We start from the raw sequence: 91662 nt of genomic DNA, 5'->3' as shown, positions 1-91662 counted from the left end.
TCGCGGTAGGTACCGAAATCTTCGTGGTTGATTTTGCGAACAAAATCATTTACTCACTCGTTGTTCAGTTTTCAAAGATCAAACATTTCTTTTTTTCACTTCAGGGTTTCTTTCATCCCCTCAGCAACTTTTATAGTATATCATGTATCTCTCAGTTGTGTCAACACTTTTTTTCAAAAGTGTTTTTCGCTCTACTTAATAACACTTGAAGCGACAAGAAGTAATATATCATACTTCTATTATATTACGCAACTGTTTTTTCAAAAAAACTTACTTAAGTAACAATACACTCGATATATAGCTCTCTTTGAAGCATTAAGTTAATGATTTCCCCGTTTACCTGCACCAACGGACGAGTCGGATGGTCTCGATCGGCAAATATAATTTCCCCTGTACGGTTATCATTGAGACGCACTTTGGTTCCAGTATTGAATTGAGTGAGCTTTTGAATGAAAACCTGTACAACACCCGGGTCCAGCTTACCAAATGATTCTGATTTGATTTGCTCCAGTACCAGATATGGGGATTGTGCTGGTCGGTAGGTCTTCTCCAATGTCATGGCGTGGAATACATCAGCCACTCCAACGATTTTAGCGTAAATATGGATCTGCTCCCCTTTGAGTCGCAACGGATATCCTGTACCATCCACTTTCTCATGATGCTGAAGAGCTGCCAAACGCACCCCTTCATTAATGGCCTTCACATTTTTGAGCAACTGGTAGCCTAATGACGTGTGCTGACGAATTTCTTCCTGCTCCTCCCACGTTAATTTAGAGGGCTTGTACAGGATGGCCGGGTCCATTTTAGCATTACCAATATCATGGAGCAATCCGGCAAAAGCGACCTGCATCCAGTCCTTTTGGGGCAAGCCAATCCATTGGGCAATAGAATACGAAGTCAGAGAGGTTAGTATCGCATTGTGAAAAATATAATCAACTTCAATCATGGCACGCGGAGTAGACGTCATTACATTATAGCGCTGGATGTATACCAGTAAGGCTTCCAACTGTCCCCGCAACTCATATATGGATAGATTAGATACGAGCACCGATTGGAATGCATTTTTCACGAGCATCACCATTTTGTCGTACTCTTCCTGGAATAAAACGGACTCATCCCGCTCCTCTAATGAAGGGGATTGCGCTTCAGGCGCTCCAGCTCGAACAGTAGCATGATCTCCACCAGCTTTTGCCGAACCATCAGGCCCCACTTCTACTTGCTGGATCAGGAACGCTTGTAAAATCTCCAAGTCACGCGGTAGCAGAATACGGCCCTTCGGAAGCAGCAAGCTGCCCATTTCAGTAAATACGTCGCTTTGCAATCTAAGTCCTGCTTTTAATTCGGATACGGGTACTGTTGTCATGGTCAACCTCTCTGTTCTCATAACAGCAGCTCTAGCTGCCAGTTTTTATTATGTCATTATATTACTTGAACCTGTTCCTGTACATTCATTTTATATGATTTGCATCATACTTGCTGTATTCATCTGTCAGCAATAGAAAAAGACTCTCTGACCCAATGGCCAAGGAGTCTTCCCCGTCATTTAAAACCAATACCACTGTTTATTTTTGTGGATTGTTATTTGTCTTCAGAAGGCTCCGAATCGTTACCTTCTGCATTTTCTACATCCGTGCCAAGAGCAGAATCAGCTGGTGAATGAGATTCACCCTCACCGATTTCTTGGTTAGCATCCTGCTCCTCGAGCAGTTCATCAAGCAATTCATCCTGCTCCTCATTCTTGTTTGCACGACAAACAGTAGCAACTGAATCATCTTCGCGGATGTTGATCAACCTTACCCCTTGTGTATTCCGACCCATCGTGGAAATTTCCTCCATGCTGGTCCGAATCAAGGTTCCGCTGGCTGTAATGATCATCAGATCCTCTTCGGTTTTTACAACCTTGAGGCCAACAACCGAGCCATTTTTATCTGTGACGTTAATCGTCTTGATCCCCTTACCTCCACGGCTTTGGATACGGTAATCCACTACAGGAGTACGTTTGCCATAGCCTTTGGCCGTTACGATCAGGATATCCAGGCTGGTATCAACAATATCCATGCCTATTACAGCATCACTCTTATCAAGAGTAATACCTTTAACCCCGGTAGCACTACGGCCCATGGAGCGTACATCGCTCTCAGGAAAACGAATCGACATGCCTTGCGCCGTACCGATGATCATTTCTTGCTGTCCATCGGTCAGCTTCACTTCTATCAGGGCATCATCTTCACGCAAGTTGATAGCGATCAGACCACCCTTGCGTATATTAGCATAGTTATCAAGCGGTGTTTTCTTGATAATCCCTTGCTGAGTAGCAAAGAACAGATAGCTGTCCTCTACAAATTCCTCAATTGGAATGACCGCATTGATCGACTCGCCCTGCTCAATCTGAATCAGGTTAATGATCGGTGTCCCACGGGCTGTCCGGCTTAGATCAGGAATCTCGTAAGCCTTAATCCGATATACCTTACCCTTGTCGGTGAAGAATAACAAATGATGATGTGAATTCGTAATGAATAGATGCTCTACGAAATCCTCATCCTTGGTGTCCATCCCCACTACACCACGACCGCCGCGTTTTTGACTACGATAAGTAGTCACGGGAAGACGTTTAATATATCCGGTATGGGTTACAGTAATGATAACATCCTCACGCGGAATAAGATCCTCGTCCAGAATGCTCTCTTCACCCACTGTGATTTCAGTACGGCGCTCATCTGCAAAACGTCCTCTCAGCTCATTAAGCTCATCGCTGATAATGCTGAGTACCAGATGCTCGTTGGCCAAAATTTCACGGTATTCCGCAATTTTTTGCAGCAACTCATTATATTCGTTCTCAATCTTCTCACGTTCCAAGCCGGTCAGGCGTTGCAGACGCATATCAAGAATCGCCTGAGCCTGTTCCAGAGACAGCGAGAAGCGCTCAATTAATCCTTCGCGTGCCGCTTCGGCAGTTTGTGAGGAACGAATCAGTGAAATAACCTCATCCAGATGGTCGAGGGCAATACGCAAGCCTTCCAGAATATGTGCTCTGGCCTCAGCCTTTTTCAGATCAAATTCTGTCCGACGACGAATAACTTCAACCTGATGCTTGAGATAATGATACAGAACATCTTTCAGGTTCAGAATCTTCGGCTCGTTATTTACAATCGCGAGCATATTGATACCGAAAGTGGACTGCATTGCCGTATGCTTGAACAAATTGTTCAGAACAACGTTCGGGTTCACATCCCTGCGCAACTCGATAACGACACGCATACCCGTACGGTCCGATTCATCCCGCAGATCGGTAATGCCTTCAATACGCTTCTCGCGTACTAATTCAGCAATCTTTTCGACCAGACGAGCCTTATTGACTTGGTAAGGCAACTCATGCACGATAATCCGTGCTTTATTGCCAATCTCTTCTATGGTAGTCTTGGCACGCATGGTCACAGATCCGCGACCAGTCTGGTACGCCTGACGAATGCCAGACCGCCCTAAGATATAACCTGCTGTCGGGAAATCGGGCCCTTGAATATAATCCATCAGTTCCATTGGCGTAATGTCAGGGTTTTCGATTAGTGCTTGTACACCATCGATAACCTCTCCCAAGTTATGGGGAGGAATATTGGTTGCCATTCCGACTGCAATCCCGCCGACACCGTTCACCAGCAGATTAGGATAACGTGCAGGCAACACGACTGGCTCGCTCTCTTCACCATCGTAGTTTGGCATGAAATCAACGGTCTCTTTGTTCAGATCACGCAGCATTTCCATTGCAATCTTCGATAATCGTGCTTCGGTGTAACGCATCGCAGCCGCCATATCTCCATCAACGGAACCGAAATTACCGTGTCCGTCCACCAGCATATAACGCAAGGAAAAATCTTGCGCCATCCGAACCATCGTATCGTATACGGCCGTATCACCATGTGGGTGATATTTACCGATAACTTCACCGACGATTCTTGCTGATTTTTTGTAAGGCTTGTCTGGCGACATGCCCAGCTCGGACATCGCGTACAAAATACGACGGTGTACCGGCTTCAGTCCGTCCCGCACATCAGGCAAGGCACGGCTGACAATAATACTCATGGCATAATCCATAAAGGATTCGCGCATTTCCACTCCGATATCCCTATTGATGATTTGCGAGTTATTTTGATCCGCCATGCTGGTCCTCCTTCTCGTCCTTCATTCATTGCTCTCTATGTGAAAAGCCTAACAAGATACTGCCTATATACTCCGCTCTGTAAGCAGGATTTTGGCTGAAATCCTCATCTGTATAATTATATTACTTTCACAAAAAGAGCACAATTAAACGCATCTGTCCGCTTTACAGCGTAAATCTCTCAGAGATTGCCCTTCTGTGAGCAGCAGAATGACCCACGCATCTTACGGCTCACAGGTCCTGATCATGACAAATTCCCCCGAATTGGGGATTAGCCCCCACGCTGAAGGCCTTTTCCACATACAATACGTATACGGTCAGGGTTAACTGAGTACAATTCCGAAAAAACGCCGTATTTCTCTATTATATCATTGTTTTACGCACTTGTCCTTTAGTTTCCCTTGTTTTGTTCAAGCATCGTGAATTCCATGAACGTGACTTACATTTTCAAAAGAAAGGGATGAGAATACTTGTCAATTCAACGAGTATCCAGTAAGTGGACCAAAACAAATATCATTCTCCCCAATCCGTTGTTGTCCGCTTATATACCGGAAACACGTTTGTATGCCATGGAACATTTGAATGAAATGCTGGCAGTGTACGGAACCGTCTATATTAAGCCGGATAACGGTACTTATGGGAAAGGGGTTATGCGTGCAGAGAGACTCACTGAACCGCTTCCGCCAACTGAAGACGGGATCATCGGGGAGAGAACGTGGTATATCCTTCGTTATGAGGTAGAGACCCACACCTTCGAAAATCTGGAAGACCTGCATAGGACAGTTTCTCACCGCATACGGAAGCGTCCTTATCTAATTCAACGAGGAATCCCTCTTCTTCATCATGATGGGTGTCCCTTTGATTTACGGGTATTAACACAGATGAATTTGAGAAAGCAGTGGGAGACGACGCTCATCATAGGACGTGTAGCTGCTCCTGACAAGGTCGTCACTAATCACCACAGCGGGGGCACAGTGCGCTTTTTCAATGAACTGGTAGCTCCATATCTGGATGTAAAGGAAGCCGTACGGCTGGAGCAAAAATTATCGAAAATGGGCGAGCGGGTAGCTTGGCAACTGCAAAAAAGATATCCCCGTTTGAGGGAAATTGGTTTGGACATAGGTCTGGATCAGCAAGTCTATCCGTGGATTTTGGAGGTAAATACAAGACCAGCGATTAAAGTGTTCTCTTCCCTGCCCAACAAAAGCCTGTATCATAAAATATTCAGATATGCTGTAGGCTACGGCCGTTACACAGCATCCACGGGTAAGCCTGCAAGCACTAAGAAAAAGGCGTAGATGTTTGATATTAAATATTCAAATTCTCCGCGACGGGTTAATGACAAGAAAAGGGACGCTCATCTGAGCGCCCCTTGGTGAATTCTTTCAAATTAAAAATCAAGATTTTTCACGTACTTGGCGTGCTCCTGAATAAAGTCGCGACGCGGTTCAACATTATCGCCCATTAGGGTATCGAACAGCGTATCAGCCAGCATGGCATCACTGATGGTAACTTGAAGCATTGTACGGCTCTCAGGGTCCATAGTCGTTTCCCACAACTGAGTCGCGTTCATTTCACCCAAACCTTTATAACGCTGTACGTTGTACTTCGCATTTTCTCCGAATTCGCTGATGATAGCATCACGTTCCGCTTCAGAGTTTGCATAACGTACAACCTTATTGCGCTCTACCTTAAACAGCGGCGGCTGAGCAATATAGATATAGCCGGCGTCAATAATTTTACGCAAGTACCGATAGAAAAATGTCAGCAACAGCGTCCGAATGTGGGCTCCGTCGACGTCCGCATCGGTCATGATAATGACCTTGTGATAACGAGCTTTAGCAATATCGAAATCGTCGCCAATCCCCGTTCCCATAGCCGTTACCATTGACCGAATTTCATCACTGGACAAAATACGATCCAAACGTGCCTTCTCGACGTTCAGAATTTTACCGCGAATCGGCAAAATAGCCTGAAAGTGACGATCACGGCCTTGCTTGGCTGATCCGCCCGCTGAATCGCCTTCGACGATGTACAGTTCGCTAATCGACGCATCCTTGGAAGAACAGTCTGCCAGCTTACCTGGGAGGGAACTGATTTCCAGCGCACTTTTACGGCGAGTCAGCTCACGCGCTTTACGTGCAGCCTCACGAGCACGGGCTGCTTGTAATGATTTATCAACAACGCGGCGGGAGACAGACGGATTTTCCTCAAGAAATTCCTGAAGTTTCTCTGCGAACAGGGATTCGACAATCCCGCGCACCTCACTGTTACCCAGCTTGGTTTTGGTCTGACCTTCAAACTGTGGCTCCGGGATTTTGACAGAAATAATTGCTGTCAGTCCTTCACGCACATCGTCACCCGTCAAGTTGGCGGTGTTGTCCTTGATAAAGCCATTTTTACGCGCATAATCGTTAATAATCCGTGTCAATGCGCTCTTGAAGCCGGATTCATGCGTTCCACCTTCGTGGGTGTTGATGTTGTTGGCGAAAGAATAAATATTTTCGGTATAGCTGTCGTTATATTGCAGCGCAACTTCGACTTGAATCATATCGCGCGAGCCTTCGACATAAATCGGCTGCTCATGTAGCGCTTCTCTTTTCTGATTCAAAAATTGCACGTATTCACTAATTCCGCCCTCGTAGTGGAACGTATCACTGGCGCCAGTCCGTTCATCGGTCAAGCTAATCGCAATGCCTTTGTTCAGGAAAGCCAACTCACGAATCCGCGTTTGGAGCGTCTCATAGTCATATACGGTCGTTTCTGTAAAAATTTGATCGTCCGGGTAGAACGTCGTTTGGGTACCGGTTTCGTCCGTATCGCCAATGACTCTGACATCATACTGCGGAACACCGCGGTGGTATTCCTGCTCGTACAGATGTCCATCCCGTTTGACGTGAACGACCATTTTGCTGGAGAGGGCGTTCACTACGGATACACCAACACCGTGCAGACCGCCGGATACCTTGTACCCTCCGCCTCCGAATTTACCACCTGCGTGAAGCACAGTCATAACGACTTCCAGCGCAGATTTTTTCATTTTGGCGTGCTCGCTTACCGGAATACCACGTCCGTTATCTGTAACGGTAACGCTGTTATCTTCGTGAACGACAACTTGAATGCTGTCACAATAACCTGCCAGCGCTTCGTCAATGCTGTTGTCCACAACTTCCCAGACCAGATGATGGAGCCCTTTGGCACTGGTGGAGCCAATATACATCCCGGGACGTTTCCGAACCGCCTCCAGGCCCTCCAGGACCTGAATCTCACCCGCATCATAAGACGGTTGATTCATAGACATGCCTTTCACCTACTTCTATAGATTCTATGGTTAAGCATTGGCAACAAACTGGTTTGCCCGCTTTTTGAGAGTTGTTGAGGAGATGGGGGAATAATACACCGTATTTTGAGTCACCACGATGGACTTGGCTTCCTCTTCACCAATCATCTCGACATGCTTTTGCTGTTGGGCGTGGTTCACGTACTGCTTGGAGATTTTAGAGGATTTTTTAATCGAGATATCGAAAATAGCCACAAGCTCTGACGAGCGGATGATTTTTTCTCCACCCAGATGAATATACATAGCAGTCACTCACTCCTTAGTGTTCCACATGCCCGTCGTGGACGTGATAAATGCTGGCATCCTTGAGTCGTTCTGCATTCAAGGTCTCAATGCCGGTTGCCGTGATAAAGGTTTGTACCTTGCTCTGGAAGGTCTCGATCAGTTGGGTCTGACGGTAGGGGTCCAGCTCGGATAGAACATCATCCAGAAGCAGGACAGGATATTCACCAATTTCCTCATGGATTAATTCAATTTCAGCCAGCTTCAAGGACAGGGCCGTCGTCCGCTGCTGCCCCTGAGAGCCATACGTATGCACTTCCCTGCCGTTAATGGCAAAGGCCAAATCATCACGATGGGGCCCCGCCAAAGTCATACCACGGCGGATTTCCTGTTCCCTCATTTGGGATAACTTTATCATAAATCGCTCCAATAAGACAGCTTCATCTTCTTCCTCCGGCTCACTGAAGGAGGGAACATAAGTTAATTTTAACTCTTCAGTACCTCCCGCGATCCCTTCATGAATGGCCTGGGCCCACTTTTGCAGCTTTGTTATAAATTGTTTCCGCTTTTTAACAATTTTAACACCGTGCTCAACAAGTTGCTCATTCCATACCTCCAGCATGAGCTGTACGGAAGCCATATCTTTGCCCCATGCTTGTTTGAGCAGGTTGTTACGCTGGACCAGCACTTTCTGGTATTGCTGCAAATGGTACAGATATCCCGGAGCAACCTGTCCAATTTCCATGTCAAGAAACCGGCGGCGTACCCCCGGTGTTCCTTTGACGATTTCCAAATCCTCAGGTGCAAACATAACGACATTCAGCGAACCAATAAAATCGCTCAGCTTTCGCTGCTCCAGGCCGTTGATCTTCGCTTTTTTCCCTTGTGTGGATAACGACAGATCCAGCCTGATTTTCCCATATTTTTTATCCACATCCGCAGCCAGATGAGTGGAGGTAGCCCCGAAAGAGATTAACTCCTTGTCGCGCGACGTCCGGTGGCTTTTGGTCAAAGCCAGGACAAAAATCGCCTCTACCAGGTTCGTTTTGCCCTGCGCATTTTGTCCGATCAGCAAATTAACGGGCCCAAATTCATTCAGCTCCAGCTGTTCATAGTTCCGGTATTGCTGCAAAACAATATTGTTCACAAACACATAGGGTCCCCCTTGTTACTCCGCACCTAAAAGGAGTCCTTGCCAACCAGGCGATCATGCTCCTGCTGTGATCTCGAAACTTCCGTTGTCCTCTACTTCTACGATATCGCCCGGGTACAGTTTTCTTCCGCGTCGTTCTTCCTGCTCACCGTTGACACGAACTTGTCCCTCCTGCAACAGAGCTTTGGCCATTCCCCCTGTAGAAACACAATCGGCTAATTTTAAAAATTGATCCAGCTTGATGTATTCGGTCTGTATAGATATCCGTTTCAAGGCTTGTTCATCCTTTCGCTTGTTCTCGGGTGGGTGACGCTAGACGTTAATTGGTGGTGCGATATGGCAGGATGATGTACAGCGCATTGCTGGAGTCCGCCGGTTTTAAAATGATCGGGCTCATAATGCCGGTAAAAGCAATCGTCAGCTGCTCGCTATCAATCACTTTCAGCACATCAAGCATATATTTCGAGTTGAACGAGATTTTGAGCGGCTCTCCCTCAAATTTGGATACTGTGACTTCCTCACGCACTTTACCCAGTTCGGAGGAGCTGGAGGAAATCTCCAGGCCACCGTTTTCCAGCGACTGCATTTTTACAATATTCGTTTTTTCCTCACGAGACAGCAAATAAGCACGGTCGATGGATTCGCTCAAACTTTTTGTATCCACAATCAGTTCTGTTTTGTAGGAGGTTGGAATAATTCTAGAAGTATCCGGATACGTTCCGTCCAAAATGCGGGAATAAAACAGAACCCGGTCAATTTTGAATAGTACCTGGTTGTCTGCTACAACGATATCCACAAGCATATTTTGATCCGGAATAATTTTGCTCAGTTCGTTCAACGTTTTACCTGCAATGACAACATTGCTGAAGCGCAAGCCTTCGGACGTTTCCAAACGGGCGCTGCGGGTGGCGAGGCGGTGGCGGTCCGTTGCTACAAATTTTAATTCGCCCTCAGCCAAATTCCACAATACCCCTGTCAAAATAGGTGTCGTTTCGTGAGTGGAAATGGAGAAAACGGTCTGTTTGATCATGTTTTTGAGCAAATCACCTGGTACAGAGATAACCTGATTTTCTTCAATGCTTGGAAGCACCGGGAATTCCTCAGGATCCAGACCCACAATCTGAATTTCGGTTGCACCGGATGAGATGAAGGTTTGGAAATGGTCTTTTACCTCCATGCGGATCTCCTGAGACGGCAGCTTCTTGATGATTTCGACAAAGAACTTGGCTGGCAGTACAACACTTCCCGGTTGTTCGACCTGAACGACGGTTTGGTCACCATCCTCCATCGGAATAAAGGATTGAATGGAGATGTCAGTATCGCTAGCAGTCAACGTTACTCCCTGATGATTCACATCCAGCTTAATACCGCTCAAAATCGGAATCGTGGTCCGGCTTGATATGGCCTTGGATACATGTTGTATAGCCTCGTTCAATACGTTTTTCAAAATGCTGATCTTCATAAGTTCCTCCTACGGGTTTTAATCCTTCAAGCACGCGTTGACGCGGGCCTTATTTAGGTGATGTATATCTTTAAAATCTATTAGTAATAGTAATAGGCGCACTGAATATGTGGATAAGTCGGTGTAAGCCTAATAAAATCAAGCCTATCCACATGTGTATAAGTTGTGTATAGGCTCTGAACTTGTTCAGGTTGGATTTTTGATTTTTTCGATTAGGCTGTTGATAACTTTGAACAGCTCCTGATCCACTTGAATGGATTTGGAGATTTTTTCGTGTGCATGAATGACAGTTGTGTGGTCGCGTCCGCCAAAGGCTTCTCCGATTTTCGGCAAGGAATAGTCGGTTAGCTCGCGGGACAGGTACATAGCGATCTGCCTTGGAAAAGCAACAGCCTTCGTCCGCTTGCGTGCTTTGAAATCCTCCAGGCGCAGATTGTAAAATTCCCCGACTTGGTGCTGTATATCCTGAATGGTAATCATTTTGGGACGACTGGAAGGAATAATGTCCTTTAACGCCTCGGCCGCGAGATGACTTGTCACATCCTGATTGGTCAGGGAGGAATAGGCGACAACGCGAATCAGTGCCCCTTCCAGCTCTCGGATGTTCGTATCAATCTGGTTGGCGATATACATCATGGCTTCATTGGGAATATCCAGGTTTTCCGCTCTTGCCTTTTTCCGAAGAATTGCAATTCGCGTTTCCAGATCCGGCGGCTGAATATCCGTAATCAATCCCCACTCAAAGCGGGAACGCAGCCGTTCCTCCAGCGTTGGAATCTCTTTAGGCGGACGATCGCTTGAGATAATAATTTGTTTGCGTTCCTCATGAAGTGCATTGAACGTGTGAAAAAATTCCTCCTGCGTCGACTCCTTGCCTGCAATAAACTGAATATCATCAATGAGCAAAATATCAATATTGCGATATTTGTTCCGGAAACTTTCCCCGCGGTTGTCCCGAATAGCATTAATAAATTCGTTAGTGAACTTCTCCGACGACAAATACACGACCTTGCTGGCCGGGTTGTGTTCCAAAATATAATGTCCGATGGCGTGCATCAGATGCGTTTTGCCCAGGCCTACGCCGCCGTACAGAAACAGCGGGTTGTAGGCTTTGGCCGGCGCCTCGGCGACGGCCAGCGATGCTGCATGGGCAAAACGGTTCCCCGATCCGATGACGAACGTATCGAATGTATATTTGGGATTCAGCATATGGGACACGGCTTCTTCATGTACGACCGGCTGCTGCTGAGGTTGTTGCTGAAGGTCGAACTCAGCTGGCTTGTTCTCTTCAATGACGAACTTGACCTCCAGCTGCTTGCCCAAAATTTCATAAACCGTTGCCCCGACTAGCTTGGTATAGCGGCTTTCAAGCCATTCCACGGCAAAAGTTGTTGGTGCGGAAATCACAATGGAGTGGTCATTCAGTTTCGCTGCCTTGGTAGCCTTAAACCAAGTGTCGTAACTCGGCTTACTCAGCTTGGTTTGTATGATGGATAGAATTTGCTGCCATAGTTCAGAGGTATGGCTGTCCACAGACGTCACTCCTTTTAAATCCTGACATTTTGCCGTTTAAGCTGCAGAGAGCTGCTCCCGGCGCTTCGGCAAAACGCCTAAAATCCCAAAAATGTTGTTGAAGGCCATAAAAAGACATACCGCCGCCTGAATCATGCGGCAGTGTGGTGAGAGAACGCAGCACAAAATGGTCCTGAAAAATAGCTAATGGAAAAATCCGCTGCTGATCGGCAGAAGAAGGCGATATTTCTCAGGAGGGAATGTGCGGCACGATCCGTTCTCTTGATCCCGCAGGCCAAAACGGGACTTCAATATGTCGAAATCAAATGAAAAATGTAGAATATATCCCCAGAATCCCGAATCCGCACAAAAATAAAAAGATGGATAAATTGAACTTGTTCACAACTTTATCCACAGGGTGTTGATAATATGGAGGGTAAAACAACATATTCACATTCAAAAGTAATATCATCATAGCAAAAGAAGCCTTGTATTTCAATGACTCGTGGTTATTTATCCACAAATTCAATCTGTTGTGTACAATTTTTATTCACAACACAAGATATTGTTTATAATTTGTTCAGTTTTCGACAATAACTCTTTTTCGTCTCAAAATGTTATGCACAGGTTATGACCATTTAAATCACAATTCAGCTCTTTTTGTGGATCTGTGCATAACAGCCGTTGCCTTTTGGTCACAGAGGTCGTTTTTTCTGTTGAAAATTTCCGGTAACGTTTCCGATAATATTTTTAATGATCCGATTACGGTGCTTGGAAATATGCCGATCACAAAATAAAAGACGGTGTAAAGAAATTAGGAAGGAAGAACGAATCGTAAGGAATAGGAGAGGTGGAAGGAACGCAAAATGTAGACAAGCTGATATTGAAGAAGGAAGGTCGAAGAAAATCCACGATAAAAAAGAGCAAAAGAGCGTGGAATAAGTGAACTGGATGAAAGAGCAAAATCTCTGGGCGTAAAAAAAGAGGGAGAGGATTGCATGATTTTGGGGGAGGGGATTAAGCTGTACATTGACTTTGGCCGCTATTTATGGTTAAATGTACAAAGGTGTTTTTTGTGGAGATTGCTATGTTAGGTATATTCCATATAAAACGTATTCCTTGTAAGGAGGTGCAGTACAATGAGACCGACTTTCAGACCGAATGTCAGCAAACGTAAAAAAGTCCACGGCTTCCGTAAAAGAATGAGCACAAAGAATGGCCGTAAAGTTTTGGCAGCTCGTCGCCAAAAAGGCAGAAAAGTATTGAGTGCGTAATGCGTGCATAAAGACCACTACGGTGGTCTTTTTTTTCATAATGGAGGTATTCATGGGCCGGATCGTTCTCCCTGCGTCTGTAGAAATGCAGTGAAAAAAGAGGGAGAAGCACCGCATCCTGCTCTATATTAGATGAAGCTTTTGAAAATGGATGTAAAATAAGCGAGATTACCATGACGGAATGTTGTCCATACTTCTTACTATATAAGAGGTAAGGATTGGCTTGCTGGCATGTGTAAAAGAGATGAGCAAGGAGAAGCGCCGTGCAAAAAAAATTGCGTCTACGAAACCGGGCGGACTTTGGGCGCGTATACCGCCATGGCAAATCTTTTGCCAACCATCAGTTTGTGGTTTACTGGTTCCGCCGCAGAGAGGTAGAGCAGTTCCGCGTTGGAATTTCGGCCAGCAAGAAGATCGGCAACGCCGTAGTCCGTAACCGGATGCGCAGAATTGTCAAGGAAATTGTGCGTCATCATGAGCATGAATTGGTGGAGCAAATTGACCTGATTTTTATCGTCCGCAAGGGAGCGGTTACAATGTCGTATCAGGAGCTGGAGAAAAGCGTGCTGCACGTTCTGCGCAAAGCCTCGCTGCTCAAGTCTTCACGTCGATAGTCAGTATCTTTGTCCTACAGGATATGGTATGATTTACGTTGGAATGGATTGGTTAAGAAAGGGGTTATGAAGTGTCGCGTTTGAAGACTCAACGGGGGAAATGGTTCCTCCTGATTGCCTTATTGGCACTTGTTGCTGTGCTGTCGGGATGTGCCCAGACGGCCCACAATTCTTACACGACGGCAGACTTGGCCAATGGATCTTGGTGGCAAAGATATGTCGTTTACTGGTTTTCGTATGCGCTGGATACATTTGCTCAATGGTTCTCGGGAGAGTATGGCCTGGCCGTACTGATTCTGGTGATTATCGTGCGAACCATTATTTTGCCGCTTACACTCAAGCAAGTACGCAGTTCTAAAGCTATGCAGGCCATTCAGCCGCAATTAAAAGAAATTCAAGCGAAATACAAGGATACGCCTGAGAAAGTCCAGCAAGAGACGATGAGGCTGTTCCAGGAAAACAAGGTCAACCCGATGGCGGGCTGTCTTCCTTTGGTCGTTCAGATGCCTATTTTTATCGCGCTCTATAATGCCATTTACTATAACTCGGCATTGCGGGATCATGATTTCTTGTGGCTCCAGTTAGGTAAACCGGATCACTTCTTTATCCTGCCAATTCTGGCAGCAATCACAACATTCATCCAAACCTGGATGATGATGAAAATGAATCCGACTCCGCAGCAGGGACCAATGCAATTTTTGCTGTACGTCTATCCGGTGTTGATTCTGTTCATGTCGTATAACTTCCCATCTGCTTTGCCGTTATACTGGTTCTACAGTAATATTTACACGATTATTCAAAACTATTTCCTTTATCGGAATAAGGATAAAGAAGTTGCGCTGGCAAATGTGAAAACAGCCAGTCTTACGAAAACAGGTTCCTCCAATAGCAATAACAAGAAAAAAGGTGGCAGAAACTCGAAGGGGGCTAAAAAGTCGAGATGACCAAAGTCGTGACTTCAGGAAAAACCGTTGAAGATGCTGTAAAACAAGGACTCTCCCAGTTGGGAGTAAGCCGTGAACGGGTAACCGTAAACGTGTTGGAACAGCCGTCAAAAGGATTCCTGGGGTGGCTGGGGGTCAAAAAGGCGAAGGTAGAGCTTACGCTGCTATCTGATCCGTCTCCCGAAACCACACACGCGGCTGAACATCATGTATCGGCTCAAGCGCCTGCCGTGGGACAGACTGTTGTTCCGGAAGTGGAATCTGTTATCCAGGAAGTACGTACGAGTAAGGAAGCCTCCACGGAACATGCAGACCCTTATAAAGAAGCTGTACGTTTTATCCACGAAACAGCAGCCGGAATGGGACTGGATGTGGAAGTGGATGTCCGTCACCGCAAGGATGAAAGTATACTGGATATATCCGGTCCGTCGCTCGGCATGCTGATCGGCCGCCGGGGACAGACGCTGGATGCATTGCAGTATCTGACGAATATCGTTGCCAACCGTCATTCTGACAAATTCATCCGGATTGTGCTGGATGCCGAGCAATTTCGCGCACGTCGGCAAAAAACATTGGAAGATTTGGCAGATCGGCTGGCAAACCAGGCTATTCGTTTTGGCAAGGAAGTAGTGCTGGAGCCAATGCCGTCACAGGAGCGAAAGCTGATTCACGCCAAGCTTCAACAGCATGCGCTGGTTAGAACATACAGCAAGGGGGACGAGCCGAATCGGCGCGTCGTCATTGCCAAAAAATAATCCGACGCAATGGCTCTCTGCAAGGTGCAGAAGCCATTGTTTTTTATATTTCTTGCTGAAACGGTTGCCGTCCTTGATCAAGGACGGCAATGCCGTTTCTACTTGATAGGAGGTAGAAATCATATGCTGAGCGATACCATAGCAGCCATTGCAACTGCTGTTGGCGAAGGGGGGATTGCGGTTGTACGGGTCAGCGGCCCGGAAGCCGTCACGGAAGTGGAAGCTTTGTTTCGGAGCAAAACGCCTCTAAGCAAGGCTCTATCTCACACGGTACACTATGGACATATTATAGATCCTCAAAGCCATGAAAAGGTGGAGGAAGTTCTAGTTACGGTTATGCGAGCACCGCGCTCTTTTACAACAGAAGATGTCGTAGAAATCAGTACCCATGGCGGAGTTGTAGCCGTCAAACGGGTGATGGATTTACTATTGCTGCAAAATATACGTTTGGCCGAACCGGGCGAATTCACGAAGCGTGCTTTTCTGAATGGTCGTATTGATCTGAGTCAGGCGGAGGGAGTCATTGACCTGATTCGCTCGAAGTCGGATAAAGCTTTTTCAGTAGCTTTGAAGCAAGTAGATGGACAACTGTCACAGAATATCCGCCGTTTGCGGCATGTCCTGGTAGAGACACTGGCTCATATTGAAGTGAACATTGATTATCCTGAGCATGATGTGGAATCTTTTACGTCTGAGTTAATCAAGGATAAGAGCAGTCAGGTCATGGCGGAAATTGATCGGCTGCTGCATACAGCGGAGCAGGGGAAAATTTTACGTGAGGGCCTGACCACAGCGATTGTCGGAAGACCGAATGTGGGGAAATCCTCGCTGTTGAATACACTGGCTCAGGGCGAACGGGCGATTGTGACCGATATTCCGGGCACGACCCGTGACGTTATTGAGGAATATGTGACGATTAACAGCATTCCACTGAAGCTGCTGGATACGGCTGGCATTCGGGAAACGATGGATGTAGTGGAACGGATCGGGGTAGAGCGTTCGAGAACAGCGGTCAGTGAAGCAGATCTGCTGCTCATCGTGATTAACGCCAACGAATCGCTGCATGAGGATGAAATGGCATTAATGGAACAAATCCGTGGTAGACAAGCGATTGTCATTATGAATAAAATGGACTTACCGGCCCAAATAGACCGGGATTTGCTGCTGCGTTATGTTCCCGAGGAGCTTATCGTACCGATGTCTGTAAAGGAAAATGAGGGAGCAGATCGGCTGGAGCAGGCCATATCGCAGTTGTTCTTTAGTGGTAAGCTGGAATCTGCCGATATGACATATGTCAGCAATGTACGGCATATTGCTTTGTTGAAGAAGGCTCGCCAATCGTTGGTAGATGCCTATGAAGCTGCTGATCAATTCGTTCCGATTGACATGATTCAGATTGATGTAAGATTGGCGTGGGAGCATTTGGGCGAGATTGTGGGCGATACGGCGCATGATGCGTTAATCGATCAAATATTTTCACAATTCTGTCTGGGCAAATAGGACATTCGAGTATGGCTGGTATAAGCCCTGCTATCGTTATAGATATACAAGAGCATATTCGGTATCAAGACCGAAGTGCATAAGGAGGTAAGAGAGGTATGGGATATCAAGGAGGCGACTATGACGTAATTGTCGTAGGCGCGGGCCATGCGGGTGTGGAATCCGCCTTGGCAGCAGCCCGGATGGGCTGTCGTACGTTGATGATTACGATTAACCTGGATATGGTCGCGTTCATGCCCTGCAACCCGTCTATTGGCGGTCCTGCAAAGGGTCATGTGGTACGTGAAATTGATGCTTTGGGCGGCGAAATGGGCCGGAACATCGACAAGACGTTTATCCAAATGCGGATGCTGAATACAGGTAAAGGGCCTGCCGTTCACGCATTGCGCGCACAGGCTGACAAGTTCTCTTATCAGCATGCGATGAAGGAAACGATGGAAAAGGAACCGAATCTGACCTTGCGCCAGGGAATGGTGGAAGAGCTGATTATTGAAGACGGTCATTGCGTGGGTGTCATCACGAAGACCGGCACAGAGTACCGCAGCAAAGCGGTTGTCCTGACTACAGGCACTTATTTACGTGGTAAAATCATTATGGGTGAGCTGATGTATGAAAGTGGCCCAAACAATCAACAGCCTTCGTTGAGACTGTCTGAGCATTTGCGCGAGCTGGGTTTTGATCTGGTCCGCTTCAAAACAGGTACGCCGCCGCGCGTGCATAAGGACACGATTGATTTTAGCAAAACCGAAATTCAGCCGGGGGACGATCAACCGAAGTTTTTCTCGTATGAAACGAAGTCTTCGGATAATGAGCAGCTTCCTTGCTGGCTGACCTATACTTCAGTGGAAACTCATCAGATTATTAATGATAATTTGCATCGTGCGCCGATGTTCTCCGGTCTGATTGAAGGAACAGGACCGCGCTATTGCCCATCTATTGAAGATAAAGTAGTGCGTTTCAGTGATAAGCCGAAGCATCAAATCTTTTTGGAGCCTGAGGGTAAAAATACATCTGAATACTATGTTCAAGGCTTGTCGACCAGCTTGCCTGAGGATGTGCAATTAGCTGTGCTGCGCTCGATTCCGGGGATGGAAAAGGTAGAAATGATGCGTAACGGCTATGCGATTGAGTATGATGCCATGGTGCCTACACAATTGTGGCCTACGTTGGAAACGAAAAGAGTACCCGGCCTGTTCACGGCGGGTCAAATTAACGGCACTTCCGGTTATGAAGAAGCTGCGGGTCAAGGGATTATGGCAGGCATTAACGCGGCTCGTAAGGTACAGGGCAAAGAACCTGTCGTGTTGGACCGCTCCCAAGGCTACATTGGGGTTCTAATCGACGACCTGGTGACCAAGGGTACGAATGAGCCTTACCGCTTGCTAACGTCTCGTGCGGAATACCGCCTGTTGCTGCGTCATGATAATGCAGATTTGCGTTTGACTCCGATCGGACATGATATCGGCCTGATTACGAATGAACGGTACGAGCGTTTTTTGGATAAAAAGCAAAAGGTAGAGCAAGAGATTGAGCGTTTGCGTCTGGCAAAAGTTCGTCCGGTTGACGTAAATGAGATGCTGGAGCAGGGTGGATCTGCACCGATACAGGACGGCAGTAATTTGTTAACCGTGCTGCGTCGACCAGAGATCAGCTATGCGCAAGTGGCACAAATTTCACCTTCGGCTGTAGCTCTGACTGAGGAAGAACAGGAGCAGGTGGAAATCCAGATTAAGTATGCGGGCTACATTGAGAAGCAACTGATGCATGTAGAACGCCTGCAAAAGATGGAGAAGAAGAAGCTTCCAGAGGATATCGTATACGATGAGGTTCAGGGTTTGGCGATTGAAGCCAAGCAGAAGCTTACGAAAATTCGTCCGATGTCGATTGGTCAGGCATCCCGTATTTCGGGTGTGACTCCTGCAGATATTTCCATTTTGCTCGTTTATCTGGAGCATTATAACCGCGTTACGGCAGCAAGGGGATCATAATGGACGCGATACAACAACAATTTAAGCAGCGACTGGCAGAGCATAGCATTGTGATTAATGACAGTCAGCTAGAGCAGTTCGAAACGTATTACCGTGTGCTGGTTGAGTGGAATGAAAAGATGAACCTGACGGGCATTACAGAGCGTGATGCGGTATACACCAAGCATTTTTACGATTCTCTTTCGCTGGCCTTTTATGTTCCGTTAAATGATGTGGAAAGCTTGGCGGATATCGGATCGGGAGCGGGGTTCCCGGGTATTCCTTTGAAAATATGCTTTCCGCAGATTCAGTTGACCATTGTGGATTCGTTGAACAAACGCATACAATTTTTGGCGCATGTGGTAGAGCAGCTAGGATTGGAAGACGTGGAGCTGGTCCATAGCAGGGCAGAGGAGTTGGGTCGTAAAACGGGATACCGCGACAGCTACGATCTGGTCACCGCCAGAGCCGTTGCCCGTCTTGCGGTACTGAATGAATTTTGTTTGCCTTTTGTCCGTGAAGGGGGTCACTTTGCTGCGATGAAGGGCAGTGATCCGACGGAAGAAATCAAGGAAGCTTCCTATAGCTTGAAAGAGCTTAAAGGGAAGATTAAGCATATTCAGGCTTTTCAGTTACCTGTGGAGGATGCAGCTAGACATATGATTATTATTGAAAAAAGAGCAACTACACCACGGAAATATCCGCGTAAGCCGGGTACGCCTTTAAAAACACCGTTAGTGTAACCAATTGAAAGAAAGTGAATGTTTCACGTGAAACATTCACTTTTTTTATGACTTGCAATGATCTTAACATAAACAACGTATAGATGCAGAAGGTCTTTATTTACGGCGTAGAGAAACATGGATAAATAGGCATCTGATTGGGTGTGCAATTTATTCTCTGATCCTTCCGAAAAGCTGGTAGAGACGATAGGATTATGGCTGGAAAAGTGATAGAATAGAGATAATCGTTTTTGATGTAAGTTGACTGCTTCCCGTACCGTTCGATTCCGATATACATAAGGGGGAAGTGGGACAACAATGCCAGGGAGAATACGTGGAATGTACCCGGTTACGGCGCTGTCCCATATAAAAGCGTCTACGATCCGCGTAAGGAACTGTTTTTCACGAAGCGCTGTTAGTATGGTGCTATTATGAAATTAGGTGGTATTATACGGAATGAAAGAACAATTTTCCAAGCTATTTGGTTTGACGGAGCGATCCACTGGGGACGAAATAAAGCAAATTCCAGTTCGGGATATTGTCAGCAGTCCTTATCAGCCCCGCACCATATTTGACGACGAGAAGATTGATGAGCTATGCCAGACCATTAAGACGCATGGTGTAATTCAGCCGATTGTCGTTCGTTTCCGTAATGGACAATACGAAATTATAGCAGGGGAACGTCGATGGAGGGCTGTCACCAAGCTGGGGATGGATACCATTCCAGCCATTGTTCGTGAGTTTAATGATTCACAAGCTGCTTCTATCGCGTTGATTGAGAATCTTCAAAGGGAAGGGCTAACAGCGATTGAAGAGGCTGTAGCTTATCAGAAGCTGATTGATCTGCATCAGCTCACCCAGGAAAGTCTCGCTCAGCGACTTGGCAAAAGCCAATCCACTATTGCTAATAAGATACGGCTGCTTCACCTGCCAGAGAGAGTGAAAAAAGCTCTAATGGAACGGAAAGTGTCCGAGCGTCATGCCCGTGCGTTATTGTCATTAGAGACTGAAGAGCTACAGTATAAGGTTCTGGATGAAGTCATCGCCAAGGAACTCAATGTGAAGCAGACAGAGGCGAGAGTCGCCTTTTATAAACAAGTATCCACGATGAAGAAATCCAAGCGGATTTCCTTTACCAAGGATGTCCGGCTTGCGCTGAATACGATTCGTCAATCCATTGATATGGTGTCTGGCTCAGGCTTGGATATCAAGACCAAGGAATCCGATCATGAGGATCACTATGAGATTGTCATTCAAATTCCCAAACGTAAGTAAGGGATGAAGCGTACAGGCGGCAGCAATTGCCGCTTTTTCTGTCTAACGCCAATTAAAATCGCAGCATACTCGTATTCTATTGATAAAATTGCCCTTATCCGTAAGCTAATAATGGAGAACCGTCTTAATAAAGGATTTTGCAATAAGAAATATAGCAGGATTCCGATTAAAGTATGAGGTGAATGAAGTGTCAAAAATAATAGCCGTAGCCAATCAAAAGGGCGGAGTGGGCAAAACAACTACTTCCGTGAATTTGGGCGCCGGACTTGCTTCCCTCGGCAAAAGGGTATTGCTCGTGGATATCGACCCGCAAGGTAATACAACGAGCGGTGTGGGTATCAATAAGGCGGATGTGGCAAATTGCATTTATGATGTACTCATTAATGAGGTTGATCCTAGCGAAGCGATTGTCAGTACACAGATTGAGGGTCTGGATATTATTCCGGCCACCATTCAACTGGCAGGAGCGGAAATCGAGCTGGTGCCGACCATTTCTCGTGAACTCCGATTAAAAAGATCGCTCCAGCTCGTCAAGCATAAGTATGATTATATATTGATTGATTGCCCTCCATCGTTAGGGATTTTGACACTTAATTCTTTAACGGCCTCTGATTCGGTCATTATCCCCATTCAATGTGAATATTACGCATTGGAAGGTTTAAGTCAGCTACTGAATACTGTGCGATTGGTGCAAAAGCATTTGAATACCTCACTGCAAATTGAAGGTGTGCTGCTGACGATGTTTGATGCCCGTACCAACTTGGGTATTCAGGTGATTGAAGAAGTGAAAAAGTATTTTCAAAGCAAGGTTTATCAGACGATTATTCCACGCAATGTGAGACTCAGTGAAGCACCATCACATGGCCAGTCCATTATTACGTATGATCCCCGCTCCCGTGGGGCAGAGGTATATATTGAGTTGGCAAAGGAAGTGGCATCTTATGAGTAAACGGTTGGGAAAAGGGCTGGATGCACTCATTCCCTCCCTTACGGTCAATGATGAGGACAAGGTTGTTGACATTCCGCTTAGTCAGTTGCGTGCAAATCCGTACCAGCCTCGCAAAACGTTTGATGAGGAATCGATTAAAGAACTGGCAGAATCCATTCGTCAGCACGGTGTTATTCAACCAATTATTGCGCGTAGTGTATTAAGAGGCTATGAAATTATTGCAGGTGAAAGAAGATTCCGCGCTTCCCAATATTGTGGGAATTCGACGATACCTGTGGTTGTTCGCAATTTTACTGATCAGCAGGTAATGGAGATTGCCCTGATTGAGAATTTGCAGCGTGAAAATCTGAATGCGATGGAAATAGCGGTTGCCTATCAGGGATTAATGGATCAGTTCTCGTTAACTCAAGAGGAATTGTCCTTGAAAGTGGGCAAGTCGCGCTCTCATATTGCGAATTTCCTTCGTTTGCTTGCATTGCCGGAGGAAGTTAAGGATCATGTTTCACGTGGAACATTATCTATGGGACATGCCAGAGCGATTGTTGGACTCAAAGATCCGGACATGGTGAAGCAACTGGCGACACAATGCATTGAGCAGCAGTGGAGTGTTCGGGAGCTGGAAGAAGCCGTACAGCAGTTGGACCATAAGCCTGGTGAAGCGAAGGCCAAGCCCAAGGTGAGAAAAAAGGACCCTTTTATTGATCATATGGAAGAGTCCTTGCGTGAACGTTTTAAAACAACTGTGAAAATTAAGCATAACAAGGATAAAGGTAAAATCGAATTGAATTATTACAGCCAGCAGGATTTGGAAAGATTACTGGAACTATTGCAGTAGTCTGTATGAAATAGGACATGTCTCCTTGGTCGGAACGGGAAGTGAGATATGTCTTTGCTTTGTCTGGATGTGTAGGAATCAGAATAGTCTGGATGAATAAACTAATAGCCTTCTGTTATTTGTTTCGCTGTCCTCAAACGTATAAAATAAGAGGTATGCAGTGACATGATTTTTGAGATAGAGGAGTAGAAGCAAGCATATGGCTGAATTGAACGGACTAATCATGGAACAGCTTGCCGGAATCGTTGCAGGAATTGTGCTGATTTTGCTCATCCTGTTGATTGTTATCATTGTGCAGGGTGCAAAGTTGAAGAAGATGCGGCGAAAGTATGAAACCATGATGGCAGGCAGCGGTGTTGAGAATTTGGAAACGCTGCTGATTGATTTGAAGGTACAAATGGATACGATTGAGGACGAGCAGGAAGCCCATCGTGCAAGTATGAAATCTCTACGCAGTAAACTGACAGGCCTGAAAGGACATATAGGCATCAAACGCTATAATGCCTTTGGCGAGCGAGGAAGCGATCTAAGCTTCTCCATGGCTATTGTAGATGACAATCAGGACGGTATTGTATTAACCGGTATTTATAACCGGGATGGTTCTTATGTGTATGCCAAGCCCCTGGAAGCGGGGCAGTCATCCTATTCCTTATCCCCTGAAGAGAAAGAAGCTGTTACTCTTGCGCAGCAAGCAGGACGGAACGGTAATGCCACTCCTTAATCGCGGAGTATAAGCTGCCAGCAATGATATCCGATAATTTCATTACCAGATTTAGTCTTGTATTTTGCAACACAAAGTATTCCATAAAGCCGCCGACGTTAACGATTCCTGTCAAATGGATATCGCCGACCGGCGGTAATTCTTTATTTACCCCCGCGCCAGGCCTCAAAGGCCCGTCCGCAACCTGAATGCATCCAACGCTGGAGGTTTGTCCAAGACATGCGTCTATGCCGATGATAAAGGGCTGGTCGTACCGGGTGTGTATGCCGTCCAGTGTTGTTTGCAGATTCATAGCATGTACAGGCTCTTCCAATGTCCCGTAAAGGTGAAAGAGCGGGCTTTTATAGCGAGACAAATGAGTACCTACGAGCGGGCCGAGACAATCTCCAGTAGAACGGTCGGTGCCGATGCAAATAATAACGATATTTTGCAGACTGGGCGCCTGGTGCAAATGGAACAGCAAACGATGGATGATGGCTGATTGGATCCCGGGGTCGGTGTGTGATATTTTTAAGCTAAGGGGTTCTTGCCCCGGAATGAAGTCAGATGGATGAGTCATGGAATCTTCCTTTCGCTCTGTAATGGAGTGTGCAGGTTGCGCTCGCTTTATATAGACTGTTAGCTGTTGGTATCGCATTGATCAGAGATGAAAACCAGCAGTATAACTGCCTTAGAGAATAACAATTAGCCTGCGGGTAACATTTATTCTCAAGATAGTAGCTAGTATATGGATAAGTTTGGGCTTTTATACTCGGGGGAAGTAGATTATTCATAGCAACATGAATGAAGGCAGTAGATGGGCTTATGTAGCAGAAAATAGAATTTGGGAAACCAGAAGAGTAGGCCCCTGTGTAAGGAGGAGCAACATAATGACCTTAATGCGTTGGTTGGAGAACGATACAGGAACGGCTGCTGTTGTGAAGGATGCGATACACTGGAAGGATGTTATATGGGGATGGCTTACAGATAGCGCGATGTGGTCGACCTTGTTGTTTGTGGTTTTGAAGATCGCTATTATTTTCATCATTACACGTATCTTTATTCGGGTTATTAATAAAATTATAGATAAGTCGATGCAGCAAAAGGGAGAGAATGGAAGATTTCGATTGAATACCAGGCGACTAACAACCGTTGGAGAATTGCTGAAAAATGTAACCAATATCGTATTCAATTTCATTCTGATTATGCTGGTATTGTCTCAAATGGGCATTAATCTCGGGCCTCTGATTGCCGGAGCCGGAGTGCTTGGATTGGCCGTTGGTTTTGGGGCGCAGAGCTTGGTCAAGGATGTGATTACCGGATTCTTTATCATTTTCGAGGATCAATTTGCCGTAGGAGACGTTATTCAGACAGGAACCTACAAAGGTACAGTAGAAGTGATTGGGCTGCGTACAACCAGGCTGGTGAGCTGGAAAGGGGAAGTTTACATTTTACCTAACGGCTCGATTACGGCGGTTACGAACTTTTCCATGTCCAATTCGTTGGCGGTGGTAGATGTACCGATGAAGGCGGAGCGTACTCTGGAGGAAGCTGTTGGCTTGGTAAAACAAGCGATCCATGGAATTGAGGAGTCCAATGTGCAGGTGCTGAATATACCGGATGTTCTGGGAGTTCAGTCCATGACGACATCTGAGTATATTGTGCGTGTTGTGGCGGAGTGTATGCCGAATACAGGGGCTGCGGTAGAACGTGATATTCAGAATAACATCAAGAAGGCACTAGAGGATGAGGAACATCGTCAGAGCGCGCTGGAGACGGCGGTAACCCTCGAAAAGGAAGACGAGCAAGAAAGAAAAGGGGGAGAGAAGGGTGGAGCGTAAGTCGTTTGAACTGGGGGACATTGTGCAGATGAAGAAGCCCCATCCCTGCGGAACGAATGAAATGGAAATTATCCGTATGGGGATGGATATTCGGATCAAATGTGTCGGTTGTCAGCACAGTGTGTTGATTCCGCGTGCCAAGTTTGAAAAGAATATGAAGAAGGTGCTGCGTTCAAAATCCAACGCTGACGGGCAGAATTCGGAAACGAATTGAGCCGGGAGAACTGAGCGATTCCGGGTAACAATGAACTTGCATCATGGGCACAATGATGATATAATAATCCTTGCTGCGGAAAGGTACCCAAGAGGTCTAAGGGGGCTGACTCGAAATCAGTTAGGCGTCGCAAGGCGTGCGTGGGTTCGACTCCCACTCTTTCCGCCACTAACTTCATTAAATCATAAATTAATCTCTTATGCCTTTGAGCATAGGAGATTTTTTGTTTTATAGAGAATGCATACAGACCAGTTATCGTATTCATGATATGGAAAATTTGGAAGGAGGTTTCCCTCTTTTTGTCGAAGTATAGGGAAAGGGAGGACGTGAACTTGATATACGAGTTAGATTTACATATGACACAAGAGAACATGGTTATAGGCAAGTTAACACAGGAAATAATTGACTTACTCGAATTGCCTTATGAAGAAAAAGATATTGTCCTTTGGAAGGACAGAATTAAATAACTAGAGAAACATCAATCTGATTTTCCTTCGGAGGAAGCTTTCATAAAACATTTAAAGGCAATTCCCTCGGTAATTAAAACACCTGAGTACGTAGGTCTTCACCCCAAAGGGAATAGTATCCAATTTATTAAACGAATTGATGATCTTATGTTAGTAGCAGTCCGTATAAGTCATAATCAAAACTGGGCTTTTCGATCAGCTTATCCAATCTCACAAGATACATTTAACGCCTATCTTCAGGCTAATACCGTAAAAAAGGTTTGACAATGTGGAATATTGTGTGTATAATTTGGGTAATTATTAGGAGAGAATTTGTTGCTGAGGTCGGAACAGCCAGCCGACACGCCCTAGTGGTCTTTAAAGAGATGGAGAAGTGGCACTCTCCCTCAACTTATTCTCTACGGATAAACCTCGTCATATTTGGCGGGGTTTTTATATTTATATTACAAAGGCGTAAGCTCTCGAAAATAACTCATTCGAGAACTTACGCCTTTTATTTATAAGCTTTTTGGACCACACAAATAAAATTAGACGCGACACCGATATTCATTTACTTATCAGCATCTACATATTCAACTCGTAATAATTTCCCTATATCATCAATATCTAAAACATTAATGATTTTTTCCAATGCCTGTCGGGGAAACATCTTGTTTTTATTTCTGACCATTTCTGAAATGGTAGCTTCTCTAATACCAGTTAGCTCGGCTAGTTTCTTTTGTTCCCAACCCTTTTCGCGTAAGAGGTTCTTTAAATCACAGACGAGCAATCGTTGACTCAATGTTTTTCCTCCTTTCTTATTTCACATAACTAAATATATAGAGATACGAAAAGCGTAATAAATATTGACAATTACGTAAAACGTAATTATAGTTAAATTACGAAAATCGTAATTAAAAGAAGGGAGTATGTATGGATCACAGGGGAGGGACTGCACATATCAAGAACTCTGCATAACAAAGTTTTTTATTTCCTAATTATAACGTGTGCGCTGTTCTTCATCTATAAGAGTAATTATTTCGCGGATATCTGAAATGTCTAATGCTTTTGCAATTTGTTCAATATGCTTGAAATTGATATTTTCTCTCTTATCGTTTGCAAGTTCAGAAAGTGCTGCTCTGCGGACGCCTGTTTTATAAGATAGCTGGTTTAGAGAGATACCCTTACTCTTAATTAACTCGCCAAGCATTATTTTTACCTTCATGTTGCACACTCCTGAATTTATTCCAGACAATTACTTATTGTACTCATAAGCGTACGATAAAATCAAGAATAACATTGTATATACAAGCGTACCAGATGGTAAAGGGAACATTATGGCTTCTATAAATAGACAGGGAAGAGGAGAGGAGATTTTATATATGGATTCATTAAAACTGGAACAGGCGGCTATGGTGTATGGACCTTATGATCTGCCGCATGTGTACGAGATATTCGATGGAGTTGTTTATGAGGGGTGTTATTTCTTTTATCTCGAAAATGGCACTTTGTGCTTACGTCATGTACAAAAGGTGGAACAGCCGTATCATACGCATCTTTATGTAGAAGGAGAGTGTGGTGGACTTCAACTGGCGAGAGGGGTACAGCGTGAAATTACGGAGGTTGTCACGGACATCATCCGGAGCTGGAGAGATAAGAGCGGACTGGCTTTCTTATTCGATGAATTACTTTGTCTGCCGGGGAGGGGAGATATGGGAGCTGGACCTTTTGAGGAACAAGGGATGAGTGTTGAGGTGCGAATAAAATAAAGAAGATGCCCTTCAACAGTGACAGGTATCAGCTGTTAAAGAACACCCCTTTGTTGTTATAGCTGGTTTGGCGGGTAGTTATAGCGTTTTGTTTTTTTCGAGCCGGAGATCATCAGTAGGATTGCTGCGATCAGATGGAGAACCCAGCCTACGACGGGGATCCAGGCCAGCAAAGAGGTCAATATCCCCCATACAGAGCCGTAGATCGCTTCCTGATTGCGTAACGACAGGATGAGTGTTACTGCATGCAGGATAAGCATGAATCCCAGAGCCGAGTAACCCGTCCCCATGACAATAGCTCCTCCTACAATCGGTACGGCAAGCACCAATTCGAATATACCTGATATCCACTTTAATATTCGAGAATAACTCATCTTAAAACCTCCGTAAATAGTAGGTCTTTGTACTTGGATATATTCTAGCAGAAGGAGCCGGATTAATCTGCATTTTACCAGTATATGCAAAAAGTCCGATAATGCAACAAAGGAGGACCTCAAAGGTCCTCCATCGTAGGCGATACATTTTTAACAGGATACGATCTGTCCAATCACATCACGAAACTCGGTGTACTGACAAGCAATACCAGTGTTGGAAAGACAGAGTCCTTTTACACAAACCTAACGCTTCTAATGCCTTGAATGGATCTCCTAACAGTTTGTCCGGCTACGTAATCCAACGGAACCACACCTCTCTGTTGTACCGCCTAATCATAATATGGCCCGGATTTCGAAGAAATATACATTAATGAACGCGGGCTTTCGTTTTTTTCTTCCATTTGCGATTATGGTTGGTCGTCTCCGGAAAAGATTCGCCTCTTTCCAGTGTCACTTGCTGCGGGTTTTGAATTTCCGTATGAAAGCTTCTTTCTCCGACTTCCATATATACGCCGTCATTTGGTGCTTTGTCACCCGGTTCAAATTCGGTTTTTTCACCCATAAGGCTGTTCCTCCTTCACTATATGGATTTGAACTGCAACGGTTATTGTGCGCTGACATGAGCAGAAACATGCGGGAACCACAACACGGGATTTCAGAAAATCGAGTTATTTCCTATATATAGATAAATTATACTGTACCTATAAAATCATGGAAAATGGGATGTGTGCAGCTAATTTAACGGATTTACATCCCATGAACTCAATTGCTGGTTGCAATCAGTTGCTGGATTTGGTAAACTGTTTTAGTGCGAGTTTAGGCTCGTTCCTTGCTCTCAACTGAGATTGAGGGCCTTATGTCCATAAGGAGGTGTAAAGAATGCGCAAATATGAAGTGATGTACATTATTCGTCCTGACATTGAACAAGAAGCTGTTCAAGCGGCAGTCGATAAATTCCAAGGTATCATCTCCAACGGCGGTGGCGAAATTACGAGTCACGATGTAACTAAACGTCGTCTTGCGTATGAGATTAAGAAATTCCGTGATGGTTCTTTCGTTCTGGTAAACTTCACAGCAGAACCTGCTGTAGTTGCTGAGCTTGAGCGTCTCATGAAAATTTCTGACGAAGTAATTCGTTATCTCATTACGAACGACGTAGCTTAATTATTGTACGTGATTATGTAATGAACAACGCTCAAAGGAGGGGATTGGATTGTTGAACCGTGTCATTCTGATCGGTCGTTTGACCAAAGATCCAGAGCTGCGCTATACACCGTCTGGTGTAGCAGTAACCCAGTTCACCCTGGCTGTAGACCGTCCGTTTACAAGTCAAGGCGGCGAACGGGAAGCGGATTTCTTGCCGATCGTAACCTGGCGTCAGCTTGCTGAAACATGCGCTAACTATCTTCGCAAAGGTCGTTTAACGGCTGTTGAAGGCCGTGTTCAGGTGCGTAATTATGAGAACAATGAAGGAAAACGTGTATACGTGACTGAAATTGTAGCTGATAATGTGCGTTTCCTGGAATCTAACCGCGATGGCGGGAACGGTGGCGGCAATAGCGGTGGAGCTGCGCGTGAGGAGTCTCCTTTCGGAGGCGGTAACAGCAATAGTGGACGCGGGAATAATAACTCGCGAAACAATCAGGATCCTTTTTCCGATGACGGAAAACCGATCGATATTTCGGATGATGATTTACCATTTTAATTGGGAAAGGACTGACAAAGAATGGGCTTCAGACAAAGAGAAGGCGGAGACGATAACAAAAGACCAGCTCGTCGTGGTGGTCGCAACAAACGTCGTAAAGTATGTTTTTTCACTGTGAACAAAATTACTCACATTGACTATAAAGATACAGACCTGCTTAAAAAATTCATCAGTGAACGTGGAAAAATTCTTCCTCGTCGTGTGACTGGAACAAGCGCGAAATATCAACGTATGTTGACAATCGCGGTTAAACGTTCCCGTCAAATCGCATTGCTTCCTTACACTACTGAATAGTAGTTTTATGGAAGAGCAAAAGAGGCGTTCCCGATTTCGGGAGCGTCTTTTTTATGATTTTTCTGGTTGACAACAAGTCCCATGTATTGTAACTTACTAATAATACAATCCATGTTTAACCATTAATCGTAGCGCAGCTTTTCTAGTCACATTTGTGATCGTACATTCCCCAACTCGCCAGAGTAAACATTTCAGATATCTGGAATGTTATTTTATATTACATGAAAATTCAGATTATCGGCATTTTTTCGAATAAAATTCATAAACTTTACAAAAATAGATATTTTGCATTTTTATATTACACAAAAAAAGATATTGACGTGATATTATTTTACACTTAAGATAAACCTTAATAAAAATGTAATGGTTATCAGCACCCTAAATTGACCAAAGGTCTAAAAACACGTGTTTACGTTATCATTGGTAACCGTAAGGAGGATGCACAGACTTCATTTTCAAACCTCAAGCTTTAACGAATCAACGCAGGAAAGAGACAGGCTGTTAAATAAAAGAACCGACTAAGGGGGATTAACAGAATGGTGCAAACGAAGAAATGGGTTTCTTTGCTTATGGTGCTTACGATCGTTGGTGTTCTGTTTGCAGGATGTAGCGGAGGTGCTAATGAAGCGCAGCCGGGCAAAACGGATAATAAAACAGAGGGAAAAGAAGGCAGTCCACAAGTTACTGAGGGTGTTATTAAAGCAAGTGATCTGACCCAAAATCCGCCGGGAGCTACAAACCGAAAGGATAACATTGTGGTAGGTATGACGTCACCTAAAGGGGTATTTAATCCGTTGTTCTGGCAAACGACCTACGATCTATATGTAGTCAGAACGGTATTTGATTCCTTTTTACAGGTGAAAGCGGATGGTACATATGAAAATAGCTTGGCTGACAAGATTGATGTATCTCAGGATGGCTTGAAATACACGTTCCACCTGAAACCAGGTGTGAAGTATAGCGACGGAACGCCAGTAACGGTGAAGGATTATGCCTTTGTTCTCAAGGTACTGCATGATCCGAATTATGATGGAGAAACGGATGTTTTATCTTTTAAGATTAAAGGCGGTAAAGAATATCACGATGGCAAGGCGAATGATATCTCCGGTATCAAGGTCATTGATGATAATACGGTAGAGGTAACCGTTACAGAAGCAACAGCTTATACAAAGGATTTTTTGGGTGAGCAATACTTCATGCCAGAAGCTTATTACGGAAAAGGTTTCAAAAAGGGTAACATGGACAGCATCAAGGCGCTTAATAATAAGCCAATCGGCTCCGGGCAGTATGTGTTGAAAAGCTTCTCCCCGGGTCAACAAGTCATACTTGAAGCCAATCCAAACTACTTCAAGGGCGCACCAAAGGTAAAATCGGTTATTTTCAAAACGACAACAGAAGAAACCAACTTGTCTATGCTGCAAACGGGTGAAACCGATATAGACAATGTTACGGTTACAGAAGATAACGTAGAGGAATTGAAATCTCTGGGCTTCCTGGACGTGAATATTATGCCGACCAATGGCTACGGATATATTGCATTTAATCACAAAGAAAAGAAATTTCAGGACCCTAAGGTACGTCAAGCTCTGACCATCGGTTTGAACCGGAAGGAGATTGTGGAAGGGGTGTACGGTCCGTATGCGAATGTCATTAACATTCCACAATCTACAGAAGCTTGGTCTTATACAGATGAAGGCATTAACAAATATGAGTTTGATACCGCTAAAGCAAAGGCTTTGCTGGATGAGGCTGGCTGGAAGGTTGGGGCGGACGGTATCCGTGAGAAGAACGGTGAAAAGTTTACCATTAACTTCTCAGCTACTGCGGATAATCCAGTAGTAGAGGCCTTGCTGCCGATTATGTCCAACAACTACAAGGAACTGGGCATTAAGCTGAATTCCGAAACCCTAGATTTCAATGCCATTATGGATAAAAAGGATACGGGCAAGTTCGATATGTTCTTTGCGGCTTGGGGATTGACACCTGATCCGGATACAACGGTTTACCTTACGAACGGGTCACAAAATGATGTCGGCTACTCCAATAAAAGAGTCGATGAGCTGACGATTGCGGGTAAAAAGGAATTGGATCAAGAGAAACGTAAAGTGATCTACAAGGAGCTGTATCAAGAGCTGAACAAGGATTTGCCAGCCATCTTTATGTATCAGCGCAGAGATATGTGGCCAGTTAATGGGCGTGTATCCGGCTTAGAAATTACACCATACAAAGATTTTGAATTCAGTCTGTATAACGCTCAGCTCGCTCAATAAGGGTTGCCAATCGTATGCTCAGCTCTCACGGGCTGGGCATATCACTTCTTTATTTGTCTGGAGGAATGATTATGAAGCAGTATATTATTCGAAGACTGCTGCAACTCATCCCCACACTCATTGGCATATCCATTATCGTATTTGCGATTTCAGCCATGGTGCCGGGTGATTATATTACAGCCAAGCAGAACCCGAATATGACCGCCGAAAAGGCACAGCAGCTACGACATATCTACGGGTTGGATAAGCCGGAGTACCAACGCTATTTTATATGGGCGGGTAATATGTTGAAGGGTAATATGGGGGATTCATTACAGCATAAGCAGCCGGTAACGAAGGTCATTGGCAATTATGTATGGAACTCTTTTATTATCGCTTTTTTCAGTCTTATTTTTAGTTGGCTGATTGCAGTTGTTGCCGGGGTATTTTCAGCCAAGTTCCAATACTCGTTATTCGATAAGTTTGTCACGCTATTCATATTTTTGTGTATGTCGCTGCCGTCCTTCTTTATCGGTCTTTTGGTGATCAAAATATTTGCTTTGGAATGGGGCATTCTTCCGGTTGGCGGTATGACAACAGCAGGGATGGAGCCGGGCTCATGGGCTTATATCGTGGATGTTCTCAAGCATATGTTCCTGCCAACGCTCGTTCTTACGATGCTGAGCACAGGCAGCCTGACCCGGTATTTTCGCACAGGTATGCTGGAGGTTATTCGTCAGGATTATATTCGTACCGCACGCGCTAAGGGCTTGAAGGAACGGACGGTTATTTTCAAGCATGCTCTGCGCAACGCACTGATTCCAGCCATCACGCTGCTTGGCTTTGAGCTTCCGGCTTTATTTGGCGGGGCGATGATTCTGGAAAAGGTATTTGTGTGGCCGGGTGTGGGGCAGGTCTATCTAGAGTCGATCAGTATGCGGGATTATCCGTTTATGCTGGGCTTCACTATTTTTCTGGCGGTCCTTACGCTCATCGGTAATTTGCTCTCGGATGTATTGTACGGCATGGCAGATCCAAGAATTCGCTTGAAGTAGGAGGGATACTATTGCCCGCAAAAACAGTCACGATTGAAACCAGTCCAAAGGCGGCAATCCGTCCTGAAGCGTCTCCGTGGAGAATCGCCGTTCGCCGTTTTAGCCAGAACCATTTGGCCTTGGCCGGACTCATTATATTGATTCTTATGGTGATCATTTGTGTATTTGGACCGATGATTTCACCTTATCATCTGGATGATTATAAGCTATCTGACAAAAATTTAGCCCCGAATGCCCAGTACTGGCTTGGTACAGATAAGTTTGGCAGAGATATTTTGCTGCGTACGATGCTGGCTGGCCGTATTTCTTTGACGGTGGGGTTGGTGGCCACGTTTATTTCGGTCGTGATCGGTGCGACGTTGGGAGCACTGGCAGGATTCTATCGTAAAGGCGTGGATACGATCATTATGCGGATTGCCGATATTTTTATGGCATTGCCAACATTGCCGCTGTTGATTATTTTAGGTGCCGTTCTGTCCGATTTGAAGGTTGATCCAGCGAAACGGATTTATTTTCTAATGCTCATTATCGGGGTCTTGAGCTGGACGAGCTTGTCCCGTCTGGTCAGGGGGCAGATTCTTACGTTGCGTGAACAGGAGTTCATGCAGGCGACGGAAGCGCTCGGCTTGAGAGACCGCCGTAAAATATTCCGCCATCTGCTGCCGAACACGATTCCTACGATTATTGTTACGGCTACGCTCGGGGTAGCTGGGGCGATTATAACGGAGTCTGCGCTCAGTTACCTGGGAATCGGTGTTGTGCCGCCCACACCTTCGTGGGGAAATATGATTTCGGCTGCGAACAATCTGATCGACTTCCGCAAGCGGCCTTGGATATGGGTTCCACCGGGAATGTGTATTTTAATTACGGTTGTAGCGATTAACCTGATTGGCGACGGTTTGCGCGATGCACTGGACCCTAAAATGAAGAAGTAGGAGACGAACGTTTATGGAAAATGCTTTGATTGAATTTCGTAACCTGAAAACCCACTTTCATACCTCTAGCGGAACTGTCAAAGCGGTCAATGACGTCAGTTTTAAAATACGTGAGGGTGAAACGCTCTGTGTGGTAGGCGAATCCGGCTGCGGCAAAAGTGTAACAGCCATGACGATGATGCGGCTGATTGATTCCCCACACACCTCAGATGGTGAAATCTGGTTTGAGGGCAAAAACCTGTTAACGCTGAATAAAGGCCAAATGCAGCAAATTCGCGGCAATGACATTTCAATTATTTTTCAGGAGCCGATGTCTTCGCTGAATCCCGTGCTTACTATTGGAGAACAGATTACGGAACCGCTGCTGATGCATACATTAATGAGTAAAAAGGAAGCACGTACCCGAGCGATTGAGCTGATCAATCTGGTGGGGATTTCGCGTTCAGAGGAAATATTTCATTCGTATCCGCATGAACTGAGCGGCGGTATGCGTCAGCGGATCATGATTGCTATTGCATTGAGCTGTAATCCTAAGCTGCTCATTGCAGATGAGCCGACAACGGCGCTGGATGTTACCATTCAGGCGCAAATCCTCGATCTGATGCGGGATTTGAAGGATAAGCTCAAAACGTCCATTATGCTGATTACGCATGATCTGGGCGTCGTGGCGGAAATGGCCGATTACGTGGTCGTCATGTATGCCGGAAATGTGATTGAAGAAGCCCCCGTCATTGAGTTGTTCAAGAATCCGCAGCATCCGTATACACAAGGGTTATTGAAGGCGAAGCCCGTCATTAATCAGAAGATTGATCGGCTGTATTCGATCCCTGGTCAGGTTCCCAACCCGATTGAGCTGGAGGAAAACTGTCATTTTCATGATCGGTGTGTGCATTGTATGCAGATCTGTAAGGATCAGGCCCCTCCCCTGCGCGAAAAGAAGAACGGTCATAAGGTTGCCTGCTGGCTATATGAGGAAGAAGGAGGGCAACGGGGATGAGCGAGCCTTTAATTCAAGTGGAAGGTCTGAAAAAATATTTCCCGATCACAGGCGGGATTTTTCAGCGTACCGTGGGGCATGTGAAAGCGGTCGATGATGTATCTTTTAACATCCATAAGGGAGAGTCCTTTGGTCTGGTAGGAGAATCCGGTTGCGGCAAAAGCACGATTGGGCGTACGATTCTCAGGCTGATGGATAAGACCGAGGGATCAGTGCGATACAAGGGAGAGGACTTGCATGCGTTAAGCAAGGAGCAGATCCGTGCGCTTCGTCCGAAGCTGCAAATTGTATTTCAGGACCCTTTTAGCTCATTGAATCCGAGAATTAAGGTGGGTGAAGCCATCGGGGAAGCACTGCTGGATCACGGATTGATTGAACATAGTAAGCTGCGGAAAAAGGTTAACGAGACGCTGGATATCTGCGGATTATCTGCTTATCACTATGATCGGTATCCGCATGAGTTCTCCGGCGGTCAGCGACAGCGGATCGGGATTGCACGGGCTTTGATTTTGAATCCTGATTTTATCGTGGCTGACGAGCCGGTATCTGCACTCGATGTGTCTATTCAGGCTCAGATTATTAACTTGTTAAGTGATTTGCAGCAGGAACGGCAGTTGACGTATCTGTTCATTTCGCATGATCTAAGTGTGGTTGAGCATCTGTGCAGCCGCATCGGTGTGATGTATCTGGGCTCGATGGTGGAGCTGACTTCCAAGGAAGAGCTGTTCCGAAATCCGCTTCATCCGTATACGAAGGCGTTGCTGTCGGCGGTTCCCATTCCCGATCCTACGATCAAGAGACAACGGATTGTGCTAAAAGGGGACATTCCTTCCCCGGCGAATCCGCCGTCAGGCTGCAAGTTCCATACGCGCTGTCCTATGGCGGAGGCCCGTTGTAAAACGGAAATTCCGGCGTATCGGGATGCAGGCGATCAGCATTATGTGGCCTGTCATTTTGCCTAGAAACATAGTAGAAAGCCTTTTTGAATCATTCGACTTATAAAAATCTGTCAGCCTGCAAGCAGGAAATGGCGGATTTTTTGCTGTGGAGTGGAAAAAGCAAAAAAAATTGCATCTTTTTTTCGAAAAGTTGCAGACAAAATGGATTTTTCATCGTCTAATAAAGTATGGGGGTTATTACGATGATGAAAAAATACTGGTTACGTTGGGCTATTGTGGTCCCAGTACTTATTATATTGATTTTTATTACACTTGGACCCCGACTGCTGGTCGGAAAGCCAGATGTACACGCAGGAGCTGCGGTACTGATGGACATGCAGACGGGAGAATTGTTGATGGATGTGAATGGCGATACGCCTATGCCTTCCGCAAATATGTCCAAGCTCATGACCGAGCTGCTGGTGCTGGAGGATATTCGTGCCGGGCGGTTAGGCTGGAATGATGAAGTGAAAATCAGCCGTTACGCAAGTACGGTAGGTGGTGTGAATCTGTCACTCCGATATGGTGAAAGGCTGACGGTGTCCGAACTGTTCCAGAGCATGGTTGTGTATTCGGCTAATGACGCGGCTGTGGCACTGGCGGAGCGCTCGGCGGGCAATGAACCGGCTTTTGTGAAGCGTATGAACGACAAGGCGGCTAAGATTGGATTGACGTCCTACAGCCGATTTAGCAATGCATCAGGAGCGGGGCAGAGTGAGCTGGGTCCTAACCATCCTGAGAATATTCGGGGAGAAACGCAAATGACGGCAAGCGATACGGCGAAGCTGGCCTCCTACCTGATAACGTCGCATCCGGAGATTTTGAGAACGTCCAGCCGTACGCAGATGGAATTGAAGGATAAGGGCATCTATATTAGTAATACGAACTGGATGCTGCTTTCCTTGGCGGGACCCTACTCTTACGCAGGAACGGATGGGCTGAAAGCGGGATACACCAGCGATGCGGGATATTGCTTCACCGGCACAGCCGAACAGCATGGCAGAAGGCTGGTAGCTGTGGTGCTGGGGGCGCCGAGCAAGGAGGAACGCTTCGAGCAGACACGGAAGCTGTTCGACTATGGTTTCGCTCTATCTACCTCTTTCCCGGTACGGCTGCAAAATTTGGTGAAGCTGACTTCGCGCTAAGGTAAGGAACGACTTTAAAAGCTACATAGGATACGGGCTATAAACATCAAGCAAGGCTTTGACCGTGAGGGCGAAGCCTTTTTTGGCGTGAATGTGGTGGCGAGGGGCTGGCTACGACATGGTACTTTTGACAACAAGGTAGCAGACCTTTTATGCTGTGGGGGGAAGTTTCCGCTTCATAAGGGCCGGATTCGGTTTAATGAAGAGATGGGATTTATTGAAGTGAAGAAGGAAGGAACCTGTTATGGAGAGAAGACATAGGAGAAGGACAGGCGGCAAGCCTAAGAAGAAAAAAGGGTTTACCGCTCTATATATTTCATGTATTGTTTTGTTTCTGATTGCGGTGGGAGGATATCTGTTCCGTCAACAGCTAACGCTGGTGGCCTTTGACTGGTTCGTATCTCCGACGTTGGAGAGCAAGCTGGAGAAGTCCTTTCAGCCGCGCCAATCGGAGGGACAGAAGCAGTCGGAGCCGGTTGCTTATCGGAAAGAGCCGTTTTCGGTGCTGCTGCTCGGTACGGACCAAAGGCCGAACGAGAAGGCGCGTGGCCGCTCGGATACGGTTATTTATGCGGCTGTACGGCCTGCGGAATCGCGTGTGCTTCTGGTTTCCCTTCCAAGGGATACGTATGTCCAGATTGTCGGACATGATCCAAATCATGACGGTGAGGATGATTTTGATAAGTTGGGCCATGCTTATGCGTTCGGAGGCGAGGATATGTCCATAGCTACGGTAGAGAAGCTGATGGAGCATAAGGCCGATTATTATGCTACGATTAATTTTCAGGGTATTCAGGATGCTGTAAATGCGGTGGGCGGGGTTGAGCTTCCCATTGATAAGCCGATTGAGAATAAAAATCCGCTGCATATCAAGTTCCGCATCGAGGCGGGCAAGCCGCTTTATAATGGTGAAGAAGCGATGTATTATGTTAGATATAGGGAAGACAGCGACTTTAACCGTACCAAACGGCAGCAAATTTTTCTGAATGCAATGGCAGATAAGCTGCTGAATATCAACGGGATTTCCAAGCTTCCGGAGCTGCTCGATATTATGGGAGCCAATTTCAAGACGGATATGGAGCCTACTTTTATTACAGGGCTTGGGAAGCAGGCCATTTCGCAGGGTCAACCACAAATTTCGAGCTTTACGATTACGGGGGAAGGTTTCAAGAAGAAGGGCCTGTATTATGACCGGGCCAATGAACAGGAACTCGAATACGCCAGACTCATGATCGCAAACTGGCTGGATTCCGGCACAACCCCGCAGACGCTGAAGCTTCCCGACAAGCAGGACATTCAGTGAGTAATCATTTGATTTTACAATTGATCTTGAGGGGGATTCGTTTCTCATGAATATCGCTTTTTTCTTGCTTCCCAAACAAGAGGTTGCTTTTGTAATGGCGGATGCTACTTTACGGCAAACGTTGGAGCGAATGGAGTATCACCGTTTTACGGCGGTTCCGATTTTGGATAAGGAAGGTAGATATACCGGCACGGTTACAGAGGGTGATCTGCTGTGGCATATGAAAGAATCTGAGGGGAAGATCACCTTTGAAAACGCTTCGAAGTTTATGCTCAAGGACGTCCCGCTTCGGGTTTCGATAAAGCCGGTGTCCATTGATGCCAATATGGAGGATCTAATTAATTTGGCTAAGGTGCAGAACTTTGTTCCTGTTGTGGATGATATGGAACGGTTTATCGGCATTGTCCGCCGTAGCCAGATTATTGAATATTGTGAAAAATTCGTGTCGAGGGAATCACTTAACTCGTCATCTTAAAGCAAGCAGCGTAGCTGCTCTGAAAATAACAATTTACCCTATGGGGTAACAGTTATTTTCAGAATAGGATATGCTATAATGGAGAATAAAGCTTTTTCAGAGGGGTGTGACTCTTCATCATATGCCTAAAGAACTGGATGTAGTTAAGCGGGCCAAGGTGATTGAATGGCTCAAAACAGAGGTACTTGACCAGGTATCCCGTCTGTTTAAAGCGATGTGGGAAGGCAGTACAGCCCGCATTGGCGATTGTCTGGCGAGTCTGATGATGAGCAGTTATATTTTGGGAAGACGCCTTGGGGTGTCTTACCGTGAATTGGATGATCTCATCATCGACAAGCTAAGAAAGCACAGAAAAGAAGGACACCAGCTAGAGGATTGGTATCAGGACATTTCCGCACTGGAAGAACATATGCGTAAGAGGTGAAAACTTTGAAATTCCGCTTGGCAACTGTAGCATGGAGCGTTATTTATTTGCTTCTGCTGCTGTCTCTATTGACACCCTTAAGAATCTTTACCGTATTTTTGCTGATTGTGCCTGGCGTTGTATTGTTTTCATCGCTGCCTTTCAAAGGATTTCTGATTCATGTGATACCGGTGCTGTTGATTATAGCGCTACAAGATGTATATTTACTGCTTCCCGCGATTTATTTTCTGATCCCCGCATTGTTGATGGGACGGGTATATAAAAAGGGAGCCCCTGCTTTTCAGGCGTTGATGACCGGAATGGGTGTGATTTTAGCCGAGTTGTTGGTTGTGCTACTCATTGCTACGTATGCCCTCGGGTTTGATCTTTCGCAGTATCTTCGTGATCAGGCTGCTATATCGGCAAATCTGGTACAGCAAATCTTAAATGGCAATCCGATGCTTCCGGGCATGAATTGGACAGCAGAAGATACACAGAGACTCGGTACGATGATGATCGGCAAAGTTCCATATGTGCTGATCCTGACCTCGTTTTTACTGGCTGTGATCACACACGCTCTGGCGCGTCCGGCATTGAGCAGCCTTGATGTGCCTGTGCGCAAAATGAAGCCTGCCCGAGAATGGAGGCTGCCACGCGCGCTCATCTGGTATTACCTGCTGGCGATTGTGTTTGAGTGGATGGCCATGTCCTCTGACAGCAGTTGGGTTCAGGCGGTTTCTGTTAGTATGTTGCCGCTGATCCATGCGTGTTTTATTATCCAGACGATTGGCTTTATTTACTTCTGGACGCATAGTCGTAAAATGAGCCCGGTGATCGCGTTGCTGCTGTCGCTCGTCGTTCTGGTGTTCCAGCCGCTCCGCATTATCGGTATTATTGATTTGGCCTTTCCGCTGCGTGAAGCTATTACAAGATCAAAGAAATAGGGTGAACAGTCATGCCTAAATTTCTACAAAAACGCTGGCACGGCTATCATACCGTCTGGGCGTTTTTACTGCTGCTGGTGCTTGTCATATGTATTTCCATGTATAACTGGGAACTGGGTGTGATGGGACTGCTGCTGTCATTCTTGCTCGGCGGGCTGATGCTGAAGACGGAATTGGATTTCCGTCGGGAACTGAATCAATATATCAGCGGCCTTTCCTTTCGCATCAAGCGAGTGGAAGGGGAAGCGATCAGCTCACTGCCGTTTGGCATCATTTTATACAGTGAAAATCGAACGGTGGAATGGCACAATCGGTTCGCAGGGGAAATGTTCGAGGACCAGTCGCTGATAGGCGAGCCGCTTCAGGACCTCTTTCCTCAACTGGCAGGAGCTTTGGGCGCCAAAAAGGAGACGAAGGAGCCGGTTCGTGAGCTAAAGGTGGAGCTACAGCATGATGAGCGCTACTATCAGTTCCTTATCGTGCTGGATGAGCGTCTGATTTATTTGTATGAAGTAACGGAGTTGGCGGTGCTGCGCAAGCAGTATGAGAACGAGCGGCTGGCGCTCGGCATCGTTATGCTTGATAATATGGATGAAGCCGCTCAGGGAATGGACGATCAGCAGCGGACTGCGCTTATTGCGAAGGTGTCGAGCGAGATTACATCATGGGCGAACCAGTACAATATTTATTTGCGTCGTTTGTCATCCGAGCGTTATCTCATCATGCTGAATCACAAGGCGCTTCAGGAGCTGGAGCAAAGCCGATTCGTCATTCTGGATACGGTACGGGAAATGACGGCCGATTTGAAGGTGCCGATGACACTGAGCATCGGCTTGTCCTTCGGCGCGGAGAGCATCAAGGAGCTGGGCGAGCTGGCTCAGTCCAGTCTGGATATGGCGCTCGGACGGGGTGGCGACCAGGCGGCGGTGAAGGCCGGACAGCGCCTATCTTTTTACGGCGGCAAGTCCAATGCTGTCGAAAAGCGTACACGGGTGCGCGCGCGGGTCATTGCGCATGCGCTGCGTGATCTGATGCAGGAGAGCGACCGCGTGCTGATCATGGGGCACAAAATACCGGACATGGACGCACTGGGAGCGGCCATCGGGGTATGGAAGGCCGCAGCGCTCTACAACGTAGAGGCGCACATCGTGCTGGATAAATCCAATCCGTCCATCGACCGGATGATGGAGCAGGTGAACAAGGACGAGAATCTGTCGGCAGCGCTCATGACGCCGGAGCAGTCGCTCCAGCTGATGACCGAGCATAGCCTGCTGGTCGTGGTGGATACGCACAAGGCCTCGATGACAATTGAGCCGAAATTGGTGCAGACGGCGAGCAGGGTGGTCGTTGTAGACCATCATCGTCGGGGCGAGGAGTTTATTAACGACTCTGTTTTGATTTATCTGGAGCCGTACGCGTCGTCGGCTTGTGAGTTGGTGACGGAGCTACTGCAATATATTCATGAGAAGGTTCAGCTGACGCCGCTGGAGGCGACATCGTTGCTTGCGGGGATTACGGTGGATACCAAGCATTTTTCCCTGCATACAGGCTCACGTACGTTTGAAGCAGCCGGTTTTTTGCGACGTAGCGGGGCGGATACAGTCATGATCCAGCGCATGTTAAAAGAGGACCTGGATGAATATATTGCTAAGGCGGAAATTATTAAGCATGCTAAAATGATATATGGGCACATCGCGCTTGCGGTGACAGAGCCCGGACAGAAGATACCGCAGCTCCTGATTGCTCAGGTGGCGGATTCATTACTCAATATGACGGATGTACTGGCCTCCTTTGTGGTCAGTGAACGTCCTGACGGCCTGGTGGGGATCAGCGCCCGTTCACTCGGACGCATGAACGTACAGGTCGTCATGGAACGGCTAGGCGGCGGAGGACATCTGACGAATGCGGCGGTTCAGCTGGATTGTCCGCTGGAGGAAGCCAAACGCAGAGTGGTCGACGTGCTGGCCGAAATTGATGGGGAAGAGGGGTTATTTGAATGAGAGTGATTTTTATTAAAGATATGAAGGGCCAAGGCAAGAAGGGTCAAATTAAGGAAGTATCGGACGGTTACGCAGCGAATTTCCTGCTGCCGCGTGGTATTGCCCGCCCGGCGACGGAAGGGAATATGAAGACGCTGGAGAACCAGAACGCTGCTGAGGAAAAGCGCAAGCAAGAGGAAAAGGAAGAGGCGCAGGCACTCGGTAAAAAGCTGGAATCCACAACTGTTCAGCTTAAAGCAAAAGCTGGTGAAGGCGGTCGACTGTTTGGCGCGATTACAAGCAAGCAAATCGCGGAAGCGGTCGCTGCAACGGGGATTAAGCTGGACAAACGCAAAATCGAGCTGGAAGAACCGATTCGTACGTTGGGCGTGACTCAAATGACCGTTAAGCTTCATCCTGAGGTCAAAGCTACGCTGAAGGTACAGGTGACCGAAGAATAATTATGGGCGGCGAATTTTTCGATCGGATTCCTCCGCAAAACCTGGAGGCAGAACAGGCGGTTATCGGGTCCATTTTGCTCCAGTCCGAAGCACTGATTACAGCGATGGAGCGGGTGCAGACCGAGGATTTTTACGATAAGGCTCACCAGATGATTTACGAAGCGATGATTGAGCTGGGTGAATCCGGACAGCCGATAGACTTGGTTACCCTGACCTCGAAAATTCAGGACAAGGGTCAGTTGGAGGATATCGGGGGCGTCAGCTATCTGGCGAAGCTGGCTCACGGGGTGCCGACAGCAGCTAACGTGGATTACTACGCTCAGATTATTGAAGAAAAGGCGATGCTCCGCCGATTGATTCGTGCAGCTACGCAGATTGTGAGCGAAGGCTATAGCGGTGGCGAAGATGTCGCCGGTATGCTGAGCGATGCCGAGCGCAAGATTATGGAGATATCCAACGGGCGTTCAGGCAGCGGTTTTATTGCCATCCGCGATGTCGTGATGGAAGTGTTCGACCGGGTCGAATTGCTGCACCAGAACAAGGGTAATACGACCGGGATTCCGTCTGGCTTTGTTGATTTGGACAAGATGACAGCGGGTTTCCAGCGCAATGATTTGATCATTGTGGCAGCTCGTCCTTCCGTAGGTAAGACGGCATTCGCCCTGAATATTGCGCAAAACGTTGCAGTTCGGGCGAAGGAGACGGTAGCTATCTTCAGTCTGGAAATGTCGGCTGCCCAGCTCGTACAGCGGATGATCTGCGCCGAGGCCAATCTGGACGCGAACGTCATGCGGACAGGTGATTTTAAAGGCGACGACGATTGGGCGAAGCTGACGATGGGCATTGCAGCCTTGTCGGAGGCTGAAATCTATATTGACGATACGCCGGGTATTACGGTTGCGGATATCCGTGCCAAGTGCCGCCGTCTCAAGACGGAAAAGGGACTGGGTATGATCGTGATCGACTACTTGCAGCTCATTCATGGGCGCGGGAAGTCGGGCGAGAACCGGCAGCAGGAGGTATCCGAAATTTCACGGACCTTGAAGCAAATTGCCCGTGAGCTGGAAGTGCCTGTAATCGCCCTTTCCCAGTTGAGCCGGGGTGTGGAGCAGCGTCAGGACAAGCGTCCGATGATGAGTGACTTGCGGGAATCCGGTTCCATTGAGCAGGATGCTGATATCGTCGCGTTTCTGTACCGGGATGATTACTACAATCAGGAAACGGAAAAGAAAAATATTATTGAGATTATCATTGCCAAGCAACGTAACGGCCCGGTCGGTACGGTAGAGCTGGTGTTTCTCAAAAATTATAATAAATTCGCCAATTACGAGCGTGCCCATTCGGATGCGTTCGCTGGATAACGGAATGATATATTTGAAAAAAGGCTCTTTCGACGCGGTTCTTGCAATGTCGAAGGGGCCTTTTACATGCGATATTCATAAGTTTTTATATAAGGGCCGAAACTCTCAATTACGAACATTACTATTTTCATGTGATATAATGTTCGCTTTTTATTTGACTTTGAAAAATGGTGCTGTTACACTTATAGTGCTGCTTCAACGCAGTGGGGAGATCATTACGCCCGGGGCTTTCCGTACCTACGGAATGTCTGCGACGGACGTTTTTTCCTGCTGTCCGAGAACGCTCCCTATCTGTCCGCTCAGGCGGTTGAAATCGGATATGCGCAGCGCGTCAGCTCAAAATCAGAGTGTCTGTGGGCACTCCACGGAGGAATGAAACATGTCAACTGTAGTCGTTGTGGGAACACAATGGGGAGACGAAGGCAAAGGTAAAATTACGGACTATCTGGCGGAAAGCGCTGAAGTAGTGGCCCGTTACCAAGGCGGAAACAATGCTGGTCATACGATTCTCATTGACGGTAAAAAGTACAAGCTGAGCCTGATTCCATCCGGCGTTTTTTATGAAGATAAAAAGTGTGTCATTGGCAACGGCATGGTAGTTAATCCGGCCGCTCTTATTGAAGAAATTACTTACATTCACGATAATGGCTTCTCTACGAAAAATCTGGTCATTAGTGACCGTGCACATGTTATTATGCCATACCACATAACGTTGGATGTGCTGGAAGAAGACCGCAAAGGACCTAACCAAATCGGTACTACGCGTAAAGGGATCGGCCCTGCTTATATGGATAAAGCTGCTCGTAACGGTATTCGTATTGCTGATCTGCTGGATGCAGAGGAATTCGAAACGAAGCTGCGCCTTCAAGTGAAGGAAAAGAATCAAGTGATCGAACAGGTATACGGCGGCGAGCCGTTGAATGTGGAAGACATACTGAAACAATACCTGGAGTATGCAGAATTTGTTCGTCCTTATGTAGGGGATACGTCTGTTGTGCTGAATGATGCGATTGATGCGAATCAAAAGGTACTGTTCGAGGGCGCGCAAGGCGTTATGCTCGATATCGACCAAGGTACGTATCCGTACGTTACGTCCTCGAACCCATCGGCTGGCGGCGTATGTATCGGTTCCGGTGTAGGCCCGTCCAAGATCCAACAGGTCATTGGTGTAGCCAAATCGTACACAACTCGTGTCGGTGACGGTCCATTCCCAACGGAACTGAATGATGAAATCGGCGATTACATCCGTGAAACAGGTCATGAGTATGGTACCGTTACAGGTCGTGCTCGTCGTGTTGGCTGGTTTGATAGTGTGGTTGTACGTCATGCCCGTCGTGTCAGCGGACTTACAGGTTTGTCCTTGAACTCGCTGGACGTATTGACAGGTCTGAAAACGGTGAAAATTTGCACAGGCTACAAATATCGCGGTGAGGTGATTACGCATTATCCGGCTAGTTTGAAAATGCTGGCGGAGTGCGAGGCTGTTTACGAAGAAATGCCAGGCTGGAGCGAAGACATTACTGGCGTGAAAACGCTGGAGGAATTGCCTGAGACTACTCGTAATTACGTACAACGCGTATCCGAGCTGACAGGTATTCCAATTGCGATCTTCTCTGTTGGTCGTAACCGTGACCAAACGAACCAAGTGCTTCCGATTTACCTGTAAACCAGCGGAATCGTTTTATCTGTTAAGGCGTTATGCCTATTTAATTGTATAGCTATTCCTGCACGACCAAGGAGAGAGAGGCTGTTAAAAGCCCCCCTCTCCTTTTTTTATGTAAAAAGCGTTCCTCTGATTTCCCTCCCCTTTACAAAATCTTATCGTCCATGTCGATTTGTGATAACAAACCCTCTCTATAATCCAGATAGAAAGAGATTCGGACGTCTAGACGTCTTGAGAGGGATGAATTATGAACTGGTATCTTCGCTCACTTGGCACACGCAAAATTGTGGAGTTCATCGTGCTCGTTATTTTCGTCATTTTTTTCCTGGGGCCTCTGACCAATCTGTTGCTGCTGGCGGTTTCGGGAAAATGGCAGTATCCTGCACCGCTGCCACAGAGCTTGTCACTGGAATGGTGGAAGTTTGTATTGACCCAGGATGATGTGCTCAGCTCCATATCTCTATCCTTCCTGATCGCCATTACGGTTACCGTGTGCTCGATTATCGTATGTGTTCCCGCTGCCTACGCCTTTGCGCGGATTTCGTTTCCGCTTAGCAAGTGGTTTTTGTTTTCATTTTTGCTCACGCATGCTTTTCCGAAAATGGGGCTGTACGTGTCCATCGCGGTGTTGTTCTACAAATTTGGGCTGATGAACACCTTTACGGGCATTGTATTGATCCACATGGTGAACACGCTGATGTACATGACCTGGATTCCTTCCTCTGCGTTCCGCAGCGTCCATCGTGCTCAAGAGGAATCTGCCCGGGATGCCGGGGCGGGACCGCTACGGGTTTTCTGGAAAATTACGTTCCCCATGGCGTTGCCCGGCATTGTGGTCGCTTCCATCTTTACATTTCTCGCTTCATTAGATGAGGCGCAGGGAACGCTGCTCGTCGGGACACCGGACTATAAAACGATGCCCGTCATCATGTATTCCATTATTGCGGATTATCCAAGCACCACGGGTGCTGTATTCTCCGTCATTCTGACCCTGCCCACGGTAATCTTGCTGCTTGCTGCAAGGCGTTTCGTAAGTGCGGACGTGCTGGCTGGGGGATTCCAGGTGAAATAACGCAATTGGTAAAAAGGAGCCAAAGCTAATGTCCATTCAATTATCCATTCGTGAGTTAACCAAACGCTTTAAGACGGGAGACGGGGTCAAGGGCATTTCACTTGACGTAATGAAAGGGGAACTTGTAACGCTACTTGGTCCCTCCGGCTGTGGTAAAACAACCGTGCTTCGCTCCATTGGCGGCTTTTTGGACCCGGACAGTGGCGACATTCAGATTCAGGGTAAAAGCGTGCTCAAGCTGCCACCCGAAAAACGCCCGACCGCTATGGTGTTCCAAAGCTATAATTTGTGGCCGCATATGACGGTGTATGACAACCTGGCTTTCGGTTTGAAGATTCGCAAGGTGAAAAAGGCGGAAATCGACCGTCAGGTAAAGGAAGCGCTGGCGCTGGTTCGGCTGGAGACAGCAGAGCGTAAAACGCCGGGGCAGCTCTCGGGCGGTCAGCAGCAGCGGGTAGCGCTCGCTCGGGCTCTGCTGCTAAAGCCGGATGTATTGCTGCTGGACGAGCCTTTTTCCGCGCTCGATGCCAAGCTGCGCATGGAGATGAGGGAAGAACTGCGTGACATCCAGACCCAGACAGGAATGACTATGGTGTTCGTCACCCACGATCAGGAGGAGGCACTGTCCATTTCCGACCGGATCGTCGTTATGAATGCGGGACGCATTGAGCAGCTCTCGTCGCCGCAGGAGATTTATGACAAGCCACAATCGCTTTTTGTAGCAGGCTTTATTGGCCGGATCAATTTATTAAAGGGGGTGAGTACAGGTCGCAGTGTGTCCGTGAGCGGAATTGCGTTTGCGCAGGAGCATGAATACAGCGGTGAATCCATGGTTGGTGTAAGGCCAGAGGATATTGTTCTGACGACGGAAGAAAACGGCTCTCTAGCCGGAACGATCAGACAAGTGATGATTCTCGGGCATTATGCGGAGGTTTCGCTGGATAGCGGTACCGATCATCTGAAAATGTTTGTGCCGCGTGAACGGGCGGCCGAGCTGCGCAGTGGAGAGCAAATCAGATTCAGCTTCAGTAAAATTGTTACTTTTCCAGCAGCACAGTGAAGATTCACGATCAACCTCTACATCGCATCAATGTCCATCATGAACGCATCATCTGGTGATGCTGCGAACTTGTGCAACTATCTAAAGGAGGCAACAACGTGTTTGGGAAAAAGAAGATGGGTCTGATTTTGTCTGGGGTGCTTAGCTTATCGTTGTTGGCTGGATGTGGAAACGGTGGTAATGCCGCTACAGCTACAGGGGAAGCCAAGGATACAAAAGCAGGAGCAGCTACGGGAACGACAGAAATCTCCTTGTACACTGGCGGTTCTTTGAACGTCAAAGAGCTGTGGGAAACGTTAATCAAGGACTTTGAAGCTAAAAATGATCACGTTAAGGTCAAGCTGGTGTATTTGCCAGCGGGAACCGGGGGAGCATCTACACTGGATCGTCTGATCGCAGCCAAGAAGAGCGGGCAAACCGATACAGATATCGACCTGTACGAAGGCAGTCTGGATGACATCACCAAAGGGGTAGGCGAAAAGCTGTGGGAAACGGTGGATACTGCCAAGGTTCCCAATTTGAAGAATGTCGATGAAACGTATCTCAAGCAAGTAAACAATCAGGCCATTCCATACCGTGCCTCTTCGGTTGTCCTTGCCTACAACAGCGCAAAAGTGGCGACACCTCCGAAAACAGCCGACGAGCTGTATGCGTGGATTCGCCAGCACCCGGGCAAATTTGCTTATAACGACCCGTCCACGGGTGGAGCGGGTAGCTCGTTTGTGAACACGGTTATTTATAATTTCCTTCCTCCAGAGGCGATGAACAGTGATGATCCGGCAAATATGAAGAAATGGGATCAAGGCTTCTCGTTGCTCAAGGAACTGGGCCTTTCGATGTACCAAAAGGGAGTCTATCCGAAAAAGAACCAAGGCACGCTTGATATTTTGGCAAGTGGAGAGGTGGACATGGTTCCAGCTTGGTCCGATATGGCGCTCGAACAACTGGCTAAGGGTCTGCTTCCAGACACGGTGAAGCTGACACAGATCGACCCTGCTTTTACAGGCGGTCCCTCTTATCTGATGGTTCCTTTGCTTTCCTCCAAAAAAGAAGCAACTCAAGAATTCCTGAACTACGTGCTGACGCCAGAAGCGCAAACGGTTGTTATCAACAAAATGTACGGGTATCCGGGGATTAAGTGGAATCTGATGCCAAGTGAATTGCAAGAAAAATTCAACAGTGTATCTTCTGGATACCGCAGCTTCAACAGCGGCGAGCTTCAGCAGGAAATCTACAAACGCTGGCAAAGTGAAGTAGCGGGCGGTTGATCATGAGTTCATCGTCCAAAAGGGGGATGCTGGGGCTTGCCCTGGTCATCCCGTCTTTTCTCATTTTGCTGGTCGTCGTCATTATTCCGATTCTCTATGCCGTAAAGGAAAGCCTGATAGATCAGCATGGAACAGGCTACGGGCTGGCGAACTATATCCGCCTGTTCACAGAGCCTGCGATGCGAAAAAATATGATATATACGATCAATGTCACGCTGGTTTCGACGGCCCTTACCTTAGTCATCAGCTACGCCTTGGCGATTTACCTGCGATTTGGAAAAGGTTTTGTCGTCAAATGGATCGGCCGATTGTATTTTGTCCCGATGTTTGTTCCTGGCGTAATTGCAACCTATGCGATCATTACGATGTACGGCAATCATGGCTGGGCCGCACGCCTTTTGCTGCCGCTGGGTATTGAAACCATTCCGAGGATTATTTACGACTACAAAGGTCTGGTGCTGGCTAATCTGTGGTTTAACATTCCGTTCGCCACGATGCTCCTAAGCTCGGCCCTGGCCAGCATTCCGAACGCTGTTGTGGAGAGTGCCAGAGACGCGGGAGCCAGCACGCTGCAACTGTTTGGGCGCTTTATTTTACCCCTTTCCTACAAAACAATGTGGGTTGCGGTGACCTTCATCTTTATGGGGATTATGGGCAGCTTCACAGCTCCGTTCCTGATTGGCGCTAATTCGCCGCAGGTGCTGGGTGTCGCGATGCAGCAAGTATTTTCCAGCTATCAGGAGACGCATACAGCCAGCGCAATGGCAGTGTTTATGTTTTTACTGTGTTCTTTTATGGGCTACTTTTATATTCGGACAATGGTGAAGGATGCGGATGCGAGCTAGACAGCCGCTATACACTAAGGAGGTTACAGGGATGAATAGCCAAGCAGAGGTGCAGATTACCGGGTTTAGCGGGCGTGTGTGGGAAAAGGACCTGCTGGATTGCGGTTACCGGATTTCCTTACACAAATCAGAGGTTGAACTCAGTCCGGGGAATGGATTCCGGTTCACGTTTTCCATGCCGGAAGACGGATTCGCAGAGCTTGATCTGCTCGCCAGATCGGACAGTGATTGGGCTGCTACAGATCGGGAATCCGCTTTCGTGCGCCTCTACCTGAACGAAGCCTATAATCAGGATGTTATTTTGTATTATGGCAGCAGTCAGGGAGTGTACACCCGTTTGTTGGGGTATCTAAAAGAAGGCGATTATGAGGTGTACGCCGAATTTCGTGAGCTGGAATCGGCTCCGCTTGTATCCAGAGCATGGATCGACGGGGTTGAACTGCGCTGTGTGGCTGATTCGTCTCCAAGATCGCTGATTTATCGCCACACCCCACTTTTATACGGTCGCAATCTGGCACATCCCTATGAAAATCGTTTCACAGATACGCCGCTGGTTCTGTTCTATTCGGTGGCAGAGGAGGAAGAACGAACGATCATCGAATATCAGATGATGTTCAGCCATGAAGATGAGGGAACGCCTGCGCCACTGCTTATGAGCAAATGGGGAAGAACCACCGATATCGAATGGATGTACCGCGTCGAGCTGGATGCCAGGGGTAACGTTCTGGAAGCTGTTTTCCAGGGGGCACATCATATTACGACTGCGTTTAATGGCAACTATGATCTGGGCGGGCATCCTGTTCTCCAATCCGCAACAACCAATGGAAACTTTAAGGATGACATTTCATCGGACTATCGTTTTATGCTGCCGCCTGCTTTCCAGTGGAAGCCAGAGGAAGAGCCGCGTGAAGCGGTCATGAGCCGTTTTCCCTTTGCTTATCAGGTCACCGGGTGGGAGATGGAGCGTCAGCAGGAGCTGGAAATGCCGTCACTCGCGTCTTCCATTGCGCTTGCCCACCAGCGTAGCTATGTATTTATCCAGACTTCAAAACGCCCCTTACAGGCTTCTGGCAGTGAATCGTCTCCAGCGTCCAAGCCGGGCTTTAACCGACGCGAGGAAGATGCCTGTGTCGATATACAGCTTCGCCTTCACGGCTCGGAGCAGTGGTATTCATCGTGCCATCATGATCTGCGACTGGGTGATTTCAGGGCCGCTTATGAGGGGGCAGAGTCGCATTTTTCTACCACGATCAAGCTATCTGGAGAGGCTGCGCTTGAGGATATAGCCGAAATTAGAGCCGTATTGCTGGAAGGCGGTGCGGACAGCATGGAAATGGCTGGACTGTATGCTTTTACGTTAAACGAGGATTATCTGCCGCAGTTTCCAGGTATTCGTACGGACTGGGTGATTGAGCTAACGCGGCTTCAACCAGCAGGTATTTTATGGGCAGCAGGCAAAGACGGGGCGGGTGATGGTAATCATACTGTGAATCATATGGTGAACCGTACTGTGGATGACCCGACAAGTCAGGATGGAGATTCATGAGCAGACTATTGTATGTGGAAGGAACGGTCGACAGAACCTGCACCCAGAGCCATATTACGTACTCTTTTCACATCCCACAGCCGACTGACACGATCCGCATTCACTTCTCATACACCCCCAAGTTATTGGAGGATCAAGAGCAGGCGCGAGAAATCATTGAGGAAAGCATGAGCAAATACGGATACGACGAACCGGGTCATTCATCCGATCTGTGGAAGAAGTATATACCGCTGCAAAATTTATTGACGTTGTCTGTCGATGACCCTCTCCGTCACCGGGGAAATGCGCATCGTCCCGAGATGCAGCAGGAGCATTGGCTCGGTTCGTCTGCTGCTTCGCCGGGATTCCTCGCAGGAGATAATCCGGCGGGCATGTGGCGGATTACCGTCAGTTTGCATGCCGTTGTGACCGAGACGCTTGCCTACCAAATTCACGTATCGGGGGAGGAAGCGTTATATGTTTAAATGGATTCCGGCTGAGCTCCACACCCATACGCTTCACAGCGACGGAAAGCAAACGCTGGAGGAGCTTGCCCAAAGCGCAAAAAATCTCGGGCTTGAATGCATCGCTATGACGGATCACAATACGCAGTCGACACTTGCGGATCAGGAACGGGTTCAGCAACAGTTCGGTGTCCCGATCATTTCAGGGATGGAGTGGACGACCTTTTACGGGCATATGCTGACGCTGGGGGTAGAGCGCTTTATCGACTGGCGTGTGCTGGGACCGGATGACATTCATGAGGGGATTCGGCAGGTGCATGAGCAGGGAGGCATTGCCGGGCTTGCCCATCCATTCAGGATCGGAAGTCCGATCTGTACGGGGTGCTTTTGGGAGTACACCGTTCAGGACTGGCATGAGGTCGATTATATTGAGGTCTGGTCGACGCTCATGCCGTCTATTAAACGGGATAGCCAGCGGGCGTTTGCCATGTGGACGGATTTATTGAATCAGGGGTATCGCATCACTGCGGTAAGCGGTCGGGACTGGCATGTATCTAAACCGGATGATGCGCTTCCGGCTGTGACGTATCTGGGCGTTCATGATGAAATAGAACAGCAGGAGAGCCTGGCCGACCAGGCAGTGGAAGCGATCCGCCTCGGTTCGGTGTCGGTTACGATGGGGCCGTTACTGACAATGTCGGCACAGGTTAGGGGCAGTGAAAAGCGATATCACATCGGCGAATGTGTAGAGCTGGCTGTAGAGGATTCATTATCTGTGACGGTGCAATTAGATGTGGAAACGAGAGCAGCCCATTACAACCTTGAGCCTCAGAACCTTCGTCTTCTGCTGACAAGTAGTCAGGGAGTGTGCTCCGAGATTCAGATCCCTGCTCAATCAGGAGAGTATACACTGCCATTACAAGATTACGCAGGGAAGGGCTGGATACGGGCCGAGCTTTATGGCTGTATGGAGGACTGCGTGATGATGATTGCTTTTACGAATCCGATTTATATGGCTTAATACAATAGAAAGGCTGGGCTTCGGACGGTGTCAACAAAACAAGAGAACATTAAGCAGCGTATAGAAGAATATATAGAGGTTAACCAGATTGGCCCGGGGGATCGGCTGCCTTCGGAAGCAGTACTTTCCCAATCCTTTCGTGTCTCGCGTACGACGCTACGGGGAGCTATTCGCCAACTGGAATCGGAAGGCAAGCTGCTGGTAAAGCACGGAAGCGGTACGTTCGCTACTTGCCCGCTGCCGAGTATTCCAAGCTCGCTGGACCGCCTGTACAGCATCGGGGACATGATTCGTTCGGCAGGGTTGCGGGAAGATGAGCAGTTGGAATCTATCCAGAGGATGACGATTTGTCCCCCCGATATTGCCGAACGAATGAGGTTTTCCGAGAATGAGCCCATGATTGTTCTGGAGCGGACTCGCACAGCCGATGGGGAAGCGGTGGCCCATTCTATCAATTGGATGCCGGAGACATTGGCAGGTTCGATTTTGGAGGGCGGGTCTTTTTCGGGTTCGCTTTTTCAAAGCCTGGAACTTAAAGCAGGGGTACGAATCGTTGGCGCGTATTCGGAGCTTACCGTCCCGAGTCATGACGATGCCCATATGACGCGTCTGTTGAAGCATCCGCAGGCCACGGTGTTACTGCTCAAGCAGCTTCATTACGATGAGCTGAACAGACAGGTGTTGTATTCACTGGATTATGTCCGCAGCGACATTTTCCATTTCTGGGTGCGCCGTACACGCTGATCCATGGAAGCATCACATCTACTATCCAATCGTGCTAGTTTTACATATTCCAAGGGTTAAAAATCGTCATATCTCGTCAATACTGATCTATATGCACTTCATGATGATACACATGGCAAGATGCGTATAAGGAGGTAACGGGATATGAGGTGGCTTGGATGGCTGCTTAAAAAAGGAATGACGGTGGTGCTGGTCAGTGCTTTAACGCTGGCGGTAACAGGTGTGGTCGTAAATGCCTATATTCAATCGCTGCTGCGGCAGTTTAACATCCAACTGGATCATCAGCCGGTATGGGGATTGGGCTGGCTGAATGGAAGCTCTGGTACCGATAAAAGTACAGATACGGGAAAAAACAAAGCTACGGGCGGCGGTTCGGAAAGTGTAAAACCGCCTGATGATGCTTTACCTGTCATGGGACAGGGCTTGGAAGCGAACGGAAGCGGCGCAGGAGGCACGGGTACCAGTGGGGCAACGAATGGGAAAACCCCGCAGGATGGCGGTTCTTCGTCGGCTGGTGCATCTGGCAACGCGTCACAGGAACGAGCAGAAGGTACAACTACACCTAAAACGAGTATTGAAGGTCATGACCTGGTCATTACGCCTGATAATTTGACGGAAAAGAAGAATAGCTTACCCGCAGAGCAGAAGCAGGAGATTTTTGCGATTCTGATGAATAAGCTACCGCCGGAGGAAATGCAGAAAATATCAGCCGCGATGGAAGGCGGTCTGACCGAGCAAGAGCTTCAGGATATTCAGCAGGTGCTTGCCAAATATTTGACCAAAGAGGAATACAACAAGCTGATGGGTATGCTTAAATAGACATGCTCACAACAGGACTGTGGAATCCGCGCCGAGCGCGGATTTTTTTGCGTGTCAGGAAGGATCTGGGGTGCAGTTGAATTCTTTGTAAAAGCTATGTTAAAGTAAACAGTGTCGCGAAAAGGTTAAAATTTTGAAACCTTTTACGTAACTATGCAATGATAGATAGCGACTAATATCATAGATGCTTGTGAATACAGGCTGGATTCATAGGGTGAAAGACCAATAACGAACGCATTTATATAGAGACAAGATATGCTGAAAAGGAGAGAATCATGGAGGTTTTGAAGGAGAAGCATTCACCAGACAGCATGAATGAAGATTCGAGCATGGAAGACAAGCCTGCTGGGAAAGCGGGAAAAATAGCAAAGTGGTGGAGCGGACAGAGAAAATGGTTGAGCTGGACCGCAGGCGGCGTGGTGATTGCAGGCAGTCTTATTTTTGCTGGCAATCAATATGTCGGGGCGAATACGGTTCCTTATTATAAAGTGTATGTAAAGGGTGTGGAGGTCGGAAGCATCCTCAATGAGCAACAGCTAAATCAACTGTATGCAACGAAGAGCAAGCAATATAAGGACAAGTATCCCGGTGTGGACATGGTGCTCAATACGAGCGCGGTAACGACAGGCATTGAAAAGGCGTATAAAGTGGATATCGACAGCGGAGCAACACTGAAGAAGCTGGACGGTATGCTGACTGCGTATGCCAAAGGGGTAGAAGTAAAGGTCAATGGCCAGACGGTCGGTATTGTAAAGGATAAAGCGACTGCGCAGGCGGCTTTGAAGCAAGTGCAGAAGAAATACACACCTGCGGGTGAGGGCACGGCTACAGGCATCAAGGGGCTGGTTCGCAAAACATCCGTGGGCAGCAGTCATGCAAGTGCCAGTAGCAAAGCCCCTAAAGCATGGCTGGAGTCAGCCAGTATTCGTGAGAAAATTGCATATGAGCCTGTAAAAGCAGATCCGAACAAGGTGCTGACCGAGGCAGAAGCGGTTAAAGCGCTGACCGAAGCGCGTGAGGCGCCCGTAACGTACACAGTACAGGAAGGCGATTCCTTGTCGTCGATTGCGAATAAATTTAATATGACCGCTTGGGAGATTAAGCAGAACAATCCCGGCTCGCGTGAGCGGTATCTGCAAATCGGGGATGAACTGAAGCTCACGGCTCCAAAGGCTCCGGTTACGGTCCGGACGGTGGAGAAGGTGGTCGAGCAGATTGCCATTGAGCCTGAGATTGAGGTTCGCCAAAGTGATGAACTAAAAGCAGGAGTTACCAAGGTTGTCAGACCGGGACAAGCAGGGTTGAAGGAAATGGATTACCGTCTGACCAAGGAGAACGGCGAGGTCGTGCAAGAGGAATGGCTCGGTCAAAAGGTATTGCAGCCGTCTGTTTCCGAGGTGGTTCTGAAAGGAACGAAGGTCGTAGGTGAAGGCTCGGGACAGTTCGCTTGGCCGGTGTCCGGCGCAACGATGTCGAGCAGCTTTGGCGCACGCTGGGGACGTATGCATGAGGGTGTCGATTTGGTCGGCAGTCCTGACATCCACGCATCGGATGAAGGTGTAGTTACATTTGCAGGTCAGCAGAATGGCTACGGCAATGTCATTATGATCGATCATCGTAACGGCTACCAAACGGTGTACGGGCATTTGAGCAGCATTGGCGTTCAAGTGGGACAGGTGGTTCAGCAAGGCGAGTCGATCGGAGTTATGGGTAACACAGGACGCTCGACAGGAACACATTTGCATTTTGAAATTCGTAAAGACAATACGCCACGCAATCCAATGACGTATTTAAGATAGATGGATCGTTTATAACGATGAGTTATTGATGATTCATGAGGATAAGGGGGAAGGCCATGTTTTTCTGCATGCTTAACAGTAGTGCGGGCATGGCTTTTTTGTGTAAGAAAAAGGGGCTGGACAAGTAATGGAATGGCGTGTGGGTATGGTAGAATAGAATAAGCAGCTTATGGACACTGACAAACGAAAGTTAATATATAACATGATCCGTAGGAAGAGGTGAGCGCTGTATGCAGGGAACGATTCTGGTGGTGGATGATGAACAGCCTATCGCTGATATTTTGAAATTTAATTTGGAAAAAGAGGGCTATCAGGTGATTTGCGCCTTCGATGGAATCAGCGCGGTGGATATCGCGGTCAAGCAGCAGCCTGACCTGATTCTGCTCGACCTAATGCTGCCGGGGATGGACGGCATGGACGTGTGCCGCGAGGTGCGCGGGCATCAGCTCCAGACGCCGATTATTATGCTGACTGCCAAAGACGGCGAAATCGACAAGGTGTTGGGACTGGAACTGGGCGCAGATGATTATGTGACGAAGCCGTTCAGCACACGGGAATTGCTGGCGCGGGTGAAGGCACAGATGCGCAGACAGCAGCGCGGCGGGGCAGGCACGTCGGAAAGCCGTTCGCAGGAAGAGAAGCAGGGGCTGCGCGTGGCGGACCTCTTTTTTGATACGGATATGTATACAGCTTACAAAAACGGTACACCGCTCGATCTGACGCACCGGGAGTATGAGCTTCTGTATTATATGGCGAAAAATGCGGGGAAGGTCATGACGCGGGAGCATTTGCTCCAGGCGGTGTGGGGCTTCGAGTACTATGGGGATGTGCGGACGGTGGATGTGACGATCCGGCGGCTGCGCGAGAAGATTGAGGAAAACCCGAGCAAGCCGGAGACGATCCTGACGCGCCGTGGACTCGGATACATTATTAGCGGGGGCAAAGGTGGCCTGCGGGCATGAGATGGCTGTCTTTCTTTCGTACGATTCATGCGAAGCTGATCATTATTTATGTGCTGTTGATTTTGGTGGCGATGCAGCTGATCGGGGTCTATTTTGTCAGCTCGATGAAGAACTCTCTGACGAGTAACTTTACACAGGACTTGCAGGCACGGGCGGAAATGCTGTCCGTGCTGGCAGAACAAGATCTGAGCGGCAGTGACGGTAAAATGGAGGAAGACAGTGTAGAAAGTTTGCGTGCACGCGTGAATAATCTGTTTGATTTCAGCGGCGCAGAAATTCAGGTGCTGGATGCCAGCGGTAAGGTGCTGATTACGTCCCAAGGATCCCACGCCGATTATGTCGGACGCAAGAATACGCAGACGGTGGTCAGCCGCGCACTCCAGGGTATCCGTGACAACGAGGAATACATGGTGGACGAGGATAATGTTCGCAAGAAGGTCGTTGCCAAGCCCGTCATCAGCCAAGGCAAGATTGTCGGCGCAGTGTATATCGCTGCCTCCATGACTGAGCTGTACGATACGATGAAACGCATTAACAATGTGTTTCTATCAGGCATGCTCATTGCATTGGCGTTGACGGCTGTGCTGGGCGTGGTGCTGGCGCATACGATTACACACCCGATCAAGGTGATGACGCGTCATGCGACAGAGGTTGCCGAGGGCAAATTCGACCAGCAGATGCCTGTGTTTGGCGACGATGAGATCGGCAGGCTCAGCGTGGCCTTTAACTATATGACAGGCCGCTTGCGCGAGGCGTTGTCGCAAAATGAAGAGGAGAAGGAAAAGCTCTCCTCCATCTTGACCAACATGAGCGACGGAGTGGTCGCTACAGATGACAATGGCCGGGTTATTCTGGTCAACCGCCGGGCCAGTGCGATGCTGGGCGTGAACGAGAACGAAATGACCGGCAGACATATCGCGGTGCTGCTCGGTATCGACCCGGAGGAAACCGAGGCCCTGTACAGCGGTTCTTCGGCTTCCACGCTGTTACAACTGGAGCCCGCGGGTCAGGACGAGCCGATCGTTATCCGCGTGACGTTCACGCCGATTCATCGGCGTGAATTCGGCATCACGGGAACGATTGCAGTGCTTCAGGACGTGACGGAGCAGGAGGAAATGGAGACGACACGGCGGGAGTTCGTAGCGAATGTATCGCATGAGCTACGCACCCCGTTGACGACGATCCGTAGCTATGCCGAAGCGCTGGATGACGGGGCAATGGGTGAACCGCAGCTCGCGGAGCGTTTCGTAGGCGTGATCCGCAACGAGACGGAGCGTATGATCCGGTTAGTTACGGATTTGCTGCATCTGTCGCGGCTGGATTCCAATGAATCGCCTTTGCGGATGCAGCCTGCGGATGTGATGGAAATGCTGGACGAAGTCGCAGATCGATTTTCTTTTCAAATGAAGCAAAAGAATATCCGGTCTGGAATGTTCGTGGAGCAGGGGATCGGCAAGGTCGTGATTGACCGGGATCAAATTGAGCAGGTGTTGGACAATCTGATGTCCAATGCTTTGAAATATACGCCGGAGGGCGGAAATATTCGAATTGAAGCTCGCCGTAATAGTGAGGGAATGCTGGCTATTTCGGTTCAGGATACCGGAATCGGGATTCCGAAAAAGGATTTGGACCGGATTTTTGAACGGTTTTACCGTGTGGACAAGGCCAGATCACGCAATATGGGTGGCACAGGCTTGGGGCTATCGATTGCCCGGGAAATTGTAAAGGCGCATGGGGGCCAGATTTTTCTGGAGTCAGAATATGGTCAGGGAACTTGTACGACCTTTACGCTACCCATGTCGGGTGAAGGGAGGGAAGCACAGTGAAGGAACGTTTGAAGTCATGGGCGCTTATTTTGCTGGTTGCTTCCAGCCTCGTACAGAGTTATTTTCTGATTTATCGCCTTCCAGGCAGTGATTCTGTACTTACTTCAGAGACAAACTATGTCAAAACCGAGAGCATGGGACAGGAGAAAAAGATTGAAAATCTCGTGTTTCCCGATAAAATGCTGATTCACCAAGGGCAAAACAAGCACATCGTTTTTTATCCGGGAGTTGCTTTCTATGATTTGATTTTTAAACGGCTGGAAAGCCGGAGCTTTAACAGCTTTCAACGTCGGAGTATCCAGTCGGCGGATTGGGCGCGGATTCGCAGCGAGAATGAGGGTATGGAATTGTCCTTTTCGGGGGGCGTCCCTGTTTCACTGCTGGAGAGGGTCATGCGTCTGACGCCGGATTCGGTATTTCAGGGAGAGACGATTAACCGTATCTGGATCTATATAGATGAAAAAAATGCCAAGCCGCATGCTCTCTTTTTCAGTGCCAGAGGCGATGTGGTGTATGAGGCGAATCAGTTCGATATGACGGTGGAGGATATCCGGCAGCATGTGAATTTCGGTAAAAATGCCCCGTTGTACGAGCTGGTGGATAATCAGTATTACATTCCCGCAGATAACCTGGAGACGGTGCAGCCAGTGGTATATGCCGGGTTGTTCACGACAGAGCAGATGCAGCGGAATTTATTTTTCGATCCGGGGATTACGCGTAATATTCAGGAGAAGGATGGTTCCCAAATTTATACAGACAGCAAGCGCAGTCTGCAAATCAAGCAGGATCAGCGATGGATGAGCTATACCGATCCCAGCGCCCCGGGGGCGAGCGGAAGCAGCCCGATTAGGGATGTGTTGGCCGCAGTTGATTTTGTAAATCAGCATGGCGGTTGGGATGCTTCTTATCAACTGAAAATCAGAAGCAGCGATGAAAATCGTACAAGCGTGCTGTTTCAGCAGTATTATGGGGCTTATCCGGTGCTAGATACGCCATCCTTCCGGTTTGGCACGATTTTGTTGGAAATCCAGCAGGAAACGGCATCCGTCTATGATCGTTCGCTGTTGTATCTAAAGGGCGGCGAACAATCCTCGAAAAAGGTTATGCTTCCAGGCGGCGAAACTTTGAAGAAGCAGTTGGAAGCTGTAGCCAAAGGGAAAACGATTAGAAATCTGACCCCTGTATATCAGCCGGAGCTGACCAATGATGGGTTAAAGCTCGTTCCCGAGTGGCGGGTTACGTTGGGCGATGGTTCAGTGGCAGAGATTCACGCTGTGGCCGTAACAGCGACAATGTCGAGTACACCGCAAACACAGCAATCTCAGGAGTCAAAGAAGTGACCATATAGGCTTATGGCAGAAAGGGGGAACGGGAATGGATTGGAGCCGCGCGAAAAACGTACTGATTTGTACATTTTTGCTGCTCAATGTAGTGCTGGGGCGCCAGTTGTGGAATGATGCGCAGGAAACGGCAGGGCCGAATTTGGATTTTACTTCATTGGATGAAAATACGCAGCGTTTAATGGAAGAAAAGAGCATTCAGGTGCTGGCTCCGATTCCCGGGGATACCCCGCAGCTGCCCAAGCTTTCCTACACGTATGTTCATAGTGGGAAAAAGGATGATCGCGTGCAGCTGGCAAAGCCGGTAGACAGCAAGCTTGTATTCACTCACGATTCGCTGGTTGAGGCATTACAGCCGCAAATCAAGGATATCGACAACTACCAGTATGATCCACTGGATGTACAGGAAGAGCCGGCATCCGGACAGACGGACGCTTTTGTACTGCATCCGTTGGTACAGGATAAATGGCCGCTGTTTAATGTGAAGCTGGCCCTGTTTTACAGCAATCAGAAGATTACAGGATATCGCAAAATTCAGGTCGATCTCCAGCCCTCGGATGAAGCGAAGAAAATGCTGCCCGCATCCAAGGCGCTGGCACGGTTGATTGACAGTTATTTGCCGCGTGATGCGATTGTGAAGGATATTCGGCTTGGTTATTACGGACAAACCTTTAACTCGGATAGCCAGGTAGCTGCGCCTGTATGGCGGTTTATGCTGGATAAGGGGCAAGGCGTGTATTACGTGCAGATGAATGGAGATGTCATAAGTCCAAAGACAGAACAAACAGAAGGGTCTTGAACAAATATGGGGATTTCATTTACCGTGCTGTCGAGCGGTTCGACCGGCAACGCCACCGTTGTCCGGAACGAAGACACGACATTACTCATCGACGCAGGTCTCAGCGCGAAGCGTATTGATGAATTGCTAAAAGAACGCGATCTGAGCGGAGAAGAGTTGGATGGTATTTTGGTCACACATGAGCATTCCGATCATGTTAAAGGACTAGGCGCCATGGCGCGTAAATATAATTTACCTGTGTATGCGAATGAGAAGACATGGTTTGCCATCAGTAATGCCGTTGGGCAGATTGCGGACGATAACCGCAGAATATTGGAGACAGGCGGAACACGGGAATTTGAATCGTTGCGTGTAGAGTCTTTTGGCATATCCCATGATGCGGCTGAGCCGGTAGGCTATAGCTTTTACGATGGGGCAGAAAAGCTCAGTGTAGCCACTGATCTCGGCTATGTCAGCGACAAGGTGAAGCAGGCCATTTCAGATGCAGATGTATTGGTATTGGAGTCTAATCATGATGTGGAAATGCTGCGCATGGGGCGTTATCCATGGAACATCAAGCGCCGTATTCTCAGCGATATCGGTCACTTATCCAATGAAATGGCGGGCGCGATCCTTAGCGAGCTGCTGACAGGGCGGACGAAGCGAACGTATTTGGCGCATTTGAGCCGCGACCACAATATGATGGAGCTGGCAAAGCTGACGGTGCGCGGGGCGATGGAAGACCGCGGCTGCTTTTACAAGGACAGTGAGTTCCGATTGTGTGATACGTATTATGACCGTCCTACACCGTGGGATAAGGTGAGTGAGTCATAAAACTGTCCAGCTCAGCGGCTTTGCGTTCTACCTCTTCGCGGGTCACAATGCCTTTGTCCACCAGTAGCTCAATGAGTGTACTTAACGCCAGAGTGTTGCGGTAATGCTCGTCTTTCAGATCCGCAAGCTTGGCAGCCATACGAACTTCATCCATAGCTGAGCGATGTTGATTCATCATACATTCCTCCTGTTAAAATATTTGAAAAATGGCGTGTGATCAGCTTGGTTTTGCTGGTTGCTGTGATACAATAAAGCTAACAACTGAAAGCTTTCTGAAAGAAGGCTCGTATCGGAAGCATAAGCTGTTACAAGCGAACGGGAACAGGCCAGAACGTCTCTATGAGACGATCATTTTGTAATAGAATAGAAGACTTGTTACTATTGTAGTCAATTGATTTGGAAATCATTCCTCCTTTTTCCTCTATTCGGAGTGGATTGCGGCGTGTATGCTGGTTAATGAGATCAGGATGCTTAGGGAGGCCCCATTTGTGGTGATTAATAAGTAGGTTGAAATGATCTGCTGTTTCAATCATGGGGGATATTCAATCCATTTTGGCGTTCAAACGGAGCGAGTCTCTGTAGCATAGGTTGGCGCAAGCCCGAATAGCCCTAATTTTTTAGTGAGTGTCGGTGCATGACAACGAAGGGGAGAGGATTAGCATGGGCTTGTTTGATGACGATTTTTATTCAACGAGGGTATCCACGCGTGCGGCCAAAAAAAAGGCATTCAAGGCACGTCGTGGAGGACAGGGACGATGGCCGCACAGGAACCGGGGCGTGAGTCCGGTGCAGGCCGCTGTCATTAGCGGTGCAGTTAGTGCGGTGGTTGCGGTGCTACTGTTCAGCTTTATTACAGGTCTGCCCTCCACGACAGCGGTAACCGGAGCAAGTCATTATCCCATGCGCCAAGCGGCGGGTGATCCGTATGACCGAATTGTGCAGGCGGCAGCCAAGGTGCGTCCGGCCGTCGTCAGCATCGTGAACCTGAAAGGGGAAGACGGTCATAGCACGGAGCCGTCGGCGCTTGGATCGGGTGTTATTTTCCGGATAACTTCTGGCAAAGCCTTCATTATGACTAACAATCATGTGATTGAAGGCTCGGATGATCTGGAGATTGTAACTGTGGATGGTGTCAAAAAAGAGGCGAAGCTGATCGGCAAGGATCGCATTAGCGATATCGCAGTGCTGGCGGTAGACGATAAGGGCATTAGCACAATAGCGGATATCGGTGATTCCAGTAAACTTCGTCTGGGCGAGACCGTGATTGCCATTGGTAATCCGCTTGGCTTGGGCGATACGCTCACCTCCGGCATTGTGAGCTATACGAATCGGATTATTCCCATTTCCATTAATCAGGATGGCGTATATGACTGGGAACAGCATGTCATCCAGACCGATGCAGCAATTAATGAAGGAAACAGCGGCGGTGCGCTGGTCGATCTGGACGGACGTGTGATAGGCATCAATACGATGAAAATTGCCGATACCGGTGTGGAGGGACTCGGCTTCGCGATTCCGGCCAATGAGGTCATGAAGACGGTGAATGAACTGGTTGAGGACGGCAAGATTACCCGTCCTTATCTGGGAGTATACACAGTTGACCTCAATAATGAGTATGCTCCGCTGGATGAAACACAGCGCAAGGAACTCAAGTTGCCTGACACCGTAAAGGACGGAGCGGTTGTTCTGGAGGCGCACGGCCCTGCCAAGGAGGCAGGATTGAAGCTGAACGATGTTATTACCGCGTTCGATAGTGAACCGATTAACTCCACGCTTGATTTGCGCCGCTACTTGTACGATAACAAGAAGATTGGCGATGAGCTGAAAGTTACCTTTTACCGGGCAGGCAAGGAAGAATCCGTGACGTTGAAATTAACAGATAAGCCGGAAGGCTAAGGTTTAATTTATAGGCATAACTATAAAAAAGGCGTTCTCCGGATCATTTTCCAGAGAACGCCTTTTCAGTTTGTCAGTTGTATTTTAGGTTAGGATGCCGTTCCCGTCACACGGGTTCCGCTCTTGGTAATCTTGTATGTTACCACATCGCCGCTCCAGAAATGGAACTTCAGTGTGACTTCGCCATCTTTGACACTGTTAAAAAATTCAGGCAGCAGCTTGATGCCATTCGCATCATACGCAGGGGCAAAGGTGTTGCCAAATTCCTTATACGGTGTCCAATCCTGCGGACCGGCATTGCCGCCATTGGTATAAACAGCTTCCATTGTGGCAAGCTGGCTGCCACGGAAGTCCGTTGGAATGGCAAAGGTTTGCGTAGTACCCTCGGTTGCGCTTAATTTTGGTGTATCATACACGACTACTTTAAAATTCCAGTCTGCCCCCTTGTTGAACTTGACGTTAATCACCGCATTCTCACCATATTTACCGGAGGTGGTTAGGCTGGTGAGCAAGCTGGCCTTCAAGGTTAATGTTTCTCCGCTCAGTGTGTAGTCGGTGCCCTGTTTCAGTTGCTTGTTGTTGGCGCTTAGTGTGCTCAACTGATTGCCGTTCAGGTTTAAAGTGACCGTGACATCCTGAACGGAAGTGCCTTTCTTCAAGTGAATGAGGTCACTGACTGCATTGGAGGAACGTCCTTTTAAGCTGGATTTCATGACATTAAAGAGTTCAGGATCGGACCACTTGTATGTTGTGCGGTTAAAATGCTGGCCATTATCCCAGAGGATGCCTGTTAATTTTTTCTCTTTCATATAATAGGTCAAAAACTCAAAGAATTTCAGCTTTTCGCCTTGTTCAATAACACCTGTATTTTTATCGAAGCCGAGCAGGCCGTATTCACCGACGATGACCGGGATACCCTTGGCTACAAATGTGTTATAGGCGTTATCAAAGGTTTGAATAATATCGTTTTTGGTATCCTTTTCAAATGTAGTATATCCCGCAATATTTACACTGAAAGGCCAATAGCCGTAATAGTGAATGGTCGCAATCAGGTTGGGATCGTTCAGCTTGGTTATCGTGTTGTACAGCTCGTTGATTTTGTTCTGGGCAGGTGAAGTATCCAAGCCGGGCAGAACAAGTGGGCGGGTTGCATTATTACCACCGGAGGCGCGGACGATTTTGTGGAAGGAAACATTCAGTTCTTGGAGCATCTGGTTCATTTTCACTTCATCCGTCGTTCCTCCTTCGGAGAAACGGGGTTCGTTAATGCTCTCGAACATCAGCTTGTTCGGCTGATCTTTAAAGCGATTGGCAATTTGTGTCCATAATGCGTTATAACGAGCCAGTACTTCATCATGCTTTGGCTCCATACTGCTTACCCATAACCACGAATCATGATGGACATTGAGCATGACGTACAGATTGGCATCCAGTGCCCAGCGGACGACTTCTTCTACACGGTTCATGTAGGCAGCGTCAACGGTATAATTCGGTGCAGCTCCGATGTGTTTATCCCAGGTGACGGGAATACGAATGCTTTTGTATCCTTGGGCAGCAATTTGCTTGATCAGTGCCTGAGTAATGCGTGGATTGCCCCAGGCAGTCTCATCTGCCCCGACAGCATCCAGAGAATTGCCCAGATTCCATCCGGGTTGCATGGCTTCGACATACGATTGCATACTGCTGGCGGCGGTGGCTTGTGGTGCTTGTCCTTCAGATTCAGCAGCGGCGGCAACGGACGCGAACGTGGATAACAACAGAGTAATGGCAAGGGTCAGCGACAGCAATGAAACGGGTCTTCGTTTTAACATAACAGGCAGGCCCCTTTACAAAGTTATTTTTGAAAGCGCTTTCCAATAAAACACTATCATACTATTTCAGTAAGGAATACCTGTAAAATTCATGTAAAAATCATGTGTAAATTAGATATTTTATCATTGTAAACGTTATTATTGATAATAAGAGGGAATTCGCGTAGAATTTATTGTCCTACGAGGAAAGCAGATTAGCACGGTTTAGTCAGTACAGAAGGGAGAATGAACTGGATATGAACAAGTGGGACACGGATGAGGCCATTCGGCGCTGGAATATGCATGCAGAGAATTTTACCTCCAGATACACTGAAGAAGGGGATCGCTCTCGCGAAGTGCTGTTGAATCCTGCATTACAAGAATGCATGGGCACCCTCGCGGGTAAAAAAGTGCTGGATGCCGGGTGTGGTGAAGGTTATCTGAGCCGTAAAATGGTCAGGGCGGGTGCGCTGGTGGAAGGTGTCGATTATTCGCCGGAAATGCTGGAGCTTGCAAGAAAGCGGACACCGTCAGACTCGGGCATTACGTATCATCACGGTAATCTGGAGAAGCTGGAGATGTTCGGGGATCAGAGCTTTGATCTAATCGTTTCAAACATGGTCATACAGGACCTGGAGGATTATGAGCAGGCGATTGCGGAAATGCGGCGGCTGTTGGTGCCAGGGGGCAGCTTTATTTTTTCTATATTGCACCCGTGCTTTCAGACACCAGAGAGTGGATGGGTAAAGGATGAGGCAGGGAAAAAGCTGTATTGGAAAGTAAACCGTTATTTCAGTGAAGGCGCATTGGAGCAAGATATGCCTTATGATCAGGAGGAAAAGCTTCTGTACTTCCACCGCACGCTGGGCAGCTACGTACAGGCCATTATTGGAGCGGGTCTGCTGTTGGAAGGCATGATCGAACCGAAGCCGTCCGCAGAGATGCTGGAGCGATATCCGGATTTCCGCGAGGGCCTGAACGTCAGCTATTTTCTCATTTTTAAAACCAAGCGTCAGGGATAGGAATCAAGCCCTTTTCTTTCCGCGTTAAGTGTGGTAGAACAAAAGAAGGCGTTTGTAACAGACACCAAACAACTGGAAGAGCTTCATACGGAAAGGGATGCAACTGGGATGTACGTGGTATGTAAAGAGCATGTGGAACTGGCAATTGATATGTTCGTCGATGAATACGAGGATGCACCGGATGTCGTCGATCTCAAGGAAACGAAATTTTCGGATTGGGACCCTCCAGTGAAGTGCAAGGAATGTGAGCAGAAAGCGGAATTTTTAGTCGTCTAAAAAACAAGCACGGGCGTTTCGGGCAGAAACGTCCTTTTTGTATACTAGGATTTTGCAAAATCCTCATACATATAGCTATACTTATTCCCAACAGGTGCTGAGACAGGAGTGAACGATGGATGGACCCTTTGCTGCATTCACTGTTTCGTCCGATTCAGGTCAATGGAAGTGATTCTTCTACAACCTATATCGAAAAAAGGCCGTCTGCTCCGCTGAGAGCTTATGTCGCTTGCTATTGGGAGTCCGGTCCGGTTACTGGAGAGGTTTTGGAGGGGAATCTGGGTGTTTCGTGTGGTAACGAAGCTACATTAAGCTTGTCAGGTGAAGAAGCGGTGGATCGGGTATTACCTGACGGCTGTACGGATATTCTATTAAAATACAACCCGGTGAGTAAGCGTCAGGAAATCTCGTACTGCGGGACGTTTACACATCCGTTCGTGTCTGCCAGACAAGCAGGTACCGAGACACGCATTTTTGCTGTGCGATTTTTTCCGGGCGGAGCACATTATTTTCACGGCATGCCAACTCATCTGTTTACAGGTGGACACTTCCGCTTGGAAGATATCTGGCCCGAAAGCATCGCGGTCATAGGTGAGTGTATTTTTGAGGCGCAGGATTTTAATGAACGGGTGCGCATCATGGATGAGTATCTAAATCAGCTTTTGCTGCGCCAAGGGACGAACGATTGTGACCTGATGAAAAATCTGCTGCATCGTATTTTTGTAAGTAGTGGGAGTATGAGTGTTAAAGAGCTAGCAGAGCGCGAAGCGATCAGTGAAAGACAGATCAATCGCAAGTTCGGGCAATGGATCGGGATCAGTCCCAAAAAGTTCAGTGAAGTCGTCCGCTTCCAGAGCGTTCTGCAAAGTATTCAAAGCGGTGACCCTCTGGATTGGACGGAGCTTGCGTTGGAGCACAGCTTTTTCGATCAGGCCCACCTGATTCGTGATTTTCGCAGGTTCTATGGAGATTCTCCGCTTACTGCCGCAAAGGATTTTCGCAGGGTGTCCGATTTCTACAATACACGTCCTGAGGCTTCCGTTATACTCAAAACATGAAGAAGAATGACAAAGGAGAGATGAGAACATGAGTGGAACGCTGCAAATTCGGGAACATCTGCTGAATGAGCTGGAGACTGGAGTACGAACAGGTGAAGCCCTGATCCGTAAAATACGTCCAGAGGATTGGAGCTTTCGTCCACAGGACAATTTCCGCTCACTTTTGGAGCTAGTACATCACTTTGTGCTTATTCTAGCTTCGGATCTTGCGATTATGCAGGAGAAGTCTGAGGGTGAAGTGGGAAGCATTGAAAACAGCCTGTCCGGGGTAGAAGATCCCGAGCACTTGGCTTCGACTTTCAGGCAGAATTTTGAGGCTTATAAGGCTTACATTCTTTCGCTTAGCGAAGACGATTATCTGAACCGTTCGACGAAGGCCTTTTATATGGAGCATGGACATTTGCAGGTTCAATGGCAGATTGAGACCTTGACCCATGTGTTCCATCATCGTTCGCAGATTTATAATTATCTGAAGCAACTGGGACATGAAGTGAGCTTTTTTATGTTGTATGCTTGAGTATTTTTTATAAAAAGGTTTGGAGGGCACCTGTGCGGTGCTCTTTTTTGAATGTAATTAAGCATTTCTGAGATGGTATGGCTCTACTCAAACGCGCGCGAAACATCTTTACTAACTCGTCTGAGAATCCCGATTTGCTTTTTATTCAATCTGCTGGTCAACGCAACAAACTCATCTATCGCCTCTTGCCGAATAGTTTCGTCTGTAGTCATATGTTCTCTGGAAAACATTAATTCACTGATAGACACGTTTAAGGCGGTTAATACCTTCTCTAAGGTATCAATGGAAAAGTTTCTTTCGCCACGCTCTACCGATCCGATATACGCATCATCCAATCCTGAAAGTTCCGCAAGTTGTTGCTGTGTTAATCCCTTAGCCTTCCGAATTGCTCTAATTCTTTCTCCAACTGAATTTCGTAATTTTGTCATATAACCACCTCATAACAAGGTTATGGAAGATGAAGTGTAAAAGTCAGGTAGAAGAAAATTGTTCAATTCTTTTTTTGTTGTAACTCAACTAAACCAACAATATTTTTAGTTATAGTAGTAAGAATTTCGAGCTCTGTTGTTTCTCTTGAATTTATGAGTAACATAAGTTCATTTATGATTTCTTTTCGTTCAGTATTTTCATCGAATTGGAAAAGTTCAAAGGGTGGAACTTTTAACGCTAAAATTATTTTTTCCAACGTCTCCAATGAAATATTTCGATCTCCGCGTTCTACCCCGCCAATATAACTGTAATGAAGTCCTGCTGCTTCCGCCAATTGTTCCTGTGTCCATCCTTTAGCTTTTCTTAGTTCTCGTATCCGATTTCCGACGCTTTCTGGTAAACTCATGTAATCACCTCCACTTAAGGTTAGAAGAGGATAGAATATCGTTACAGACCATCTTATACAAAATAAAATCATTAAAAACTGTACTTTTAAGTACTTTTTATATTGACCTCCATTCTCGTTTTCTATACAATTGGTTGTAAATGGAAATGTAAGGAGGGACTTTTCTTGAGAACTTCTATCCTAAAATCACTCAAACCTGACATCATTGTTGAAATGCTGGAGATGGCTGTGGCTTTTGAAAATTGGAAGAAGGTGATGGAGACGGCAGATATTTTGTACCAATGTGTACAGCGTATCTATGAAGAACGACAGTATCATAAAGCAATGGAATTACCCATTCCGCATGTCAATTTAGAACGTCCGTTGGTATATTATTTTGGGCTCAGTCACCTGATGTGTGGAATGGCTCACCAGAACCAGGGTACATATGAGCAGGCAAGGGAGTGTATCTATAAGTATGCTGAGCTGGGGTGGATGGAGGATTTAAAGGAAGAAGACATTCAGGTTGTCGAGGAGTTCAGGTTTTTAGCCAAAACTAATTTATATGCAGTAGATATTTTGTCTGGAAATATAGAGCTGCTCGAGGAATACGTAGCCTTTTTGCAGGAAAATCTAGAGGAAATATTATCGGGGCTGAATACCATATTACAGGCAGCGCTTATGTATCATTTGGATGTAGGAGATATTTTACATACGTTTGCAGAGCAGATTGATGAATTCGGGAGTTATGAAGACGCAGAGAACGTATCTTACTATTATAGCTACTGCTATCACTTGGCTTTGTACTATCGGAAGTGTGGCAGATTACAGGATGCAGTGGGACTTACTGTGCGGGCGATGCAACTAGCCGATCAGTCGGGCAATGATGGTCAATTTAAGAAATGTACAGCATTGTTTGAATCACTGCGTGAGTCAGCGACAGCGGAACAAATCAGCCAATATCGACAGATGCTAATGCAGAGTCTTGATGAATACGAAACGGATAGGCATTTCATTGTGAAGAGCGTAAATGAATGATCCGCTATGATCTGAACAGGGAATAGGCTCGTTGTGGAGAGGAAATAGATAGGTAAGAGGCGTTTCAGGTGCTAAAATAACTATGTTAAAGGTTTCTTTTCATGTTAGGGATCGTAAATGCGATTTTACATTATCATTCGACATAGATAGGGGTATGGAATTTGTTTATTCAGCTTATAGGTGTTGGCAAGTTAAAAGAAAAATATTTGGTCATGGGGATTCAGGAATACGCTAAACGGCTAGGCCCATACATCAAGTTTCAAATGATCGAGGTAGCGGATGAAAAGGCTCCCGATACACTGAGCGAGGCGGAGGTTCGACAGGTCAAGGAGCGAGAGGGCGAGCGTATCCTTGCTCATGTGAAAAGTGAAGCACATGTTATTGTGCTCGCCATCGACGGCAAACTCTGGAGCTCGGAAGAACTCGCAGAGGAATTGGACAAGCTCGGCACCTACGGTACAAGCCATGTTGTCTTCGTCATTGGCGGCAGCCATGGTCTCTCTGACGAAGTCCTCCGTCGCGCCCAGCAGAAGCTGAGCTTCGGAAGGATGACTTTGCCGCATCAGCTGATGCGATTGGTGCTGGTGGAGCAGATTTATCGGGCGGTGAAGATTAATCGGGGGGAACCGTATCATAAATAAGGGCGAACTATATTATTGCGATTTCACTACTAGGTTTGGCTCTGCCAAACCTAAAATATCCACAACAGTAGCTCCATCTCTTCTGTACAATGAGGAAGTTAATCTGAAAGAAAAATGCTCAGTACCTTTTTTGGCTACAGGGATAATGGTCACAGACGTACAACCTTCGTCATGGACATACGAATATAGCACTGCTATAATGGACGTATGAACACATATGACAAAATATTGGCAGCTGCTCTTAAGGTACTCGAAGAGGAGGGTGGAGCCCAATTTTCGACGCGAGCCGTAACTGCGATCGCGCAGGTTACGGCTCCTACACTCTACCACCATTTTGGAAATGCCGATGGACTTCTAAGTGCAGCTATAGTGGAAGCATTCAAACAGTTATTTGAAAGCAAGATTGCCGCAGTGGAGTCCACCATTCCAGAGATGGCTCTTCGTCAAGGATGGGATGACTATGTCCGCTTCGCGGCAGCCCGTCCTCGGATTTATGCGGCGATGATGGGGCGGTTGCTCGAGGGCGCCCATATCGAGGCGGCAGATCATTCGTACCAAGCACTAGTGCAAAATATTCAGGGAGTCGCCGCCGAAGGCAAACTGGCTGTGTCAGCCCAGGCTGCGGCAGATCTGGTCTGGGCTTCCGCCAATACGGCCTCTTGGCTCTATGTGACGGCCCAGATCCGTAAGGCACCCCCACCCCAACCCGACGTCGTTGATCTCATTCGGGAAAGCGTAATGCAGATCATTTTGATCCAAAGGCCGAACGCCGATTCAAAATGAGGGATTCGATGACAGAGCCTGGAGACTCCAGGCACAGCCCCAATTTAGAAGACGCATAAGAAAGATCGCCTATCCAACCTGGACCTCCAGAGGATGGCGATCTTTTTATGTTTGGAGGATGCGAGCATTAGTTCGCTTGGATTTGTGTTGTGTGATAAGTGAAATGTGGTACGCCGAGTGCATCACGCAACGCCCGCTAAAACGATGTTCAGACCGCAGGGCAACACTTTAGAAAATATATAGCACCGCTATATACAACTTTGTATAGCGGTGCTATAATACCGGTATAGCGGTGCTATATCGTGATCCATATCTTATCAAACCTAGGAGGGTTACTATGTCATTCAAAACTCAAGAACTGGTCGTCGTCACAGGTACGTCCAGCGGTATCGGTAGGGCTACCGCGGAGCAGCTCGCCGCTGAAGGATTTCACGTTTTGGCGGGGGTTCGTCGTCAGGAAGACGCCAACAAAATCAAACGCAAAAATATCGAGCCGGTGATCGTCGATGTTACCAATATCGACACACTAAAGGCGCTGGCCGAACGGGTGGAGCAAGATCCGCTTGGTCGCCCTTTGCGGGCAGTGGTCAACAATGCCGGCATCGCCGTTAATGCACCTCTTGAGATGGTTCCGCTCGATGAATTTCGCCGCCAGATCGAAGTCAGCGTGATCGGACAGGTCGCGGTTATTCAGGCACTCACCCCGGCGTTATTGAACAGCGGCGGACGCGTGGTCAATATCGGCTCCGTTGGCGGCAAGGTCTCCATGCCCGGATTCGGAATTTACTCGGCTGCGAAGTATGCGATGGAAGCGATCAATGACAGTCTTCGCAGGGAGATGTCCTCGTTTGGATTCAAGGTTATCATGATCACTCCGGGTGGTGTCAGCACTGGCCTGTCGGAGCAAGGGATTACAACAGCGGAGCGGCTGGCCAAGTTGATGACGCCGGACCAGCACCGACGCCATGATCGTCTTTTTGACGCCGTGAAGGCTCAGGCTGAAACGTGGGCAAAGGACGGTATCCGCCCTGAGAAAGTGGCAGCAGTGATTTCACGCGCAATCCACGAAAGAAAGCCACGCACCCGCTATACGGTCGGTCGCGATTCGGCACTGCTGACCCGACTGGTCCGTATTCTCCCAGACAAACTCCTCGACCGGATGCTCCGCAGCCAGATGAAGCTGCAGTAACGGGCAGTTTCACGAATTCTCTTGGACAGAAAGCTAAAATGGGGGAATGAAATATGCCACAAAACAAGTTTGAACATGCCATTATTGTAGGTGGATCTTTAGGTGGTCTAATGATGGGGCTTGCGTTATCTCGTTCTGGTTATACAGTTACCATTCTTGAACGTGCAGATTCATCATTAAGAAATGGTGCTTTTATTCGTTTACAAACAAAGCCTTATAGTAATAGTGAAATTGAACGAGAATTAAGACACTTGGCATCCAATGGTAACAACAATGTTGAAGCCTGGTCAGCCATTCAAGAACGTTTGCGCAATGCGGTTGCTAAAGAACCTGGTATTACCCTTCAGCACAATACACGAATTGTTAGTGTTGGGCAAAATGAATCATCTGCTTGGGCTACCAGTGAAGAGGAGCAGACGTTTAAAGGTGACTTTTTGATTGGCGCAGATGGATATCGCAGTATTGTCCGCCGCTATTTAAACCCTGATAAACCATTTGCAGATTATGCTGGCTATCTGGTTTGGGTAGGGAAGGTGGACGAAGAACTGCTGCCAAAGAAAGACTGGGAAAAACGGAAACTTTCGAGCGCTTATTTCAACAATAGTGCTGCCGGTACACTGACAACTGCGGTGATGCCAGGTATAGAGGGGGGGACCAATCCTGGCCAGCGATGGATAGGTTTTTGCTGGTTTGATCATTCGCATAATCAATTGCTGTCTGAGTTAGGGGTGTTAAAGGACGGGGTTGCCCAGCATTCCTTATACGGTGGAGATATTCCGGATTCGCTACTGGAAGAACTATCACAAACCAGCCAAGCAAATTGGAATAAAGAAGATGATGCAATTTTGCAAATCGCGATTAAGGACCGCAGTTTAATCGGGGCACCTGTTAATGAATACATCCCTAATATATTGTCAAAAGGAAGAATAGCCATGATCGGCGATGCAGCTCATACCATGTCACCAATGACTGGCGCAGGCTTTAATGACTCACTTGATGATACGGTTGCCATTATGGACTCCATTAAACAGTATCCGAATTCGATAACAAAAGCTTTGGGTGAATACCAAACACGTCGTTTAGATGTGGTTCGTCAAGATGTTCTTGGGGGCCAAGGCTTTAATCGTTCTTTTGGACGATTATAACAGCATTAAACTAAGCCATTGATACACTGGAATTTCAAGCATAAACGGGGAATTCCCCCATTTGAGAAAACGGTAAAGCAAAAAATACGAAGTATTTATAAATTAGGAGGAATTAGTATGAACGATACAAAGAACCCTTACGTTACTGTACTCTGGGAGGCGAGAGCTAAGGCAGGGAGAGAAGCCGAGATGAAGGCATTCATGACTGCTGCTGTCACCCCGTCGCGCAACGACCTGGGCAACATTGACTACGAGGCTCACGAGGTAGAAGGCCAGCCTGGCACATTCATCATCTACGAGCGCTGGGAAAACCGGGATGCCCTCGATCGGCACCTGAGCGCCCCCCGGATGCAGGAACTGGTGCCCCAGCTCTTAGAACTGATGGAGGGATCCATTGAGGAAGGGATTCGACTCCTGCAGCCGTTCCGCCCAGCGCAGTAAAACGCAACACCGAGCGGAACTCATTAAGTTCTGCCGGAAAGCGTGAGAGATATTTTCGTGAGCGGTTAAAGACTTTAGTGGAGGAGGCAAAACGTTGGCAACGATCGATGATTTTGCAGCACTAGATATTCGTGTCGGAACGATTAAGGAAGCGGAGTTTTTTGAAGAAGCAAAGATCCCTGCGATAAAGCTTAAGATTGATTTTGGACCAGAGATCGGGATGAAATCCTCAAGTGCACAAATAACTAAGCGTTACAAGGTTGAGGAAATTGTAGGAAAGCAAATTATAGGAATCGTCAATTTCCCTCCTCGGCGCATTGCGGGATTCAAATCGGAGGTATTAGTTTTGGGAGGAGTCCCGGAAAAAGGAGATGTTATTCTATTAAAGCCGGATACTGAAATACCTAATGGTACTCCTATTGCGTAAGCTATTGCAGTAAGCTTGAACAGAAAAGAGGATGTACGCTTACGAATTCTCGGATTGGGGCCGCCGACCAAGTGCGCTGAATGCGACGAGAATGCGGAGTACCTGATGGTCTGACCATCACCGCATAGGGGTATGAATAAGATAAAATGAGACGAGTCCTGCGGATGCGGGGCTTTTTGGTGTGAGTGAAGAAGAAGATTGGTCAGCGACTTATCACATATTAGGGAATAAGTGGGCGTGTTATACTTGACATTAACTTTGCTTAACATAGTACCGGAAGAGGTGGAAACATGTAAGTCTTAGCCACAGAATACAATATTCGAATTATCCCAATAAAATATAACGCAGCCTGCTATACGTCCGATATGGCCGGTTGCCGGGATACGTATAGCATCGCTTGTGTTTACGATAAGGAGATTAACGGCGATGAACTTAACATGGGACTTGGAGAGTCTGTATTCCTCATTCCAGTCGGAGAAATATCAAAAGGATTATAAACATGCAGCAGAGCTTGCAGATGAACTTGGTGCGAGGGCAAAGCTTCATTTACACACTCAAGAGAAGGCTGCGATTCTAACGGAAGATTTTCTTAGGCAATATAATGCATTCAGGAGCGTGTATCTGTGCTTATTCAGCTATGCAGAATTGGTATTCAGCATTGACAACAGGAATACAGAAGCTGCAAATCAGATGGATGTATTGGAAGAAATGGCCGCGGGTTCCGAAGAAGCTTTAGCAAGTTTCAGCAAATGGCTGGCAAGCATGAGTGGGGAAGAGCTTGATACTATTATTGGCTCGGGTGAGTATGTGGGTCGGCATGCTTTTTATTTGCGTCAGCTGCAGCAGCAGTCAAGGTATTTGCTCAGTGAAGAAGCTGAGGCAGTCATTGCCCGGATGCAGCTTACCGGCGCCAAAGCGTGGGAGAGGCTGTACATGAAGATACAGTCTACCTTGCGTGTAGAGGTGGAGATGAAAGGGGCAGCGCATCAGCTGTTTTTGACGGAGCTGCGCAATCTGGTGTACGACCATGATTCTCAGGTTAGGCAGGCGGCATATGAAGCGGAAGCCAAGGCTTGCCGCAGTGTTGCCGAACAGAGTGCAGCTTGTCTTAATGCGGTGTGTGGAGAGGCGATAGGAATCTATGAGCTAAGAGGGTACAAATCGCCGCTGCATAAAGTACTGGAGACCTCACGTATGGATCAGGAGACGCTGGAAGCAATGCTGCAAGCGATTAAGGAGAGCCTGTCTGCCTTTCATCAGTATTATCTTCACAAAGCAAAGCTTCTGGGCCACACAGGACCGCTCCTTTTCCATGATATCTTTGCTCCGGTTGGCGAGGATTCTTCCGTCAAAATTAGCTACCCGGAGGCACAAGAGCTTATTGTTGCCGGGTTTAACTCGTTCAGTACAGAACTGGGTGCGTTCGCCCGCAAGGTGTTCATCTCCAGATGGATCGATGCGGAGTCACGGGCAGGAAAAGGGAACTTTGGCATGTGCATTGATATCGCACCAATCCAAGAGAGCCGGATTATAACCAGCTTCACCGGGAGCTATATGGATGTTGGTGTACTGGCGCATGAGATTGGTCATGCCTACCATAGCAGCTGTCTTGCCGGAAAGACTATGGTCAATATAGATTATCCGATTCCGATTGCCGAGACGGCGTCGATCTTTTGTGAGGGTCTGATTAATCAAGAGTTACTGCTGAGTGCATCGGAAGGAGAAGTCTTGCCGATCCTGGAGCGGAGCCTCTCGGATGCCGGTTATTATATCGTTGATTTCTATGCCCGTTATCTGTTTGAAAGCCAGCTTTATGAGCATAGGAAATCAGGCTCGCTAACGGTGGAAGAACTGAACAGCCTGATGCAGGATGCCATGTCTGCGGCCTATGGAAGCAGTATTGACCCGGATTCTATTCATTCCTACCAGTGGGTTAGCAAGGCTGGTTATTATATGACAGGCAATGAGTTTCTGAATTTCCCGTATTCGTTTGGGCTGTTGTTCTCTAAAGGGCTATTCGCGCAGTATAAGAAACGTGAAGGCGGATTCGCCGAGCAATTTCAAGCCTTCTTGGCCGCCAGCAGCACCACCATGGTTGCAGATGCCGGGCAGTTAATGGGTATCGATGTGCGTTCACCAGAGTTCTGGAGAGATGCGCTGGCCTTGATTGGGGAAGATATTCAGCGCTTCGTTGGGCGTTCTGAAAAATAATAACAACAGGAAATGACAAGCATTTAGTAAACCTGCACATGCACAATGTCATTAAGATTAACTCAAAGACAGAGCTGGAATAAGAATGGAATACAATACACTGTTAAAAGCAGTGAAATCTTATATAATTGAATGGTACATTGGTAAGCTCTCTAAGTTGGGGAGCTTTTCTTTTTGTCTTTAGATGACAGGGTGAGAGCTTTATAATAGTAATTACAGATGATAATGGGGGGAGACTCATGAATAAACGGCAAGATATTTTAAATGCTTGGATTACGATCGAGCAGTTATCCGAAGGTTCTATTAATAAAAAAGACAAATCGCTAAAGCTCATACATACAATGGAAGAGGATTGGAATCAGTTCTTTTCAGACTTTTTAATGAAGCAAAAAGAACAACAAGATGTATCAGATAAGTTCTTTAAGAAATCGGGCTTAGCATTATATTTCGATATTTTTGATTTTCAAGAAGTTGTTGAACTATTGAGGGAGAAATACAAGATTGCTAAAACCTACGAGGAAGTTAGTAAATCTGACAAATTCACCTTCTCTATCTATTTTGATAACGAATTGAATTTTCTAGCAGACAAATTGTTTTATACAATGAGTGGTTATATCCGCCAACATGGTGAATTACCGAAAGATTTTTTGAAAGTTGAAAACGTATTTAGAGAAGATTTAAACAGCAAATTTGAAGAAGGTTTTCATACCACCATCTCTGAGCTTTTTCATAAATATCATATTTCCGCAGAAAATTTCCGCTATGCATTTGTGAAAAACCTGGATAACGGAGATGTAAATCTACATTCGTTCTTTATTGAAGATCTGAACAAAGCAAAGACAATCACTAATAAAAATTTGGATCGATATTTTAATGGCTTTTCGGGACATAGGCACAATCTGGATGGCAATAAAGAGTCCGTTCATTTTAACCCCCGAATTTTCGAGACAACTATTTTACAACCTAGGTTCTATCCGCTCGGGCGGTTCCCAAGTAATCCTGGTTTCGCGCTTTCATTTATGCAGCAGGTTGCGGTGAATCTTGCTTTAAATGATAAAAATGATATTCGTAGTGTCAATGGCCCGCCAGGAACAGGGAAAACAACACTGTTAAAAGATATTTTTGCTGATTTAGTCGTACAACAGGCAACGGAAATTATGCAGCTTTCTGATAAAAGGATTAAAGGGAGTCTGGTTTATTGGAAAGATTTTAAGCTTGGTGTTTTACCACATTCCATTTCAGATAAAAACATTGTTGTTGCAAGTTCAAACAATGGGGCGGTCCAAAATATTGTTAAGGAGTTACCAAAGAAAGAAACGATTGCGGGCGATTTTCAAAAGCTACTAGATGAAGCAGATTATTTTAAAGAGGTTTCCAATTCTAAATTAACCTGTGAAGGTTTTGGACAGAATCGCGAGATTAAAAGTGAGTTTTTACATGAGGAAAATTGGGGTGTGTTCTCGTTAGAGGGCGGCGCGTCAACAAACATGAACAAGTTACTTTTAACCATTGAAGCAATCGAAAAAGATTTAGAGGATCATGATCAAGCGAATACAGGTGAAAGTGTATATCAAGAATTCTCCCGTCTGTATGCTGAATTAAAAATCGAAAGAGATAAAATGCAAGACTATAGCGAGAAAATGTATGCTCTTCGAAAATTAAAAACCAAGCATAAAGAGCAAATGTTTGCATTTGAACAAGAAGAAAAAAAGAAACGAACAGATTTAATCTCACAGGAAGAAGAAGCGAGACGTGAACTAGAAAGACTGGGACAAGAAATTGAAAATCTCCAAGAGGATTGGTCAAATGCTTCTGTTGAGATAGAAAACCTAATTGATCTACAAGCTCAAGCTAAAAGGAATTATGACGTAGTTACTTCTCAAAAGCCAAGTTTTTTGTGGCTTCAGAAAATATTTAATAAGGCAAAAGTTGAGCAGTACTTCAAAGATCTGAATAATGCGAATGATCATTTAAATGATCTATCTAAACAAAAAACGAAATGGTTAAATGACCGTAGGCGACTCGAAAATAGGTTAAGGGAAAATGTTGCGAAAAGTGAGTATGTTCAAAAACAAACTCAGGACACAAGAGCTAACTTCGATCGATGGATGATCAAACAACAAAATGGTTTTAAAAAAGTGGAACGAGAAATTGTATTGTTAGAAAAACTCAAGTATCAAAGTGGCATTAAGGTACCAGATTTTTCACAATCGTATGATGAGCTGCAAAAGTCTAATCCATGGTTTACAGTGAAATTCCGTAAATTACAATCAGAGCTATTTATTTCAGCTTTAAAAGCTAGAAAGCAATTCCTGTATGAAAACAGAAGGAATTTAAAAGCCGCGAGAAATATTTGGAATAGGCAGTCTGAATACTTGGGAAAAGAGAATGGACAGCAGCTAATTTCAGAATCATGGAATTGGTTGAATTTCACGATCCCCGTTGTCAGCACTACTTTTGCTAGTTTTGGTCGAATGTTTAAAAATCTTAATGAAGATTCAATAGGTAATCTGTTTATAGACGAGGCGGGTCAAGCACTGCCACAAGCTAGTGTGGGTGCCATTTTTAGAAGTAAAAAGGTTATGGTCGTTGGGGATCCATCACAAATAAAACCCGTAATGACGCTAGGTTCAAATGTTTTAACCTTAATTGGAAGACACTATGAAGTCGATGAGAAATTTGTTTCTGCTGATGCGTCTACTCAAACCATTGTGGATGCCACAAGTCAGTATGGTTTCCAAAGAAATGAGGATGAATGGATTGGCATACCCCTTTGGGTACACAGACGCTCGAACTATCCGATGTTTACGATTTCAAATGAAATTTCGTATGAGGGGTTGATGGTACAAGGTAAATCAGCAGATGAGGCACAAGGGAAATCACAATGGTATAATTCAACCGGTAAAGCAAATGATAAATTTGTTAAGGAACAAGCTGACTTATTGAAAAGAATGATTGATAAACGTTTGCAGGAAGATCCGGATTTAGCGGATGAAATCTATGTGATCACCCCATTTAGAAATGTGGCTTATAAGCTTGCCCAGGTTTTAGATGAAATTAAATTCACAAAACGAGAAAACGGGAAGACAACGAATATTGGTACAGTTCATACTTTTCAAGGGAAAGAAGCCAAAGTCGTCTACTTTGTTCTTGGAGCGGACTCTGATAGCAGTGGGGCAGCAAGATGGGCTGTCTCTGATCCCAATATGATGAATGTTGCAGCGACGCGAGCTAAAGAAGAATTTTATGTGATTGGCGATAAGAAATTGTATGCCTCACTCGGTAGTGAAGTGGCAAATAAAACGATGTCAATTATTGACGATTATAACAATAATAAGGTCGGGAATGATGGTTAGGCGAAGTTCTCCAAGTTGGAGTAGATTCGAAGGGAGTTTCCTTTAATAGTATATTAATTATATTTTATAATCTGGAGAAATCACTCAATATAAATGTAACTCGTTGCCTTTATCCTCTGTCTATGAAAAAAGATCCTATCTCAAAACCAACTCTTACCCACTCTCCCGATTTCTATGCTTTAATAAAATGAGCAGTATTAACAAGAAGCGTTGAAAGTGGGATTCTATGAAGCGACTAACGATTGGCCTGTTCGCCCATGTGGATGCAGGTAAGACAACTTTTGCGGAACAGCTGCTGTACCATACGAACAGTATCCGGTCGCGGGGGCGGGTGGATCATCAGGATGCGTTTCTGGACAGCCACGACATCGAGCGGGCAAGGGGTATTACGGTGTTCGCAGATCAGGCGGTAATAGAATATAAAGGAGATAGCTATTTCTTAATAGACACGCCCGGACACGTCGATTTCTCCCCGGAGATGGAGCGGGCGATTCAGGTCATTGATTATGCCATTCTGATTGTAAGTGCAGTTGAAGGTGTCCAGGGCCATACTGAGACGGTCTGGCAGCTGCTGCGCAAGCATCGGATTCCGACGTTCTTCTTTATCAACAAGACGGATCGGATCGGCGCGGACGCAGACAGAACCGAGGCGGATATCTGTCAGCAGTTGACGGGGGAAGTAAGCTGCATTACACAGAGCTTCGCTGACGGCATAGTCGGCGAGCCGCTGCGGGAGGCCATGGCGGAGCGGGACGAAGCTTTGCTGGAAGCATTCCTGGAGGGAAGAGAGGATTACGGCTTCTGGCTGGAGGCTTTGCAGAGGATGATAGCGGCGTGTCTTCTCTTCCCCTGTGCTTACGGCTCTGCGCTTCAGGATACAGGCGTCATTGAATTTCTGGATCAGCTGCATCTGTTGACGACAACCACTTATGACGAGAATGCTTCGTTCCAGGGGCGGGTTTATAAAATTCGGCACGATGCAGGCGGAGCGAGACTCACGTTCATTAAGGCGCTGGGTGGTCGGCTGAAGGTGAGAGAACAGCTTAGTTACGAGAGCGGCGGAGTTCAATATGACGAAAAAGTTACGCGGCTCTTCAAGTTTAACGGCCTTAAATCGCAGCCGATAGAACAAGTGGAAGCTGGTGATTTGTTTGCGGTTGCCGGATTGTCCGCCGCCGTGGCCGGACAAGGCCTGGGGTCGATATCGGACAAGTTAGCTTACGATTCGGAGCCGACGTTACAATCGAAGGTATTATTCGACAATTCGATACATGTACAAAAGGTACTCGGTGCTTTTCGCACGCTGGAGGCGGAGGAGCCGTCCCTGAACGTCGTTTGGGATGAGAAATTGCAGGAGATTTCTATCCGCGTCATGGGATTGATTCAGCTGGAAGTGCTGGAGCAGCTTGTTAGAGAGCGGTTTGGCTTTGCTATCTCTTTTGGACAACCGGAAATCTTGTATAAGGAAACGGTTCAATCGGCTGTGAAAGGGTACGGCCACTTCGAACCGCTCAGGCATTATGCGGAAGTGCATTTGCTGATTGAACCGGGAGCAAGGGGCAACGGCATCATGTTTGATAGCAAATGTCATGCCGATGATCTGAATGTTGGCTATCAGAATCTGATTCGGAATCATCTCTATGAACGGGAGCATCACGGACTGCTGACCGGCATGCCGGTCACCGACGTGAACATTACGCTGCTGAGGGGCCGCGCGCATAAAGAACATACCCATGGCGGCGATTTTCGTGAGGCTGCCTTTCGAGCACTACGGCAGGGTCTGGAGAAGGCGGACAACGTGCTGTTGGAGCCCTATTACGATTTCAAAATCAAGGTCGCTATCGATGAAATGGGCAGGGTGCTGTCCGATATTCAGCGTGCTTCGGGTATTTTTAATCCGCCGCAGACAACCGGAATGCAAGCGGTGGTCACGGGCAGGGTGCCCGTGTCGACTTTCATGAACTACAGTGCCGAATTTGCATCCTTTACGCATGGACGAGGCAGTATCCGCTGCGTGTTCAGTGGCTACGACCGCTGCCATAATACGGAGGAAGTTATAGAGCGGATGGGCTACCGCAAAGGGGCAGACCCACTGTATACCTCCTCCTCTATCTTTTGCGCCAAGGGGGCGGGTTACTCGGTGCCATGGGATGAGGCAGAAGCCAAGATGCACCTTGAATTAGAACCTTGAATGATCTATTAGGAAACTAGGCAACTAAGAAATTATCGTGAGTAGTAAATCTAATAATGTGCTGTTGAGAAGATTCATTGAACCATATCATAAGATCGAGGTAAAGAGTTCGCCTGTTACGCGAACCTGGAAACCACACATGGCGTGAAGATCTACTTTGCTGAACATTTTGGTCATGGGGATGATAATCGCATAACAAATAGAAGGGAACAAAAAAACCGTTGATCATTTTCAGATTAACGGTTTTAAAAATTCAATTTTTCCATGTATGCCTCGATTGTTTTTTGAAGCATTCTAGAGCAGCGGGTTTTGAGGGTGTAGGTCTTTTATAGGTAGGATAGGATCAAGCTACTATTTTGGGTTAGCATTACTCATCCAATGATCTACATAAAGCTGGCTTACAGTCTCCTCTTCTTTTTGCTGTTTCATTTGCTGTAACAACGTTTCTGCTTGCGCCAGGTTGTCAAAGCTGCCCATTACCACAGCAAACTTGCCGGTGCGGGTTTTAACCATGCTGCTTCCTTTATCATGAAACTGTTCAGCCAGCATGGCCAGTGCTTCCCCCTCTTCCATGTCCTCACTTCGCACAAAGAACAACTCTCGCGGCTGCGAACGGTTTGCAGCAGAGAACAGCTTAAGCTGGATGTAGCCAGGATCTTTATACTCTGATACGGAATAATCCACATTCTCCTTAAGCTCAATTACAAAGCGGACTGCCGAATCATCCAGAATAATATTACGATATACATCTTTCACATAATTAAGAGCTCGAATATCCTTCTCCATTTTGGCATAATCAAGCTCACGTACTCCGTTAAAGGTGAAAACTAGCCGATCTGGACCTGCAAGTCGCTCTACGGTGTAGGCTGGAGCAGACGCAAGCTGATTGCCATCGACCTTGAAATGAATGCTTAACGAGTCGCTTTCCTGTTTGGTTGTTGCGACTGCCCCATCTGTGGATTGTCCCCCGCCGCCTATTTGAAAGATTTTCACGACAGACCCGATGATTGGTACATCAGACAGCGCCAGAGCTACGGTTGGCACATTAACTGTAATGACCATAGCCGCGCAGGCCGCAACCAAAGAAGAACCGCGCCACACTCGTCTATTCCGTTTCATTTTATGTGCACGCTTGCGAGCATTCTGAATCACTTCTGAAAGACTGGACGGAATTTCGATCTCATCATATTTTTCTTTACCATACATCTGCTTCAACCTTCTTTCTTCGTTAGTTGTAATTTGAGCTTATTGAGAATGCGATAAAACTTGCTTTTTACAGTATTTTCTGAAAGTGAAAGCACCTCACAATATCCTTGAATCGCTGGCCTTCAAAAAATTTTAGAATGATAAAGGACCTTTCCTCAGGCTTCAAAACTTCAAGGGCCTCGTACAAATCCATCTTTTCTTCCAAACTTATATTCGAATCTGCGGATGTTAGCGAATGTTGGCTGTCCTCTATATACGTATATTTCTTCTTCCGCCTTAAGTGATCAATCGCACAGTTGATGACAATCCTCGCAATCCAAGTTTCTACATAGTCCAGACTCTCCAGTTTCTTATATGAGAGAAAAGCCTTATACGATGCCTCTGATACGATCTCAAGCGCATCCTGTTGATTCTTGACGTATGAGTATGCAATCCGGTACATTCGTTCTTTGCATCCCATCAGCCGATCGCTAAACTGTTGTTCGGTTAACGACGCGTTTGCTTTGTTCAGTTGATACACCCCCATTGCTGGTTATACCTCGACTTTCATTGTTTATTGTGTAATGTATGTTAGACAGATCAGCGTCCCAAATAGTTTCATCATTCTGATGGATTTTTTTCACCCCGCTAATTAGCTGTCTTTCGACAAAAAAGGTTAACTTAACTTGAAAATAGGGATTCATTGCCTCTGAGACTTTAAGTTTTAGAGTTATTTTGTTCTTCTTGCTCAGATAAACGACCACGTCTTACGATTTAAACTATGAAAAAAGTTTGGTGAAAATGTAGTTTTCATGAGCTGATTTCCTAAGGATCACAATAAAATTGTGTTTTGAAAAAGCAGATATTCTTCAACATTGTCAGACAAGATACTAGAAGTATGTTTTCCAAGTCTTGTCGAAAAAAGTTTATTGGCTTACACTGAGTAGGTAAATTGTCTCAAATTTAAAATATGAAAAAAGAACTAAGATAGGCTAGCTATATGTAGATGTCCTATAATCGGTGTCCTACATCTGAGAGTTTTTTTGTGATGATAGTCTACAGCGAAACTAAGATACTAGGAAGAAGGAACTACTACATCTACCAGCAGGCCAATCAGTTTCTAAGAGGAGGTGAAAAAGAGGGAACTTAGCAAGTTACATCTCGGCAGACGGTTTAAGCATATCTAGTTCCAAGAATAATCAACTGAACGGATGGTTGGACCGCATGTGATGGTGGAAATTGAGTTTCACGCTTCATATTGTCGAGCGGTTGTTTAGATTTTGTATAGGTCCCTCGTAATATAATGTTGAAATACATTGTGTAAACTGTGCGTATTCTGCCGTTTGCAGTATGTAAGTAGCAAAGACCATCGAAGGAGAGGGGAAGATAGCTACTAAACATGATCAACAGCCAGCACCCCACGGCACTTACACGTTCATCTGGAACTCCGCAAGAGTTTCGATGATATAAAGGCTGCTGGGATCAAGCCAATAGCATATGTTTATTCGCTTGAGCGGTTAAATCGAGGAAATGAGCTCGATATAGAAAAAAATCTGGCAATAAAGGGGTAATTTGTTTGAAAAGAAAACGCAGTTTGAGCAAAGCTGTGCTATCTCTCTGCCTAGCAGTTTTGCTTTTCTTGCAGACGGTGACGTTCTCTGCTGTCGCGTTTGCGGAGAGAACGTCAGACGGTTTCGGGACGGCGGACGAACCGTCGTCGGTATCTGAGGCAGTGTACGCTCCGCCGACCGAACCGTTGCCAGTACCAGAGGCGGTGTTCGCTATGCCGGCCAATCTCGTAGCGATGGCGGCAGTCCCGACGGACAAAACGGCGGTGTTCATGGAAGCTAATTCAACCTTTCCGCTGGAAGTGACGCAGGGAAATGCTGTTATTGATCCAAACGGTATTATTCAGGGTAGACAGCCATTTACTCTCAAATCGGAAGGTCTGAAGGTGCCAGTGAATGGTGATGACTCTAATCCGACAAATGCGAATCTCGACCTATACATTCAGAAGGGTGACTGGATCGAGCTGAAAAGAGAAGACTACTTCAAGGAAGTGGTGTTGCCGACAACTATTAAAACCCTGAATGCACAGACTGAATCAGGTATGAAACAGCTTGGTACCGCCTATTTCACTCCAAATAGCATCAGGATTGTATTTAACGGTGATGATAACTTTTTCAATGGTGTTGGACGAGGTATTGTCTTCAGCTTTGTAACTACTGCCGATGCAGATGTAACGGGAATGGAGTATGGCGATACAAAGCCTATCAACATCTTTGGCGGTGCTTATCAGCTAGAGAACCCAGATGTTACAGCAGCGTATAGCATTACTTTAAGCTCGCCTGGAATGATCAGGTGGGATCAGTATAGTTATCGCGGAATTCAACCGGCACAATTTGTTGAGGGAGCGATTACTTGGCAGTCAAGCGTATCTGCATTCGATCAGTTTGATAAAACAATCAAATTACCGCTAGACGGGAAGACGTTTTATACGAATCCTTCAACTTATAATACCGGCTTTGGAAATGTCCGCGGTATCTATATGGAGGATTCATTCAAAGTAAATGACCAAAATGTAACTCCAGACATTGGGGCAGACGGATCGCTGACTTACACTTTCCCACAGGGAACAGGTGTAGATCCAAAGGTTGAATATAAAACATGGATTCCAAAGGAAGCCTATTATTACGAGCACCGGAATCCGCCAGGCAATCTTGGTCGCAGCTATCGGGATATGAATGGCAAAGTGGAACTGAGACAGGACAATAATATGTTGGTGCAGGCAGGTCAGGAAATTTCTTTCGCACCCGACTGGATTCAAGCCAGCGCCTCGTATGACAATCCTAATGAAACAACCACATGGAAAGTCACTGTTAACCAGTATAACAAAAAAGGTTTAAAGAACTTTACCATCACAAATGTACTACCTGAAGGGCTGGATTTTACTTCAGCCACATGGCAGACATGGGTGGATGGCACTGCATCTGAGGTACAATCAATTGCACCGGATGCGAACAGTGTTTATTCCTTTGGGGACATTAACGGTAAAGTGGAACTAGTGATTAAGACTAAGGTGAAAAACGGTTCAAATTTCAGAATCGATCCACGCGCTAACTGGAATTTGGACACACCAGGCGGTATTCAGAACAATGATGTGATAACTGGTATAAGACCTGCCGCAGTAACTGACGAGGCAATCGTTACTATTGGTGCGCATGATTTTACAAAAAATGGATCTGTTTCAATGGAGGATTATAACCTGGGCGGCATCACGTGGAGCGTTAATCTAACGCCACAGTATGCCCTGCCAAATGCGGCGGTATACGATGTGCTGGTGCATGGCGGAGATTTGAACGTCTTGGACAACGCAGTGGATGCAACCGGTGAGGTGAGCGCGGAAACGATTGCGAAAATCAAGGCAAATGTTAATACTGCTCAGCTTTGGAAGCAATATCACGAAGGTACCCTCAAGAGCACAAACGGCTTAACCTTGAAGGTTATCCCTTTGACAGTGAACGGTGAAGTCGTGGCCGATTTGATCAAGGTAACCGGATACACCGACAAAGCTGCATCCTTCAGCTTCCGTTCACTTGAGACCAAGCCGGATATCCTCTTCAGACAGGATATTAATGCAGGGAAAACAAGTTGGAATCGGGCTTTGCTCTTTGACGGCGAAACCGTAAAAACTGCTGCGCAAAACGCTGTTAATCTTCATCTGCGTATGCTGAACAAGGATATGCTCTTTGCGTCGAAGCCATTGAAAGCAGATGGTACACTTGAAAATGTTAATCCAAATAACGTAAGTAGCTACATTAGAAACGACAGCAATGAAGCGTGGACGATTTCTGGCTATGACAGGACAACCAAGACTGTTACATTCCGCTTAGGGGTGAATATGCCAGGATACAACACAGAAGAAATGGCTAAGGACGGTGGTAGCCGAGTAATCAGCAACATCAAGCTAGTGGATACACTGCCTGAAGGCTGGGAATTCGTTCCGTTTTCTGAGAGCAAAGATGTTGAGCTTTGGAAAGGCTACTCGGACAATAATGGAGGTACCGAGTATGGTGTCAGAAACGACGCCAAAACAATTATTGAACCAGGCACTAATGCTCATGTGGTAAACTTCTCCCATAATGGAAACGTAGGAACTTTCACCTTCTCTAAATTGGAAAGTCCTTATGTCATTTTGGTAAAGGCAAGACCATCCAATGTGGCATTAGGCAAATATTTAGAGGAATACACTACAAACGGCACAACCAAGCAGGTGTTGTATAATAAAGCTGACCTTCATATGACATGGGGCGGAGAGGAAAAGGTTCTCACTGAACAACGTAAGATTATCGTACCTATTCAGACCTTGGGCAAGTCGGTAACTAAGCCAGTTCCAGGGGTGCTGGAATGGACAGTGAACTATACCCCGCCATTTAACATGAAGCAGGGCGTTTATCTGCAGGATACCCTAGGTGCAGGCATGAATCTGCGCTATGAAGAAAACGGAAAGCTTGTGCTGACAGCGCCTAGTATGGCAGTCTATCGTGCTAAACTGACTGCCAGCGGTGCTCTGGAACGAGAGGGCGCAGCACTGGATCTAAGCGACCCGAATGCTGAAGTTCAGGTAGAAGCTGCACCAGGCGCGGGAGGCACCACAGTTTTAAAATTCAAAATGAACGACCCTAATAAGTTTTACCAGTTTGTGTACCAAACAGAGGTTGATTCATCTAAAGCGAAAGCCGGAGACAAAATGGGCAACGAGGTAAAGCTGGAGGGTGATGACAATCTGAAATCTGTCAGTGCCAGAAGCGAAAGCACGCTGGACAGTTCGGACGTAGCCGGCAGTTCAAGCTCCAATGCCCTGCTGCCCCTGAAAAAGGTGGATCCTAATGGCAATCCGCTAAAAGGCGTAGAGTTTACGCTCTATAAGAAGGACGATGGAACTCAAATCGCCAAAGGAACAACCGATAGCGGAGGGAAACTTAATCTGCTATTCCCAGATCCAGGGTATTATGAGCTGAAGGAAACTTATATTGACACAACGACATGGTTGCCGACTACAAGAATTTATCAGGTGTACGTAGGGAATACGCCCGGGAAGCCCATCTGGGTAGATGGCGTAAAAGTAACCTCTGATAATCCGCTGGTCGTACCTACGCCGGCGCAAGGAAAGCTGACTATCAGCAATAAGGTTGGAGGAAACGGCAGCGATTCTTCCAAGGAATTTGAATACACCTTGACCTTTACCGGCGAAGGCAAGGACGGAGAGTACACCTATAAGAAGCCGGATAATACGTTTGGCACGATCAAGAGCGGAGATAAGATTACCCTCAAGCACGGGGAATCTGTGACGCTCCCGATATTGCCTGCGGATCTGGTCTATACCGTAACCGAGGCCGATTATACGACCGTTGACGGTTATATCACCACGCCGGAGACGAGAGAGCTGTCCGGCACAATCGTGAATAAAGGCGACCACAAGGCGGATTTCATCAATGAACGGACCGTCAACAAACTGACCGTCAGCAATACGGTCATGGGCAACGGCGGCGACAAGACGAAGGTGTTCGAGTACACCGTCGTCTTTGAGGATGCAGGCAAGGATGGAAGCTACTCTTACTTGAAGTCGGGCGGGGGCACAGGTACGATCAAGTCCCGCGATACCTTCAAGCTCAAGGATGGAGAGACACTGGATATTTCGGGTCTGCCTAAGGGTCTGAAATACACAATTACCCAGAAGGAATACACAGCCGACGAATACGTGACCATTCCTGAGGAACGGTATTATACCGGAGTCATGGAGGGCAAAGATGAAGATGCCCCGTTTACGAACGTGCGAGTCTTGGAGGGCGACTTGCTAATCAGCAACAAGATTAAAGGCAAAGACGACGACAAAAAGAAGCCGTTCAAGTACACAGTCACCTTCACAGGCGAGAGAGCGAACGAATCCTACTCTTATGTGAAGTCGGATGGCAGTAAGGGCACGATCAAGAGCGGAGAGACCTTCGAGCTTACTGATGGCCAGACGCTCATTGTGCAAGGACTTCCGACATATCTCCAGTATAAGGTGACCCAGGATGATTATACGAAAGACGGCTATGTGACAGATCCTGAAAGTCTCGTTCGCACAGGCACCATTCCACAGAAAAAAGCGGCCGAAGCACACTTTGTCAATACCCGCCCGTATCTGGAAGGCGTGCTGCGTGATAACAACACAGGAGAAGTCATTCCGAATGCCCCCATCACGGTGACCGATCTGAACACAGGCAAGGAGCTTCAGACGAAGACAAATGAGAAGGGTGAATATTCAGTCCCAGCCGCAGCGGATACCGACTATACGATCACATATACGAAGTGGTATCAGGTAGGTGGGAAGGGTGTGCCTGTCGAGTTCACGCAAAAAGCAAATGTGGACGGCAGCGTGACGGACGAGACCGTTCCGGCGGACATTACGGCGGTAGGGATCGTTCTGTTCAAGCAGCTGAATGGAGCAAAAGAGCTATTCAACGATTCGTTTACCAACCAGATGCATATCTATTTGAAGGATAAGGACGGCAATTATATTAAGGAGAACGGTCGTCCTAAGGCGTTTCCGATGGCTTCGAACGGAACTTTCTCTGTGGAAGGGCTAAGCGAGCAGAAGTACACAATGGAAGTTCGCTATAAAGCTGAGACCGGCGAGGAACTGCTCCTCAAAGTGACGCAACTGGACGTGAAAGCTAACGGAGAGCTGAATATTTCCGAGGAATTGGTCGACCCTTATGGTACGGTTTATGATGAAACGACAGGAGATGCCATCACTGGCAAGAAAATTGACGGAGCCAAAGTTACACTGTATTATGCGGATACGAAGCGGAATAGAGATAACGGCCGCATTCCGGGTACGAAAGTAACGCTTCCTCTGGTTCCGAATTTTCCACCGCACAACAACGAGAGCCCGGAGCAGGATAGCGATGCAAATGGCTCCTATGCGTACATGGTGTTTCCTGAAGCGGATTACTATCTGATCGTAACGAAGGACGGATATGAGACGCACCGGAGTGATACGATTTCTGTCGATTTTGACATTATAAAATACGACGTGCCAATGAAGCCGATCAGTTCCGGTGGCGGCTCCGGCGGCAACTCCGGCAACGGTAACAGCGGAACCGGCAATGGCAACAACGGAACCGACAACGGCAACAACGAAACCGGCAATGGTAACAGCGGAACCGGCAATGGTAACAGCGGAACCGGCAACGGCAACAGTGGAACCGGCAACGGTAACAGTGGAACCGGCAACGGCAACAACGGAACCGACAACGGTAACAACGGAACCGACAACGGCAACAACGAAACCGACAACGGTAACAACGGAACCGACAACGGCAACAACGGAACCGACAACGGTAACAACG

Annotated in this window: 82 protein-coding genes, 1 tRNA gene and 1 pseudogene; 65 read left to right on the top strand and 19 right to left on the bottom strand. The window is 47.0% G+C overall.

Annotated elements, in window-relative coordinates; genetic code table 11:
- Positions 1-274: 274 nt before the first annotated feature.
- Positions 275-1363 (bottom strand): HD-GYP domain-containing protein, encoded by a 1089-nt coding sequence (locus ACWXW9_RS24385; RefSeq protein ID WP_494931536.1) that lies wholly within the window; start codon positions 1361-1363, stop codon positions 275-277.
- Positions 1364-1578: 215 nt separating this feature from the next.
- Positions 1579-4155 (bottom strand): DNA gyrase subunit A, encoded by a 2577-nt coding sequence (gene gyrA / locus ACWXW9_RS24380; protein WP_494931535.1) that lies wholly within the window; start codon positions 4153-4155, stop codon positions 1579-1581.
- A gap of 468 nt (positions 4156-4623) precedes the next feature.
- On the opposite strand from gyrA, the gene ACWXW9_RS24375 reads away from it, so the two are divergent.
- Positions 4624-5451 carry a YheC/YheD family protein gene (locus ACWXW9_RS24375; RefSeq protein ID WP_494931534.1) on the top strand — a complete coding sequence of 276 codons (828 nt, stop codon included), beginning with the start codon at positions 4624-4626 and terminating at the stop codon, positions 5449-5451.
- Between the two features lie 92 nt (positions 5452-5543).
- Here the strand turns inward: ACWXW9_RS24375 and gyrB are convergent, their stop codons facing one another.
- From gyrB to dnaA, 6 genes are all read right to left on the bottom strand, one after another.
- Positions 5544-7454 carry a DNA topoisomerase (ATP-hydrolyzing) subunit B gene (gyrB, locus tag ACWXW9_RS24370; RefSeq protein WP_494931533.1) on the bottom strand — a complete coding sequence of 637 codons (1911 nt, stop codon included), beginning with the start codon at positions 7452-7454 and terminating at the stop codon, positions 5544-5546.
- A 30-nt stretch (positions 7455-7484) separates the two neighbouring features.
- The gene (remB, locus tag ACWXW9_RS24365) at positions 7485-7736 is read right to left on the bottom strand and encodes an extracellular matrix regulator RemB (protein WP_025683679.1); all 252 of its coding nucleotides are present in this window, start codon (positions 7734-7736) and stop codon (positions 7485-7487) included.
- Positions 7737-7752: 16 nt separating this feature from the next.
- On the bottom strand, positions 7753-8868 hold the full coding sequence (recF, locus tag ACWXW9_RS24360; RefSeq protein ID WP_025683680.1) for a DNA replication/repair protein RecF: 1116 nt from the start codon (positions 8866-8868) through the stop codon (positions 7753-7755).
- Positions 8869-8922: 54 nt separating this feature from the next.
- Entirely contained in the window at positions 8923-9141 is a 219-nt protein-coding gene (gene yaaA, locus ACWXW9_RS24355) for a S4 domain-containing protein YaaA (RefSeq protein WP_025683681.1), read from the bottom strand.
- Positions 9142-9187: 46 nt separating this feature from the next.
- Positions 9188-10330 carry a DNA polymerase III subunit beta gene (dnaN, locus tag ACWXW9_RS24350; RefSeq protein ID WP_025683682.1) on the bottom strand — a complete coding sequence of 381 codons (1143 nt, stop codon included), beginning with the start codon at positions 10328-10330 and terminating at the stop codon, positions 9188-9190.
- 186 nt (positions 10331-10516) lie between these two features.
- The gene (dnaA, locus tag ACWXW9_RS24345) at positions 10517-11863 is read right to left on the bottom strand and encodes a chromosomal replication initiator protein DnaA (protein WP_014279007.1); all 1347 of its coding nucleotides are present in this window, start codon (positions 11861-11863) and stop codon (positions 10517-10519) included.
- 1118 nt (positions 11864-12981) lie between these two features.
- Between dnaA and rpmH the strand changes: the two genes are divergently transcribed.
- From rpmH to ACWXW9_RS24290, 11 genes are all read left to right on the top strand, one after another.
- A complete protein-coding gene (gene rpmH / locus ACWXW9_RS24340) occupies positions 12982-13116 on the top strand; it encodes a 50S ribosomal protein L34 (RefSeq protein WP_007433250.1) in 135 nt (44 codons plus the stop codon).
- A 263-nt stretch (positions 13117-13379) separates the two neighbouring features.
- On the top strand, positions 13380-13730 hold the full coding sequence (gene rnpA / locus ACWXW9_RS24335) for a ribonuclease P protein component (RefSeq protein ID WP_013312817.1): 351 nt from the start codon (positions 13380-13382) through the stop codon (positions 13728-13730).
- Between the two features lie 71 nt (positions 13731-13801).
- Positions 13802-14674 (top strand): YidC/Oxa1 family membrane protein insertase, encoded by an 873-nt coding sequence (locus ACWXW9_RS24330; RefSeq protein ID WP_494931532.1) that lies wholly within the window; start codon positions 13802-13804, stop codon positions 14672-14674.
- On the top strand, positions 14671-15429 hold the full coding sequence (gene jag, locus ACWXW9_RS24325; protein WP_494931531.1) for an RNA-binding cell elongation regulator Jag/EloR: 759 nt from the start codon (positions 14671-14673) through the stop codon (positions 15427-15429). Before ACWXW9_RS24330 ends, jag begins: the two co-directional genes overlap by 4 nt.
- A gap of 123 nt (positions 15430-15552) precedes the next feature.
- A complete protein-coding gene (gene mnmE / locus ACWXW9_RS24320) occupies positions 15553-16929 on the top strand; it encodes a tRNA uridine-5-carboxymethylaminomethyl(34) synthesis GTPase MnmE (protein WP_494931530.1) in 1377 nt (458 codons plus the stop codon).
- Between the two features lie 98 nt (positions 16930-17027).
- Complete coding sequence (gene mnmG / locus ACWXW9_RS24315) at positions 17028-18917, top strand: tRNA uridine-5-carboxymethylaminomethyl(34) synthesis enzyme MnmG (protein WP_192513215.1); 1890 nt, start codon at positions 17028-17030, stop codon at positions 18915-18917.
- Entirely contained in the window at positions 18917-19639 is a 723-nt protein-coding gene (gene rsmG, locus ACWXW9_RS24310) for a 16S rRNA (guanine(527)-N(7))-methyltransferase RsmG (RefSeq protein ID WP_494931529.1), read from the top strand. Before mnmG ends, rsmG begins: the two co-directional genes overlap by 1 nt.
- 435 nt (positions 19640-20074) lie before the next feature.
- Positions 20075-20893, top strand: coding sequence for a nucleoid occlusion protein (gene noc / locus ACWXW9_RS24305; RefSeq protein ID WP_494931528.1), 819 nt, complete (start codon positions 20075-20077; stop codon positions 20891-20893).
- Positions 20894-21080: 187 nt separating this feature from the next.
- Positions 21081-21842 (top strand): ParA family protein, encoded by a 762-nt coding sequence (locus ACWXW9_RS24300; RefSeq protein WP_025683689.1) that lies wholly within the window; start codon positions 21081-21083, stop codon positions 21840-21842.
- Positions 21835-22677: a ParB/RepB/Spo0J family partition protein gene (locus ACWXW9_RS24295; protein ID WP_044648683.1), complete on the top strand. Its 843-nt coding sequence runs from the start codon at positions 21835-21837 to the stop codon at positions 22675-22677. Before ACWXW9_RS24300 ends, ACWXW9_RS24295 begins: the two co-directional genes overlap by 8 nt.
- A 199-nt stretch (positions 22678-22876) precedes the next feature.
- Complete coding sequence (locus tag ACWXW9_RS24290) at positions 22877-23398, top strand: DUF4446 family protein (protein ID WP_494931527.1); 522 nt, start codon at positions 22877-22879, stop codon at positions 23396-23398.
- On the opposite strand, the gene yyaC is transcribed toward ACWXW9_RS24290, so the two are convergent.
- Positions 23352-23957 (bottom strand): spore protease YyaC, encoded by a 606-nt coding sequence (yyaC, locus tag ACWXW9_RS24285; RefSeq protein WP_494931526.1) that lies wholly within the window; start codon positions 23955-23957, stop codon positions 23352-23354. The two genes, ACWXW9_RS24290 and yyaC, sit on opposite strands and share 47 nt — an antisense overlap.
- Before the next feature lie 310 nt (positions 23958-24267).
- Here yyaC and ACWXW9_RS24280 point away from each other — a divergent pair, with 310 nt between their 5' ends.
- The 4 genes and pseudogenes from ACWXW9_RS24280 to ACWXW9_RS24265 form a co-directional block, all read left to right on the top strand.
- Positions 24268-25218: a mechanosensitive ion channel family protein gene (locus tag ACWXW9_RS24280; RefSeq protein ID WP_192513217.1), complete on the top strand. Its 951-nt coding sequence runs from the start codon at positions 24268-24270 to the stop codon at positions 25216-25218.
- A complete protein-coding gene (locus tag ACWXW9_RS24275; RefSeq protein WP_283654020.1) occupies positions 25208-25432 on the top strand; it encodes a DUF951 domain-containing protein in 225 nt (74 codons plus the stop codon). Before ACWXW9_RS24280 ends, ACWXW9_RS24275 begins: the two co-directional genes overlap by 11 nt.
- Before the next feature lie 77 nt (positions 25433-25509).
- Positions 25510-25600 (top strand) — tRNA-Ser (locus tag ACWXW9_RS24270).
- Between the two features lie 317 nt (positions 25601-25917).
- Positions 25918-26163: pseudogene (locus ACWXW9_RS24265) on the top strand (PBECR3 domain-containing polyvalent protein); the annotation flags it as partial.
- A gap of 286 nt (positions 26164-26449) precedes the next feature.
- On the opposite strand, the gene ACWXW9_RS24260 reads toward ACWXW9_RS24265, so the two are convergent.
- Both ACWXW9_RS24260 and ACWXW9_RS24255 read right to left on the bottom strand, forming a co-directional pair.
- Positions 26450-26680 (bottom strand): helix-turn-helix domain-containing protein, encoded by a 231-nt coding sequence (locus tag ACWXW9_RS24260; protein WP_134911772.1) that lies wholly within the window; start codon positions 26678-26680, stop codon positions 26450-26452.
- Between the two features lie 192 nt (positions 26681-26872).
- Positions 26873-27103 (bottom strand): helix-turn-helix domain-containing protein, encoded by a 231-nt coding sequence (locus tag ACWXW9_RS24255; RefSeq protein WP_494931525.1) that lies wholly within the window; start codon positions 27101-27103, stop codon positions 26873-26875.
- Positions 27104-27260: 157 nt separating this feature from the next.
- On the opposite strand from ACWXW9_RS24255, the gene ACWXW9_RS24250 reads away from it, so the two are divergent.
- Positions 27261-27647: a hypothetical protein gene (locus ACWXW9_RS24250; RefSeq protein ID WP_494931524.1), complete on the top strand. Its 387-nt coding sequence runs from the start codon at positions 27261-27263 to the stop codon at positions 27645-27647.
- 56 nt (positions 27648-27703) lie between these two features.
- Here the strand turns inward: ACWXW9_RS24250 and ACWXW9_RS24245 are convergent, their stop codons facing one another.
- Together ACWXW9_RS24245 and ACWXW9_RS24240 are read right to left on the bottom strand one after the other, a co-directional pair.
- On the bottom strand, positions 27704-28021 hold the full coding sequence (locus tag ACWXW9_RS24245) for a hypothetical protein (protein ID WP_494931523.1): 318 nt from the start codon (positions 28019-28021) through the stop codon (positions 27704-27706).
- Between the two features lie 367 nt (positions 28022-28388).
- Positions 28389-28583: a YjzC family protein gene (locus tag ACWXW9_RS24240; RefSeq protein ID WP_044648140.1), complete on the bottom strand. Its 195-nt coding sequence runs from the start codon at positions 28581-28583 to the stop codon at positions 28389-28391.
- A gap of 317 nt (positions 28584-28900) precedes the next feature.
- Here ACWXW9_RS24240 and rpsF point away from each other — a divergent pair, with 317 nt between their 5' ends.
- From rpsF to ACWXW9_RS24080, 32 genes are all read left to right on the top strand, one after another.
- The gene (gene rpsF / locus ACWXW9_RS24235) at positions 28901-29185 is read left to right on the top strand and encodes a 30S ribosomal protein S6 (protein ID WP_044648139.1); all 285 of its coding nucleotides are present in this window, start codon (positions 28901-28903) and stop codon (positions 29183-29185) included.
- Positions 29186-29234: 49 nt separating this feature from the next.
- Positions 29235-29726, top strand: coding sequence for a single-stranded DNA-binding protein (gene ssb, locus ACWXW9_RS24230; protein WP_013312801.1), 492 nt, complete (start codon positions 29235-29237; stop codon positions 29724-29726).
- A 21-nt stretch (positions 29727-29747) separates the two neighbouring features.
- Positions 29748-30020 carry a 30S ribosomal protein S18 gene (gene rpsR / locus ACWXW9_RS24225; RefSeq protein WP_013312800.1) on the top strand — a complete coding sequence of 91 codons (273 nt, stop codon included), beginning with the start codon at positions 29748-29750 and terminating at the stop codon, positions 30018-30020.
- A gap of 536 nt (positions 30021-30556) precedes the next feature.
- Complete coding sequence (locus ACWXW9_RS24220) at positions 30557-32290, top strand: ABC transporter substrate-binding protein (protein WP_494931522.1); 1734 nt, start codon at positions 30557-30559, stop codon at positions 32288-32290.
- Positions 32291-32361: 71 nt separating this feature from the next.
- Positions 32362-33324: an ABC transporter permease gene (locus tag ACWXW9_RS24215; protein ID WP_149096159.1), complete on the top strand. Its 963-nt coding sequence runs from the start codon at positions 32362-32364 to the stop codon at positions 33322-33324.
- Positions 33325-33335: 11 nt separating this feature from the next.
- Entirely contained in the window at positions 33336-34259 is a 924-nt protein-coding gene (opp4C, locus tag ACWXW9_RS24210; protein WP_494931521.1) for an oligopeptide ABC transporter permease, read from the top strand.
- 13 nt (positions 34260-34272) lie between these two features.
- The gene (locus tag ACWXW9_RS24205) at positions 34273-35256 is read left to right on the top strand and encodes an ABC transporter ATP-binding protein (RefSeq protein ID WP_494931520.1); all 984 of its coding nucleotides are present in this window, start codon (positions 34273-34275) and stop codon (positions 35254-35256) included.
- Positions 35253-36218 (top strand): ABC transporter ATP-binding protein, encoded by a 966-nt coding sequence (locus ACWXW9_RS24200; protein WP_134911778.1) that lies wholly within the window; start codon positions 35253-35255, stop codon positions 36216-36218. Before ACWXW9_RS24205 ends, ACWXW9_RS24200 begins: the two co-directional genes overlap by 4 nt.
- 179 nt (positions 36219-36397) lie before the next feature.
- The gene (locus tag ACWXW9_RS24195) at positions 36398-37339 is read left to right on the top strand and encodes a D-alanyl-D-alanine carboxypeptidase family protein (protein ID WP_494931519.1); all 942 of its coding nucleotides are present in this window, start codon (positions 36398-36400) and stop codon (positions 37337-37339) included.
- Positions 37340-37583: 244 nt separating this feature from the next.
- Positions 37584-38642: an LCP family protein gene (locus ACWXW9_RS24190; protein WP_494931518.1), complete on the top strand. Its 1059-nt coding sequence runs from the start codon at positions 37584-37586 to the stop codon at positions 38640-38642.
- A 46-nt stretch (positions 38643-38688) separates the two neighbouring features.
- Positions 38689-39117 (top strand): CBS domain-containing protein, encoded by a 429-nt coding sequence (locus ACWXW9_RS24185; RefSeq protein ID WP_137060958.1) that lies wholly within the window; start codon positions 38689-38691, stop codon positions 39115-39117.
- A 121-nt stretch (positions 39118-39238) separates the two neighbouring features.
- Positions 39239-39541 carry a MazG-like family protein gene (locus ACWXW9_RS24180; RefSeq protein ID WP_494931517.1) on the top strand — a complete coding sequence of 101 codons (303 nt, stop codon included), beginning with the start codon at positions 39239-39241 and terminating at the stop codon, positions 39539-39541.
- A 5-nt stretch (positions 39542-39546) separates the two neighbouring features.
- The gene (locus ACWXW9_RS24175) at positions 39547-40464 is read left to right on the top strand and encodes a DUF2232 domain-containing protein (protein WP_494931516.1); all 918 of its coding nucleotides are present in this window, start codon (positions 39547-39549) and stop codon (positions 40462-40464) included.
- A gap of 11 nt (positions 40465-40475) precedes the next feature.
- Complete coding sequence (locus ACWXW9_RS24170; protein ID WP_494931515.1) at positions 40476-42464, top strand: DHH family phosphoesterase; 1989 nt, start codon at positions 40476-40478, stop codon at positions 42462-42464.
- Positions 42461-42904, top strand: a complete 444-nt coding sequence (rplI, locus tag ACWXW9_RS24165) for a 50S ribosomal protein L9 (protein ID WP_014278976.1) — start codon at positions 42461-42463, stop codon at positions 42902-42904. The genes ACWXW9_RS24170 and rplI overlap by 4 nt, the downstream gene beginning before the upstream one ends.
- Before the next feature lie 2 nt (positions 42905-42906).
- Positions 42907-44265, top strand: coding sequence for a replicative DNA helicase (gene dnaB / locus ACWXW9_RS24160; RefSeq protein WP_014278975.1), 1359 nt, complete (start codon positions 42907-42909; stop codon positions 44263-44265).
- 379 nt (positions 44266-44644) lie between these two features.
- A complete protein-coding gene (locus tag ACWXW9_RS24155) occupies positions 44645-45931 on the top strand; it encodes an adenylosuccinate synthase (protein ID WP_494931514.1) in 1287 nt (428 codons plus the stop codon).
- 244 nt (positions 45932-46175) lie between these two features.
- Positions 46176-47000, top strand: a complete 825-nt coding sequence (locus ACWXW9_RS24150) for an ABC transporter permease (RefSeq protein ID WP_149096164.1) — start codon at positions 46176-46178, stop codon at positions 46998-47000.
- A gap of 28 nt (positions 47001-47028) precedes the next feature.
- Entirely contained in the window at positions 47029-48060 is a 1032-nt protein-coding gene (locus ACWXW9_RS24145) for an ABC transporter ATP-binding protein (protein ID WP_494931513.1), read from the top strand.
- 98 nt (positions 48061-48158) lie between these two features.
- Complete coding sequence (locus ACWXW9_RS24140) at positions 48159-49328, top strand: extracellular solute-binding protein (protein WP_494931512.1); 1170 nt, start codon at positions 48159-48161, stop codon at positions 49326-49328.
- Between the two features lie 2 nt (positions 49329-49330).
- Entirely contained in the window at positions 49331-50173 is an 843-nt protein-coding gene (locus tag ACWXW9_RS24135; protein ID WP_025683715.1) for an ABC transporter permease, read from the top strand.
- Positions 50174-50204: 31 nt separating this feature from the next.
- Positions 50205-51719 carry a hypothetical protein gene (locus ACWXW9_RS24130; protein WP_494931511.1) on the top strand — a complete coding sequence of 505 codons (1515 nt, stop codon included), beginning with the start codon at positions 50205-50207 and terminating at the stop codon, positions 51717-51719.
- Complete coding sequence (locus ACWXW9_RS24125) at positions 51716-52183, top strand: hypothetical protein (protein WP_494931510.1); 468 nt, start codon at positions 51716-51718, stop codon at positions 52181-52183. Before ACWXW9_RS24130 ends, ACWXW9_RS24125 begins: the two co-directional genes overlap by 4 nt.
- Positions 52176-53183 carry a CehA/McbA family metallohydrolase gene (locus ACWXW9_RS24120; protein WP_494931509.1) on the top strand — a complete coding sequence of 336 codons (1008 nt, stop codon included), beginning with the start codon at positions 52176-52178 and terminating at the stop codon, positions 53181-53183. Before ACWXW9_RS24125 ends, ACWXW9_RS24120 begins: the two co-directional genes overlap by 8 nt.
- 27 nt (positions 53184-53210) lie before the next feature.
- Positions 53211-53927, top strand: a complete 717-nt coding sequence (locus ACWXW9_RS24115) for a GntR family transcriptional regulator (RefSeq protein WP_494931508.1) — start codon at positions 53211-53213, stop codon at positions 53925-53927.
- Positions 53928-54071: 144 nt separating this feature from the next.
- On the top strand, positions 54072-54746 hold the full coding sequence (locus ACWXW9_RS24110) for a hypothetical protein (protein WP_494931507.1): 675 nt from the start codon (positions 54072-54074) through the stop codon (positions 54744-54746).
- A 275-nt stretch (positions 54747-55021) separates the two neighbouring features.
- Positions 55022-56545: a peptidoglycan DD-metalloendopeptidase family protein gene (locus tag ACWXW9_RS24105; RefSeq protein WP_494931506.1), complete on the top strand. Its 1524-nt coding sequence runs from the start codon at positions 55022-55024 to the stop codon at positions 56543-56545.
- Positions 56546-56775: 230 nt separating this feature from the next.
- On the top strand, positions 56776-57507 hold the full coding sequence (gene yycF, locus ACWXW9_RS24100) for a response regulator YycF (RefSeq protein ID WP_014278963.1): 732 nt from the start codon (positions 56776-56778) through the stop codon (positions 57505-57507).
- Positions 57504-59333 carry a cell wall metabolism sensor histidine kinase WalK gene (gene walK / locus ACWXW9_RS24095; RefSeq protein ID WP_494931505.1) on the top strand — a complete coding sequence of 610 codons (1830 nt, stop codon included), beginning with the start codon at positions 57504-57506 and terminating at the stop codon, positions 59331-59333. Before yycF ends, walK begins: the two co-directional genes overlap by 4 nt.
- Positions 59330-60673: a YycH family regulatory protein gene (locus ACWXW9_RS24090; RefSeq protein ID WP_494931504.1), complete on the top strand. Its 1344-nt coding sequence runs from the start codon at positions 59330-59332 to the stop codon at positions 60671-60673. The genes walK and ACWXW9_RS24090 overlap by 4 nt, the downstream gene beginning before the upstream one ends.
- A 34-nt stretch (positions 60674-60707) precedes the next feature.
- The gene (gene yycI / locus ACWXW9_RS24085; protein WP_494931503.1) at positions 60708-61472 is read left to right on the top strand and encodes a two-component system regulatory protein YycI; all 765 of its coding nucleotides are present in this window, start codon (positions 60708-60710) and stop codon (positions 61470-61472) included.
- Positions 61473-61478: 6 nt separating this feature from the next.
- The gene (locus ACWXW9_RS24080; protein WP_134911794.1) at positions 61479-62285 is read left to right on the top strand and encodes an MBL fold metallo-hydrolase; all 807 of its coding nucleotides are present in this window, start codon (positions 61479-61481) and stop codon (positions 62283-62285) included.
- On the opposite strand, the gene ACWXW9_RS24075 is transcribed toward ACWXW9_RS24080, so the two are convergent.
- On the bottom strand, positions 62254-62460 hold the full coding sequence (locus ACWXW9_RS24075) for a hypothetical protein (RefSeq protein WP_192513255.1): 207 nt from the start codon (positions 62458-62460) through the stop codon (positions 62254-62256). The genes ACWXW9_RS24080 and ACWXW9_RS24075 overlap by 32 nt on opposite strands.
- Positions 62461-62945: 485 nt before the next feature.
- Here ACWXW9_RS24075 and ACWXW9_RS24070 point away from each other — a divergent pair, with 485 nt between their 5' ends.
- Complete coding sequence (locus ACWXW9_RS24070) at positions 62946-64181, top strand: S1C family serine protease (protein WP_494931502.1); 1236 nt, start codon at positions 62946-62948, stop codon at positions 64179-64181.
- 89 nt (positions 64182-64270) lie between these two features.
- Here ACWXW9_RS24070 and ACWXW9_RS24065 read toward each other — a convergent pair whose 3' ends face one another.
- Positions 64271-65992, bottom strand: a complete 1722-nt coding sequence (locus ACWXW9_RS24065) for a cellulase family glycosylhydrolase (RefSeq protein WP_494931501.1) — start codon at positions 65990-65992, stop codon at positions 64271-64273.
- 236 nt (positions 65993-66228) lie between these two features.
- On the opposite strand from ACWXW9_RS24065, the gene ACWXW9_RS24060 reads away from it, so the two are divergent.
- From ACWXW9_RS24060 to ACWXW9_RS24045, 4 genes are all read left to right on the top strand, one after another.
- Positions 66229-66993, top strand: coding sequence for a class I SAM-dependent methyltransferase (locus ACWXW9_RS24060; protein ID WP_494931500.1), 765 nt, complete (start codon positions 66229-66231; stop codon positions 66991-66993).
- 108 nt (positions 66994-67101) lie between these two features.
- Positions 67102-67269: a CxxH/CxxC protein gene (locus ACWXW9_RS24055; RefSeq protein ID WP_081750721.1), complete on the top strand. Its 168-nt coding sequence runs from the start codon at positions 67102-67104 to the stop codon at positions 67267-67269.
- Between the two features lie 119 nt (positions 67270-67388).
- Complete coding sequence (locus tag ACWXW9_RS24050; RefSeq protein ID WP_494931499.1) at positions 67389-68327, top strand: DUF6597 domain-containing transcriptional factor; 939 nt, start codon at positions 67389-67391, stop codon at positions 68325-68327.
- A gap of 28 nt (positions 68328-68355) precedes the next feature.
- On the top strand, positions 68356-68844 hold the full coding sequence (locus tag ACWXW9_RS24045) for a DinB family protein (RefSeq protein WP_494931498.1): 489 nt from the start codon (positions 68356-68358) through the stop codon (positions 68842-68844).
- A gap of 83 nt (positions 68845-68927) precedes the next feature.
- Here ACWXW9_RS24045 and ACWXW9_RS24040 read toward each other — a convergent pair whose 3' ends face one another.
- Both ACWXW9_RS24040 and ACWXW9_RS24035 read right to left on the bottom strand, forming a co-directional pair.
- Positions 68928-69272 carry a helix-turn-helix domain-containing protein gene (locus ACWXW9_RS24040; protein ID WP_494931497.1) on the bottom strand — a complete coding sequence of 115 codons (345 nt, stop codon included), beginning with the start codon at positions 69270-69272 and terminating at the stop codon, positions 68928-68930.
- Between the two features lie 62 nt (positions 69273-69334).
- Positions 69335-69679, bottom strand: a complete 345-nt coding sequence (locus ACWXW9_RS24035; RefSeq protein WP_494931496.1) for a helix-turn-helix domain-containing protein — start codon at positions 69677-69679, stop codon at positions 69335-69337.
- Positions 69680-69844: 165 nt separating this feature from the next.
- Between ACWXW9_RS24035 and ACWXW9_RS24030 the strand changes: the two genes are divergently transcribed.
- The 10 genes from ACWXW9_RS24030 (at position 69845) to ACWXW9_RS23985 (ending at position 83080) form a co-directional block, all read left to right on the top strand.
- Positions 69845-70696: a DNA-binding protein gene (locus ACWXW9_RS24030; RefSeq protein ID WP_494931495.1), complete on the top strand. Its 852-nt coding sequence runs from the start codon at positions 69845-69847 to the stop codon at positions 70694-70696.
- 161 nt (positions 70697-70857) lie between these two features.
- Positions 70858-71337 carry a 23S rRNA (pseudouridine(1915)-N(3))-methyltransferase RlmH gene (gene rlmH / locus ACWXW9_RS24025; protein ID WP_013312768.1) on the top strand — a complete coding sequence of 160 codons (480 nt, stop codon included), beginning with the start codon at positions 70858-70860 and terminating at the stop codon, positions 71335-71337.
- A gap of 207 nt (positions 71338-71544) precedes the next feature.
- The gene (locus ACWXW9_RS24020; RefSeq protein ID WP_028540960.1) at positions 71545-72120 is read left to right on the top strand and encodes a TetR/AcrR family transcriptional regulator; all 576 of its coding nucleotides are present in this window, start codon (positions 71545-71547) and stop codon (positions 72118-72120) included.
- A 337-nt stretch (positions 72121-72457) separates the two neighbouring features.
- A complete protein-coding gene (locus ACWXW9_RS24015) occupies positions 72458-73309 on the top strand; it encodes an SDR family NAD(P)-dependent oxidoreductase (RefSeq protein ID WP_494931494.1) in 852 nt (283 codons plus the stop codon).
- A 53-nt stretch (positions 73310-73362) separates the two neighbouring features.
- A complete protein-coding gene (locus ACWXW9_RS24010) occupies positions 73363-74454 on the top strand; it encodes an FAD-dependent monooxygenase (protein ID WP_494931493.1) in 1092 nt (363 codons plus the stop codon).
- Positions 74455-74571: 117 nt separating this feature from the next.
- Positions 74572-74895: a putative quinol monooxygenase gene (locus ACWXW9_RS24005; RefSeq protein WP_025720756.1), complete on the top strand. Its 324-nt coding sequence runs from the start codon at positions 74572-74574 to the stop codon at positions 74893-74895.
- A 94-nt stretch (positions 74896-74989) separates the two neighbouring features.
- The gene (gene csaA / locus ACWXW9_RS24000; RefSeq protein ID WP_063211748.1) at positions 74990-75322 is read left to right on the top strand and encodes a chaperone CsaA; all 333 of its coding nucleotides are present in this window, start codon (positions 74990-74992) and stop codon (positions 75320-75322) included.
- A 426-nt stretch (positions 75323-75748) separates the two neighbouring features.
- On the top strand, positions 75749-77533 hold the full coding sequence (locus tag ACWXW9_RS23995) for a M3 family oligoendopeptidase (RefSeq protein WP_494931492.1): 1785 nt from the start codon (positions 75749-75751) through the stop codon (positions 77531-77533).
- 239 nt (positions 77534-77772) lie between these two features.
- On the top strand, positions 77773-80889 hold the full coding sequence (locus ACWXW9_RS23990; protein ID WP_494931491.1) for a DEAD/DEAH box helicase: 3117 nt from the start codon (positions 77773-77775) through the stop codon (positions 80887-80889).
- Positions 80890-81115: 226 nt separating this feature from the next.
- Positions 81116-83080 carry a GTP-binding protein gene (locus ACWXW9_RS23985; protein ID WP_494931490.1) on the top strand — a complete coding sequence of 655 codons (1965 nt, stop codon included), beginning with the start codon at positions 81116-81118 and terminating at the stop codon, positions 83078-83080.
- A 351-nt stretch (positions 83081-83431) separates the two neighbouring features.
- Here the strand turns inward: ACWXW9_RS23985 and ACWXW9_RS23980 are convergent, their stop codons facing one another.
- Entirely contained in the window at positions 83432-84286 is an 855-nt protein-coding gene (locus ACWXW9_RS23980) for a hypothetical protein (protein WP_494931489.1), read from the bottom strand.
- A 67-nt stretch (positions 84287-84353) separates the two neighbouring features.
- Positions 84354-84812, bottom strand: a complete 459-nt coding sequence (locus ACWXW9_RS23975) for a sigma-70 family RNA polymerase sigma factor (RefSeq protein ID WP_494931488.1) — start codon at positions 84810-84812, stop codon at positions 84354-84356.
- A gap of 1029 nt (positions 84813-85841) precedes the next feature.
- Here ACWXW9_RS23975 and ACWXW9_RS23970 point away from each other — a divergent pair.
- Positions 85842-91662, top strand: a 5821-nt coding sequence (locus ACWXW9_RS23970; protein WP_494931487.1) for a DUF7601 domain-containing protein, incomplete at its 3' end; no start/stop codon positions are given.

It is taken from the genome of Paenibacillus sp. LT-B23 (assembly GCF_059417685.1).
This window is presented reverse-complemented; position numbering and strand designations above follow the sequence as displayed.

Excerpts from the sequence above, each read along its gene's own strand:
- ACWXW9_RS24385 (WP_494931536.1), bottom strand. The coding sequence starts at position 1,363 with ATGACAACAGTACCCGTATCCGAATTAAAAGCAGGACTTAGATTGCAA.
- gyrA (WP_494931535.1), bottom strand. The coding sequence starts at position 4,155 with ATGGCGGATCAAAATAACTCGCAAATCATCAATAGGGATATCGGAGTG.
- gyrB (WP_494931533.1), bottom strand. The coding sequence starts at position 7,454 with ATGTCTATGAATCAACCGTCTTATGATGCGGGTGAGATTCAGGTCCTG.
- remB (WP_025683679.1), bottom strand. The coding sequence starts at position 7,736 with ATGTATATTCATCTGGGTGGAGAAAAAATCATCCGCTCGTCAGAGCTT.
- dnaN (WP_025683682.1), bottom strand. The coding sequence starts at position 10,330 with ATGAAGATCAGCATTTTGAAAAACGTATTGAACGAGGCTATACAACAT.
- rpmH (WP_007433250.1), top strand. The coding sequence starts at position 12,982 with ATGAGACCGACTTTCAGACCGAATGTCAGCAAACGTAAAAAAGTCCAC.
- jag (WP_494931531.1), top strand. The coding sequence starts at position 14,671 with ATGACCAAAGTCGTGACTTCAGGAAAAACCGTTGAAGATGCTGTAAAA.
- mnmE (WP_494931530.1), top strand. The coding sequence starts at position 15,553 with ATGCTGAGCGATACCATAGCAGCCATTGCAACTGCTGTTGGCGAAGGG.
- mnmG (WP_192513215.1), top strand. The coding sequence starts at position 17,028 with ATGGGATATCAAGGAGGCGACTATGACGTAATTGTCGTAGGCGCGGGC.
- rsmG (WP_494931529.1), top strand. The coding sequence starts at position 18,917 with ATGGACGCGATACAACAACAATTTAAGCAGCGACTGGCAGAGCATAGC.
- noc (WP_494931528.1), top strand. The coding sequence starts at position 20,075 with ATGAAAGAACAATTTTCCAAGCTATTTGGTTTGACGGAGCGATCCACT.
- ACWXW9_RS24295 (WP_044648683.1), top strand. The coding sequence starts at position 21,835 with ATGAGTAAACGGTTGGGAAAAGGGCTGGATGCACTCATTCCCTCCCTT.
- ACWXW9_RS24290 (WP_494931527.1), top strand. The coding sequence starts at position 22,877 with ATGGCTGAATTGAACGGACTAATCATGGAACAGCTTGCCGGAATCGTT.
- yyaC (WP_494931526.1), bottom strand. The coding sequence starts at position 23,957 with ATGACTCATCCATCTGACTTCATTCCGGGGCAAGAACCCCTTAGCTTA.
- ACWXW9_RS24280 (WP_192513217.1), top strand. The coding sequence starts at position 24,268 with ATGACCTTAATGCGTTGGTTGGAGAACGATACAGGAACGGCTGCTGTT.
- ACWXW9_RS24255 (WP_494931525.1), bottom strand. The coding sequence starts at position 27,103 with ATGAAGGTAAAAATAATGCTTGGCGAGTTAATTAAGAGTAAGGGTATC.
- ACWXW9_RS24250 (WP_494931524.1), top strand. The coding sequence starts at position 27,261 with ATGGATTCATTAAAACTGGAACAGGCGGCTATGGTGTATGGACCTTAT.
- ACWXW9_RS24245 (WP_494931523.1), bottom strand. The coding sequence starts at position 28,021 with ATGAGTTATTCTCGAATATTAAAGTGGATATCAGGTATATTCGAATTG.
- ACWXW9_RS24240 (WP_044648140.1), bottom strand. The coding sequence starts at position 28,583 with ATGGGTGAAAAAACCGAATTTGAACCGGGTGACAAAGCACCAAATGAC.
- rpsF (WP_044648139.1), top strand. The coding sequence starts at position 28,901 with ATGCGCAAATATGAAGTGATGTACATTATTCGTCCTGACATTGAACAA.
- rpsR (WP_013312800.1), top strand. The coding sequence starts at position 29,748 with ATGGGCTTCAGACAAAGAGAAGGCGGAGACGATAACAAAAGACCAGCT.
- ACWXW9_RS24220 (WP_494931522.1), top strand. The coding sequence starts at position 30,557 with ATGGTGCAAACGAAGAAATGGGTTTCTTTGCTTATGGTGCTTACGATC.
- ACWXW9_RS24215 (WP_149096159.1), top strand. The coding sequence starts at position 32,362 with ATGAAGCAGTATATTATTCGAAGACTGCTGCAACTCATCCCCACACTC.
- ACWXW9_RS24205 (WP_494931520.1), top strand. The coding sequence starts at position 34,273 with ATGGAAAATGCTTTGATTGAATTTCGTAACCTGAAAACCCACTTTCAT.
- ACWXW9_RS24200 (WP_134911778.1), top strand. The coding sequence starts at position 35,253 with ATGAGCGAGCCTTTAATTCAAGTGGAAGGTCTGAAAAAATATTTCCCG.
- ACWXW9_RS24195 (WP_494931519.1), top strand. The coding sequence starts at position 36,398 with ATGATGAAAAAATACTGGTTACGTTGGGCTATTGTGGTCCCAGTACTT.
- ACWXW9_RS24190 (WP_494931518.1), top strand. The coding sequence starts at position 37,584 with ATGGAGAGAAGACATAGGAGAAGGACAGGCGGCAAGCCTAAGAAGAAA.
- ACWXW9_RS24185 (WP_137060958.1), top strand. The coding sequence starts at position 38,689 with ATGAATATCGCTTTTTTCTTGCTTCCCAAACAAGAGGTTGCTTTTGTA.
- ACWXW9_RS24180 (WP_494931517.1), top strand. The coding sequence starts at position 39,239 with ATGCCTAAAGAACTGGATGTAGTTAAGCGGGCCAAGGTGATTGAATGG.
- ACWXW9_RS24170 (WP_494931515.1), top strand. The coding sequence starts at position 40,476 with ATGCCTAAATTTCTACAAAAACGCTGGCACGGCTATCATACCGTCTGG.
- rplI (WP_014278976.1), top strand. The coding sequence starts at position 42,461 with ATGAGAGTGATTTTTATTAAAGATATGAAGGGCCAAGGCAAGAAGGGT.
- dnaB (WP_014278975.1), top strand. The coding sequence starts at position 42,907 with ATGGGCGGCGAATTTTTCGATCGGATTCCTCCGCAAAACCTGGAGGCA.
- ACWXW9_RS24155 (WP_494931514.1), top strand. The coding sequence starts at position 44,645 with ATGTCAACTGTAGTCGTTGTGGGAACACAATGGGGAGACGAAGGCAAA.
- ACWXW9_RS24150 (WP_149096164.1), top strand. The coding sequence starts at position 46,176 with ATGAACTGGTATCTTCGCTCACTTGGCACACGCAAAATTGTGGAGTTC.
- ACWXW9_RS24145 (WP_494931513.1), top strand. The coding sequence starts at position 47,029 with ATGTCCATTCAATTATCCATTCGTGAGTTAACCAAACGCTTTAAGACG.
- ACWXW9_RS24135 (WP_025683715.1), top strand. The coding sequence starts at position 49,331 with ATGAGTTCATCGTCCAAAAGGGGGATGCTGGGGCTTGCCCTGGTCATC.
- ACWXW9_RS24130 (WP_494931511.1), top strand. The coding sequence starts at position 50,205 with ATGAATAGCCAAGCAGAGGTGCAGATTACCGGGTTTAGCGGGCGTGTG.
- ACWXW9_RS24125 (WP_494931510.1), top strand. The coding sequence starts at position 51,716 with ATGAGCAGACTATTGTATGTGGAAGGAACGGTCGACAGAACCTGCACC.
- ACWXW9_RS24120 (WP_494931509.1), top strand. The coding sequence starts at position 52,176 with ATGTTTAAATGGATTCCGGCTGAGCTCCACACCCATACGCTTCACAGC.
- ACWXW9_RS24110 (WP_494931507.1), top strand. The coding sequence starts at position 54,072 with ATGAGGTGGCTTGGATGGCTGCTTAAAAAAGGAATGACGGTGGTGCTG.
- ACWXW9_RS24105 (WP_494931506.1), top strand. The coding sequence starts at position 55,022 with ATGGAGGTTTTGAAGGAGAAGCATTCACCAGACAGCATGAATGAAGAT.
- yycF (WP_014278963.1), top strand. The coding sequence starts at position 56,776 with ATGCAGGGAACGATTCTGGTGGTGGATGATGAACAGCCTATCGCTGAT.
- walK (WP_494931505.1), top strand. The coding sequence starts at position 57,504 with ATGAGATGGCTGTCTTTCTTTCGTACGATTCATGCGAAGCTGATCATT.
- yycI (WP_494931503.1), top strand. The coding sequence starts at position 60,708 with ATGGATTGGAGCCGCGCGAAAAACGTACTGATTTGTACATTTTTGCTG.
- ACWXW9_RS24080 (WP_134911794.1), top strand. The coding sequence starts at position 61,479 with ATGGGGATTTCATTTACCGTGCTGTCGAGCGGTTCGACCGGCAACGCC.
- ACWXW9_RS24075 (WP_192513255.1), bottom strand. The coding sequence starts at position 62,460 with ATGAATCAACATCGCTCAGCTATGGATGAAGTTCGTATGGCTGCCAAG.
- ACWXW9_RS24070 (WP_494931502.1), top strand. The coding sequence starts at position 62,946 with ATGGGCTTGTTTGATGACGATTTTTATTCAACGAGGGTATCCACGCGT.
- ACWXW9_RS24065 (WP_494931501.1), bottom strand. The coding sequence starts at position 65,992 with ATGTTAAAACGAAGACCCGTTTCATTGCTGTCGCTGACCCTTGCCATT.
- ACWXW9_RS24060 (WP_494931500.1), top strand. The coding sequence starts at position 66,229 with ATGAACAAGTGGGACACGGATGAGGCCATTCGGCGCTGGAATATGCAT.
- ACWXW9_RS24055 (WP_081750721.1), top strand. The coding sequence starts at position 67,102 with ATGTACGTGGTATGTAAAGAGCATGTGGAACTGGCAATTGATATGTTC.
- ACWXW9_RS24050 (WP_494931499.1), top strand. The coding sequence starts at position 67,389 with ATGGACCCTTTGCTGCATTCACTGTTTCGTCCGATTCAGGTCAATGGA.
- ACWXW9_RS24045 (WP_494931498.1), top strand. The coding sequence starts at position 68,356 with ATGAGTGGAACGCTGCAAATTCGGGAACATCTGCTGAATGAGCTGGAG.
- ACWXW9_RS24040 (WP_494931497.1), bottom strand. The coding sequence starts at position 69,272 with ATGACAAAATTACGAAATTCAGTTGGAGAAAGAATTAGAGCAATTCGG.
- ACWXW9_RS24035 (WP_494931496.1), bottom strand. The coding sequence starts at position 69,679 with ATGAGTTTACCAGAAAGCGTCGGAAATCGGATACGAGAACTAAGAAAA.
- ACWXW9_RS24020 (WP_028540960.1), top strand. The coding sequence starts at position 71,545 with ATGAACACATATGACAAAATATTGGCAGCTGCTCTTAAGGTACTCGAA.
- ACWXW9_RS24015 (WP_494931494.1), top strand. The coding sequence starts at position 72,458 with ATGTCATTCAAAACTCAAGAACTGGTCGTCGTCACAGGTACGTCCAGC.
- ACWXW9_RS24010 (WP_494931493.1), top strand. The coding sequence starts at position 73,363 with ATGCCACAAAACAAGTTTGAACATGCCATTATTGTAGGTGGATCTTTA.
- ACWXW9_RS24005 (WP_025720756.1), top strand. The coding sequence starts at position 74,572 with ATGAACGATACAAAGAACCCTTACGTTACTGTACTCTGGGAGGCGAGA.
- ACWXW9_RS23995 (WP_494931492.1), top strand. The coding sequence starts at position 75,749 with ATGAACTTAACATGGGACTTGGAGAGTCTGTATTCCTCATTCCAGTCG.
- ACWXW9_RS23990 (WP_494931491.1), top strand. The coding sequence starts at position 77,773 with ATGAATAAACGGCAAGATATTTTAAATGCTTGGATTACGATCGAGCAG.
- ACWXW9_RS23985 (WP_494931490.1), top strand. The coding sequence starts at position 81,116 with ATGAAGCGACTAACGATTGGCCTGTTCGCCCATGTGGATGCAGGTAAG.
- ACWXW9_RS23980 (WP_494931489.1), bottom strand. The coding sequence starts at position 84,286 with ATGTATGGTAAAGAAAAATATGATGAGATCGAAATTCCGTCCAGTCTT.
- ACWXW9_RS23975 (WP_494931488.1), bottom strand. The coding sequence starts at position 84,812 with ATGGGGGTGTATCAACTGAACAAAGCAAACGCGTCGTTAACCGAACAA.